General features: G+C 69.8%; 109 protein-coding genes and 1 riboswitch (1 of these 110 only partly in view). Of the genes, 58 read left to right on the forward strand and 51 right to left on the reverse strand.

Annotated elements, in window-relative coordinates; all coding sequences use genetic code 11:
• The coding region (locus EPO51_RS05125) for an alpha/beta hydrolase family protein (protein WP_293346789.1) at positions 1-253 on the reverse strand (253 nt) is incomplete at its 3' end.
• A 65-nt stretch (positions 254-318) separates the two neighbouring features.
• Entirely contained in the window at positions 319-1,698 is a 1,380-nt protein-coding gene (locus tag EPO51_RS05130; RefSeq protein ID WP_293346792.1) for an MFS transporter, read from the reverse strand.
• Between the two features lie 484 nt (positions 1,699-2,182).
• Here EPO51_RS05130 and EPO51_RS05135 point away from each other — a divergent pair, with 484 nt between their 5' ends.
• From EPO51_RS05135 to EPO51_RS05150, 4 genes are all read left to right on the forward strand, one after another.
• The gene (locus EPO51_RS05135) at positions 2,183-2,353 is read left to right on the forward strand and encodes a cupin domain-containing protein (RefSeq protein ID WP_293346796.1); all 171 of its coding nucleotides are present in this window, start codon (positions 2,183-2,185) and stop codon (positions 2,351-2,353) included.
• 204 nt (positions 2,354-2,557) lie between these two features.
• Entirely contained in the window at positions 2,558-5,428 is a 2,871-nt protein-coding gene (locus EPO51_RS05140; protein ID WP_293346799.1) for a TonB-dependent receptor domain-containing protein, read from the forward strand.
• A 249-nt stretch (positions 5,429-5,677) separates the two neighbouring features.
• A complete protein-coding gene (locus EPO51_RS05145) occupies positions 5,678-5,989 on the forward strand; it encodes a hypothetical protein (RefSeq protein WP_293346801.1) in 312 nt (103 codons plus the stop codon).
• 356 nt (positions 5,990-6,345) lie between these two features.
• Positions 6,346-8,784 carry a TonB-dependent receptor gene (locus tag EPO51_RS05150; protein ID WP_293346804.1) on the forward strand — a complete coding sequence of 813 codons (2,439 nt, stop codon included), beginning with the start codon at positions 6,346-6,348 and terminating at the stop codon, positions 8,782-8,784.
• Positions 8,785-8,978: 194 nt separating this feature from the next.
• On the opposite strand, the gene EPO51_RS05155 is transcribed toward EPO51_RS05150, so the two are convergent.
• Positions 8,979-9,923, reverse strand: coding sequence for an MBL fold metallo-hydrolase (locus tag EPO51_RS05155; RefSeq protein ID WP_293346807.1), 945 nt, complete (start codon positions 9,921-9,923; stop codon positions 8,979-8,981).
• Positions 9,924-10,007: 84 nt separating this feature from the next.
• Between EPO51_RS05155 and EPO51_RS05160 the strand changes: the two genes are divergently transcribed.
• Entirely contained in the window at positions 10,008-10,781 is a 774-nt protein-coding gene (locus EPO51_RS05160) for a sulfite exporter TauE/SafE family protein (RefSeq protein ID WP_293346810.1), read from the forward strand.
• On the opposite strand, the gene EPO51_RS05165 is transcribed toward EPO51_RS05160, so the two are convergent.
• The gene (locus EPO51_RS05165) at positions 10,776-12,371 is read right to left on the reverse strand and encodes an ATP-binding cassette domain-containing protein (protein ID WP_293346813.1); all 1,596 of its coding nucleotides are present in this window, start codon (positions 12,369-12,371) and stop codon (positions 10,776-10,778) included. The two genes, EPO51_RS05160 and EPO51_RS05165, sit on opposite strands and share 6 nt — an antisense overlap.
• Positions 12,368-13,909 carry an ATP-binding cassette domain-containing protein gene (locus tag EPO51_RS05170; protein WP_293346816.1) on the reverse strand — a complete coding sequence of 514 codons (1,542 nt, stop codon included), beginning with the start codon at positions 13,907-13,909 and terminating at the stop codon, positions 12,368-12,370. The genes EPO51_RS05165 and EPO51_RS05170 overlap by 4 nt, the downstream gene beginning before the upstream one ends.
• A gap of 183 nt (positions 13,910-14,092) precedes the next feature.
• Between EPO51_RS05170 and EPO51_RS05175 the strand changes: the two genes are divergently transcribed.
• The 3 genes from EPO51_RS05175 to cydX are packed head-to-tail and all read left to right on the forward strand — an operon-like array spanning position 14,093 to position 16,954.
• Positions 14,093-15,661: a cytochrome ubiquinol oxidase subunit I gene (locus EPO51_RS05175; protein WP_293346819.1), complete on the forward strand. Its 1,569-nt coding sequence runs from the start codon at positions 14,093-14,095 to the stop codon at positions 15,659-15,661.
• Between the two features lie 12 nt (positions 15,662-15,673).
• Positions 15,674-16,822 carry a cytochrome d ubiquinol oxidase subunit II gene (gene cydB / locus EPO51_RS05180; protein ID WP_293346822.1) on the forward strand — a complete coding sequence of 383 codons (1,149 nt, stop codon included), beginning with the start codon at positions 15,674-15,676 and terminating at the stop codon, positions 16,820-16,822.
• Between the two features lie 12 nt (positions 16,823-16,834).
• The gene (gene cydX, locus EPO51_RS05185) at positions 16,835-16,954 is read left to right on the forward strand and encodes a cytochrome bd-I oxidase subunit CydX (protein WP_293346825.1); all 120 of its coding nucleotides are present in this window, start codon (positions 16,835-16,837) and stop codon (positions 16,952-16,954) included.
• Between the two features lie 54 nt (positions 16,955-17,008).
• Here the strand turns inward: cydX and EPO51_RS05190 are convergent, their stop codons facing one another.
• Genes EPO51_RS05190 through EPO51_RS05210 form a run of 5 tightly spaced genes read right to left on the reverse strand, consistent with a single transcriptional unit; the run spans position 17,009 to position 22,393 of the window.
• Complete coding sequence (locus EPO51_RS05190; RefSeq protein WP_293346828.1) at positions 17,009-17,401, reverse strand: ArsR/SmtB family transcription factor; 393 nt, start codon at positions 17,399-17,401, stop codon at positions 17,009-17,011.
• A gap of 50 nt (positions 17,402-17,451) precedes the next feature.
• Positions 17,452-20,688 carry an efflux RND transporter permease subunit gene (locus EPO51_RS05195; RefSeq protein WP_293346831.1) on the reverse strand — a complete coding sequence of 1,079 codons (3,237 nt, stop codon included), beginning with the start codon at positions 20,686-20,688 and terminating at the stop codon, positions 17,452-17,454.
• Complete coding sequence (locus EPO51_RS05200; RefSeq protein ID WP_293346834.1) at positions 20,685-21,716, reverse strand: efflux RND transporter periplasmic adaptor subunit; 1,032 nt, start codon at positions 21,714-21,716, stop codon at positions 20,685-20,687. The genes EPO51_RS05195 and EPO51_RS05200 overlap by 4 nt, the downstream gene beginning before the upstream one ends.
• A 35-nt stretch (positions 21,717-21,751) precedes the next feature.
• Positions 21,752-22,081 carry a rhodanese-like domain-containing protein gene (locus EPO51_RS05205; RefSeq protein ID WP_293346837.1) on the reverse strand — a complete coding sequence of 110 codons (330 nt, stop codon included), beginning with the start codon at positions 22,079-22,081 and terminating at the stop codon, positions 21,752-21,754.
• Positions 22,082-22,093: 12 nt separating this feature from the next.
• A complete protein-coding gene (locus tag EPO51_RS05210; RefSeq protein ID WP_293346839.1) occupies positions 22,094-22,393 on the reverse strand; it encodes an ArsR/SmtB family transcription factor in 300 nt (99 codons plus the stop codon).
• 178 nt (positions 22,394-22,571) lie between these two features.
• Here EPO51_RS05210 and EPO51_RS05215 point away from each other — a divergent pair, with 178 nt between their 5' ends.
• From EPO51_RS05215 to EPO51_RS05230, 4 genes are read left to right on the forward strand one after another with little or no spacing between them, the layout of a single operon-like run.
• A complete protein-coding gene (locus EPO51_RS05215) occupies positions 22,572-23,852 on the forward strand; it encodes an NAD(P)/FAD-dependent oxidoreductase (RefSeq protein WP_293346842.1) in 1,281 nt (426 codons plus the stop codon).
• Positions 23,853-23,855: 3 nt separating this feature from the next.
• On the forward strand, positions 23,856-24,050 hold the full coding sequence (locus EPO51_RS05220) for a hypothetical protein (protein WP_293346845.1): 195 nt from the start codon (positions 23,856-23,858) through the stop codon (positions 24,048-24,050).
• Positions 24,047-24,250, forward strand: a complete 204-nt coding sequence (locus tag EPO51_RS05225; RefSeq protein WP_293346847.1) for a YgaP family membrane protein — start codon at positions 24,047-24,049, stop codon at positions 24,248-24,250. Before EPO51_RS05220 ends, EPO51_RS05225 begins: the two co-directional genes overlap by 4 nt.
• A gap of 5 nt (positions 24,251-24,255) precedes the next feature.
• Positions 24,256-25,512 carry a TolC family outer membrane protein gene (locus EPO51_RS05230; RefSeq protein ID WP_293346850.1) on the forward strand — a complete coding sequence of 419 codons (1,257 nt, stop codon included), beginning with the start codon at positions 24,256-24,258 and terminating at the stop codon, positions 25,510-25,512.
• An 87-nt stretch (positions 25,513-25,599) separates the two neighbouring features.
• Here the strand turns inward: EPO51_RS05230 and EPO51_RS05235 are convergent, their stop codons facing one another.
• The 7 genes from EPO51_RS05235 to EPO51_RS05265 all read right to left on the reverse strand — a co-directional run bounded on the left by EPO51_RS05235 (position 25,600) and on the right by EPO51_RS05265 (position 31,914).
• Positions 25,600-25,941, reverse strand: a complete 342-nt coding sequence (locus EPO51_RS05235) for an OsmC family protein (protein ID WP_293346853.1) — start codon at positions 25,939-25,941, stop codon at positions 25,600-25,602.
• A gap of 216 nt (positions 25,942-26,157) precedes the next feature.
• Positions 26,158-26,991, reverse strand: a complete 834-nt coding sequence (locus EPO51_RS05240) for a DUF4118 domain-containing protein (RefSeq protein WP_293346856.1) — start codon at positions 26,989-26,991, stop codon at positions 26,158-26,160.
• Positions 26,992-27,281: 290 nt separating this feature from the next.
• Complete coding sequence (locus EPO51_RS05245) at positions 27,282-27,797, reverse strand: CarD family transcriptional regulator (protein ID WP_293346859.1); 516 nt, start codon at positions 27,795-27,797, stop codon at positions 27,282-27,284.
• Between the two features lie 290 nt (positions 27,798-28,087).
• The gene (fdxA, locus tag EPO51_RS05250; protein WP_293346862.1) at positions 28,088-28,429 is read right to left on the reverse strand and encodes a ferredoxin FdxA; all 342 of its coding nucleotides are present in this window, start codon (positions 28,427-28,429) and stop codon (positions 28,088-28,090) included.
• 117 nt (positions 28,430-28,546) lie between these two features.
• Positions 28,547-28,969, reverse strand: a complete 423-nt coding sequence (locus tag EPO51_RS05255; protein WP_293346865.1) for a DUF805 domain-containing protein — start codon at positions 28,967-28,969, stop codon at positions 28,547-28,549.
• A gap of 105 nt (positions 28,970-29,074) precedes the next feature.
• Complete coding sequence (locus EPO51_RS05260; RefSeq protein ID WP_293346868.1) at positions 29,075-29,377, reverse strand: RNA-binding S4 domain-containing protein; 303 nt, start codon at positions 29,375-29,377, stop codon at positions 29,075-29,077.
• Positions 29,374-31,914: a helicase-related protein gene (locus EPO51_RS05265; RefSeq protein ID WP_293346871.1), complete on the reverse strand. Its 2,541-nt coding sequence runs from the start codon at positions 31,912-31,914 to the stop codon at positions 29,374-29,376. The genes EPO51_RS05260 and EPO51_RS05265 overlap by 4 nt, the downstream gene beginning before the upstream one ends.
• A gap of 147 nt (positions 31,915-32,061) precedes the next feature.
• On the opposite strand from EPO51_RS05265, the gene EPO51_RS05270 reads away from it, so the two are divergent.
• Positions 32,062-33,888 carry a DUF885 domain-containing protein gene (locus tag EPO51_RS05270; protein ID WP_293346874.1) on the forward strand — a complete coding sequence of 609 codons (1,827 nt, stop codon included), beginning with the start codon at positions 32,062-32,064 and terminating at the stop codon, positions 33,886-33,888.
• On the opposite strand, the gene EPO51_RS05275 is transcribed toward EPO51_RS05270, so the two are convergent.
• Positions 33,885-34,646, reverse strand: a complete 762-nt coding sequence (locus tag EPO51_RS05275) for a sulfite exporter TauE/SafE family protein (RefSeq protein ID WP_293346877.1) — start codon at positions 34,644-34,646, stop codon at positions 33,885-33,887. The two genes, EPO51_RS05270 and EPO51_RS05275, sit on opposite strands and share 4 nt — an antisense overlap.
• Positions 34,647-34,696: 50 nt before the next feature.
• On the reverse strand, positions 34,697-35,104 hold the full coding sequence (gene cdd / locus EPO51_RS05280) for a cytidine deaminase (RefSeq protein ID WP_293346880.1): 408 nt from the start codon (positions 35,102-35,104) through the stop codon (positions 34,697-34,699).
• A 211-nt stretch (positions 35,105-35,315) separates the two neighbouring features.
• On the opposite strand from cdd, the gene EPO51_RS05285 reads away from it, so the two are divergent.
• Complete coding sequence (locus tag EPO51_RS05285) at positions 35,316-36,203, forward strand: DUF481 domain-containing protein (protein WP_293346892.1); 888 nt, start codon at positions 35,316-35,318, stop codon at positions 36,201-36,203.
• Between the two features lie 54 nt (positions 36,204-36,257).
• Positions 36,258-36,875, forward strand: a complete 618-nt coding sequence (locus tag EPO51_RS05290; protein ID WP_293346894.1) for a hypothetical protein — start codon at positions 36,258-36,260, stop codon at positions 36,873-36,875.
• Here EPO51_RS05290 and EPO51_RS05295 read toward each other — a convergent pair whose 3' ends face one another.
• From EPO51_RS05295 to EPO51_RS05310, 4 genes are read right to left on the reverse strand one after another with little or no spacing between them, the layout of a single operon-like run.
• Positions 36,876-38,006, reverse strand: a complete 1,131-nt coding sequence (locus EPO51_RS05295; protein WP_293346896.1) for an ABC transporter permease — start codon at positions 38,004-38,006, stop codon at positions 36,876-36,878.
• Positions 38,003-38,920: an ABC transporter ATP-binding protein gene (locus EPO51_RS05300; protein ID WP_293346898.1), complete on the reverse strand. Its 918-nt coding sequence runs from the start codon at positions 38,918-38,920 to the stop codon at positions 38,003-38,005. Before EPO51_RS05300 ends, EPO51_RS05295 begins: the two co-directional genes overlap by 4 nt.
• Complete coding sequence (locus EPO51_RS05305; RefSeq protein WP_293346900.1) at positions 38,917-39,888, reverse strand: HlyD family secretion protein; 972 nt, start codon at positions 39,886-39,888, stop codon at positions 38,917-38,919. Before EPO51_RS05305 ends, EPO51_RS05300 begins: the two co-directional genes overlap by 4 nt.
• On the reverse strand, positions 39,885-40,523 hold the full coding sequence (locus EPO51_RS05310) for a TetR/AcrR family transcriptional regulator (RefSeq protein ID WP_293346902.1): 639 nt from the start codon (positions 40,521-40,523) through the stop codon (positions 39,885-39,887). The genes EPO51_RS05305 and EPO51_RS05310 overlap by 4 nt, the downstream gene beginning before the upstream one ends.
• A 247-nt stretch (positions 40,524-40,770) precedes the next feature.
• Here EPO51_RS05310 and EPO51_RS05315 point away from each other — a divergent pair, with 247 nt between their 5' ends.
• From EPO51_RS05315 to EPO51_RS05325, 3 genes are all read left to right on the forward strand, one after another.
• A complete protein-coding gene (locus EPO51_RS05315; RefSeq protein ID WP_293346904.1) occupies positions 40,771-41,472 on the forward strand; it encodes a M23 family metallopeptidase in 702 nt (233 codons plus the stop codon).
• Between the two features lie 27 nt (positions 41,473-41,499).
• Positions 41,500-41,702, forward strand: a riboswitch (cobalamin riboswitch).
• A 120-nt stretch (positions 41,703-41,822) separates the two neighbouring features.
• Positions 41,823-42,362, forward strand: a complete 540-nt coding sequence (locus tag EPO51_RS05320) for a hypothetical protein (protein ID WP_293346906.1) — start codon at positions 41,823-41,825, stop codon at positions 42,360-42,362.
• The gene (locus tag EPO51_RS05325; protein ID WP_293346908.1) at positions 42,359-43,279 is read left to right on the forward strand and encodes a cobalamin-binding protein; all 921 of its coding nucleotides are present in this window, start codon (positions 42,359-42,361) and stop codon (positions 43,277-43,279) included. The genes EPO51_RS05320 and EPO51_RS05325 overlap by 4 nt, the downstream gene beginning before the upstream one ends.
• Here the strand turns inward: EPO51_RS05325 and EPO51_RS05330 are convergent.
• Positions 43,276-44,091, reverse strand: coding sequence for an isocitrate lyase/PEP mutase family protein (locus EPO51_RS05330; protein ID WP_293346910.1), 816 nt, complete (start codon positions 44,089-44,091; stop codon positions 43,276-43,278). The genes EPO51_RS05325 and EPO51_RS05330 overlap by 4 nt on opposite strands.
• 284 nt (positions 44,092-44,375) lie before the next feature.
• Here EPO51_RS05330 and rpmB point away from each other — a divergent pair, with 284 nt between their 5' ends.
• Positions 44,376-44,672, forward strand: coding sequence for a 50S ribosomal protein L28 (rpmB, locus tag EPO51_RS05335; RefSeq protein WP_293346911.1), 297 nt, complete (start codon positions 44,376-44,378; stop codon positions 44,670-44,672).
• A gap of 51 nt (positions 44,673-44,723) precedes the next feature.
• On the opposite strand, the gene EPO51_RS05340 is transcribed toward rpmB, so the two are convergent.
• On the reverse strand, positions 44,724-45,716 hold the full coding sequence (locus EPO51_RS05340) for an esterase-like activity of phytase family protein (protein ID WP_293346912.1): 993 nt from the start codon (positions 45,714-45,716) through the stop codon (positions 44,724-44,726).
• On the reverse strand, positions 45,713-47,665 hold the full coding sequence (gene cobT / locus EPO51_RS05345) for a cobaltochelatase subunit CobT (RefSeq protein ID WP_293346913.1): 1,953 nt from the start codon (positions 47,663-47,665) through the stop codon (positions 45,713-45,715). The genes EPO51_RS05340 and cobT overlap by 4 nt, the downstream gene beginning before the upstream one ends.
• Before the next feature lie 116 nt (positions 47,666-47,781).
• On the opposite strand from cobT, the gene EPO51_RS05350 reads away from it, so the two are divergent.
• The gene (locus EPO51_RS05350; RefSeq protein ID WP_293346915.1) at positions 47,782-47,961 is read left to right on the forward strand and encodes a DUF1328 family protein; all 180 of its coding nucleotides are present in this window, start codon (positions 47,782-47,784) and stop codon (positions 47,959-47,961) included.
• Between the two features lie 40 nt (positions 47,962-48,001).
• On the opposite strand, the gene EPO51_RS05355 is transcribed toward EPO51_RS05350, so the two are convergent.
• A complete protein-coding gene (locus tag EPO51_RS05355; RefSeq protein ID WP_293346917.1) occupies positions 48,002-49,180 on the reverse strand; it encodes a DUF3089 domain-containing protein in 1,179 nt (392 codons plus the stop codon).
• Between the two features lie 137 nt (positions 49,181-49,317).
• On the opposite strand from EPO51_RS05355, the gene EPO51_RS05360 reads away from it, so the two are divergent.
• The 5 genes from EPO51_RS05360 to EPO51_RS05380 all read left to right on the forward strand — a co-directional run bounded on the left by EPO51_RS05360 (position 49,318) and on the right by EPO51_RS05380 (position 55,729).
• Positions 49,318-51,792, forward strand: coding sequence for a membrane-bound PQQ-dependent dehydrogenase, glucose/quinate/shikimate family (locus EPO51_RS05360; RefSeq protein ID WP_293346918.1), 2,475 nt, complete (start codon positions 49,318-49,320; stop codon positions 51,790-51,792).
• Positions 51,793-51,907: 115 nt separating this feature from the next.
• Positions 51,908-52,408, forward strand: coding sequence for a hypothetical protein (locus tag EPO51_RS05365; RefSeq protein WP_293346920.1), 501 nt, complete (start codon positions 51,908-51,910; stop codon positions 52,406-52,408).
• A 150-nt stretch (positions 52,409-52,558) separates the two neighbouring features.
• The gene (locus tag EPO51_RS05370) at positions 52,559-53,596 is read left to right on the forward strand and encodes a sensor histidine kinase (protein ID WP_293346922.1); all 1,038 of its coding nucleotides are present in this window, start codon (positions 52,559-52,561) and stop codon (positions 53,594-53,596) included.
• A 160-nt stretch (positions 53,597-53,756) separates the two neighbouring features.
• Complete coding sequence (locus EPO51_RS05375; RefSeq protein WP_293346924.1) at positions 53,757-54,863, forward strand: hypothetical protein; 1,107 nt, start codon at positions 53,757-53,759, stop codon at positions 54,861-54,863.
• 290 nt (positions 54,864-55,153) lie between these two features.
• Positions 55,154-55,729: a PEPxxWA-CTERM sorting domain-containing protein gene (locus EPO51_RS05380; protein WP_293346926.1), complete on the forward strand. Its 576-nt coding sequence runs from the start codon at positions 55,154-55,156 to the stop codon at positions 55,727-55,729.
• A 16-nt stretch (positions 55,730-55,745) separates the two neighbouring features.
• Here the strand turns inward: EPO51_RS05380 and EPO51_RS05385 are convergent, their stop codons facing one another.
• Positions 55,746-56,084 carry a winged helix-turn-helix transcriptional regulator gene (locus EPO51_RS05385; RefSeq protein WP_293346929.1) on the reverse strand — a complete coding sequence of 113 codons (339 nt, stop codon included), beginning with the start codon at positions 56,082-56,084 and terminating at the stop codon, positions 55,746-55,748.
• Positions 56,085-56,160: 76 nt separating this feature from the next.
• Between EPO51_RS05385 and EPO51_RS05390 the strand changes: the two genes are divergently transcribed.
• A complete protein-coding gene (locus EPO51_RS05390) occupies positions 56,161-56,745 on the forward strand; it encodes a hypothetical protein (protein ID WP_293346931.1) in 585 nt (194 codons plus the stop codon).
• Positions 56,703-57,026 (forward strand): putative quinol monooxygenase, encoded by a 324-nt coding sequence (locus tag EPO51_RS05395; RefSeq protein WP_293346933.1) that lies wholly within the window; start codon positions 56,703-56,705, stop codon positions 57,024-57,026. Before EPO51_RS05390 ends, EPO51_RS05395 begins: the two co-directional genes overlap by 43 nt.
• Here the strand turns inward: EPO51_RS05395 and EPO51_RS05400 are convergent.
• A complete protein-coding gene (locus EPO51_RS05400; RefSeq protein ID WP_293346935.1) occupies positions 57,023-58,063 on the reverse strand; it encodes a hypothetical protein in 1,041 nt (346 codons plus the stop codon). The two genes, EPO51_RS05395 and EPO51_RS05400, sit on opposite strands and share 4 nt — an antisense overlap.
• Positions 58,064-58,118: 55 nt before the next feature.
• Entirely contained in the window at positions 58,119-59,120 is a 1,002-nt protein-coding gene (gene cobS / locus EPO51_RS05405) for a cobaltochelatase subunit CobS (RefSeq protein WP_293346937.1), read from the reverse strand.
• Between the two features lie 74 nt (positions 59,121-59,194).
• Here cobS and EPO51_RS05410 point away from each other — a divergent pair, with 74 nt between their 5' ends.
• Entirely contained in the window at positions 59,195-60,067 is an 873-nt protein-coding gene (locus EPO51_RS05410) for a TauD/TfdA dioxygenase family protein (protein WP_293346939.1), read from the forward strand.
• Here the strand turns inward: EPO51_RS05410 and EPO51_RS05415 are convergent.
• Positions 60,064-61,344, reverse strand: a complete 1,281-nt coding sequence (locus EPO51_RS05415) for an MFS transporter (protein ID WP_293346942.1) — start codon at positions 61,342-61,344, stop codon at positions 60,064-60,066. The genes EPO51_RS05410 and EPO51_RS05415 overlap by 4 nt on opposite strands.
• 77 nt (positions 61,345-61,421) lie before the next feature.
• On the opposite strand from EPO51_RS05415, the gene EPO51_RS05420 reads away from it, so the two are divergent.
• The gene (locus tag EPO51_RS05420; protein ID WP_293347090.1) at positions 61,422-62,564 is read left to right on the forward strand and encodes an aminotransferase class I/II-fold pyridoxal phosphate-dependent enzyme; all 1,143 of its coding nucleotides are present in this window, start codon (positions 61,422-61,424) and stop codon (positions 62,562-62,564) included.
• Here EPO51_RS05420 and EPO51_RS05425 read toward each other — a convergent pair.
• The gene (locus EPO51_RS05425; protein ID WP_293346945.1) at positions 62,561-63,829 is read right to left on the reverse strand and encodes a metal-dependent hydrolase family protein; all 1,269 of its coding nucleotides are present in this window, start codon (positions 63,827-63,829) and stop codon (positions 62,561-62,563) included. The two genes, EPO51_RS05420 and EPO51_RS05425, sit on opposite strands and share 4 nt — an antisense overlap.
• Before the next feature lie 35 nt (positions 63,830-63,864).
• Here EPO51_RS05425 and EPO51_RS05430 point away from each other — a divergent pair, with 35 nt between their 5' ends.
• Positions 63,865-64,221 carry a DUF4180 domain-containing protein gene (locus EPO51_RS05430; protein ID WP_293346947.1) on the forward strand — a complete coding sequence of 119 codons (357 nt, stop codon included), beginning with the start codon at positions 63,865-63,867 and terminating at the stop codon, positions 64,219-64,221.
• A 52-nt stretch (positions 64,222-64,273) separates the two neighbouring features.
• Positions 64,274-65,269 carry an aldo/keto reductase gene (locus tag EPO51_RS05435; RefSeq protein WP_293346949.1) on the forward strand — a complete coding sequence of 332 codons (996 nt, stop codon included), beginning with the start codon at positions 64,274-64,276 and terminating at the stop codon, positions 65,267-65,269.
• Here EPO51_RS05435 and EPO51_RS05440 read toward each other — a convergent pair.
• From EPO51_RS05440 to EPO51_RS05450, 3 genes are all read right to left on the reverse strand, one after another.
• Positions 65,266-66,153: a hypothetical protein gene (locus EPO51_RS05440; protein WP_293346951.1), complete on the reverse strand. Its 888-nt coding sequence runs from the start codon at positions 66,151-66,153 to the stop codon at positions 65,266-65,268. The genes EPO51_RS05435 and EPO51_RS05440 overlap by 4 nt on opposite strands.
• A gap of 141 nt (positions 66,154-66,294) precedes the next feature.
• Positions 66,295-67,830, reverse strand: coding sequence for an acyl-CoA synthetase (locus tag EPO51_RS05445; protein ID WP_293346953.1), 1,536 nt, complete (start codon positions 67,828-67,830; stop codon positions 66,295-66,297).
• A gap of 9 nt (positions 67,831-67,839) precedes the next feature.
• A complete protein-coding gene (locus tag EPO51_RS05450; RefSeq protein WP_293346955.1) occupies positions 67,840-68,643 on the reverse strand; it encodes an N-acyl homoserine lactonase family protein in 804 nt (267 codons plus the stop codon).
• Positions 68,644-68,773: 130 nt separating this feature from the next.
• Here EPO51_RS05450 and EPO51_RS05455 point away from each other — a divergent pair, with 130 nt between their 5' ends.
• Entirely contained in the window at positions 68,774-69,163 is a 390-nt protein-coding gene (locus tag EPO51_RS05455) for a GntR family transcriptional regulator (RefSeq protein WP_293346957.1), read from the forward strand.
• On the forward strand, positions 69,160-70,080 hold the full coding sequence (locus EPO51_RS05460; RefSeq protein WP_293346959.1) for a slipin family protein: 921 nt from the start codon (positions 69,160-69,162) through the stop codon (positions 70,078-70,080). Before EPO51_RS05455 ends, EPO51_RS05460 begins: the two co-directional genes overlap by 4 nt.
• A gap of 53 nt (positions 70,081-70,133) precedes the next feature.
• On the opposite strand, the gene EPO51_RS05465 is transcribed toward EPO51_RS05460, so the two are convergent.
• From EPO51_RS05465 to EPO51_RS05475, 3 genes are read right to left on the reverse strand one after another with little or no spacing between them, the layout of a single operon-like run.
• On the reverse strand, positions 70,134-70,718 hold the full coding sequence (locus EPO51_RS05465) for an RNA polymerase sigma factor (RefSeq protein WP_293346961.1): 585 nt from the start codon (positions 70,716-70,718) through the stop codon (positions 70,134-70,136).
• A complete protein-coding gene (locus tag EPO51_RS05470) occupies positions 70,715-71,155 on the reverse strand; it encodes a periplasmic heavy metal sensor (RefSeq protein WP_293346963.1) in 441 nt (146 codons plus the stop codon). The genes EPO51_RS05465 and EPO51_RS05470 overlap by 4 nt, the downstream gene beginning before the upstream one ends.
• Positions 71,152-71,445 carry a hypothetical protein gene (locus tag EPO51_RS05475; RefSeq protein ID WP_293346965.1) on the reverse strand — a complete coding sequence of 98 codons (294 nt, stop codon included), beginning with the start codon at positions 71,443-71,445 and terminating at the stop codon, positions 71,152-71,154. The genes EPO51_RS05470 and EPO51_RS05475 overlap by 4 nt, the downstream gene beginning before the upstream one ends.
• Positions 71,446-71,647: 202 nt before the next feature.
• On the opposite strand from EPO51_RS05475, the gene cueR reads away from it, so the two are divergent.
• Positions 71,648-72,127, forward strand: a complete 480-nt coding sequence (gene cueR, locus EPO51_RS05480; protein WP_293346967.1) for a Cu(I)-responsive transcriptional regulator — start codon at positions 71,648-71,650, stop codon at positions 72,125-72,127.
• Here cueR and EPO51_RS05485 read toward each other — a convergent pair.
• The 3 genes from EPO51_RS05485 to EPO51_RS05495 are packed head-to-tail and all read right to left on the reverse strand — an operon-like array spanning position 72,099 to position 76,550.
• Complete coding sequence (locus EPO51_RS05485) at positions 72,099-73,145, reverse strand: formylglycine-generating enzyme family protein (protein ID WP_293346969.1); 1,047 nt, start codon at positions 73,143-73,145, stop codon at positions 72,099-72,101. The genes cueR and EPO51_RS05485 overlap by 29 nt on opposite strands.
• Positions 73,138-74,037 (reverse strand): transglutaminase family protein, encoded by a 900-nt coding sequence (locus EPO51_RS05490; RefSeq protein ID WP_293346971.1) that lies wholly within the window; start codon positions 74,035-74,037, stop codon positions 73,138-73,140. The genes EPO51_RS05485 and EPO51_RS05490 overlap by 8 nt, the downstream gene beginning before the upstream one ends.
• Complete coding sequence (locus EPO51_RS05495; RefSeq protein ID WP_293346973.1) at positions 74,034-76,550, reverse strand: circularly permuted type 2 ATP-grasp protein; 2,517 nt, start codon at positions 76,548-76,550, stop codon at positions 74,034-74,036. Before EPO51_RS05495 ends, EPO51_RS05490 begins: the two co-directional genes overlap by 4 nt.
• 142 nt (positions 76,551-76,692) lie before the next feature.
• Here EPO51_RS05495 and EPO51_RS05500 point away from each other — a divergent pair, with 142 nt between their 5' ends.
• Complete coding sequence (locus EPO51_RS05500; RefSeq protein ID WP_293346975.1) at positions 76,693-77,481, forward strand: nucleotidyl cyclase domain-containing protein; 789 nt, start codon at positions 76,693-76,695, stop codon at positions 77,479-77,481.
• 128 nt (positions 77,482-77,609) lie between these two features.
• Here the strand turns inward: EPO51_RS05500 and EPO51_RS05505 are convergent, their stop codons facing one another.
• Positions 77,610-79,247, reverse strand: coding sequence for a PP2C family protein-serine/threonine phosphatase (locus tag EPO51_RS05505; protein WP_293346977.1), 1,638 nt, complete (start codon positions 79,245-79,247; stop codon positions 77,610-77,612).
• 112 nt (positions 79,248-79,359) lie between these two features.
• Between EPO51_RS05505 and EPO51_RS05510 the strand changes: the two genes are divergently transcribed.
• From EPO51_RS05510 to EPO51_RS05525, 4 genes are read left to right on the forward strand one after another with little or no spacing between them, the layout of a single operon-like run.
• A complete protein-coding gene (locus EPO51_RS05510; protein WP_293346979.1) occupies positions 79,360-81,996 on the forward strand; it encodes a hypothetical protein in 2,637 nt (878 codons plus the stop codon).
• Positions 81,986-83,086, forward strand: coding sequence for a methyl-accepting chemotaxis protein (locus EPO51_RS05515; RefSeq protein ID WP_293346981.1), 1,101 nt, complete (start codon positions 81,986-81,988; stop codon positions 83,084-83,086). Before EPO51_RS05510 ends, EPO51_RS05515 begins: the two co-directional genes overlap by 11 nt.
• On the forward strand, positions 83,083-83,472 hold the full coding sequence (locus EPO51_RS05520; RefSeq protein ID WP_293346983.1) for a cyclic nucleotide-binding domain-containing protein: 390 nt from the start codon (positions 83,083-83,085) through the stop codon (positions 83,470-83,472). Before EPO51_RS05515 ends, EPO51_RS05520 begins: the two co-directional genes overlap by 4 nt.
• Positions 83,469-84,710 (forward strand): hypothetical protein, encoded by a 1,242-nt coding sequence (locus EPO51_RS05525; protein WP_293346985.1) that lies wholly within the window; start codon positions 83,469-83,471, stop codon positions 84,708-84,710. The genes EPO51_RS05520 and EPO51_RS05525 overlap by 4 nt, the downstream gene beginning before the upstream one ends.
• Here the strand turns inward: EPO51_RS05525 and EPO51_RS05530 are convergent.
• Positions 84,687-85,019, reverse strand: a complete 333-nt coding sequence (locus tag EPO51_RS05530; protein WP_293346987.1) for an STAS domain-containing protein — start codon at positions 85,017-85,019, stop codon at positions 84,687-84,689. The genes EPO51_RS05525 and EPO51_RS05530 overlap by 24 nt on opposite strands.
• A 106-nt stretch (positions 85,020-85,125) precedes the next feature.
• Here EPO51_RS05530 and EPO51_RS05535 point away from each other — a divergent pair, with 106 nt between their 5' ends.
• From EPO51_RS05535 to EPO51_RS05600, 14 genes are all read left to right on the forward strand, one after another.
• Positions 85,126-85,572: an ATP-binding protein gene (locus EPO51_RS05535; protein ID WP_293346989.1), complete on the forward strand. Its 447-nt coding sequence runs from the start codon at positions 85,126-85,128 to the stop codon at positions 85,570-85,572.
• A gap of 7 nt (positions 85,573-85,579) precedes the next feature.
• A complete protein-coding gene (locus tag EPO51_RS05540; RefSeq protein ID WP_293346991.1) occupies positions 85,580-86,044 on the forward strand; it encodes an SET domain-containing protein-lysine N-methyltransferase in 465 nt (154 codons plus the stop codon).
• Complete coding sequence (locus EPO51_RS05545; protein WP_293346993.1) at positions 86,041-87,276, forward strand: diaminopimelate decarboxylase; 1,236 nt, start codon at positions 86,041-86,043, stop codon at positions 87,274-87,276. Before EPO51_RS05540 ends, EPO51_RS05545 begins: the two co-directional genes overlap by 4 nt.
• Positions 87,277-87,339: 63 nt before the next feature.
• On the forward strand, positions 87,340-88,020 hold the full coding sequence (locus EPO51_RS05550; protein WP_293346995.1) for a TorF family putative porin: 681 nt from the start codon (positions 87,340-87,342) through the stop codon (positions 88,018-88,020).
• 21 nt (positions 88,021-88,041) lie between these two features.
• The gene (locus tag EPO51_RS05555; protein ID WP_293346997.1) at positions 88,042-88,974 is read left to right on the forward strand and encodes a glutaminase; all 933 of its coding nucleotides are present in this window, start codon (positions 88,042-88,044) and stop codon (positions 88,972-88,974) included.
• Between the two features lie 77 nt (positions 88,975-89,051).
• Positions 89,052-89,795: a VOC family protein gene (locus EPO51_RS05560; protein ID WP_293347000.1), complete on the forward strand. Its 744-nt coding sequence runs from the start codon at positions 89,052-89,054 to the stop codon at positions 89,793-89,795.
• A 74-nt stretch (positions 89,796-89,869) separates the two neighbouring features.
• Positions 89,870-90,802, forward strand: a complete 933-nt coding sequence (locus EPO51_RS05565) for a VOC family protein (protein ID WP_293347003.1) — start codon at positions 89,870-89,872, stop codon at positions 90,800-90,802.
• Between the two features lie 24 nt (positions 90,803-90,826).
• The gene (locus tag EPO51_RS05570; protein ID WP_293347006.1) at positions 90,827-91,699 is read left to right on the forward strand and encodes a fumarylacetoacetate hydrolase family protein; all 873 of its coding nucleotides are present in this window, start codon (positions 90,827-90,829) and stop codon (positions 91,697-91,699) included.
• Positions 91,699-93,156, forward strand: a complete 1,458-nt coding sequence (mhpA, locus tag EPO51_RS05575) for a bifunctional 3-(3-hydroxy-phenyl)propionate/3-hydroxycinnamic acid hydroxylase MhpA (protein WP_293347009.1) — start codon at positions 91,699-91,701, stop codon at positions 93,154-93,156. Before EPO51_RS05570 ends, mhpA begins: the two co-directional genes overlap by 1 nt.
• 9 nt (positions 93,157-93,165) lie before the next feature.
• Entirely contained in the window at positions 93,166-93,300 is a 135-nt protein-coding gene (locus EPO51_RS05580) for a hypothetical protein (protein WP_293347012.1), read from the forward strand.
• A gap of 24 nt (positions 93,301-93,324) precedes the next feature.
• Positions 93,325-93,990, forward strand: coding sequence for a TetR/AcrR family transcriptional regulator (locus EPO51_RS05585; RefSeq protein WP_293347015.1), 666 nt, complete (start codon positions 93,325-93,327; stop codon positions 93,988-93,990).
• A gap of 55 nt (positions 93,991-94,045) precedes the next feature.
• Positions 94,046-94,534, forward strand: coding sequence for a DUF3237 domain-containing protein (locus tag EPO51_RS05590; protein ID WP_293347018.1), 489 nt, complete (start codon positions 94,046-94,048; stop codon positions 94,532-94,534).
• The gene (locus tag EPO51_RS05595) at positions 94,527-95,852 is read left to right on the forward strand and encodes a spinster family MFS transporter (protein ID WP_293347021.1); all 1,326 of its coding nucleotides are present in this window, start codon (positions 94,527-94,529) and stop codon (positions 95,850-95,852) included. The genes EPO51_RS05590 and EPO51_RS05595 overlap by 8 nt, the downstream gene beginning before the upstream one ends.
• Positions 95,853-95,929: 77 nt before the next feature.
• The gene (locus EPO51_RS05600) at positions 95,930-98,104 is read left to right on the forward strand and encodes a TonB-dependent receptor (RefSeq protein WP_293347024.1); all 2,175 of its coding nucleotides are present in this window, start codon (positions 95,930-95,932) and stop codon (positions 98,102-98,104) included.
• 42 nt (positions 98,105-98,146) lie between these two features.
• On the opposite strand, the gene EPO51_RS05605 is transcribed toward EPO51_RS05600, so the two are convergent.
• From EPO51_RS05605 to EPO51_RS05625, 5 genes are read right to left on the reverse strand one after another with little or no spacing between them, the layout of a single operon-like run.
• Positions 98,147-98,791 (reverse strand): carboxymuconolactone decarboxylase family protein, encoded by a 645-nt coding sequence (locus tag EPO51_RS05605; protein ID WP_293347027.1) that lies wholly within the window; start codon positions 98,789-98,791, stop codon positions 98,147-98,149.
• A gap of 17 nt (positions 98,792-98,808) precedes the next feature.
• Complete coding sequence (locus tag EPO51_RS05610; RefSeq protein WP_293347030.1) at positions 98,809-99,198, reverse strand: nuclear transport factor 2 family protein; 390 nt, start codon at positions 99,196-99,198, stop codon at positions 98,809-98,811.
• Positions 99,199-99,213: 15 nt separating this feature from the next.
• Positions 99,214-99,948, reverse strand: coding sequence for a glutathione binding-like protein (locus EPO51_RS05615; protein WP_293347033.1), 735 nt, complete (start codon positions 99,946-99,948; stop codon positions 99,214-99,216).
• On the reverse strand, positions 99,945-100,838 hold the full coding sequence (locus EPO51_RS05620; RefSeq protein WP_293347036.1) for an SDR family NAD(P)-dependent oxidoreductase: 894 nt from the start codon (positions 100,836-100,838) through the stop codon (positions 99,945-99,947). The genes EPO51_RS05615 and EPO51_RS05620 overlap by 4 nt, the downstream gene beginning before the upstream one ends.
• Positions 100,835-102,151: a spinster family MFS transporter gene (locus EPO51_RS05625; protein WP_293347039.1), complete on the reverse strand. Its 1,317-nt coding sequence runs from the start codon at positions 102,149-102,151 to the stop codon at positions 100,835-100,837. The genes EPO51_RS05620 and EPO51_RS05625 overlap by 4 nt, the downstream gene beginning before the upstream one ends.
• A 130-nt stretch (positions 102,152-102,281) precedes the next feature.
• On the opposite strand from EPO51_RS05625, the gene EPO51_RS05630 reads away from it, so the two are divergent.
• Positions 102,282-103,067 carry an SDR family NAD(P)-dependent oxidoreductase gene (locus EPO51_RS05630; protein WP_293347042.1) on the forward strand — a complete coding sequence of 262 codons (786 nt, stop codon included), beginning with the start codon at positions 102,282-102,284 and terminating at the stop codon, positions 103,065-103,067.
• Here EPO51_RS05630 and EPO51_RS05635 read toward each other — a convergent pair.
• The 3 genes from EPO51_RS05635 to EPO51_RS05645 form a co-directional block, all read right to left on the reverse strand.
• The gene (locus EPO51_RS05635; RefSeq protein ID WP_293347045.1) at positions 103,064-103,777 is read right to left on the reverse strand and encodes a glutathione S-transferase N-terminal domain-containing protein; all 714 of its coding nucleotides are present in this window, start codon (positions 103,775-103,777) and stop codon (positions 103,064-103,066) included. The two genes, EPO51_RS05630 and EPO51_RS05635, sit on opposite strands and share 4 nt — an antisense overlap.
• 61 nt (positions 103,778-103,838) lie before the next feature.
• Positions 103,839-106,061: a TonB-dependent receptor gene (locus tag EPO51_RS05640; RefSeq protein WP_293347048.1), complete on the reverse strand. Its 2,223-nt coding sequence runs from the start codon at positions 106,059-106,061 to the stop codon at positions 103,839-103,841.
• Positions 106,062-106,405: 344 nt separating this feature from the next.
• Entirely contained in the window at positions 106,406-107,035 is a 630-nt protein-coding gene (locus EPO51_RS05645) for a VOC family protein (RefSeq protein ID WP_293347051.1), read from the reverse strand.
• 135 nt (positions 107,036-107,170) lie between these two features.
• Here EPO51_RS05645 and EPO51_RS05650 point away from each other — a divergent pair, with 135 nt between their 5' ends.
• The 4 genes in view from EPO51_RS05650 to EPO51_RS05665 are tightly spaced (each overlapping or abutting the next) and all read left to right on the forward strand, a layout consistent with a single transcriptional unit that may run on beyond the window.
• Positions 107,171-108,175 (forward strand): phosphotransferase family protein, encoded by a 1,005-nt coding sequence (locus EPO51_RS05650; RefSeq protein WP_293347054.1) that lies wholly within the window; start codon positions 107,171-107,173, stop codon positions 108,173-108,175.
• Entirely contained in the window at positions 108,172-109,473 is a 1,302-nt protein-coding gene (gene eno, locus EPO51_RS05655) for a phosphopyruvate hydratase (RefSeq protein WP_293347057.1), read from the forward strand. Before EPO51_RS05650 ends, eno begins: the two co-directional genes overlap by 4 nt.
• Positions 109,470-110,417 carry a 2-hydroxyacid dehydrogenase gene (locus tag EPO51_RS05660; RefSeq protein ID WP_293347060.1) on the forward strand — a complete coding sequence of 316 codons (948 nt, stop codon included), beginning with the start codon at positions 109,470-109,472 and terminating at the stop codon, positions 110,415-110,417. The genes eno and EPO51_RS05660 overlap by 4 nt, the downstream gene beginning before the upstream one ends.
• A protein-coding gene (locus tag EPO51_RS05665) for an alpha/beta fold hydrolase (RefSeq protein WP_293347063.1) crosses the window boundary here: on the forward strand, positions 110,417-110,847 show its 5' portion. Its footprint extends 295 nt past the window's final position; 431 of the gene's 726 nt are visible here — the first part of the coding sequence; its start codon is at positions 110,417-110,419; its stop codon lies off the right edge, out of view. The genes EPO51_RS05660 and EPO51_RS05665 overlap by 1 nt, the downstream gene beginning before the upstream one ends.

Consider the following 110,847-nt stretch of genomic DNA (forward strand, 5'->3'; position numbering starts at 1 on the left):
CCACAGACGGAAGGAAAAGGATTTCGGCCTTGCCGCCGCGCGCGTTCAGGAGGTCGACGAACTTTCGACACTCCTGAGCATGCCGCGACCAGGTCGGCGACTTGTCGGTGTTGTCGCCGAAGACGAACTGAATGGGGATCCGCGTAAGCTTCCGGAACGCCTCGGGCGACACCATCACGGGGCCAAAGCGGTCAGGGGGCTTTGCCCCGGCGAAATCCGTCGAGAAGACGTAGCCTGGATTCTCGTACGCCACGATCGCCTTGACGTTGTCGCCCTTGAGCGCCGTCAGCGGCGCGCGAAGGGCTACATCGCCGCCCTCTAACCCTCAGCGGGCGCGAACGGCGCGGCGTCGCCCTGTTGGGGGCGTGGCGTCGGGTCGCCCGCGATCCGCTTTCCAGGGCGCAGGGCGGGCGTGGAGAGAATGGCGACCGCCCCGACCAGGGAGATGGCTCCCATGCCGTAGAAGCCGCTGCTGAAACTGCCCGTCGCGTCGCTCAGCACGCCGAACAGGAAGGGCGTGGAATAGCCCGCGAAGTTGCCGAGGGTGGTGATCAGGGCGAAGCCGGCCGCGGCCGCGGCGCCCATCACGAAGGTGCCCGGCAGCGAGAAGATGGTCGCGGAGGCGACCACGAACCCGCAGTGGGCAAGCACCAGCCCCGACAGGGCCAGATAGGCGTTGCCGCTGAACGTGCCGGCGATGCAGAGCCCCACGGCGGAGGCCAGGAAGCCGCAGGTGGCGTGCCAGCGCCGTTCGCGGGTCTTGTCCGAATGACGCGCATTCACGATCAGCACGACGCACGGGATCACCGCCAGGCCGGCCGCGATCAGGCCGGTGTTGAACACCGTCGTGCCCCCCACCTTCTGGATGATCGTCGGCAGCCAGAACTGGATGCCGTAGAGCGTCGAAAGGTTGCAGAAGTTGGCGAGGACGATGCACCAGATGTTAGGGTTGCGGAAAGCATCGGCGAAGCGATGACCGATGCCGGCGTCGGTTTGCGTCTGCTTTTCCGCGGCCAGGTCGGCGATGACGAGGGCCTTCTGCTCAGGGCTGAGCCAGCCCGCCTCCGCGGGACCGTTGCGCAACACGATGAACACGATGACGCCCAGTATCGACGCCGGCAGGCCTTCGATCACGAAGACCCATTGCCAGCCCGCCAGCCCGAGCCACCCGTCCATGAAGCTCATGATCGTGCCGGACAAGGGGCTGCCGATGATCGAGGCGAAGCTGCTGCCCAGCACCATCACGGAGATCGCCTGGGCGCGCAGGTGCTGGGGGAACCAGTAGGTCATGAAGAGCAGGGCGCCGGGATAGAAGCCCGCTTCCGCGACGCCGAGGATAAAGCGGACGCCATAAAAATGGATCGGCGTCTGCACGAGGGCGGTCGCCGCCGACAGGATCCCCCAGACGATCATGATCCGCGCCAGCCACAGCCGGGCGCCGACGCGATGCAGGATCATGTTGCTGGGGATCTCGACCAGACAATAGCCGATGAAGAAGATGCCGGCGCCAAAGCCGTACATCGCCGCGGTCAGACCGATCGCCTCGCCCATCTGCAGCTTGGCGAAGGCCACGTTGACGCGATCGAGGCTGGCCATCGTGTAGCCGACCAGCAGCAGTGGCAGGATCTTCCAGGCAATCAGATTGTAAGCCCGCCAACGCGCCTCGTCGGTCACGCTCGCCCTGCCGATCAAGTTCATGACTCTCCCCCGAGACTGCCGCCGCCGATTGTCTTCGTGGCTTGCGCTGCGTCGGCGCCAGGATGCTGTTCCCCCCCGCGCATTCAAGCATCCGCAGAGCATTATTCCGACTGGCGAAATCTCGCCGCCTACTCGAAGCGTAGGCTGATCGCGCCGGCGACGCCGAAGTGGCTGCGCAACGAGGGAAGTTCAGCTTTCCGCGTCCCGAAACTTTCGCTCCCCGAAAAGCTGCAACTCGGCGCTTTCGCCGTGACGGCAGCGTCGATCAGGATGACGCCAGCCGCAAAAGCACGGCGGGGGGAGCGAAATGGCCGCAACAGGGCCGGCGACTGCAGACGGGGGATACGCGGGATGAGCGCCCCAGCACGCCAAGCATCCGGCGGATGGCGCTACAAGGAGCCTCCGCTGACCGATCTCGACGCCGGGGCCGAGACCTGGATCGCGCGCGGCGCGAACTTCGTGGCGGGAGGACGAGCATCTCGAGATGGCGAGCCCATCGGTGCTGGTGGTTCCGCCGACCGTCATCGACACCAGCCGCAATGTCGGCGAACAGCCTGGGCGACTGATCGACGTCTTCGCGCCGCCGCGGGTCGATTTCTCCCAGCGAGATGGCCTGGTCGCCAACGCGGCCGACTATCCGATGCCAGGACCATGAGACTCTAGATCGATCTCTCCGTCCGACGACGTAGGAGAAGAGTCGATATCTGCACTGAACAATAGACGGCGACGGCGTCACTCGCCCTGGCGCGGTGTCAATAAAAGGGGAGGGCTAGACATGGCAGCCAACAGGCCAATACTTGTACTTTGTAGATCCAGCGCGCCACTCGCACTGGTCTGGATGATGCAGAGCGCGCCGGCGATGGCGCAGGACTCATCGCCGAGACCGGTGACGACAGGCTCCGCGGACGCTGGCGTCGCGTCCATCGAAGAGGTGATTGTCACGGGGTCCCGGCTTGGCCGTTCCGGGTACGACGCTCCGACGCCCGTGAACGTGGTTGGCCAGGATCGCATGGAGCGCCTCGCCGTCACCAATGTTGGCGATGCGCTCAACCAGATCCCTTCATTCCGCCCCATCACCTCGCCGGCCACAAACAACTTCCGGGTCTCCGCCAATATCGGGGCCCGATCGCTGGATCTTCGCGGCCTTGGCGCCACCCGCACCCTGACCCTCATCGATGGGCGCCGCTTCGTGGCCGCCGGCGATAATGGAACCGTCGACCTCAACAGCATCCCCTCGATCATGGTGCAGCGGTCCGAAGTCGTCACCGGCGGCGCGTCGGCCGCCTATGGCGCGAACGCAGTCGCCGGCGTGGTCAACCTGATCCTCAACAACAGGTTCGACGGCATCAAGGTCGAAGCCTCCACCGGGGTCACCCGGCAGGGCGACGGCAGGAACTACTATGCGGCCGGGACCGCCGGGACCGACTTCGCGGGCGGTCGCGGCCATGTCGTCTTCGGCGGCGAGTATTCCAAGGAAGACGGTCTCGGCCAGTGCGAGACCCGAGACTGGTGCGCCAAGTACACAAACTACCTGGTCAACCCGGGCTACAGCGCGGCGACGCGGACCAGCACCAATGGCCTGCCGGCCACCCTCGTCCTCGACAACATCATGTTCGTCTACAACGAGAACGGGATCCTCACCGGCGCGACCAAGCCCAACGGTTCCGGCGGAACGATCACCCTGGGCCAGCAACTCCTCAACACCGGCGCCACCTCCCTGCCGGCCGTCCTGCGCGGCAAGCAGTTCGACGCGAACGGCGACCTCGTCCCCTACACCTTCGGAAATCTGCTGAGCGGCCTGTTCGCGCAGGGTCGCGACCCGACCCAGCCCTACCTGATCGGCCAGGCGCCGGCGCCTCTGGTGGTGCCGACCAAGCATTTCTCGACCATGGCGCACGCCGACTACGACGTGAGCGACTCGATCACCGCCTCGGCGGAATTCATCTATTCCCGCGCCCAGGGATCGGTGCAGTCGACGGTCCCGCTGGACGGGCCGGCGACGATCGACATCAACAATCCCTACCTCTCGGCCGCGACCCGCGCCACGGTGCTGGCGGCGGACCCCGCGATCACCAAGCTGCTGGTCAACCACGGCGCCTGGGCGCTCGGCGCCTCCACGATCGCGAACAGCACGCTCGACACCTACCGCGCCGCACTGGGCCTCAAGGGAGAGCTAGGCGCCGGTTGGAGCTGGGACGCGTCGTACACCTATGGCCGAGTCCACAGCGACGTGGTCGACAAGCGGGTCCGCCTGAAGGAATGGAACAACGCCATCGACGCCGTGCGGGCGCCGGCGGGCCTGCCCGGCATCGCCGCCGGCACGATCATCTGCCGCACGACGCTGACCAATCCGACCAATGGCTGTATCCCGATCAACCTGTTCGGGTTCGGACAGATCAGCCCGGCGGCGGACGCCCGCTACAATGTGACCGAGACCCAGACGCGCACCTACAAGCAGCAGGCGCTGGCGGCCAACCTGCGCGGTTCGCCGTTCAGCACCTGGGCGGGCGAAGTCAAGGTGGCCATTGGCGCGGAATGGCGACGGGACACGGCCGTGGGCGGCGTCGACGCCAACACGCTGGCCGGCGCCTATATCGCGCCCGCGACCACGCCGCTCCCGTTCACCAAGACCACGGTGACCGAGGGATACCTGGAGGTCGGCGTCCCCCTCCTGAAGGACTCGCCGCTCGGCGAGGCGCTGGACGTCGATGGCGCGGTCCGGCGGACGCACTACAATCCGTTCGGCAACGCCACGACCTGGAAGGTGGGCGGCGTCTACACCCCGGTCTCCGACATCGCCTTCCGGGTCACGCGCTCGCGCGACATCCGGGCGCCCACGGCCCAGGAATCGAGCCCGAACGCAACAACCACGAACCTGCCGCAGCCCGACCCGTTCATCGGGTCCACGACCCTTCAGCTGACGCTGACCGGCGGCAACCCGGACCTGGAGCTCGAGCGCGGCGACACCTTTACAGCCGGCGTCGTGCTGCGGCCGAGCTTCATTCCCCGGTTCAACCTCTCGGTCGACTACTACGACATCAAGGTAAAGGGCGCGATCGACACCTTGAGCAGCACCGCGATCGCCAACGCCTGCAAACAGCAGCAACTGCTCTGCAACCTGATCCTGTTCAACCCAAACGGGTCGATCAACACGGTCTTCTCCACCTTCCAGAACCTGAGCCGGCTGCACGCCGAGGGTTATGAGCTCGTTGCGGACTATCGCTTGCCGGCCTTCGGCGGCGATTTCGACATCCAGGTGAATGGCAACTATGTCGTCGATCTGTCGACGATCGGCGGGACGGGGCTCGTCTCGCAGTTGGACGGCGTCACCGGCAACACCGGCACGATCCAGAACATCCAAGGTGTCCCGCGCTGGCGAGGCGACGTCGTGGTGACCTATTCGCAGCCGCGGTGGTCCGTCACCGCCCACGGTCGCTACATCCCCAGATCGATCCTCGATCCGACCAAGATCGGCCCCAGCCAGGCCGGCTACAATATCAACGACCCCAACAGCGTGAACATCAACCACGTCGATGCGCGGCTCTATATCGACCTATCGGCCCGGATCAGGTTCCCCGACGCCACTGGCGCAGACCGGTATGAGATCTTCGGCAGCATCAACAATCTGTTCGACAAGGGAGAACCCAAGCAGCTCAGGCTGTTCGGCAACGGTCTCTACTACGATCCCTTCGGCCAAAGCTTCAAGGTGGGCGCGAGGGCGCGGTTCTAGGAGCTGTAGACCCTTAGGATTGCGGCGGTTCCGAAGCGTGATTCGAGACTGCCTTTTTGGCGCAGCCGTGGGCGTGGCGGATCGCCTGGCGCGATCGACGACCGGGCGGGCGCCGGGACCGCCAAGGGCCGCGCTCGGAACAGGCTCCGCGCGATCGTGTCGGCGGCGCCGCACCGCCCGGCGAAGCGCCAAGCTGAGCCGGAACGGAGCGTGGCGCGGGGGCCCGTGGGCGATTAGGTTCCGCGTCGCATGGATTTCCTCGACGTTCCCGGCGCCTCGGGCGCCCAGTATCGCTTCCGGCGGGCCACCATGGCGGAGCTGCCCATGACGGCCGGCAACGTGATCGCCGTGGTCGGCGTCCCGGCGAAGCGGCGCTTCCTGCTCTGCGGCGCTGCGCGAAGCCTGAACCGCGCCGCGCCGCAGATCGAAGCGGCGCTGCGCGAGGCCCGCAAGGCCCAGGTCTACATCCGGCTGAACATAGCCCGCGCCGTCCGCGAGGCCGAACACGCCGACATCGTGGCGGCGGTCTGTCCCGAGGCCGAGCTGCCCGACCTCGGCTGATCCAATCGCGAGATGACGGCGACCGTCAACGCGAGTTGGCGGCGGGCGCCCGCCCGACGACAGCCGCACCTGGAGACCGGGCTCAGTTCTTCGGCGGGCCGGGCGGCGTCGGAGCCGGGGTGACCATCGCCCGGTCCGCGGGAACCGCCGAAGGCGACCCTCCGATCCTGGCGCGGAGAGCTTCGAAGGCGGGCTTTGAGCTTGCATTCCGACTCGTGAAGGCGTGGCCGTGGCGCCGCACCGACGACATATCGGCGTTGTCTCAGGCGCCTTTGCCTTGGAACGCGGGTTGTCCTCTCGTTGAGTTGTCGTGTGCGGACGCTCCCAAAGAAGCGTCGTTGGGAAGGAACAATCGAATGAAGCGGACTCTATTGGCCGGCGCGAGCGCGTTCGCGGCGGGCGCAGGCCTTTTTGGGGCGCCAGGCGCGGCGCTGGCGCAGGCGACCCAAGGCGCCATGGTCGACGAGATCGTCGTGACCGCCCAGATGCGGGAGCAGAGCCTGCAGGATGTCCCCGTGGTGGTCACCTCGGTAAACGCCCAGCAGCTCCAGGACGCCGGCGTACGAGACATCAAGGACCTCACCATCGTCGCGCCGGGGCTCACCGTGACCTCCACCAGCAGCTCGGCGATCACCACCGCCCGCATCCGCGGCATCGGCACTGTTGGCGACAATCCCGGCCTGGAGTCGTCGGTGGGTGTCGTCATCGACGGGGTCTACCGTCCGCGCAACGGCGTCGCCTTCAGCGACCTGGGCGAGACCGAGCGCATCGAGGTGCTGAAGGGCCCGCAGGGCACGCTGTTCGGCAAGAACACCACCGCGGGCGTGATCAACATCATGACCAAGCGGCCCTCGTTCAACGTCTCGGCGACGTCGGAGGTGCAGGTCACCAACTACGACGGCTTCGGCGCCTCGGGCTCGCTCAACGGCCCACTGATCGACGACCTGCTGGCCGCTCGAGTCTATGTCGCCGCCCGCGAGCGTGACGGCTATTACAAGACCGCCGGCCCGGACAACAACGACCAGGACTTCTACACCGGCCGGGCGCAGTTCCTGCTGACGCCCACGCCCGACCTCGATCTGAACGTGTCGGTGGACTATACCAAGCGCGACGAGCGCTGCTGCGGCGCGGTGCAGATCCGGAACGGAGCCACCCAGGCGATCATCCAGGCCCTGGCGCCCGGAGGCCTGGCGAACCCGCCGGATCCGGACGAGTTCCGCGACTACAGCAACCGCAGTTTCCTGAAGACCGTGGTCGACACCGGGTGGGCGGCGGAAGCCAACTGGACGACCCCATGGCTGGGCGGCGCCAAGCTGACCGCCATCACCGCCCTGCGCCACTGGAAGCAGACCGGTGGCGCCGACGTCGACTGGACCTCCGCCGACATCCTCTATTCCCCGACGCTGCGCGATAGCTCCAACCCCGGCTCCAGCAAATTCCAGACCTTCAGCCAGGAGGTCCGGCTGGCCGGCGCCACCGACAAGCTGAACTGGCTGGTGGGGGCGTTCTACACGCGCGAGGACCTGGACCTCCACGTGAGGACGGTGACGTACGGCCGGCAGTACGAGCAGTACGTGAACGCCTTGTTCTCCAACACGCTCTCGACGGTGTTCACCGGCCGCCCGCTGGGGACCACATTTGTCGCCGGCCAGGGCCAGGACGACCTCTACAGCCAGCGTGAGGAAGGCTTCTCGATCTTCACCAACAACAGCTACCAGGTCACCGATGCGCTCGAGTTGACCGTGGGTCTCCGCTACACCTGGGAAGACAAGGACCTCGACACTTTCTGGAGCAACACCGACGGCGGCTCCGGCTGCGCCTTGGCGCTGGCCCGGGCCTCCGTTCGGGGCGGCCAGGTGCCGACCTCGCTGATCCGCGCCGACGGCACTCTGGCCGCCGGCCCCTATCAAGTGCTCTGCGCCTCTTCCAACAGCCCCGCCTTCGGGCGCATCGGTACGAACGAGCAGCACCTCAGCGAGAAGAAGCTGACCGGCACGGCGAAGATCGCCTACCGGTTCTCGCCCGAGCTGATGACCTATGCGTCCTACGCGCGGGGCTACAAGGCCGGCGGCTTCAACCTCGACCGGATCGCCACGACCAATCAGACCGTCGCGGGCCAGCCGACCGCGCCCGTGCTGGACACCAGCTTCGCGCCGGAAAAGGTCGACTCCTATGAGGTGGGCGCGAAGAGCACGCTGCTGGACCGCAAGCTGCTGCTGAACGCCACGGTGTTCTACCAGAAGTACGGGGACTTCCAGCTCAACGCCTTCAATGGCCTAGTCTTCTCGGTGGCCTCGGTGCCGAAGGTGATCTCCAAGGGCGTCGACCTGGACTTCATCTGGTTGAGCCCCGTGGAAGGCCTGACCTTCAACGGCGGCGTCACCTACGCGGAGACCTACTATCCGAAGAGCAATCCGCTGTTCCTGGGCGGCAACCTGCCGGGCTCCCGGCTCTCTCTGGCTCCGCTCTGGTCCGGTTCGCTGGGGATCACCTACGAGCACAAGATCGGCGACGACCTGATCGGCCGCTTCGCGGTCAATTCGAAGAGCGTGTCGGGCTACAACACCGGCTCCGACCTGGATCCCGTGAAGAACCAGCCGGCCTTCACCCTGGTCAACGCCCGGGTGGGCCTCGCGTCGGCCGACAAGCGCTGGGCTGTGGAGGCGTTCGCCCAGAATCTGTTCGACGATGTCTACTATCAGGTGGGCTTCAACGCGGTCCTGCAGTCGGGGTCGTACGACGCCTTCCTGGGCCAGCCGCGCACCTACGGCGTCGCCCTTCGCTACACCTACTGACCGGCCCGACCAGCGACCCGTTCCCGGCTTCACTTGCCGGGAGCGGGCGCTGCACTCGGACATCGGCCCTGCTGCCTCGGCTCGCCATCAGCGCGGAGCGACGCAAGGGAGGGGTAGAGCGTTGGCGCGGCCTGGACCGTGAAGCAGGATAGGCGGGGCCCGACGGCGATAGCGAGGATTGTTCGTGGCGCCCGTCAGACGGCGTTGATGGGAATCTTCAGGTAGCGGACGCCGTTGTCCTCCGGCTCCGGGAGGCGCCCGGCGCGCATGTTGACCTGCACGGAGGGTAGGATGAGCCGCGGCATATCGAGCGTACGGTCCCGGGCCTCGCGCAGGGCCACGAACTCGACCTCCCCGACTCCCGCATGCACATGGATGTTGGTCCGCCGTTCGTCGCCGATGGTCGTTTCCCACGCGAAGGTGTCGCGACCAGGCGCCTTGTAGTCGTGACACAGGAAGACGCGCGTCGCGTCCGGCAGGGTCAGGAGGCGCTGGATCGAGCGAAAGAGGGTGGCCGCGTCGCCGCCAGGGAAATCGCATCGTGCGGTCCCATAGTCGGGCATGAACAGGGTGTCGCCGACGAAGGCGGCGTCGCCGATGACATAGGCCATGCAGGCCGGCGTGTGGCCGGGGACGCGCAGGGCTATGGCCTGCAGCCCGCCGACCGCGAAACGCTCGCCGTCCTTGAACAGGTGGTCGAACTGGCGCCCGTCGCGCGGGAAGTCGGCCCCGGCGTTGAACAGCGCCCCGAAGGTGTCCTGGACCCGTACGATCCTGTCGCCGATCGCGAGCCGACCGCCAAGGGCGGCCTGCAGGTAGGGCGCGGCCGAGAGGTGATCGGCATGGGCGTGGGTTTCCAGCTGCCAGGCCACTTCCAGCCCTTCCGCCCGGACGTAGGCGATCAGGGCGTCGGCCGAGCCGTGTGACGTGCGGCCCGCGGCCGGATCGTAGTCGAGCACGCTGTCGATGATGGCGCAGGCCTTGGAGGCCGGGTCGCGCACCACATAGCTGACGGTGAAGGTCGCTTCATCGAAGAAGGCCCGTACATCTGGCTGCTGGGATGGCGCGCTGCGCGCGCCCTCGACGAGGGTGCGCGCCACCTCTGCGGCCACATCGGCGGAGGCGGTCGGATCACGCATCGTGGAAACTCATCGGTTGCATCGCCTTGTGGAAATATATATGCGAATATATGCAGATACAAGCTCGATCGGTGATCGCCCACCATGTCCGTGTTCATGATCGTCTCGGCCCTGGCGAGCGGCGCCCTGGTCGGCGCCCTCCTTGGGCTGTTCGGCGGTGGCGGATCGGTGCTCGCGACGCCCCTGCTGCTCTACGTCGTGGGGATCCGGGATCCGCACGTGGCGATCGGCACCTCGGCCGCCGCGGTGGCGGTCAATGCGGCGATCAGCCTGATGGGTCACGCGCGGGGCGGGCGGGTGAAGTGGCCCTGCGCGACCGTCTTCGCCGGTGCGGGCCTGATCGGCTCCTTCGCGGGCTCCGGCTTGGCGAAAGCCGTCGAGGGCCAGCGACTGCTGTTGTTCTTCGCGGTCGCCATGGCGGCCATCGCGCTCTCCATGCTTCGTCGCCCGAAGTCGGCTGGCGATCCCGATGTCCACATCACCCTGCCGCTGATGATGAAGCTCGCGCCGCTGGGCGTCCTGACCGGGCTGGCGGCGGGCTTCTTCGGGATCGGAGGCGGGTTCCTGATCGTCCCGGGCCTGATGGCGGCCACCGGCATGACCCTGGCCAACGCGGCGGCCTCCTCCCTGCTGTCGGTGTCGGTGTTTGGCGCCGCGACCTCGCTGAACTACGCCCTGACCGGCCAAGTGAACTGGCCGGTGGCGGCCCTCTTCATCCTGGGCGGCCTCGGCGGGGGAGCGCTCGGCGTGCGCGCGGCCGGCCTGCTGGCCGGGCGCGTCGTGCTGGCGCGACGCCTGTTCGCCGGGCTGGTCCTGCTGGTCGCCGCTTATGTCGCCTGGCGGGCCGTGGGCTCATAGCCGGCCGGAGACGTCCAGGATGGTCGTACACAGCGCCAGCGGCGCGGGGCGGTGGCTGACGATCACCACGCCCTGGCCGGTGCGGAGCAGACGCCGGTCCAGGGCCGCCACCAGCGCGGCCTCGGTGCGGGGGTCAAGGCCCTCGGTCGGCTCGTCCAGGAGGAGCCAGGGCGCATCCCGCAGATAGGTGCGGGCGAGCGACAGTCGCCGCCGCTCGCCGCCGGACAGCACCTCGCCCCCGTCGCCGATCCACGTCGCCAGGCCATGGGAAAGGCGCCGCACGCGGGCGTCCAGCTGCGCGTCGGCCAAGGCGTCCCAGAGGGCGGCGTCATCCGCCGCCGGCGCGGCCAGGCGAAGGTTTTCCGCCACCGTGCCGGTGACCAGGCGCGCGTCCTGCGGTGCATAGGCGAACAGGGACCGCGCCCAGCCGAGCGGTGCGCTCTCGAGGGGGGTCGCTGCGATCGAGATCCGAACGGCGGGCGCAGCGCGAAGGCCGACCAGCGCTTCGAGCGTGCGGGTCTTCCCGCAGCCGGAAGGACCGGCGAGGCCAAGCCTGGCGCCGGGCTCGAGCCGCCGGCCGTCGATCTCCAGGGCGGCGTCCGACGGCGGGTCCGTCTCGTCCGGGCCCGGGTCGACCAGCACCGCATCCAGCCGGGTCACCGCCTCGCGATAGGCCCCGCGCTGTTGCGCCGCCCGCAGCAGGCCGGCGACGCCCTCCGTCCCGGCGAGCGCGGCGAGCACCGCCAATGCGGCCAGCGGCAGGGGCGCCGCCGAGACCAGGAGCGCCACCGCGACGAGCGTCGCCGCGCCCAGGCCCGCCTGGAGGAGGTTGAGTACGGCTTCAGCGTCGCTGCGCTTCAGGGTCGCCCTGCCGAGCGCGGTGTCGTGGGCCATGAGCGCTTCGATGGCCCGTGGGGTCAGGTCGAAGCTCCGCAGCTCCGGGGCGGCGGCGAGATAGGCGCCCAAGCCATCCTTCAGGCGGCCCGCGGCGCGAAGCTGGTCGCGGCCGGCGTCGGCGGTGAGGCGTGCGGCGAGCCGGCGGCCGGCCAGGATCTGCGCCGCCAGGCCCAGCAGGAACGCGAGCACGCCCCAGGGCGAGGCCAGGGCGATGACGGCGCCCGCCGCGCCCGCCCCGGCGGCTGCGGCCCAGGGCGCCGAGCGCCGCACGAACTCCGTCTCCAGGACATTGACGTCCTGCACCAGACGGGCGGCCGCCTCGCCGGACGAAAGCGCCAGTGAGATCGTCGGAGGAGCCGCCGCAAGCCCCGCGAACAGGGCCGGGCGCAGGGCCGCCAGGGCCTGGAAGGCGGCCCGGTGGCTGAACAGCCGCTCGCCGTAGCGTCCGGCGGTGCGCACGATCGCCAGGCCGCGCAGTCCGGCGCTCGGCAGCAGGTAGTTGAATGCCCAGACGGCGGCTGGGCCGGCCGCGCCCGCCAGCGCGGCGCCGGCGAGGAACCAACCCGAGAGCCCCAGCAGCAGGGTCGTGGCCGCGGCGGTCGCCGCGCCGCAGGCGGCGGCGATCCAGAGGTCGCCGCGGCGCCGCCGGACCTGACCTGCCAGGAAATCGCCGATCGGGGAGGGGGCGCTCATGGCAGTCTCACCACATGGTCGGCGGCGGCGGCGAGGGCCTCGGAATGGGTGGCGACGATCACCGTGCGGCCGTGGGCGGCCTGGCGGATGATGGCGATGATTTCACCCTCGGCCACAGGGTCGAGATCCGCGGTCGGCTCGTCGAGCAGGAGCAGCGGCGCGGGCTTGAGGAGGGCCCGCGCGAGGGCGAGGCGGCGGCGCTCGCCGCCCGAAAGCCCCGACCCGCGCTCGTCCAGGCGAAGGTCCGCGCCGGCCTCGCGCCGGGCCAGCGCCGGCCCGAGCCCCACCAGGTCGGCCATCGCCAGCGCCGCCTCGGGTGACACTCCGGGCGCGGCGGCCATGAGGTTGTCGATCAGCGAGCCCGGCAGGAAGGCTGGCGCCTGGCCCGCCCAGGCGGACAGGCTGGCGAACCCGCCGGTGTCGGCGAGGCGCAGGCCGCCGACCTCCACGGATCCGGTTTCCAGGGGGGTCAGGCCGAGGATTGCGGCCAGCACTGACGACTTTCCCGATCCGGTCGGCCCGACGATGGCGGTGACCCGTCCGGCGGGCGCTGTGGCGTCCAGCGGGCCGACGACGAGATCGCCGAAGCGCAGGCTGAGGTTGCGAAGCCGGACGTCCGGCGCGGCGTCCGCGGGCAGCGCCAAGGCCAGCGCGGCTGGGGGTGGTGGGATGGCGAGCATGGGTCGCAGGCGCTCGGCGGCGGCTTCGCCGAGCTGCTTCTCGTGATAGGCGCCGGCCAGCCTCCGCATCGGCGCGTAGAACTCCGGCGCCAGGGCCAGGGCGAAGAAGGCGTGCCGGAAGTCCAGGGTCTCCGGGACCTTGAACGGCAGCAGCCCCAGCAGCGAGAAGCCGCAGTAGACGGCGACCAGCGCGACCGCCAGAGCGGCGAAGAACTCCAGCCCGGCCGTCGAGATGAAGGCGATCCGCAGCACGCCCAGCGTCCGCCGGCTGACCTCTTCCGCCGCTTGGGCGACGCGGGCTGTCTCCTGCCCCTGCGCCTGGAACGCCAGAACGACAGGCAGCGCCCGGACCCGGTCGACGAAATGGCCGGAGAGCTGCGCCAGGGCCTCGAACTGGCGGGTGGCCGCCGCCGCGGCCGCGCCGCCGGCTAGCGCCATGATCGCCGCGAACGGGACCAGGGTGGCCAGCAGGATGGCGGCGCTCACCGGACTGGCCAGGGCCACGGCGCCGGCGATCAGCAGCGGGCCGAGCCGGGCCTCCAGCGCGGCGGGCTGGAACTGGGTGAAGTAGCCGTCAACCGCGTCGATCTCGTCGACGACGGTCGCGGTCGCCTCGCCCAGGGACGCCCCATCGCCGCGGCGGCGGCCAAGGACCGCACCCAGGGCCTCGCGCCTCAGCCCCGCCTTGACCCTCAACGCATGGCGCGCGGCCAGGCGGGCGATCGCCCAGGACGCCGTCGCGCGCACGGCCAGGGCCGCGCCGAGGCCCACGAGTCCGGGCAGGGCGGCGCGCCCGGTCAGCACCCAGGTCAGGCAGAAGGCGAAGGCCGCTGCGCCGGCGGCGTTGATCGAGGTCAAGGCGAGAAGGGGACCAGTGGGCGCATGAGCCGCCCGTCCACGGAGCGCAAGGAACCTCCTGTTGGCGGCGGTGTCGGCGGCGCTCATCGGATCATAAATGCATAATTGCGCATCTTAGAAGATACAGATATTGCGGCGCCGTCGTCGCGGGTGTTCACTGCGGTGAAACTAGGAACCTCGGTCATGACCATGGATGTCGTCGAACTCTCCAGGCTGCAGTTCGCCCTGACGGCCATGTACCACTTTCTCTTCGTGCCGCTGACGTTGGGCCTGTCGTTCCTGCTGGTCATCATGGAGAGCATCTATGTGATGACCGGCCGCCCGATCTGGCGGACCATCACCCGCTTCTGGGCGACCATCTTCGGCATCAACTTCGTCCTGGGGGTCGCGACCGGCCTTACCATGGAGTTCGAATTCGGGACCAACTGGTCCTACTACTCGCACTACGTGGGCGACATCTTCGGCGCGCCTCTGGCCATCGAGGGCCTGATGGCCTTCTTCCTGGAAGCCACCTTCGTTGGCCTGATGTTCTTCGGCTGGGAAAAGCTCTCCCGACAGGCGCACCTCTTCGTCACTTTCATGGTCGCGCTCGGGTCGAACCTGTCGGCTCTGTGGATACTGATCGCGAACGGCTGGATGCAGAATCCGGTCGGCGCGGCGTTCAATCCCGACACCATGCGCATGGAGGTGACCAGCTTCCGCGACGTGCTGTTCAACCCGGTGGCCCAGGCGAAGTTCGTTCATACGGTGAGCGCGGGGTACGTCACGGCCTCCGTCTTCGTGCTGGGGATCTCGGCGATCATGCTGCTTGGCGGCAAGTGGCCACGGGTGGCCAAGCGGTCCTTCGCCGTGGCCGCGTCCTTCGGCCTGGCCGCATCCCTCTCGGTCGTCGTGCTGGGCGACGAGAGCGGCTACGCCCTCACCGACAACCAGAAAATGAAGCTCGCGGCGCTGGAAGCCATGTGGGAGACCGAGCCCGCCCCCGCCGGACTGGCGGCCTTCGGCATCCCTAGCCTGGCCGACCGCAAGACCTACGCCGAGGTGAAGATCCCCTATGTGCTCGGGCTGATCGCCACCCGCAGCATCGACAAGCCGGTCTCCGGCATCTTCGAACTGGTGGCCGTCGCCGAGACCCGGGTCGAGAACGGGATCAAGGCCTATGACGCGCTGGAGCGCCTCAAGGCCTCGCCCCAGGACCTGGTGGCGCGCGCCGACTTCGAGCTCAGCCGCAAGGACCTGGGCTACGGCCTGCTGTTGAAGCGCTATGTCGCCGACCCGCGCACCGCCGACCGGGCGACCATCCAGAAGGCGGCCTGGGACACCGTGCCGAACGTGCCGGTGATGTTCTGGGTGTTCCGGATCATGGCCGGAATCGGTTTCCTGCAGATCGCAGTCTTCGCAGCGGCCTTCGTCCTGGTGACGCTCCGCCGGTGCGAGACCAAGTGGATCCTCTGGACCGCGGTCGCCATCATGCCGTTGCCGTGGATCGCGGCGGAAGCTGGCTGGGTCCTGGCCGAACTGGGGCGTCAGCCCTGGGCGGTGGAGGGCGTCCTGCCGACCTTCCTCGGAGTCTCCAGCCTGACCGTCGGCCAGCTCTGGACCACGATCATCGGCTTCACCTTGCTCTATGGGGCGCTGGCCGTCGTCGAGGTCGGCCTCATCGTTCGGACCGTCAAGCGCGGACCCTACGCTCATCACGACCAGCCCGACGGCGGCGCGGCGGCATCGATCCGTCTCGCCCCGGCCGAATAGGGACTCAGGACGATGCACATTCCCCTCGACTACGAGACACTGCGGGTCATCTGGTGGGGCCTGATGGGCGTGCTGCTGATCGGCTTCGCGCTCACCGACGGCTTCGACCTGGGGGTCGCCGCCCTGCTGCCCTTCGTCGCCCGCAACGACGGCGAGCGGCGGATGGTGATCAACACCATCGGCGCCACCTGGGAAGGCAACCAGGTGTGGTTCATCCTGGGCGGCGGGGCGATCTTTGCGGCCTGGCCGTTCGTCTACGCCGTCAGCTTCTCGGGCTTCTACCTGGCGATGTTCGCGGTGCTCGCGGCCCTCATCCTGCGGCCGGTCGGCTTCAAGTACCGCTCAAAGCGGCCCTCGAAGACGTGGCGGACGGCGTGGGACTGGGCCCTGTTCGTCGGCGGCTTCGTCCCGGCCCTGGTGTTCGGGGTGGCGGTGGGCAACGTCCTGCAGGGGATTCCCTTCCGGCTCGACGGCGATCTGCGCGCCACCTACACCGGAACCTTCCTCGGCCTGTTCACCCCCTTCACGCTGGTCTGCGGGCTGCTGTCGGTGGCCATGCTGGTGACCCATGGCGCGGCCTGGCTGACCATCAAGGCTGAACACGGGGCAGTGCGCGACCGGGCGCGGGCCATTGGCTCCGTCGCCGCGCTCGCGGCCATCGTCCTCTTCGCAGCCGGGTATGCGTTCGTGGCGTTCGGCGGTCTCGGCTTCCGCCTGGACGGCGCCGTCGATCCAGCCGGCCCGTCCAACCCGCTGCGCGCGGCCGCCGTGGCCGCCCCCGGGGGATGGCTCACCAACTTCGCCACCTATCCGTGGATGTGGATCGCGCCCGTCCTCGGCTTCGCGGGCGCGGCCCTGGCCCTGGTGGGCATCCGCGCGGGCCGCGAAGTCCCGGCCTTCGCCGGCTCTTCCCTGTCGGCGCTAGGGATCATCTCCACCGTGGGGCTCGCGATGTTCCCCTTCATCCTGCCCAGCAGCATCGACCCGAGGTCGAGCCTGACGGTCTGGAACGCGTCGTCCAGCCACATGACCCTGTTCGTCATGCTGGTGGTCACCGTGGTCTTCCTGCCGATCGTGCTGGCCTACACCGCCTGGGCTTACAAGGTGATGTTCGGCCGCTCCTCGGTCGGCGACCTGAACACCAACCCCGATCTCTACTGAGGAGTCCCGAGCATGTGGTATTTCACCTGGGTGCTTGGCCTGGGCCTGGCGGTCGCCTTCGGCATCCTCAACGGCATGTGGCACGAATTCCACCTCGTCGATTCCGGCGACGACGGTGAGGACGACGCGTAAGCCGAGCGCGCGGCTCTCCCTGCGTCTCGCGGCCTGAATGGCGACCGGCGAGGTTCAAGCCTGGCGGCGGCCGGCGCGGCCTTCGGTCCGGACCTCGCTGGCGCCATAGATGTCGCACAGGGTGTCGAGCACCCGCATCGCCGCCGGGTCGTCCAGCCGATAGTAGATGGTCTGCGCCTCCCGCCGGGTGCCGACCAGGCCCTCGGCCCGCATCTTGGCCAGATGCTGCGACGTGGTCGATTGGGCCATCTTGGCGTGGTCCGCGAGGGCCTTCACCGATGCCTCTCCCTCGACAAGCCGGCACAGCAGGAGCAGGCGCGGCTCGCTGGCCAACAGCTTCAACAGGCGCGCGGCGGCCTGAGCGCTGTCCCCCAGCTCGGAGAGTTCGCTGGGCGAGGGGCGGGCGACGAGTGCGGACGTCATCTGCTTAATGTAGAAGATGCGCATCAACGATCAAGGCGATGGTGGCCCGCTCGCTCGCCGACGATGCGATGGCGCTACGCCGGCTTGCCTCCGCGCTCAACGGCGGTTGTCGGCCCAGGTGGGCGGCTATCGTCCCTCAGGACGACATAGATCGCCGGGATCACCAGCACGGTCAGCAGGGTGGACGAGGCCAGACCGAACAGCAGCGAGATCGCCAGCCCCTGGAAGATCGGGTCGGTAAGGATCACCGCCGCGCCGATCATGGCGGCCGCGGCCGTCAGCACGATGGGCTTGAAGCGGATTGCGCCGGCCTCCAGCAGGACCTCGCGCAAGGGCCGCTCGCCGGTCTGGCTGTGGCGGATGAAGTCCACCAGCAGGATCGAGTTGCGCACGATGATCCCGGCCAGGGCGATGAAGCCGATCATCGAGGTGGCGGTGAAGGGCGCCCGGAACAGGATGTGGCCGACGACGATGCCCACAAGGGTCAGCGGGATCGGGGTCAGGATGACCAGCGGCAGGCGGAAGCTTTTGAACTGGGCGACCACCAGGACGTAGATGCCGAGGATCGCCACGCCGAACGCCGCGCCCATGTCGCGGAAGGTCACCCAGGTGATCTCCCACTCGCCGTCCCAGAGCACGGTGGGCCGGCTCTCGTCCGTGGGCTGGCCGTGCAGGCGGATGTCGGGCTTGGGGACGCCTGTCCAATCGCCCTCCTTCAGCGCCTTGTCGACCGCGAGCATGCCGTAGATCGGCGCCTCGTAGGCGCCGGCGAGCTCGCCCATCACCATGTCCAGGTCGCGTCCGTCGCGGCGGAAGATGTGGGTCGAGCCGGCTTCGGTCGACGCCGTGGCGACTTCGCCAAGTGACACCAGCCGTCCCCCGGCGGGGCCCTGCGACACCGCCACCGGCATGGCGGCGAGGCCTTCGCCCCAGCTGCGCGCCGATTGCGGCAGGCGCACGGAGATCTCAAGGGGATCGCGACCCTCGCCGCGGTGGGCGTAGCCGACGACCTGGCCGCCGAGGGCCGCGGCGATGGAGTCGTAGACGTCCCGGTCGCCGACCTTCAGCGCCTCAAGCCGGTCGCGGTCGGGGACCAGCCGCAGGCCTGGCCGGGGCTGGCCGTAGCTGTCGTCGATGTCGACGATGTAGGGCACGGAATGGAATGCGGCCTTCACGCGCGTGGCCACCGCGCGCCGCGTCGCCGCGTCGGGACCGTAGACCTCCGCCAGCAGGGTCGCCATCACCGGTGGTCCGGGCGGCGCCTCGACCACCTTGATCGCCGCGCCCGCGGGCAGGGCGACCTTGGCGAGCCTTCGGCGCAGGTCGAGGGCGATGGCGTGGCTGTTGCGGCGGCGCTCGCCCTTCTCGGCCAGGGTGACGGAGAGGTCGCCCATCTCCGGCTTGTTGCGAAGATAGTAGTGGCGCACGAGGCCGTTGAAATTGAACGGGGAGGCCGTCCCGGCATAGGCGTCCACGGCGACGACTTCCGGCAGGGCGCGGGCGATCGCCGCCGCGTCGCCGAGCGCGCGCTGGGTGGCCTCCAGGGACGTCCCTTCAGGCATGTCGACCACCACCTGCAACTCGGACTTGTTGTCGAAGGGCAGCAGTTTCACCGTCACCGTCTTGGTGGCGAACATGGCGCAGGCCAGAAGCGTCGCGACGCCGACGGCGATGAGGAAGGTCCAGGCCGACCGGCGGGTGGCGATCACGCGGCCCGCGACCTTTCGGTAGATCGCCTCGAGCCGGCCTTCGACATGGGATCCGTGTCCGGCCGCCAGCGTCTTGCGCGCGAAGCGCACCATCAGCCAGGGCGCGATCACCACGGCGACAAAGAACGAGAAGACCATGGCCGCCGAGGCGTTGACCGGAATCGGCGCCATGTAGGGGCCCATCAGGCCCGAGACGAACAGCATCGGCAGCAGGGCGGTGACGACAGTGAGCGTGGCCACCACGGTGGGGTTGCCGACCTCGGCCACGGCCTCGACGGCCGCGTCCACGCGGGTTCGCCCGTCCGCCATCGCCCAGTGGCGGGCGATGTTCTCGATCATGACGATGGCGTCGTCGACCAGGATGCCGATGGAGAAGATCAGGGCGAACAGGCTGACCCGATTGATGGTGTAGCCCAGCAGGTTCGAGGCGAAGAGGGTGAGCAGGATGGTGGTCGGGATCACCACGGCGGTGACCGCCGCCTCGCGCCAGCCGATGGCGAAGCCGATCAGGACGACGATCGACAGGGTGGCGAGCCCGAGGTGGAAGAGCAGCTCGTTGGCCTTCTCGTTCGCTGTGGCGCCATAGTCGCGCGTCACAGAGACGCTCAGGCTGTCCGGCAGAAGCGAGCCCTTCAGCGCCTCGACCCGGGCCAGGACGGCCTGGGAGACGACGACGGCGTTGGCGCCCTTGCGCTTGGCGATCGCCAGGCTGACGGCAGGGGCTTCACTCCAGCCCTGGGCGGTTCGGGCATAGCGCCAGGCGCGGGCCTGATCCTCGCGCGGGCCTTCGACCACCTGGGCGACGTCGCGGACATAGACGCTCTCGCCCTTGGCGGAGGGCAGGGCGAGCAGGCCGATCTCCGTCGCGTTGGCGAGGGTCCGCCCGGCCGTGACGTCGACGGCCTGGCCGCCGTTGCGCACCTGACCGGCCGGGAAGGCGCGGTTGGCCTGGCGGATGGTGTCCATGAGGGCTCCCAGCGACACCCCATGCTGGGCGAGCCTCGCCGGATCGGGCTCGACGCGGATCTCCTGCGGCCGGCCGCCGACGATGAAGGTCAGGCCCACGTCGTCGACCTTGGTCACTTCGTTGCGCAGCTTGCCGGCCAGTTCGTGGAGCGCCTGGTCGGTCCATTGCCCGGCGGCGCCGGGCTTTGGCGAGAGGGTCAGCACCAGGCTGGGCACGTCGTTGATGCCACGGGTCTGGATCAGCGGCTCGGGGATGCCCGCCGGAATCCGGTCGTAGTTCGCGCGGACCTTCTCGTGGATGCGCACCGCCGCGGCGTCCGGATCGGTCCCGACGTCGAAACGCGCGGTGACCATAACCTGGTTGTCGTCGGCGAAGGTGTAGACGTGCTCGACGCCCGAGACGCTCTTCACGATCGTCTCCAGGGGTTTGCCGACCAGCTCCACGGCGTCCGGCGCCCGCAAGCCGGGTGCGGAGACCATGATGTCGACCATGGGCACGCTGATCTGAGGTTCCTCCTCGCGGGGGATCGACATCAGGGCCAGCAGGCCCACGGCGATCGCCGCCAGCAGGAAGAGCGGCGTCAGCGGCGAGCGGATGGTCGCGCGCGTCAGGCGTCCGGAGAGGCCGAGGTTCATTTGCTCGGCCCGGCCGGGGTGAGGACATCGCCGGCCCGAAGCCCGGACAGTACCTCGATCGTGTCCGGCGTCGGGCCGGCCGTGGTCTGGATCGGGGTCTCGGACACAGTCCCGCCTTCGCGGACCAGGCGGGCGTAGTCGACGCCGAACCGCGTCACGGCATAGCGGCGTGGGATCACCAGCGCCCGCCGCTCGCCGACCTTGATCCTCGCACGCACCCGCTGGCCGATCAGGTCCTGCGGCAGATTGGGGGCGGTGACGTCGGCGGTGACCTGGCCGCCGGTCACCGACGGATAGACCTGGCTGATCGTTCCCTGGGTCGCGGCGCCCCGAAGGTCGTCGGCGGCGAGGGGGACGACATCGCCGACCCTGAGCGCGCGCGCCTGGCCTTCCGGCAGCTCGATACGCACCACCATCGGGCCGGCCGTGATCGTGGCGACGGTCTGGCCGGGCATGACCACGGAGCCCACCGGCACGTCGGCCACCAGCACGCGGCCGGCGGCCGGCGCCAGGATCGCCCCTTGGGCGCCGAGTTCGGCGCTGGCGCCGCGCTGGGCCCGCGCCGCATTGAGATTGGCGTTGGCCGCCTTGGCCTGGGCCTCGACCTGGTCCAGGCGCGCCTGGGCGTAGACGCCGTGGGAGAACAGGTCGCGCGTACGGGCGAGATCCGCCTGGGCCCGCGCGGCTTCCGCCGCGGCGGCGGCCACCTGGGCGTCGAAGGCGCCGGTCTGCAGGGTGAGGCGGTCGTCCTTCACCCGGGCGATCACCTGTCCCTGGCGCACCAGATCGCCTTCCTTGACGGAGAGAGCGACCAGCACGCCGGAGATGCGGGCGCGGGCCTCGGCCATGTCGCGGGTGGTCAGCGTCCCGGGCACAGGTTTCTCGTCGGCGACGGTTCGCGCTTGCACCGTCAGGCGCCCGGCCATCGGCGCCGTCTGGGCGACCGGGACGCTCGGTTTGGTGTCTCCGCAGGCGGCGACCAGCAAGGCTACGCCCAGCGCCGCGATGGTATGGAGCCTCAACGCCATGGCCTGCCCTCCCGTGCTTGTGATCCCGACCGAGGCTAGCCGGTGACCGTCGGCAGGCCGGCGGCCTTCCAGGCGGCGAGGCCGCCGGCGAGATGCGTCTCGATGGCCTGGTCGGCCCGGCGGCACTGGTCCACCGCCATGGCCGAGCGCTTGCCGCCGGCGCACTGCAGCACGATCGTCTTGCCGCCCGCCGCGGGGAGCGCGGCGGGGTCGAAGCTCGACAGCGGCACGTTCAGGGCGCCGGCGATCCGGTCGGCGGCGAACTCGGCGGGCTCGCGCACGTCGATCAGCAGGATTTCCTGGGCGTCGAGCGCGGCCTTCACCTGCTGCGGGGTGAGGTCCTTGGTCTTGGGGGCGCCGGTCATGTGGAGGCTCCTTTAGGGCTGCGCGCGGTCGGGGACCGCGCAGAAGAGGCGGGACAGGGTCTCGACCAGAGCGCGGGCCTGGCCGCTCTGCAGGCCGTAGTAGATGGTCTGGCCGTCACGACGGGCGGCGACCACGCCGTCCCGGCGCAGCAGGCCGAGGTGTTGCGACGCCAGGGTCTCACGCACGCCCAGCATCTGGGCGAGCGCACCTACCGACTGCTCGCCCTCGATCAGGCTGCAGACGATCATCAGCCGATGCGGGTTCGCCAGCGCCTTGAGCAGGGCGCACGCGTCGTCGGCCGAGGCTTTCATGGCGCGGACGTCTAATTTCATAGTTGCGTATATGCGTCTATATGAATATTTAGTCAATCATCGTGAGGTTCACCGTAGCCGCGCCGATGGCCCGGGGACCTGATCTGCATCAAGGCCAGCGGGCGAACACGGGCGGATGCTCGCGGTGAGCCGTCCTGGGCCATCGAGGAGACCGACTATGGCCAAGCCGCGCATTGTGATTCTGGGCGCAGGATTGGGCGGCGCGATCGCCGCCTTCGAGGTCAAGGACGCCGTCGGCGAGAAGGCCGAGGTGAGGGTCGTGTCGCAGGGCGACACCTTCCACTTCGTCCCGTCAAACCCCTGGGTCGCGGTCCATTGGCGCAAGCGCGGCGCCATCGAAGTCAAGCTGCCGCCGGTGTTCAAGAAGCGCGGCATCGGCTTCACCGGGGTCGGCGCCAAACACGTCTCGCCGGCTCAGAACCAGCTGGAGCTGAACGACGGGACAGTCGTCGACTACGACTACCTGATCATCGCCACCGGCCCGGACCTGGCCTTCGACGAGATCGCAGGGCTGGGGCCGCACGGGGGGTTCACCCAGTCGGTCTGCCACGTAGACCATGCCGAGGCCGCCGCCGCCGCCTTCGACCGATTTGTCGAGAACCCGGGCCCGATCGTCGTCGGCGCGGTCCAGGGCGCCTCGTGTTTCGGCCCGGCCTACGAGTTCGCGATGATCCTCGACACCGAACTGAAGCGCCGCAAGATCCGCGACAAGGTCCCGATGACCTTCGTCACCTCGGAACCCTACGTGGGCCACCTGGGCCTCGACGGGGTCGGCGACACCAAGGGACTGCTCGAAAGCGAGATGCGCGAGCGCCACATCAAGTGGATCACCAACGCCAAGGTGACCGCCGTCGAGGCGGGCCTGATGCATGTCGACGAGATCTCCGACGACGGCTCGGTCAAGCAGACCCACGACCTGCCCTTCGCCTATTCGATGATGCTGCCGGCTTTCCGCGGCGTCGCCGCGGTGCGCGGCGTCGAAGGGCTGACCAACCCGCGCGGCTTCGTCGTCATCGACAAGCACCAGCGCAATCCGACCTTCCCCAATGTCTTCGGCCTCGGCGTCTGCGTGGCCATCGCGCCGACCGGCAAGACCCCGGTGCCGGTGGGCGTGCCGAAGACCGGCTTCATGATCGAGAGCATGGTCACCGCCATCGCCCACAATATCGCCCAGCTCGTCGACGGCCAGCCCACAACCCACGAAGCCACCTGGAACGCCTTCTGCCTGGCCGACTTCGGCGACGGCGGCGTGGCCTTCGTCGCCCAGCCGCAGATCCCGCCGCGCAACGTCAACTGGTCGGCCAGCGGCAAGTGGGTCCACCTCGCGAAGGTGGCCTTCGAGAAATACTTCCTGGCCAAGATCCGGCGGGGCGAGAGCGAGCCCTTCTACGAGAAGCTGGCCCTGGAGGTGATGGGGCTGCGGAAGATCAAGGGCTGAGCCATGCGCCAGTTCGCCTGCCCCGCCTGTGGCGCGGCCAATCGCACGCCGGCCGGCAAGGACCCGCTGTCGGCGAAATGGAACGGCCGGCTCGTGGCTCGAACGGCGGGCCTGACGAACACCGCTCAGATCGTCGCCTGGACGCGCCAGGCCCTCGCCCAGGCGTCGTCCGGGGCGGCTTCAGGAGATCAATCATGACCCTCGACCGTATGGTCTTCGTCTTCGCCGGCTTCGTGGTCCTGCTCAGCGTCGCCCTCGCGCAGCTCGTGAATCCCTGGTGGATCGCGTTGGCGGTCTTCGCCGGCCTCAATATGATCCAGGCGGCGTTCACCGGTTTCTGTCCGGCTGCGATGATCTTCAAGAAGCTGGGATTCAAACCCGGGGCCGCCTTCCGGTGATTCGGGTGCGGGCCATCGTCGCCCTCAGCCTGGCGGCCTGCCTCGTCGCACCGCAGGTCGCGGCGGCGCTGTCGCTGCCGGAAGCGATCGTACTCGCTCAGCGCGGCAACCCCGGCCTCGCACAGGTCAGGGCGCTGGCGGACGCCGCCGAGGCGCGACTGGTCCAGGCGAGGTCCGGACGCCTCCCCAGTGTCACCCTCTCCGCCGACGCCGGACAGGGAACCACCGACCTGGGCGGCTTCTTCGGCTTCGGTAGAGTTGATGTTTCGCCGCGAGGCGCCGCCCTGGAGCTGCGCCAACCGATCTTCACCGGCGGCGCCGTCAGCGCCGCGGTTGTCCGCGCCAGGGAGGCGCGGGACGCGGCCATGGCCCAGGCGGGCGGCGTCCGCTCGCTGCTGACGGCCCAGGCCGCCGAGGTCTACGCAGCGGTCCTCGGCGCCGATGAGATCCTGCGGCTCCACGAGGCGCAGGTGCGCCAGACCAGCGAGATCGAGCGCCAGGCCGGCCTTCGCTTCAAGGGTGGCGAGGTCGCCAGGACCGATGTGGCCCAGGCCCAGGCGCGCCTGGCGCAGGCCCAGGCGGACCTGGCGCGGGCGCGCGGCGACGCGGCCAGGGCGAGGGCGCGGTTCCAGTCCGTCGTGGGCGCAGCGGCGGAGGGGCTTGAGCCCCTGCCGCTCCCGCCGCCCACGCCCACCTCGCTCAACGAGGCTCTGGCCAGCGCGGAGCGAGCCAGCCCGACCTTGCTGGCCGCGCAGGCTGCGGCGCGCGCGGCCGAGGCCGGCGTCCGTTACGCCCGGGCGGAGCGGCTGCCGAACCTGGCGCTCGCCGCGACGGCCAGCACCACGCGAGACAAGTTCTTCCCGGGCTACAGGGCCGATGACGTCACGGTGGGCGTGAAGGGGCGCTGGACCCTGTTCGCCGGCGGCGCGATCGAGGCCCGGGTCGGTGAGGCGCGCGCCGGCGCGCGCGAAGCGCAGGCCGCCCTGGCGGCCGCCCGCGCCCAGGTCCGCGAGACCGTCATCGGCGCCTGGGAAGATGTCCAGACGTCGCGCGCCCTGGTCGCGGCCGCCGACGACCAGGCGACGGCGGCGGCCAGCGCGCTCGACAGCGTGCGCAACGAAGTCCGCGTCGGCCAGAAGCCCACGCTCGACCTCCTCGACGCCGAGCGCGAGGCGCTGGCGGCGCAGAGCGCCGTGGTTTCGACCCGGGGCGGCGCCGTCGCGGCCGCCTATCGCCTGAACGCGCTCCTCCACGTCGAATAGCCCGGCCGACCCGCTGCGGACCCTCGCGAACCCGCATCGGCTGCGGATCACGGGCGCGCTCAGCTTCTAAGGGGGCTTCGAATTCCCTCAGGCCACCGCGTCGGCGACACGCCGGCGGATTGTTCCTTCCAGGACAACCGCGGCGGCGACGGTGTTCGAGATCGTCCCGTACTTGCGGACGTTGCGGTGCAGGAGTTCCAAGCGCCCATCGCTCTCGTCGGTGTCGACGATCAACTCGTAGTCCACGCGCAGGATGAGCGGTGGCGAATCCTGGCGCGCCGCCCTGAGCCGGACCTCCACACCGCGAAGCTCGAACTTCAGGAGCGGCGTGACCCGCTCGATGCCCTTGATCATGCAGGCGGCGATCGCGGCGAGGAACAGTTCGACCGGGTTGAACGCATCCCGACGGCCAGTGACGTCCGTGTCCATGACAAGAGCCGCATCCTTCGATCGCGCGAGGCTTCCATGCGCATCGACGCGTTCCGCTGTGACCCGATATTCCATGATCGGCCTCCGGGACGGGAACCGTCCGCCCGCCAGGATGATCGCCCGGAGCAGCGGGGGCCTTGATCATGGACAAACGGCCCGGGTCCGACCCATCCGAACCAAAGCTGGTCCTCACCTAGCCGGGCGTCGGCTGTCGATCTATCGCCGACGAGCCGGAGGTGTGAGGCTGGCGACCAGGTAGGCGCCCACCAGCTCGACGTAGCGCCCCGGATTGTCGGGCCTGGCGTCGCGGCGATCGAGACCGCCAACGCCGATCACCACCTCCGGCGCACCGTCGCGGCAGATCGGCCAGAAATCGAACGTGGACGTGTCGAACGGATAGGCGTCGCCGTGGAGCGGCTTGCGGTTCTCCGCCGCCCATTGCGCGGCCTCCAGGTCGACAGGCGACGGGGCGGCCCGGCCTCCGAGGCCCGCGACCTCCAGGCGGCCTTCCTGGCGGACCAACACCGCCGCCGGCGCCTGAAAGATGCGTGAGAGCGCCGTCGCGGCCGCGAGGCTCACGTCGGCGGCCGGCGCGGATTGAACCACCAGATGCGCCAGGCCGTGGAGCGCGTCCGCGCGCTCCGCCGCCGTCTTCGCGTCGATTGCGCGGCGGCGAGACTGCGCCGCCACGGTGCTGACGATTCCGGCGATCACAAGGAGGAGGGTGGCCGCCCAAACATCGGACGAACCTGCGATCCGCAGCGAATAGTAGGGGACGGTGAAGAAGAAGTCGAAGGCCAGGACGCCCAACACCGCCGCCGCCAGGGCAGGTCCCCACCCGAACGCCGCCGCCGCGACTACCACGGGAAGCACGAAGATCAGCGTGACATTGGGGGCCGATATCAGGTTGTCGGCCAGAAAGGCCAGCAGCGTCGCCGCTCCAACCAGGGCAAGCGCGATGGCATAGCCGGCCCAATGCCTAGGTCGCGCGGCCGCGGGCGCTCCCGGACCGGAGACGATCGGATCGACCTCGGCAAGGCGTCCAGACATGACTTGCTCCCAAGCTTGCGGGCGGCGGCGGCCAACACGCCGCGTCAGGATACCGCCTGAGAGCATAAGGGATCGATGTGGAAGTCGAGAGCCTCGCCGGGCTGAAACGCTTGGTGTGATCGTTGCGCAGGCCCGGGGCCGCCGTCGCGAGATGGGCTGCCGGGCGCGCTGCAGATCGCAGGGCAGGTCCGGGTCGACCTGCGACGCCATGTCGCCGACGCGCTGGCCCAACGCAAAACGCCCGGCGGTGAGGCCGGGCGTTTCGCGATTCGGCGTCCGGTGGACGCGACCTAGGCCGCGGCGGCCTGGACCTTCACCAGCGACTTGTTCAGCATGGCGATGGCCGCGTCGCGGTCGATGCGCTCGATGGCGGCGACTTCGCGGGCCATGCGGTCCAGGGCGCTCTCGTAGAGCTGGCGCTCGGAGTACGACTGTTCCGGCTGGTTCTCGGCGCGGTGCAGGTCGCGCACGACCTCGGCGATCGAGATCAGGTCGCCGGAGTTGATCTTGGCTTCGTATTCCTGCGCGCGTCGCGACCACATGGTGCGCTTCACGCGGGCGCGGCCCTTCAGGGTCGTGAGCGCCTTCGACACCACGCCGGTCTCGGCCAGCGAGCGCAGGCCGGCGGTCTTCGCCTTGGCCGTGGGAACGCGCAGCGTCATCTTCTCGTGGTCGAAGGTGATGACATAGACCTCAAGCTTCAGACCGGCGACTTCCTGGGTTTCGATCCCTTGCACCTGGCCGACCCCGTGGGCCGGGTAGACGACGTGATCGCCAACCGAGAATTCGTGACCGCTCTTGCTCATCGAGATACCTCTCTATCCGCCCGCGTCGCCGCGGCGCTCTCGTCACGCCTCTGAAAAAGCGAAATAGCCACCTCTTCCGCGGGAAGGATCGCGGCGGCTCATCACCCTGGAATCGGAAGCGGACCTCTTAAGACAACCCTTCGCCCGTACCGACGAATATGCCGGCCGGCTGTTCTTGCTAAAGACCGACGCGGGCGAAGCCATCGTGTCGTGTCGCAAGGACATTAACACAAAAACCAGCCGAATGAAAGGGTTGCGCCGGCCCCGCGCGAGGGGCGCCTAGGCCGTGTTCAGGACCCGCGGCCGGGCTTCTCGGAGAAGTATTTCTCCAACTTGCCCGTTTCGCGCTCGAAAGCTTCCGCATCGGCCGGCGGTTCGCCCTTGACCGTGATGTTTGGCCACACCCGCGAGTATTCGGAGTTGATCCGCAGCCACTTGCCGTCCGGATCGTCTTCGGTGTCGGGCTTGATGGCGTCCACCGGGCACTCCGGCTCGCAGACGCCGCAGTCGATGCACTCGTCCGGATTGATCGCCAGGAAGTTCTCGCCCTCGTAGAAGCAGTCCACCGGGCACACCTCCACGCAGTCCATAAACTTACATTTGATGCAGGGATCCATCACGATGTAGGTCATGGCGGGCGCTTGAGACTCCGGCGGCGTTCCCGAGTTCGGGGCGCGCGGTTTTTCACGGCCGGACGGCCTCTTGTCAATGCAAGCGCCGCTCAGGATTTCTGCAAGGCCGGATAGGGGCTAGCCGAAGACCTCCTTGAGGTCGCGTGCGCCGGGCGCCGGACCGAAGCGGTTCTCGTGCGGATCGCCGGGGATCGAGCCCAGCCAGATCGTCCAAACCAGGCTGATCAGGACGATGAACGGCGCCGTCTGTTCCGGCGAGGCGACCGGCGTCAGGGCGAGCATCAGCGCCAGCGGGCCGAGGACGATCGCCAGAGACCACCAGCCGCTACGGTCGAAGTCGTGCAGGCGACGCACCATCAGGAAGATCATCGGCCCCACCGTCGCCGAGCCGAGCTTGTAGCCCAGGAGCGAGACGACCAACCCCACCAGGAACAGGCCGCCCAGGACACTCCAATAGGTCTTGCGGTCATAGCGTCCGCGGAGCGCCGCCCCCAAATCCATCCGCCGGGGCCGAGGAGCCTCAAGCGATTGATCCGTCATGGGAAACTCCGACGCTCCGACAGGCCCCCATGACGCCCGTCAGTCCTTAACATCGGGTGGCTGGACTTGGTGAATGCAACCACCGGATGATTTTTGGTCTGCCGCTCAGGTCCCCGCCAGGGGGGAGTAGAGGCTTCGCGCCTCGTCGGCCGGCCCGCGCCGGTCACCCATGGCCTCGACAGTCACCGCGACCAGCCGCCCGCCCAGGGCGAAGACCAGCCGATCGCCGACCTTGATGGGCCGGGCGGGCTTGTCCAGGCGGTGCTCCTCCTGGCCGGCGCGGGTGAGGCGAACTCGACCTTCCTCCACGAATTTCGCGGCCATCGACCGGGTCTTGAAGAAGCGCGCCCGCCAGAGCCAGACGTCGGCGCGGCAGGCCGCCACCTCGTTAGGACGACCCTCGATCACGCGCCCGAGGCCTTCTTCCTCCGGCGGCGGGGGCGGCGGGCCGGGGCGGGCTTGTCCTTCAGGGCGGCCAGGGCGGCGAAGGGCGAGTGCGGGCGCGGCGGGGCGGCGCGCTCCGGCTTGCGCTCGGCGCGGCGGCGCCAGGCGATGGGCTCGCCGGCCTTCGGGCGGTTCACGGGGGCGAAGCCCACAGCGCGCAGGATCGTCTGGCTGTCGTGGGCGCTCCAGCCCAGCGCCTCGCGCGCCGCGTCGGACAGGACCACCCCGCCGTTCTGGATCGGCGCCGCGCGCAGCAACTCGTCCAACCGCTCCAACTGCTCGACGGGCACGCCCAGGCCGTGGACCGCCCGCAGGCCATTGGCCGCGAGCGCGCGCGGCGAGGGCGGCGGGTCGGGCAGGGCAGCGACGCCGGCCACGGGCCTCCAACCGCTCGCCTCGCGCTGCACCATGGCCTGGGCGAGCGCCCGGGCCTCAGGCCGCAGGAGCGCGGGCATGTAGAGCGAGAAAGCCCCGATGCGGACGCCCAGGCCGCGCAGCATCCGCCGCTCCACCTGGCTGAGCGCGCGGGCGTCGGCCTGGACCTCGGCGCGGTCCAGCACCCCGCCGGCTTCGATGAGCCGGTAGGCCAGGCCACGCGCCAGGCCGCGGATCTTGCCGTCCGCCACCGCGGCCTCGAGCCTGCGCAGGGCGGCCAGCCGGCGACCGGCCTCGGCCGCCACGAAAGCCTCCAGCCGCTGCGCCGCCCGCTGGCGCGCCGCGTCGTGGCCCAGCTCGCCCAGCAGCCGCACCCGCGGCTGGAACGGCTGGCCGCCGGTGATCACGCCGACCAGGACGCCGTCCCAGAGCAGGGCGCCGTCCTCGCCAAGTGCGAAGGCCTCGTCGGGGGCGGCGGCGAGCTGCCCCAGACGCCGGCCGATCTCCGGGCCCACCGCATGCTGGGCGGCGGCCCGCAACGCCTTCTCCTCCAGCACCGTCCCGCCCTGCGCGGGCTCGAACGCCACGCCGGACAGCCGGCCGACGTAGTGGCCCTCGACAGTGACGCTGCCGTCCGCCGCCACGCCCGCCAGCATCTCCTCGCGGACCCTGAGGCCGCGCATCAGGGCGCTGGTCCGCCGGTCCACGAACCGGGCCATCAGCTTCTCGTGCAGGGTGTCGGAGAGGCGATCCTCCAGCGCGCGGGTCTGCTGGCGCCACGCCCCGGGATCGGCCAGCCAGTCGGGCCGGTTGGCCACGTAGGCCAGGGTGCGGACGCTGGCCAGCCGCGCCGCCAGGGTGTCGATCTCGCCGTCGGTGAGGTTGAGCTGTTCGTACTGCCGCGCGATCCAGTCGTCGCCGATCCGCCGCCGCCGCTCGGTCAGCGCCAGGAAGAAGGCCTTCACCAGGCCCACGTGCTCCTCGCGGGGGGCCTTGCGGAAGTCGGGGGTCTGGCAGACGTCCCACAGGCGCTGCAGGTTGGTCTTGTCCCGGGTTCGGGTCTGCACGACCTCGTCCTCGGCCAGCGACTTCAGCGTGGTCTCGTCCAGCGCCTCGGTGGCCAGCTTCAGTCCTTCGCGCTCGGGAAGCTTCGCCAAGCTCTTCAGCAACGCGGGCAGCGAGCCGAAGTCCAGCTTGGCGTTCCGCCACTCCGCCCCGGCCACCGGCTCGAAGCTGTGGTGCTCCACGGCCTCGACCAGGTCGGGGTCCATGTCCTCGGCCTCGCCGGTGACGCCGAAGGTCCCGTTCGTCTGGTAGCGGCCGGCCCGCCCGGCGATCTGGCCGATCTCCTGCGGGTGCAGGAACCGCGTCCGCTTGCCGTCGAACTTGCGCAAGCCGGCGAAGGCCACGTGGTCGACGTCCATGTTCAGGCCCATGCCTATGGCGTCGGTGGCCACCAGGAAGTCCACCTCGCCCGACTGGTAGAGCGCCACCTGGGCGTTGCGGGTGCGGGGGCTGAGGCTGCCCATCACCACGGCCGCGCCGCCGCGCTGGCGGCGGATCAGCTCGGCGATGGCGTAGACCTGCTCGGCGCTGAAGGCCACGACCGCCGAGCGACGGGGCAGGCGGGTCAGCTTCTTCGGGCCGGCGTAGGTCAGGTCCGAAAACCGCTCCCGCGTCACGATCTCGGCGTGCGGCAGCAGGCGGCGCACCAGCGGCGCCATGGTCCCGGCGCCCAGCAGCATGGTCTCGGCCTTGCCCCGCGCATGCAGCAGGCGGTGGGTGAAGACGTGGCCCCGCTCGGGGTCGGCGCAGAGCTGGATCTCGTCGACGGCCAGGAACTCCACCTCCACGGACAGCGGCATCGCCTCGACGGTGCAGACGTAATACTGCGGCCGGGGCGGGACGATCTTCTCCTCGCCGGTGATCAGCGCCACGCAGCGTGGGCCTCGCGCCTTGACGATCCGGTCATAGATCTCGCGGGCCAGCAGCCGCAGCGGCAGGCCGATCATGCCGGAGGCGTGCCCCAGCATGCGCTCCACCGCCAGGTGGGTCTTGCCGGTGTTCGTGGGACCCAGCACCGCCACCAACCGGGACGGGGCCGCGCCCGAAGGGCGGTCGCTCATGAAACCAAGGTGGGATGGCGAAGGGAGTCGGGCAAGCGTCGCGGTCCAGGGGTTTCGGGACAAACGCCGTTCGACGCTTAAAGTTTGCGCAGTTGCGGACCGTCGCTAGGGTCGCGCCCAATTGCAGTCCTTCGGGGATTCCCAAACATGACCACCCGCCGCCATCTGCTCCTCACCGGGGCCGCCCTCGGCCTGGCCGCCTCGCCGCTCGCCGCGCTCGCGGCCGAGGGTGAGGGCGTCACCGACACCCGCCTGGCCAAGCTGCTGGACGCGTTCGTCGAGGAGATCCTGGCCGACAGCCCGCAGACGGCCAGCAGCATCGGCAAGGACAAGGGCCCGCGCGCCGCGTTGAAGCGCCGCCTCGACGACGTTTCCGCGGCCGGCCGCACGAAGCAGATCGTCGGCTATGCCGACCGGGCCAAGCGCCTGCGCGCCATCCCGCGCGCCAGCCTGTCGGGCCGCGACCTCACCACCTACGACACCGTGCTCTACGCCATGGACGTGGGCGCCGAGGGCGGCAAGTTCGCCTACGGCAAGGACTATGCGAACCCCTACGTCGTCAGCCAGCAGGACGGCACGGTGGTCAACACCGGCGAGTTCCTGAACGCCCAGCACCTGATCGAGACCAAGGACGACGCCGAGGCCTACCTGGCCCGCCTCGAACAGTATGGCCCGGCCCTCGACCAGGAGAGCGACCGGGTGAAGGAGGCGGCCGGCAAGGGCGTGATCCTGCCCGACTTCCTGCTGGCCACCGCCCTGCAGCAGGGCCAGGAGGCGCGCGCCATGGACGCCGGCGCCACGCGGCTGGTGGGTTCGCTGGTCGAGCGGACCAAGGCCAAGGGGATCGACGGCGACTGGCAGGCCCGCGCCACGGCCATCGTCGCCCAGAAGGTGTTCCCGGCCCTGGAGCGGCAGATCGCGCTCCTGAAATCCCAGCAGACCCGCGCCACCCACGACGCCGGCGTCTGGAAGTTCTCCGACGGCGCCGACTATTACCGCTGGGGCCTGAAGTACAACACCACCACCGACCGCACCCCGGCCGAGATCCACAAGACCGGCCTGGACCAGGGCGCCGAGATCGACGCCCAGATGGACGCCATCCTGAAGGGCCAGGGCTACACGCAAGGGACGGTCGGCGAGCGGATGGGCGCGCTGACCAAGGATCCCAAGTTCCTGTTCCCCAACACCGAGGCCGGCAAGCGTGAGGTGCTGGCCTATATCGAGGGCCGCATTGCCGCGATCCGGCCGTTCATCCCGAAGTTCTCCAAGCTGGGCCTGAAGGCGCCGGTGGAGGTCCGCGCCGTGCCCAAGGAGATCGAATCCGGCGCCGGGCTCGGCTACATGAACTTCGCCGCCCTCGATGGGTCGCGGCCGGCGATCTACTACGTGAACCTCAAGGACACGGGGAACTGGCCGAAATACACCCTGGCCAGTCTCTCGATGCACGAGGCGCTGCCCGGCCATGCCTGGCAGGGCGCCTACCTCGCCGAACGCCCGGCCGAGATCCACACCATCGCCTCGCTGATGAACTTCGGCGCGTTCACCGAGGGCTGGGCGCTCTACGCCGAGCAGCTCGCGGACGAGGTTGGCCTCTACGCCGACGATCCGATGGGCCGGCTGGGCTACTTCCAGGCCCTGCGGTTCCGCGCCGCCCGCCTGGTGGTCGACACCGGGCTGCATGACAAGCGCTGGACCCGCGAGCACGCCATCGAATGGATGGTGGGCGCCACCGGCCGCTCGGTGGGCGCGATCACCAGCGAGGTCGACCGCTACTGCGCCAGCCCCGGCCAGGCCTGCGCCTACAAGACCGGGCACAACGAGATCGTCCGGCTGCGCGCCAAGGCCAAGGCGGCGCTCGGCGACCGCTTCGACCTGCGCGACTACGACGACGCCGTCGTCACCACCGGCGGCTGCCCGCTCGCCGTGCTGGAGGGGGTGATCGACCGCTACATCGCGGGAACCAGGAAGGCCTAGCCGTAGGCTCGCCAGAAGAAGATCGCCGTGGCGCCCACGGCGATCACGACGACCAGGGTGCGCAGGACGACCGCGGGCAGCCGCCGGCCGACCTGCGCGCCCAGGTAGCCGCCCGCCACCGCGCCGGCCATGACCGCCAGGGCCGCGGGCCAGCTGACGTTGCCGCTCACGATGAACACCAGCACGGCCACCGCATTGGCCGCGGCCAGCATCAGGGTGCGCAGGGGCGTCAGCGCCGCGATGTCGGCCTCGGTGAGCAGGCTCCAGGCGGCCAGCATCATCAGCCCGACGGCCCCGCCGAAGTAGCCGCCGTAGATCCCTAAGAAGAACTGCGCGCCCAGCACGACCGGCGGACCGGCCTTGAGGCCCACCCGCGCCAGCGCCCGGGCCAGCCTGGGCCCCGCCGCCAGGGTCACCGTGGCGATCAGCAGCAGCCAGGGGATGATCAGGTCGAACGCCGCCTCGGTGGTCGCGAGCAGCAGGACTGCGCCCACCGCGCCGCCGGCCAGGCTCAGCAGGCCCATGGCGCGGATCGACACTCCCTCGACCGGCTGCATGTCGCGCCGGTAGGCCCAGGCGCTGGCCATGGCCCCGGGCAGCAGCGCCACGGAACTCGAGGCATTGGCCACCGTCCCCGGCAGCCCGATCGCCGTCAGCGCCGGCAACGACACGAACGTTCCGCCGCCGACCACGGCGTTCATCGCGCCGGCCAGTAGCCCCGCGCCCAGGAGGAGGATCAGGTCGTGTGCGGCGATCACGGCCCATCCTTACCGGCCCGCCCGCCGACCACGCTACGGCCGCGGCCGAACTATCGCCGTGTGGGCTCCAGCCGGAAGCCCAGCGGCAGCAGGGCCTCGATGGTGTGGCGCTCGGTCCTGCCGTCCGCGCCGACGCTGACCACCTCGCAGCCGGCCTCGGCGAATTCCCAGATCTTCTGCCGACAGCCGCCGCAGGGCCAGATGAGGCCCGGCAGGGACGAGGCCACCCAGACCCGCCTTAGGGCCTTTTGGCCGTGCGTCACCGCCGCGGAGATGGCGCTGGCCTCGGCGCAGACCCCCTGCGGATAGGCGGCGTTCTCGACGTTGACGCCATAGTGGATCGCCCCGTCCGCGGATTCCACGGCCGCCGCGACATGCACGCCGGAGTAGGGGGCGTGGCTGTTGGCGAGCAGGCGCGCGAGTTCTGCGGCTATGGCCGGAGGGGCGGGGGCGTTCATGTGCGGCGGAAGTGTCCCGAGGCGCTGAAGGGACGGAAAAGTCTAGGGCCGCGGACCGGCGGCGTCCATCGCGCCAGGTGGTCGCGATCGGGCGCGGCCTGCGCAACGACCAGACACTGCTGGCCGGCATGATCTGCGCCGGCGCCCAAAGGCCGCCGTGTTCGCCGGGGATTGGGTAGCTTTCCACCCTCGTCCCGAATCGGAGGCCGGCATGCGCGCCCTGCTGATATCCGCCTTGTTGGCCGCCACGCCCTGCCTCGCCGTCGCCGCGCCGCTGCCGGCCGAGGTCGCCCGGATGATCGAGGCGGCGGCAGAGACGCCGGGCGCCCTTGGCACGGTGGCGGAGGTGGCGCGTCGCACCCATCCGGAGTCGCTGGCCGAGATCGACGCCCAGGTGGACGCCCTGACCTCGCGCGCCGAGGAGGAGCGGATCGCCCGGATCACGTCCCTGCGCTTCCGCGACGGCTGGAAGGGCGAGGGCCAGGCGGGCGGCTTCATCAGCACCGGCAACAGCGACGACGTCGGCGGCTCGGCCAGCCTGACCTTCGCCAAGGAGACGCTGCGCTGGCGTCACGAGATCAGGATGGCGGGCGACTACCAGCGCTCGAACGGCGCGGTCTCCAAGGAGCGGTACTTCGCGGGCTACGCCGGCCAGTGGAAACTGAGCGCGCGGACCTACGTCGCCACGTCCCTGACCGGCGAGCGCGACCGGTTCGCCGGCTTCCGCAGCCGGTTCACCGAGAGCGTCGGGGTCGGCTATCGCCTCATCGATCGTCCGGACCTGCGGTTCGACGTCCAGGCCGGCCCGGCGCTGCGCCAGACGAACTACTACGACCTCGACGACGAGATCGCCTTCTCAGCCCGCCTGGGCGGCGACCTCTCGTGGACCATTCGGCCGGACCTGGTCTTCACCCAGAACACCACCCTGTTCCTGGACTCGGTGAGCTCGTCCCTGACCTCCAGCACGGCGCTGACCACCAAGCTGCGCGGCGACCTCTCGGCCCGGGCCTCGTTCGACATCCGGGTCGAGGCCGAGCCGCCCGTGGACCGGGAGCATACCGACACCACCACGCGGGCGACCCTGGTCTACAGCTTCTAGCCAGCGTCCGATTGGCACAGCCTTTGCGCAGCTTCCCGCAACAGGGAGTTGCGTATGTCCATGGCCATCAGCGGGATCGGCAGTTCTTTCCCGGTCGATCGGGTAAAGCTTCACCATGAGGCAGATTCTACCCTGACCGACATTTCCGGCACGCTCACGTCCGCGCCGCCGGAGGCAGCTCAGCTGCAGATGGTCCCCCAGGGCGCCCTGGTGCGTATCGACGCGCAGCTCCTCGGCTCCCCGGAGATGTGGGGCGGCGAGGCCGCCGATCGGGCCAGCGCCACCCGCGCCTATGGCCTCGCCAGCATGTCGGAGGTCGGCATGTTGACGCCGACGCCTCCGCCCGAGCCGATGCAGGAGGTCTCCGGGCTGGGCTTCATTTCCGGCGACGCGTTCACGAGCGGCGACGCCGATGCGCTGAAGGACTATGTCCGCGACCAGGTCGCCGACGCGCGCGACGCCGCACGCCGTGAGCGCGATCTGAGCGAGGAGCTGGGCGCCGAGGTGCGGCTGGCGTTCGACCCGAACCTTGGCCGGGAGGTGGCGCTGACCGCCGCCGATGAAGGTTTCGACGCCGTGCGGGGCGCCCGGGCGATGTTCGCCGGCATGCGTTCAGACCTGCAGAAGATGGGCCTGAACCCCGCCGACTTCCGCGACCTGCTGGCCGTCTAGTTAGTCCAGCGTCCGCCGGTAGCGCGCCATGGCGAGCGCCGTCACCACCAGCACGAAGGCGGTGAGCGCCAGCAGTTCGCGCCACTGGTCGCCGAGGCCCTGGGATTTCAGCAGCGACCCGCGGACCACCCGCAGGAAGTGGGTCACGGGGATCACTTCCCCGATCCACTGCGCCCACGCCGGCATGCCGCGGAACGGGAACATGAACCCCGACAGCAGGATCGACGGCAGGATGTAGAAGAAGCTCATCTGCATCGCCGCGAGCTGCGAGCGGGCGACCGTCGAGATCAGGAAACCCAGCGCCAGCGACCCGGTGATGAAGAGCGCGATGCCCAGCGACAGCCCTAGCCAGCCGCCGCCCATGGGCACGTGGAAGAGGACACGGGCCATCACCAGGATGATCGCCGTCTGCACCAGCCCCACCATGACGTAGGGCGCCAGCTTGCCGATCATCACCTCCAGCGGCTCGAGCGGCGTCGACAGCAAGGTCTCCATGGTCCCCCGCTCGGTTTCGCGGGTGACGCTGAGGGCGGTCATCATCACGAGCGTCAGGGACAGGATGATGCCCAGGAGGCCCGGCACGATGTTGTAGGCGGTGATGGCCTCGGGGTTGTAGCGGCGGTGGACCACGACCTCGAACGGCGCCGTCCCCATCCGCGGGGCCAGCGCCCCGGCCAGGTCGTGGGCCAGCGCCTGGTCGGGCAGGGCGGCGAGGGCCGCGACCGCGCCCCCGGTGGCGGAGGGGTCGGTGGCGTCCGCCTCCACCAGGATCTGCGCCTTGTCGCCCCGCGCCACGCGGCGGCTGAAGTCGCCGGGCACGGTCACCGCGAACTGCGCCTCGCCGTTCCTTATGAGCCGGTCCAGGTCGGCCGGGCTGCGCGCCTGGGCCACGAAGTCGAAATAGAGCGAGTTCTTCAGCGCCGCGGTGATCGAGCGCGCATAGCGGCTGTCCTCCTGCATCAGGACGGCGGTGGGCAGGTGGCGCGGCTCGGTGTTGATCGCGTAGCCGAACAGGGTGAGCTGCACGATCGGGATCGCGAGCATCATGGCGTAGGTGATCCGGTCCCGCGTGAGCTGCTTGAACTCCTTCACCATCACGGCGAGCACGCGGAGGCCCGAGAGGCCGGTCATTGCACGTTGTCCTGGCTCTGGCCCATCAGCTGGATGAACACGTCCTCCAGGGTGGGCGCGACCTCGCTCCAACGGTACGGCGCGCGGCGATAGGGCTTCACCGCCGCCTCCAGCGCCCTCCGGTCCGTGCCGCTGACGTGGATCGCCGCGCCGAACGCCGCGGCCGTCTCCACGCCGGGCGCCGTCGACAGCTCGCGCGCCAGCTTGTCGGCGTCTGGTCCCTCGCCGTGGAAGGTGATCAGGCCCGACTGGTCGATCACCTCGGCCGCCGTGCCGCGGGCGATCAGGCGCCCGTAGCTGATGTACGCGATCTCATGGCACCGCTCGGCTTCGTCCATGTAGTGGGTGGAGACCAGCACGGTCAGGCCCTCGGCGGCGAGGGCGTGGATCTCGTCCCAGAAGGTGCGTCGCGCCTTGGGGTCGACGCCGGCGGTGGGCTCGTCCAGCAACAGCAGCTTCGGCTCGTGCAGGGTCGCCGCCGCCAGCGCTAGCCGCTGCTTCCAGCCGCCCGACAGCGTGCCGGCCAGCTGGCCCCGCCGCGTCGCCAGGCCCAGCCGCTCCAGCGCGTTGTCCACGCGCGCCTTGCGCCGGTCCAGGCCATAGACCCGGGCGGTGAACTGCAGGTTCTCGGCGATGGTCAGGTCCTCGTAGAGAGAGAACTTCTGGGTCATGTAGCCGGTGCGCCGCTTCACCTCGTCCGCTTGCGCGATGATGTCGAACCCAAGCGCCTCGCCCGATCCGGAATCCGGCGTCAGCAGGCCGCAGAGCATCCTAAGCGTGGTGGTCTTGCCCGACCCGTTCGGCCCTAGGAAGCCGCAGATGCGGCCCTGCTCCACCTGGATCGTCACGTCGTTGACCACGTGTTTGTCGCCGAAGCTCTTGTTCAGCCCGCGGACGTCGATGGCGAGCGTCATGACCCACCCAGCGGCTCGACGTCCACCGGCTGGCCGGGGTTCAGGCGCGTGCTAGGCCGGGCTTCCACCAGGTAGACCAGCCGGTCGCGGGCCTCGCGGCTGTAGATCACCGGCGGGGTGAATTCCGGCCGCGGGGCCACGAACTCGATCCGTGCCGTGAGGCCCTTGGCGCAGCCGTCGCAGGCGAAGCGCACGACGCGGCCGACGCGATAGGCCGACAGGTCCTTCTCCGGCACGAAGAAGCGCACCTTGATCCGCTCGTCCGGCAACAGGCTGAGGATCGGCTGGTTGGCCGGCGCCCATTCGCCGGCGTGGAAGAACACGTCCTCCACCCGCGCCTTGGCGGGGCTGCGCGGCGACACCTCGGCCAGGCGGGCGTTGGCGCCGATGACGGCGGCCTGGGTCTGGGTCACCCGGGCGTCGGCGGCGCGGATCTGGTCCTCGCGCGAGCCCAGCATGGCGGCGTCCCGCTGCTTCCTGGCCGCCCGGACCTGGGCGTCGGCCGCGTCGGCGGCGGACTTGGCGTCGTCCAGCCGGGCCGGGGCGTACCAGCCCTGGCGCACCAGCGGCTCGACCCGGCGCAGGGTGGCCCGGGCGTCGCGGGCCGTGGCCTCGGCGGCGGCGATATTGGCCTCGAAGACCGCCAGTTCCGTGGGCCGCTGGCCCTTCCGGGCGTCGAGCGCCTGGGCCTCCGCGGCGGCGGCCTCGGCCGAGGCCTGGTCGGCCTGGGCCCGGACCTGGGTCGGATCCACCACGAACAGCGCCTGGCCTGCCGCCACCTCCTGGCCCCTGACCACGCTGACGCTGCGCACGGTCCCGGCGACGGGGGCCGCCAGGTACAGCGGCTCGCCCTCGATGTAGCCCGACAGGGCATGGGACGCGCCCATGCGCGGCATCCAGATGACCAGGCCGGCGATCACGGCCGCCGCGGCGATCAGGCCCACGACCAGGAGACGCTGGCGGTTCATTCGCGGGCTCCTTCGGTGAGTAAGCCGCAGAGCAGGGTGTCGATGTGCTGGGCCATGACCGCGGGCAGGTCGAAGGGCCGGGCGCCCACCGGCACGAAGGTCTCGCGCCAGAGCACCGCCACCAGGAGGGGCGAGATCAGCTGCAGCGCATAGGTGCGCGGGTCGCCGGCCTTCACCTCGCCGCGCGCCTGGGCCGCCTCGATGGCCTCCGCCATGGCGCCCAGGGCCTGGGAGACCAGCTCGTCGTGCCAGACCCGCGCGATCTCCGGGAAGTTCCGCGCCTCGCCCACCACCATTTTCAGCACCCCGCCCAGGGGCGTATGGCTGACCACATCGGCGATATGGGCGGTCACGCCGCGCAACAGGCCGGCGAGGGGGCCGGGATGGGCGGCCGCCATGGCCTTCACGGCGCCGATGTTGGGCGCGATGGCTTGGCCGACCACGGCGCGGAAGATGTCTTCCTTGGTCTCGAAGTAGAGATAGATCGCGCCTTTGGAGACGCCCGCCCGCCTGGCGATATCCTCCAGCTTGGCCGCCGCGAACCCCTTCTCCGCGAACACGGACAGCGCCGCCTGCACGATCTCGGCGGGCCGGTCGGCCTTGCGTCTGCGGAACTTGGGCGCGCCGGTGTCCATGGTCATCTTTTTTAATAACTGACCAGTCATTTAGTAACAGATGTAGCGGACCCAGGCAAGCCGACCCGCGTTCTCCGAGGCGGCGACGGGTCGCATGGTTAAATTTGGCGACGTCGCCTATTTTTCGCCCCGGTCCCAAGTCAGGACCCATCGCGTCGTCGCGGCTGACGCGTCGTCCCAGTCAAATCGCCATCAAGCTTGGCACGAGTTCGAGCTAGGCATGCATTTGTTGAGTGAAGGGTCCTGGATGAAGTTGGGCGTTCCTGCGCGTTTGCTTGAGCTGGTCGAGAAGAAGCCTGCACTGTTGGTTTCTATAGTCGCGCTTGTCGGGACGACGGCTGCCGCAGCGGCGCCGTTGAGCCAGGCCGAGCACCGCGCCAGCCTCGTGACCGCCGTGGAACGCGCCGTGGACCAGGTGGCTCCGACGGCAGAGGCTGCGCCGCTGAAACTCGTCTGGGACGGCGCGGATGTCGACGGCGACGGCCGCGCCGACTTCGCCAACCCCACGGGCCGCGAGCCGCGCCTGCATGACGCCTATGGCGACGGTGAGTTCGGGGCCCGCCGCGACGGCGGCAGCCGCCGGCACGAAGGCGTCGACTACACGGCCAGGGCCGGCCAGGACGTGGCCGCGCCGATCTCAGGCTATGTCACCAAGATCGGCTACGCCTATGCGGGCGACCAGACCCTGAAGTTCGTCGAGATCACCAACCCGGCCCTGAACTATGCCGCACGGGTCTTCTACGTGAACCCCAGGGTCGAGGTGGGCGAGACCGTGGCCATCGGCCAGCCGATCGCCACGGCCCGTTCGCTGCAGCGCAAGTATCCCGGCGGCATGACCGACCACGTGCATCTGGAGATCCTCGACCGCAGGGGCGACCGCATCGACGCCACACGCATGATCACCGCCGAATACCGCCCGGGCAACCTCACCGTCGCCGCCGCCGATTAGTCGTGGCTTGACCGCGCCACCGAGCTCGGGGCAATCATCGGCGGTGGCGCCCGCAAGGGCTCAAAAGGGAATGCGGTGCGTGCGCTTGCGCACAATGCCGCGGCTGCCCCCGCAACTGTAAGCGGCGAGCCGACGACCATCCAACGCCACTGGGGCCGCGAGGCCCTGGGAAGGCCGGTCCGAGGTTGTGACCCGCGAGCCAGGAAACCTGCCACCAGCCGTGGTCACGCGCGAGCGCATTGGGCGGGGTGCACCGATGTGAATGGACCGCCCACGCGCGCCTCCAGGCGCCGGCGGCGGCGCCATTTCCTTCGCGGTGACGTGTCACGTCCGCCGCGAGGTTTCGACCCATGTCTGCTATCTCTTCCACCCACCGCACCGGCCTCTGGTCCGCCGGTCTCGTCGCCCTGGTCCTGGGCGGCTGCCTGCTGATCGGCTGCCTCGAGCCCCTGGTCGCCGTCGCGGTCATCGCCGCAGGCGCCCTGCCGTTCGGCCGCGCGTTGTTGCTGACCGGCGCGGTCTGGCTCGCGGGCCAGGCCATCGGCTTCGGCCTGCACGACTACCCGCGCGACGCCCAGACGATTTCCTGGGGCGTCGGCCTGGGCGTCGCGGCCCTCGTTTCCGTGGCCACCGCCGCGGCGGCGCTGCGGGTCTTCACAGACAAGCCTGTCTGGCTCCGTGCGGGGGCCGCGTTCGTCGCCGCCTTCGTGGCGAACCAGATCGTGATACTCGGCGTCGAACAGGTGGTCACCGGCGCCTGCACGATCCGTCCCGGCGTCATCAGCCTGGTGGGCGCGGTGAACGCGGCCTGGCTCGCGGGCCTGCTGGCCCTCGACGCCGTCCTCCGCCGCACGTCGCTGTCGGTTCCGCCCTTCGGACAGCGCGCATGAGCGGCCTGCGCATCGTCTCCCTGCTGCCCAGCGCCACCGAGATCGTCGCCGCCGTGGGCATGGCCGACCGGCTCGTGGGCCGCTCTCACCAGTGCGACTTCCCGGTCCAGGTGCGCCATCTGCCGGCCCTCAGCGAGACCAAGGTCAACCTCGAGGGCACGTCGGGTGACATCGACCGGCGGGTGAACGAGATCATCGCCCAGGGCGTCTCGGTCTACCGCGTCGACGCAGACCTCCTGCGGGCGCTGAAGCCCGACGTGATCCTCACCCAGACCCAGTGCGCCATCTGCGCCGTCACCCCTGGCGACCTGGAGGACGCGCTCTGCGAATGGACCGGCACGGCCCCGACCCTGGTCTCGCTGGAACCCAACGACCTCTCCGACGTCTGGGGCGACATGCGCAAGGTCGGCCGGGCGCTGGGGACGGAGGGCGCGGCGGAGCGCGCCATCGCCGGCCTTCAAGGCCGCCTCGCCGCGATCCGCGGGACTGCCGGCCGCGCCGCCTATCGTCCCACCGTGGCCGCCATCGAATGGATCGACCCGCTGATGGCCGGCGGCAACTGGATGCCCGAGCTGATAGAGGCGGCGGGCGGCGAGAGCCTGTTCGCCACCGCCGGCCAGCATTCGCCCTGGCTGGACTGGAGCGCGTTGGCGGCGGCCGATCCCGACGTGATCCTGCTGCTGCCCTGCGGCTTCACCATCGACCAGAGCCTGGCCGACCTGCCGCTGCTCCGCGGGCGGCGGGAGTGGGCGCGCCTTTCGGCCGCTCGCCGCGGTCAGGTCTATGTCATCGACGGCCACCACTACTTCAACCGCCCTGGCCCACGCCTGGTGGAGTCCGCCGAGATGATCGCCGAGATCCTGCATCCGGACCTGTTCGACTTCGGGCACGAGGGGGCGGGATGGGTCCGCCTCTAGGGCGCAAGCAGCGCCTTCAACTCGGCTCCCGTCGCCGCCTCGCCCAGGCGGTCGAACCGGCCCTCGGTGGCGATCTCGCGCGCCGCGCCCAGGAACCCGGCCCAGGCCGCGCGGGCCAGCGCCCCGCCGACGCTGATCCGGCGCACCCCCAGGTCGGCGAGCTCGGCCACGGTCAGGCCCTTGGTCCACATCAGGACGTTGAGGGGCAGGGGCGCCACGGCCTTCACGGCCGCCCCGATCTCTTCCCGCGTCTTCAGTCCCGGCGCGTAGAGGCAGTCCGCCCCCGCTTCGGCCAGGGCGGTCAGCCGGTTCAGGGTCTGGCCCAGGTCCATCTGCCCGATCAGCAGCCCTTCCGCGCGGGCCACCAGCACCGCCCCGGTCCCGTCGGCGTCGATCGCCGCCCGGGCCGCGCGCACGCGCTCCACCGCCAGCGCGGTCTCGTACAGCGGCTTGCCGGGGTCGTGGCTCATGTCCTCGATGGAAAGGCCGGCCACGCCCGTCGCCAGCGCCCGGCGCACGTTGGCCGCCACGTCCTCGGGCGCGTCGGCATAGCCGTTCTCGAAATCGGCGTTCAGCGGCAGGTCCGTGGCCGCCGACAGGACCGCGAGGTGATCCAGCATGTCGTTCAGCGGGACCTCGTTGTCCAACCGCCCGGTGGACCAGGCGAATCCCGAGCTGGTGCTGGCCAGGGCCTGGAATCCCAAGGCCTGCAGTATCCTGCCGCTGCCCGCGTCCCACGGATTGGGGATCACGAAGCAGCCGCTCTCATGCAGTTCGCGGAATCGGGCGCGCTTCTCGGCCGGAGTCGTCATGGGACAACCTCGCAAGGTGGAGCTTAACGGCAAAAGCTTGGGTGCAGGAACAGGGGCGAAACGAATCGCGACCGAATCACTGACACCCAGCGATTCAGCTTTCGTTCCCTACGACATATTGTATCTGAATCGCTTCGGCCCACAACGAAGCGTCATCTTTGGGCGCGACCGTTTCGCTATCTGTGCGGCTCGCCTTGACGCGCAAGGGACCCTTCCTCTATATCGCCCGCTCCTTGCGCGGACCCAGTCCGTTGCAACTCCATTCCCACGCGAAGGTATTCGCTATGTCGCGCCGCTGCGAAATCACGGGTGTCGGACCGATGGTCGGCCACAACGTGAGCCACTCGAACATCAAGACCAAGCGCCGGTTCATGCCGAATCTGGCGTCGGTCAGCCTCCAGTCGGACGCGCTGGGCCAGAGCTTCTCGCTCCGGATCACCAACGCCGCGCTCCGCACCCTGGACTCCAAGGGCGGCCTCGACCCGGTCCTGCTCAAGGCCAAGGATGAACTGCTGTCGGCCAAGGCGCTGAAGATCAAGCGCCAGCTGAAGGCCAAGATGGCCGAGACCGCCGCGGCCTGAGCCGCGCCATCCCGGACGATTACGGAAGGGCCGCCCCACCGGGCGGCCTTTTCATTTGGCCGGTGTCCAGTCGAACGCCAGCAGCAGGGTTCGCTGGTCGGTGGGCAAACCGTTGTAGGTCCCGAAATTGTCGTCCGAGATCAGGTAGAACCGCACCCGGCCACCGGGCTGTGGGACGGCGGCCAGGCCCTCGAGGTTGTCCACTGTCAGGGGCCGGGCGATCTCCAGGCTATCGACGAGGCGGCCAGTGCGGTCCAGCACCTTTAGCCTCACGACGTTGCCCCGGAGCGGCGAATAGGTCCGCAGCAGATAGGCCAGCCCGCCCCCCGGCATATTGTCCATCGCCACCAGCGCCAGGCCCTCCAGGTCGAGGTCCCGGTCGCGGACGCAGCGCGTCGACACCCGGCAGAGGAAGGTCCAGCCGCTGTCCTCCAGCCCGACCCGGTAGGCGTCCGGCCCGACATCCGGCGCGGTGGTCAGGGCCTCCATCCCCTTGTTGTCGGTGTAGGTCACCTCCGGCTGGGGCGCCGGGCGGGGCAGGCCGCCGTTCCGTGGGAAGAGCAGGATGCGGTCGTGCTGCTCGAAGCTGGCCAGCAGGTCCCCGTTCGCCAGCCGCGCCACGCCCTCCGAGTCGTATTCGCGCTGGCCGCCCGCATAGAGGTCGACGCCCGTGGTTTCCTTCAGGGCGATCATCGTCGCGTCCGCGACACCCACGAGGCGCCCCGTCGGGTCCAGCACGAGCCGGGCCTCCAGCAGGTCGGACTGGTCGCCCAGGGCCAGCATCCGGCCGTCGGGCGTTACCTTCAGGTCCGACAGCCCATGCAGGCGACTGGTCTGGCGCGAGGTGAGGGCCAAGCCCCCGGCGTAGACGAAGTTTCCGAGACGGTTTCGGCCGGGATCCGCCGGATCCAGCGGCACGGGCTGGCCGTCCACCTGCACCCGGGCGCCCACCGCCACCGGCTGCAACGGCAGCGGCGCGGTCGGCATGGCGCAGGAGCCGAGCGCTAGCGCCAGCGCCGCCGCCAAGCCGGCCCACGGCCTCAAGCGGTGGCCCTCCGGACTTCCTTGAAGGTCGAGCGGCGCGCGCCGCCGCTCGGTGGTCCCTGGGTGTTCGGCGGCGGGGCCAGCAGGTTGGCGTTCCGGCGCGTCACCCGGCGGACCTCCTCGTCGAACAGGTCGGCCAGCTGCTCGACCATGGCGCCGGCCAGTTGCTCCACGTCCACGATGGTCACCGCGTTCTTGTAGTAGCGGGTCACGTCGTGGCCGATGCCGATGGCGATCAGCTGCACCGGGCTCTTGGTTTCGATCTCGGTGATCACCTCGCGCAGGTGGCGCTCCAGGTAATGGCCGGAGTTCACCGACAGGGTCGAATCGTCCACCGGCGCCCCATCCGAGATCACCAGCAGGATGCGCCGCGCCTCCGGGCGGCCGATCAGCCGCTGGTGCGCCCACATCAGCGCCTCGCCGTCGATGTTCTCCTTCAGGAGGCCCTCGCGCATCATCAGGCCGAGGTTGCGGCGCGCCCGTCTCCAGGGGGCGTCGGCGGCCTTGTAGATGATGTGGCGCAGGTCGTTCAGGCGGCCCGGCTGGGCGGGCTTGCCGGCTTTCAGCCAGTCTTCCCGCGACGAGCCGCCCTTCCAGGCCCGGGTCGTGAAGCCCAGGATCTCGGTCTTTACGCCGCAGCGTTCCAGGGTGCGCGCCAGGATGTCGGCGCAGACCGCCGCCACCATGATCGGCCGCCCGCGCATGGAGCCGGAATTGTCGATCAGGATGCTGACCACCGTGTCGCGGAACTCGGTGTCCTCCTCCTCCTTGAAGGCGAGGGAGGCGGTCGGGTCGGTGATCACCCGGGTCAGGCGCGAGGTGTCGAGGATCCCTTCCTCCAGGTCGAAGGTCCAGGCGCGGTTCTGCTGGGCCAGCAGCTTGCGCTGCAGCTTGTTGGCCAGGCGCGAGACCACGTTCGACACCGAGGCGAGCTGCTGGTCGAGATAGGCGCGCAGGCGCGTCAGCTCCTCGGGATCGCACAGCTCCTCGGCCGCCACGATCTCGTCGTGGCCGGTGGTGAAGACCTTGTAGGTGACGGCCCGGTTGTCGCCGGACGGATCGGGGCGAGCGGGCTGCTCGCCGTCGCCCATGTCCGGCGGCTCGTCGGTGTCCTCGGCGTCGGGATCCTGTTCCGACTGCATCATCTGGCTGTCGGCGTCCTCGGACTCCCGCGCCGTGGTCTCGTCGTCGTCCATCGCCGACTGCTGCGGCGACTGGCTCTCGCCCTCGCCGTCGTCGTCGTTGTCGGAGGCCTCGGGGTCGCCGTCGTCCTTGCCCTCGGTATCGTCATCCGACTGCTCGGGCGCGTCCGACAGGTCGTCGCCCATCTCCAGGTCGCGGATGATGGCGCGCGAAATCCGGGCGAAGGCCTTCTGGTCGTGCAGCGTGCCTTCCAGCTTGGCGATGTCGTCGCCGGCCTTGGCGTCGATGCCGGCGCGGAACATGTCGACCAGGGCCCGCGCCATCGGCGGCGGGGGCTCGCCGGTCAGGCGTTCGCGCACCATCAGGCTCAGCACCTCCGCCATCGGCGGATTGGCCATGGCCTCGACCTCGTTGTAGACGCGCCGCTGCCAGGCGTGGTCCATCACCGCCTTGAGGTTGCCCTTCACCCCGCCCATGGCGTTGGCGCCGATGGCCTCGATCCGAGCCTGCTCCAGGGCGTCGTAGATCGGCTGGCCGGCGCCGGAGTGCGGTCGGGTCTTGGCGTGGGCGGCCGGGTCGTGGTGGGCGATGCGCAGCGCCATCTGGTCGGCCAGGCCGCGGATGCGCGCCGCGTCCTCGGGCGTCAGGTCGCGGGGCGGGTGCGGCAGCACCGCCCGGTTGCCGCTGAGCTGCGGGCCCTCGCCCGAGTAGACGATCTCCAGGTCGGGCGTTTCGGCAAGCGAGCGCGCCGCGTGCGCCAGGGCGCGCTTGAAGGGCTCCAGGGGGCTTTCCGGGTTCTTCGCCATGTCAGTGGGTCTTAGATCAGCCTTCACGCCGCGTGAAACAAGGAATCGTGTGCGAAGGAACGGTGAAGCTTCCAGCGCGTTTCCAAGGCCGAGTTTCGGACCGAGGAGAAACCTTCATGCTCAAGTGGGCCCTGATCTTCGCGATCGTCGCCATCGTGGCCGGCGCGCTCGGCTTCGGCGGCATCGCCGGCGCCGCGGCCGGTATCGCCAAGCTGCTGTTCTTCATCGCCGTGGTGGCGTTCCTGCTGTTCCTGGCGCTCGGCGTCTTCGCCGGCCGCAAGCTGACCGGGCGATAGGGGATCGGGGCGCTTCCCGAGGGAGGCGCCCCCTCCGCCTCTACCTTTTGCCCACGTAGGTCTTGGCCTGCTGGCCCACGACCTCGACCAGGTCGCCCATGGCGATGTTGGCGTCGATCAGGTGCAGGCCCCAGTCCTTGGCCACCACGCCGCCGGGGCCCGTGACGTCGCCGTTGATGACGTCCGTCCGCGCGTCAGCCGGGTCGGCGTTCAAGTGCGCCTCCAGATAGTTGAAGCCGTCCTTTGACACGCATTGGCCGCTGATCAGGCCGGGCAGGGACACGAACGGCGTCTTGGGGTTGGGCTTGCCCTTCACCCATTCCGGCGTCGGCGCCGCGGAGCTGGCGATGTTCGCCTGGTTCGACAGATAGGCGTGCAGCTCGGTCCGGCCGTTCAGCGCCGCCGGGTTGACGCAGGCGGCTTCCATGTCCGGGTTGGCCACCTTGCCGAACCGGGTGTTGGCCGGGGGCGGGATGGTGTCGCGGAAGGTCACGTAGCTGATCGCGCAGCCGGTTTGGCTGGCCGTCTTGCACAGCGGGATCGACTTGAACTGCCCGGTGTCCTGGCCCCTGGTCACCGGCAGGTTCGAGCCCAGGATCAGGGCCGACACCAGTTGCTTCTGGACGGGCTTGCCGTCGATCTCGGCCGCGATCATCCGCTGCAGCACGCCCGAGCCCTGGGAGTGGCCGATCAGCACCACGCCGCGGCCCCTGTTCTCGCTGCCAAGGTAGTGGTTCCAGGCGTCCAGCACGTCGTTGTAGCCGACCTGGCGCACGGCCGGATCGGTGGCGCCGGGCATGGGCTTGCCCTCGACCATTCCCCGCAGCGCCGTCAGGGTGAACTGGCGGTAGAGCGGCGCATAGATCCGGCACTTGGAGCCGAAGCGGGCGAGCTGCTGCTTCACCACGTTCAGTTCCTCGGCGTTGGCCGTCATGTCCGACACGACGCCCGGGTCGTTCGACACCGTGGGATAGACGTAGAAGCAATCGATCGGCGCCTTCGGATCGGCCTTGAACGTCTCGACCGTCGAGGAGCCGTCGGCCTTGATCACCGTGGTGGTCATGTCGATGGCGCAGGCGTCGCCGGCCTTGCCGGGCCAGCACAGCCACGCCGCGGGCTTCGCGTAGTCGTTCTTCGGATAGGTGGTCTGGGCGGCGGCCGGCGCGGCCATCAGGCCCGCGGCGGCGAGCGCCAGGATGGCGATCTGTCGTGTGGTCATGGTCTCCCCCGGGAAGCTTATTGTTTTCGAAGAATGCGTACGATCATCGCGCGCGGGCGGTCACAGGTCCAGCACCCTTCATGAGCGCCGCGATTCGGGCCTAAGGTCGCCGGCTAGACGTTCGGGGGAAGACGCGCATGGCGGCGGCGGAGAAGACGGCGGGCTGGCCGGCCAGGATCTGGGCCGCGATCGGCGGCGGGCTGGTCGCGCTGGTCGGCGTACTGCTGCTGGCCGGCGGCGGCTGGCTGATCTTCCTGCAGGGCTCGCCCTACTACATGCTGGCCGGCGCGGCGGTCCTCGCCACGGGCGTGCTGCTGGCGCGCCGTCACCCCGCCGCGGGCTTGGTCTATGGCGTGGTCCTGGCCGTGACCCTGGCCTGGGGCCTGTGGGAGGGCGGGTTCGAGTTCTGGCCGCTTCTGCCGCGCCTGTTCGCGCCGGCCGTGCTGGGCCTTTTCATCCTGCTGGTGATCCCGGCCGCGCCCAAGGGCCGGCTGCGCGACTACGCTGGCCTGGCCGTAGCCGCGCTCTCGGTCGCCTGCGTGGGCGTGCTGGGGGCCGCAGTCCCGGCGACCTTCTCCTGGGGCCAGGCCGAGGTCCCCGCCCAGATCACCGGCGCGGCGCCCCCGGCCGAGTCCGCCTCCGACTGGCGCTACTACGGCCGTGACCCCGGCGGCTCGCGCTATGCGCCCGTGGATCAGATCAACCGCGAGAACGTCGGCGATTTGAAGGTCGCCTGGACCTTCCGCACCGGCGAGAAGCCCAACCGCGGCAGTCAGGACCAGAACACCCCGCTGCAGGTCGGCGACACCGTCTACGTCTGCACGCCCACCAACGTGGTGATCGCCGTCGACGCCGACACCGGCAAGGAGAAGTGGCGCCACGACCCGAAGGTGAAGCCCGGGTTCTGGAACCGCTGCCGCGGCGTCGGCTACTGGGACGGAAGCCAGCCCAAGGTCGCCCTGTCGGGGACCCCGGCCGCCGCCACGCCCGCCGCCAAGGGGGCGCCCCCGCCCGCCAAGGCCGCGCCGGCGAAGAAGCCCGCCGCGCCCGCCGTCCAGACGACCGCCGCACCCACACCGGGTGGCCCGCTCTGCCGGCGCCGCATCATCTCCTCGACCATCAACGCCCAGCTCTTCGCTCTCGACGCCGAGACCGGCCAGCGCTGCCCCGGCTTCGGCCAGAACGGCATGGTCAATCTCTCCACGGGTATCGGCGAGATGAAGCCCGGCTTCTACTTCCAGACCTCCACCCCCACGGTGATCGGCAACAACGTCATCATCGGCGGATGGGTGGTCGACAACCAGGAACTGGCCGAGCCCTCCGGCGTGGTCCGCGCCTTCAACGTGGTGACCGGCGAGCTCTCCTGGGCCTGGGACCTGGGCAATCCGGACATCGACAAGCTGCCGCCCGAAGGCCAGACCTACACGCGGGGCACGCCCAACGTCTGGTCGACGGCGGCCTTCGACCCCGATCTCGGCCTGATCTACCTGCCGGTCGGCAACGCGACCCCCGACTACTGGGGCTCGCACCGCTCCATGGCGTCAGAGGCCTATTCCTCCTCGGTCGTCGCCGTCGATGCGGCCACCGGCAAGATGAAGTGGGCCTTCCAGACCGTGCATCACGACGTCTGGGACTACGACGTCCCGGCCCAGCCGATGCTGATCGACTTCCCGGTCAAGGGCGGCACGGCCCCGGCCCTGGTCCAGCTCACCAAGCGCGGCCAGATTTTCGTGCTGGACCGCCGCACCGGCGAACCTCTGACCCGCGTGGTCGAGGTGCGCGTTCCCGGCGGCGCCCAGCCCGGCGAGTGGGTGTTCCCCACCCAGCCCTATTCGGTCGAGATGCCGACCATCGGCGTCGAGCGGCTGACCGAGGAGAAGATGTGGGGTGCGACCCCGCTGGACCAGCTCGCCTGCCGCATCAAGTTCCTGTCCGTGCGTTACGAGGGCGACTTCACCCCGCCGGGCAGCCCCGAACGGCCGTCGCTGCAGTACCCCGGCAACGCCGGCGGCATGAACTGGGGCTCCGGCGCCTACGACGCCCGCCGCGGCCTCCTGATCGTCAGCGACGTGCGCATGCCCCAGACCGTCAGTCTGGCCAAGTCCGACAAGCCGGAGGTCGCGCTCAGCCGCGCCGACAAGGACCGCCCGCCGCCCAGCCTCAAGGCCATCGCTTACAAGGCCAGGAACGACTGGTTCCTCAGCCCGGTCTTCGCCCCCTGCGTCCAGCCCCCGCACGGCATGCTGACCGCCATCGACGTCCGCACCCGGCAGGTCGTCTGGCAGGCGCCGGCCGGCACGGCCGAGTCCCAGGCCCCGTTCGGCCTGCAGTCGCACCTGCCGATCCCCATCGGCACCATCGGCATCGGCGGCCCGATCACCACCGCCGGCGGCGTCACCTTCCGCGCCGCCACCACCGACCCCTACCTGCGCGCCTACGACAACGCGACGGGCAAGGTGCTGTGGAAGGCCCGGCTGCCGATCCAGTCCTCGGCCACCCCCATGACCTACGTCTCGCCCAAGACCGGCAAGCAGTATGTGGTGGTCGCCGCCGGCGGCGCCTCGATGAGCCCGGCCAAGGGCGACTACGTGGTCGCATACGCCCTGCCGTAGGCGCCTCGGCGCTTCCGGCGCGGCGGCGTGAGCCATCCGCGCCCCACGCGCGTTGTGTAAGGTGTCGGGGCCGACGAACGCCATGAAGGCGGGGGCGCTCGCGTGGAGTTCTGCGATGAAGGTCGAACGAATATTTCTGTCCGTGGTCGGCGCCTTGCTGATCGGCGCGCCGGCCATGGCCCAACCCACGAACCCGCCGCCACGACCCAGCGAGCGGGACCGCGCGCAGGAAATCGTGAGCCAGCCGGCCCGGGACCTCGGCATGTCGCGCTCGGACATCCCGCCCGTGCTCGTGGCGGCCACCGAGGATCCCTACAGCGTCAGGGGCGTGGGAACCTGCCGGCAACTGGCTGCCGCCATCACCGAGCTCAACGGCGCTCTCGGCCCCGATTTTGTGGTCGGCCGCGACGCCAACGAGAACCGAACGGAGAAGATCGTCGAGGCCGGGGGGCGGACGATCGTGAACTCCGTCATCCCGTTCCGCTCGCTGGTCCGCGAGATCACCGGCGCGGCGCCCGCCAAGCGCGCGCTCGACGCGGCGGTCGACGCGGGTCTCGCCCGCCGCGGCTTCCTGCGCGGCCTGCACCGCAAACAGGGTTGCCGCACGACCTTCTGAGATCTGGCCGGCGGCGGCCCGAACCTCGCGATCGCGTCTCCGAGCCGGGCTGCGACCTCGTCAGCGGCATAGCGCCGCTGCGCCTCGTCAGCTCCACGGCGATACCCTAGTTTGCGGCCCAGGCGGCGAGAGGGAGTTGAAGTGCAGGTGATGACGGCGGCGATCGAAGGCCGGATGGCGCGCCTCGTTCGCGAGTTCGATTGGGCCGCGACGGCGCTTGGTCCCGCCGCCGATTGGCCCGCCGAACTGAAGACAGCCGTCAGCATGATCCTTGAATCCCGGTTCCCGGCGGCGATCGTCTGGGGGCCGGGCCTGGTCACGATCTACAACGACGCCTTCCTGCCGATCCTGGGCGACAAGCCCGAAGCCCTGGGGCGCTCCTTCGCGGACGTGTGGGCCGAAGTCTGGGACGAGATCGGTCCGATCGCCGCGCGCGCCTACGCCGGCGAGGCCACCTTCATCGAAGACTTCCCGCTCCGTATCGACCGCTCGGGCCACCGCGAGCCGGCCTGGTTCACGTTCTGCTACAGTCCGCTGCGGCTGTCCGACGGATCGGTGGCCGGGTTGATCGACACCGTCATGGAGACCACCGCCACCGTCCGGGCCCGCGAGGATCTCGTGGTGCTCAATGACGAGCTTCGCCACCGCCTGAAGAACACCCTGGCCACCTTCCAGGCCCTGGCCCGCGGCAGTCTCAGGACGGTGGCCGACCGCGCCGCGGTGAATGGGCTGATGGATCGCATCGTGGCGATGGGCGCCGCCCACGACGTGCTGTTCCGCGAAGGCTGGACCTCGGCCGCCGTGGAACAGGTCGCCCGCGCGACGCTCGCCGCCAATCTGGACCGGGTCCGGATGCAAGGTCCTCAGGTGCCAATCGGAGCCCGCGCCGCGGTGGCTTTGTCGCTCGTCCTGCACGAGCTCGCGACGAACGCCGCCAAGTACGGGGCGCTCTCGGCCACGGAAGGCCGCGTCGACCTTTGGTGGGCGCCGGACGAGACGGCCGGGGTCTTTCGCTTGCATTGGCGCGAAACGGGTGGCCCCGCGGTCCGTCGCCCCGAACGCACCGGGCTGGGGTCGCGGCTCATCGACATGGGGCTGAGCCGGCGCGGAACCGTGAGCCGCCGCTATCCGCCCGCCGGCTTTGAAGCCGATCTCGAGGCACCGTTGGCCGAGCTCACGGCGGTCTGAGGCCCCGGCGCTTCCTGTTTGCGCAGGGTTGGTACGGTGATGTCGAAGCTGTGCGGCGCCCCGGCGTCGTGCCGGGGCGGGGGGTTCGCGACTGTTCTTGCCGGAACGTCAACTCCGGCGCGTACTAGGATCCTCCGACTTGCATTTGGGAGGCTGCCTCATGCGTCGCACGCTCGTTCTGGCCCTTGGAGCCGTCCTCGCCACGGGGGGCGTCGGCCTGCCCGTCCAGGCCGCGCCGCCGGGCGCGCCGGCCGCCTCGCTGGACTCCTCGGCGCCCCCGGGCTGGAAGCGGCCGAGGAATCCCATGGGCCAGCCCGACCTCTCCGGCTACTGGTCCAACGCCACCCTCACGCCCCTGACCCGCAACCGGCGCATCTCCGACAAGGCGGCCCTGACGGCTGCGGAGGCCAAGGCGCTCGAGAAGCTCTGGGCCGACGCCCTGGCCGAATCCGACACCCCGACCGACCCCAACGAGTCCGAGGCCGCTGGCCAGGCCAAGTTGAGCGGCTCGAAGCTCGTCGAGATCCGCCCCGACTTCATCGCCGCCGGCGGCGACACGGGCGGCTACAACACCTTCTGGATCGATCCGGGCACGCATCTGGTGGAGATCGACGGCAAGTACCGCACCTCGATCCTCACCACCGACAACGGCCTGCCGCCGGCCCGCAAGGCCGGGGCGCCGGCGCCGCGGGGCGGCGGGTTCCGCGACAGCTACGAGAGCTACGAGACCCGCCCGGAGGGCGAGCGCTGCATCTCGGGCTTCGGCCGTAACACCGGCCCGCCGATGCTGCCCAACGGCTACTACAACAACAACTATCAGATCGTGCAGACGCCCGACGCGGTAGTGATCGAGGTGGAAATGATCCACGACGCGCGGATCGTTCGACTCAACGGGACGCACCGCACGGACGGTCTGCGGCCGACGATGGGCGATTCCATCGGCCGCTACGAAGGCGACACCCTGGTGGTCGAGACGACCAACATCCCCGCGTCGCAGCAGTTCATGGGCGCTTGGAAGACCCTGAAGGTGACCGAGTGGTTCACCCGCCTCTCACCCACCAAGATCCTCTACCGGTTCCAGCTCGAGGACCCGGAGATGTGGGAGAAGCCGTGGGGCGGCGAGTACACCTTCAACACCCTGAACGGCCGCACCTACGAGTACGCCTGCCACGAAGGCAACTACGCCCTGCCGGGCATCCTGGCCGGAGCGCGCCAGAAGGAAAAGGAAGAGGCTGAGGCGGCGAAGGGCAAACCGGGCGCCGAGTGAACCAAGCCTGCGGAATGAACGGCCGCGGCCCCTCTCATGGGCCTGCGGAAGCTTGCGCCGTACCCGCCCTTTGAGAGGCTCCGCGAATTCACCGCGTATTCTCAGGAATACATCTTGAATTGCAGACCTTGAACAAGTTCCCGCGCGACGCGAACGCTATAGAATAACATGTTCGCCTAACATAGGTTTGGACTGGGACCTGACGGGTTCGAGAGCGGCGGGAGTTGAGTTCCTGCCAAAATGGGGGGGACATGATGTCGAACTTTTCGAAATTGATCGCTGGCGCGAGCTTGTCGCTCGCGCTGTTGGCCGGTGGCGCGGCGCAGGCCGCTATCGTCAACATCAGTGCGACAAGCCCGGGAGCCACGTTCGACTTCGCGGCGGGCAGCTATCTGATCGAATGGATCGGGACTGCCGATGGCGGCGCCTATGACGGCTGGAATGGGGCGTGCCCGGCGGGCGACTGCACCAGCGGCTGGCGCGAGAACTTCACCGCGGTCAGCGATCCGGGGCCGAACCCGGACCTCGAGTCGTTCGGCCTGGGCTCCTCGTTCAGCTCGGCGCTCTCCGCATTGGCCGCCTACAAGGCGGCGCCTTCGATCACCAACAACAGCTTCGTCTGGAACGGCTCGATGTATGTGCCGGACGGCTTCGAGGTGATCGCGCAGCCCTTCATCGTCAATATCGGCGCGCCGCTGACCGTGAAGTTCTTCGCCGGCGACGGCACGCCCAACGACAATTTCGGCGGGGTGTCGCTGCGGATCTCCGCGGCGCCCGAGCCCGGAACCTGGGCCCTGATGCTCCTGGGCTTCGGCGGGGCCGGCATGGCGCTCCGCACGCGCCGCAGGACCCCTGCGGCGGCCTGAGCCGGGAGGATGCGGCCTATTCGCCGAAGCGCTCGATGTGGCCACGGCCCCAGGAGCGGACCGTTTCGACGACGGGCGTCAGCGAGCGGCCATAGGCGGTGAGGGAATAGACCACCGGGGAGGGGACCTCTCCGGTGGCTTCCCGGTGGACGATGTCGTCGGCGATCAGCTCGCGGAGCTGTTCGGTCAGCACCTTCTGCGAGATCGCGGGCATCAGCTGGCGCAGGCCGGCGAAGTGGCGCGGCTGTTCCGCCAGCCAGTAGACGATGATCAGCTTCCACTTGCCGCCCAGGGCCGCGAGCGCGGCGGTGAGCGGGCAGTCGCTGACGGGATTGCGGCGGCGGACGGAATCCATGGTTACCTTGAGGTGCCTTCTCGTGACGCGGCCGGGCCGCCGCTAGCGTCGCTGCGTCGTCTGACCCGAGGAGCCCATGATAGCCCACGTCCCTTGCCGCAAGATCAAGCCCGTCCTGCTGGCGATCGCGCTCGTCGCCGCGCCGCTCGACACCCGCGCCCAGCCGGCGGCTCCGCCCGCCGCCGCCGCCGTCCGTGACGGCAGCCACGACTTCGACTTCGAGTTCGGCGACTGGACGATGCGGCTGAAGCGGCTGGTCAGGCCGCTCAGCGGCTCGAAGGAATGGGTCGAGTACGAGGGCTCCTCGGTCGTCCACAGGATCTGGGGCGGCGCGGCCAATGTGGGCGAGATCGACATCTCCGGCCCGGCGGGCCGCATCCAGGGCATGAGCGTGCGCGTCTACAATCCCCAGTCGGGCCAATGGGGCGCGAGCTTCGCCAGCGCCCGCGGCGGGCAACTGGGCGAGCCTATGATCGGCGACTTCAAGGACGGGCGGGGCGAGTTCTATAACCAGGAGACGTTCAACGATCGCACCATCTTCGTGCGGTTCATCTTCTCCGACATCACGCCCACGACGTTCCGCATGGAGCAGGCGTTCTCGGACGACGGAGGCAAGACGTGGGAAGCCAACTGGCTCGCGACGTTCCGCAAGGCGGGCTGACGATCTTCGGGCGCTTCCACGCGCGCGAGGGCTGCGAGGCGCAGGTGGCGGCGGCCGTCGCCAAGGTCGTGCCGCCGACCCGCGCCGAGCCCGATTGCCTGGGCATCGAGGGCTACGGCGATACGCGCGACCCCCGGCTGTTCTTCATCCACTCGCGCTGGCCCGACGAGGCGGCGTTCGACCTCCACGCGGGTCTGCCGCACACCGTGCGGTTCCTCGAGACCGTCCAATCCCTGATCGACCACCCGCTCGACGTCCGGCGAGCGCGGCGGACGGTTTAGTTCGACCCGCCCGCCTTGGCCGGCGCCGCGGCCTGGGCCCGGTCGGCCTCGCGGCTGCCGCCCAGGATGCCCGGCATGGCGTAGTTGCCCTCGTGGCAGGCGTACTCGTAGACCTGACCCCCCAGCGCGGCAAACTCGTACTCGCCGCCCCACGGCTTGTCCCAGACGCTGGGCGCCTCGACGATGAACGCATAGCCCAGCCGGTCCTTGGCCACGCGGCGGAACCGCTCGGTCACCTTCAGGTCCTCCCAGGCGCCGAAGAACGCCTGCGTCTTCGGGAAGTTGGTGGTCTCGACCACCAGGGTGTCGCCCTCGTACCAGCCGACGGAATCTCCGAACCAAGGCCGCACCGACGCCGCCCGGTGCTCGCGCGAGCCCAGCCGCACCACGCGCGCGTCGTGGACCATCTCCACCACGATGACGACCGCGTCGGTCCCCTGAACGATGGAATAGTTGTTGTTGTAGAAGCCGTTGGACATCATCGGCGGCGGCCCGTTGCGCCCGAACGACGTCAGGCAGCGGTCGGCCAGGCTCATCTCTTCCGGATTGTCGTAGCGCCGCGCCGTCTGCTGGTCCTCGCCAAACAGGGCGGCCGCGCCGTACTGGTCGAGGTAGTAGGGCGAGCCTGAGAATGACCGCATCTCGGCGGCCGAGACCTTCGAGCTGGCGCGTGGGGCGGGGACTTGGCCGTCGGGCGTGGTGATCAGGCTGGTCCGCGGCTCGCCGCGCACCCGCATCACCCGCAGGCCGGGGTCCAGGAAGCCGCGGTTATAGCCGCCCACCGTGCCGTCGGAGACGGTCGGCGCGTTCGGATCGGTCCGCTGGTTGCCCTTGTCGATCTGGGCCTCGGCGTCGCGTTCGATCTTGGCGACCTCCTCGGCCGTCATCGCGAGGCGCGCGCCGTACTGCGCCGGCCGGGTCTGCGACGTCATGGTGGCGTTGGTCCAGTTGCCCTCAAGGTCGGGTCGCTTGCTCTGCGCGTGCGCCACCGAACCCAGCGCCAGCCCCAAGCCAAGCGCGATCAATGTCGTCTTCATGGCCTCGTCCTCCCGGCGACAGCATCGCGCCGGAAGGGGCGGGACGGCAAGCCTGCTAGGCCACCCGCACTCGGGCCGTGCTTTCCGGCAGATCGGTCCCGAAGGCGCGCTGGTAGAACTCGGCCACCGTGCCGCGCTCCAGCTCGTCGCACTTGTTCAAGAAGGTCATCCGGAATGCGAGGCCGATGTCGCCGCCGAAGATCTCGGCGTTCTGGGCCCAGGTGATCACCGTCCGCGGGCTCATGACAGTGGAGATGTCGCCGTTCATGAAGGCGTTCCGCGTCATGTCGGCCACGCGCACCATGGCGTTGATCGTCCGCTTGCCCTCGGCCGTCTGGTAGGACGGGCTCTTGGCCAGCACGATCTCGGCCTCAACGTCGTGGCTGAGGTAGTTCAACGTGGTGACGATCGACCAGCGGTCCATCTGGCCTTGGTTGATCTGCTGGGTGCCGTGGTACAGCCCCGTCGTGTCGCCCAGGCCGATGGTGTTGGTGGTCGAGAACAGCCGGAACCAGGGGTTCGGGCGGATCACGCGGTTCTGGTCCAGCAGGGTCAGCTTGCCCTGCGCCTCCAGCACCCGCTGGATCACGAACATCACGTCCGGCCGGCCGGCGTCGTATTCGTCGAACACCAGGGCGATGGGCCGCTGGATCGCCCAGGGCAGCATGCCCTCGCGGAACTCGGTGACCTGCTTGCCGTCCTTCAGGACGATGGCGTCCTTGCCGACCAGGTCGATCCGGCTGACGTGGCTGTCCAGGTTCACCCGGATCAGCGGCCAGTTCAGGTGGGCGGCCACCTGCTCGATGTGGGTCGACTTGCCCGTGCCGTGATAGCCCTGGACCATCACCCGGCGGTCGAAGGCGAAGCCCGCGAGGATCGCCCGCGTGGTCTCCGGGTCGAACTTATAGGCCGGATCGATGTCCGGCACGTGGGGGTCGCGCTCGCTGAAGGCCGGGACCTTCATGTCGATGTCGATGCCGAAGGTCTCGCGCACGTCGACCTCCCGGTCCGGCGTGAGCGTGATGAGCTTGTCTTCGTTGGTGTCGAAAGCGGCCATGGTTGGGTTCGATTACAGGCTTGCCGCCACGTACGCAAACAGGTGTTTTGTCCAAAGTTCGCGGAGGAACAGCGATGCTGATGGAAGCGCAAAGCGCCTATCGCAGGATCAAGGTCCAGTCACAGGAAACTGGCTTCGGCGCCGAGGTCACCGGCGTGGACCTCTCGAGGCCTCTGGACGCGGCCGTGCTGGTCGAGGTGAAGGACGCCTGGGCGCGCCACGCGGTCCTGGCGTTCCCGGACCAGCCGCTGACCCTGGACCAGCTCGAGGCCTTCACCCTGCAGTTCGGCCCGTTCGGCGACGACCCCTACGTCGCCCCCATGCCGGGCCACCCCAATGTGTTGGAAGTCCGCCGCGAGCCGGACGAGAAGGTCACGCCCTTCGGCGGCAATTGGCACTCCGACTGGAGCTTCCAGGCCCAGCCCCCGGCCGCCACCATCCTGCGCTCGGAGACTATCCCGCCGGTCGGCGGCGACACGCTCTACGCCGACGGGGCGCGGGCCTACGACGAGCTCTCCGACGAGATGAAGGCCCGGCTGGCGCCGCTGCGCGCCATCCATTCGGCCAGCCGCGCTTACGGGCCCAACAGCCTCTACGCCCGCGAGCTGCACCTGCGCGCCATGCCGATCATCGTCAGCCCGGACGCCGACAAGACCTTCATCCACCCCCTGGTCCGCACCCATCCCGTGACGGGCCGGAAGGCGCTCTTCATCTCGCCGGTCTACACCGTGGGCATCGAAGGCATGGCGCCTGACGACGCCGATCCGCTGCTGGGCGAGCTCTACAAGCACATGACCCAGGACCGCTTCCTCTACCGCCACCACTGGCGCGAGGGCATGGTCGTGATCTGGGACAACCGCTGCACCATGCACAATGCGCTGGGCGGCTACGACGGGCACCGCCGGGTGATGCATAGGACGACCGTGGCGGGCGAGACGCCGGTTTAGTCCTCGTAGCGCGCCTTCAGCGTGAACAGGCCGATCAGGCTCAGGACGCCCGCCGCAACCAGGTAGAGGCCCACGGGCATCAGTCCGCCCCGGTCGGCCAGCGCCTGGGCCGCCACGGGCGCCAGACCGCCGCCGATGATGCCGCCCACGTTGAAGGCCATCGACGCTCCCGTGTAGCGGACGCGGGGCGGGAACAGGCTGGGCAGGAACGCGCCCAGCGGCCCGTAGACGAAGCCCATCATCAGCAGCGCCAGGGACAGCCAGGCCCAGATCAACAGCAATGTGCCCGCGCCCATCATCGCGCCCATGACCGCGCCCACCGCCACCGTGCCCACGCAACCGGCCATCAGCACGCGGCGCGGGTTGCTGGCGTCCGAGGCGTAGCCGGCCAGCACGATGCCGAGCGCCAGGAACAGGATGGCGCCGAGCTGCACCCCCAGGAACGCCTCGCGGCTGTAGCCGAGGGTCTTGGTCCCGTGGCCCAGGGCGAAGGCGGTAGAAATGTAGAAGAGCGCGAAGCAGGCCACGACGGCGAAGGTGCCGCCCAGCAGCGCCGGGAAGTGGCGCTTGGCGACCTCGGCCATCGGCACATGGCTGGGCTCGGCCTCCGCCAGCACCTTCTGGAACGCCGGGGTCTCGCCGATGCGCAGCCGGATCCATAGGCCCAGGCCCACCAGTATGGCGCTGGCCAGGAACGGCAGTCGCCAGCCCCACGCCAGGAAATCCTCCTGGGTCAGTAGCACGCCCAGCACCAGGAACAGGCCATTGGCGGCGATGAAGCCCACCGGCGCGCCCAACTGCGGGAACATCCCGAACCGCGCGCGCCAGCCCGGCGGGGCGTTCTCCACCGCCAGCAGGGCGGCCCCACCCCACTCGCCGCCCAGGCCGAAGCCCTGGCCAAACCGCAGCAGGCACAGGAGGAACGGCGCCACCCAGCCCACCAGGGCGTAGGTGGGCAGGAAGGCGATCAGCAACGTTGAGCCGCCCATCATCATCAGCGACGCCACCAGCGTGGACTTGCGCCCGATCCGGTCGCCGAAGTGGCCGAAGAACGCCGCCCCCACCGGCCGCGCGAAGAAGGCCACCGCGAAGGTCGCGTAGCTCTGCAGGAGCTGGGCCGAGTCCGACGACTTGGGGAAGAACAGGCTGGGGAACACCAGCGAGGCGGCGGTGGCGTAGATGTAGAAGTCGTAGAACTCGACCGCTGTCCCCACCAGGCTGGCCGCCAGGACGCGGCGGTTCGAGGCGCTGCCCGCGCCGGTGCTGATACCGTTCATGCGGTCCCGCTTCGCGCCCGCAGCGCGCGCGGTCAAGCCGGATGGCGTTTCTGGGCGTTTGCCACTACCTGCAGACCATGACCGCGCAGATCGACCCCTTCTACGCCATCTCCGTCAGCGGCCTGGCCCACCGGCTGAAGGCCGAGGGTCGGTCGATTATCCACATGGAGTTCGGCCAGCCCTCGACGGGCGCGCCCAAGGCCGCCATCGCGGCGGCGCACAAGGTGCTGGACGCCGAGGCCATGGGCTACTGGGAGAGCGCGCCGCTCAAGGCCCGTATCTGCCGCCACTACGCCGAGACCTATGGCGCGACGGTGGAGCCGGCCCAGATCACGCTCACCTGCGGCGCCTCGCCGGCCCTGGTGCTGGCGCTGTCGGCCACCTTCAATCCGGGCGATGTGATCGCCATGGCGCGGCCGGGCTACGTCGCCTACCGCAACAATGTGAAGGCGCTGCACATGGTCCCGCTGGAGATCCCGTGCGGGCCGGAGACGCGCTACCAGCTCACCGCCCAGACGCTGGCCGCCATCGAGCCGGCGCCGGCCGGCGTGATCCTGGCCAGCCCCGCCAACCCCACCGGCACGGTGATCCCCGGCGACGAACTCGCCGCCATCGCCGAGGTCTGCCGGGCCCGCGGCATCCGGATCGTCTCCGACGAGATCTACCACGGCCTCAGCTATGCCGAACCGACCCACTCGATGCTGGAGTACGAGCCGACCACCATCGTCGTGAACAGCTTCTCCAAGTACTTCAGCATGGCCGGTTGGCGGCTGGGCTGGCTGATCGTGCCCAGGGCCGAGGCCTCCCGCGCCGTGGCCTACATGGGCGCCCTGTTCCTGACCGCGCCGTCGCTGGCCCAGCACGCGGCCCTGGTGGCCATGGATTGCCGCGACGAGCTGGAGGGCTACGTCGAAACCTACCGCCGCAACCGCGAACTGCTGCTTGAGGCGCTGCCTGCGCTCGGCCTGGAGAAGATCGCACCGCCCGACGGGGCCTTCTACATCTACGCCGACGTGGGCCGCCTGACCGACGATAGCCTGTCGTTCTGCAAGCAGCTCCTGCAGGACACCGGCGTCGCCACGGCCCCCGGCATCGACTTCGACCCCGTCGACGGGCGCCGCTTCATCCGCATGAGCTTCGCGGTCTCGACGCCCGAGATCGAGGAGGCGATCCGCCGCCTGATCCCCTGGTTCGAGCAGGCGCGGGCGAAGGCGGCCTAGGGCCGGCGGTAGACCGTCCCGTCCTTCATCACGAAGCGGACGTCCTTCAGGGCCGTGATGTCCTTGGTCGGGTCGCCGGCCACCGCGACCAGATCCGCGAGCTGGCCCGCCGTCACCTTGCCCAGCCGGTCGTCCAGCCTCAGCAGCCTGGCGTTCACCGCCGTCGCCGCGGTCAGGGCCTCGGTGGGCGTCATGCCGGCCTTCACCATCCAATCCAGCTCGCGCCAGCTCTGGCCATGGGTGAAGACGCCGACGTCGCTGCCAGCGCCCACCGTGACACCCAGCTTGAGGGCGAGCCGCACGGTCTCCGCCGAGCGGACCATCGCGGGGGAGGGCGGACGGCCCGGCGTGTAGCGACCGCCATATTGCGAGGTCGCCGCCACGGCCTCCAGGGTCGGGATCAGCGCCGTCCCCTTGGCCCTCATCAGCTTCAGCGTCGCCTCCGACGCCTCGTAGCCGTGCTCGATGGTGTCGACGCCGGCGGCCACGGAGCGGCGGATGCCCTCGTCGCCGGCCGCGTGGGCCGCGACCGGCCGCCCCAGGTCGTGGGCCGTCGACACCAGCACCTCCAGCTCGCGCTGGGTGAAGGCGGGCTTCACCGAATTGTCCGGCCCGATCCGGTAGTCGGCGTAGACCTTGATCCAGTCGGCCCCAAGCGCGGCCTGCTCCCGCACCGCCGCCACGATCTCGGCCTCGCCTGAGACCTCCTGCGCGCCCTGCGGCAGCTCCATGTCGGTGCGGAAGCCCTTGCGCGGGCCGTAGGCGCCCCTGGCGACGATCGCGCGGGTGGTCACCAGCAGGCGTGGGCCGGCGATGGTCCCGTCGGCGATGGCCTTCTTCAGCGAGACGTCGGCGTCGCCCGCGCCCTCGGTGCCCAGCTCGCGCTCGGTGGTGACCCCGGACATCAGGGTGCGCGTCGCGTCGCGGCCGGCCCGCAAGATCCGGTAGAACGGCGCCTCCTTCAGGACCTGATCGTCCCATGAGGCCTCGTTGTAGGGATGCAGCAACAGGTGGGAGTGCATCTCGATGAGGCCGGGGATCAGGGTGGTTCCGGGCAGGGGGACGACCTGCGCGCCGCCGGCCGCCACCTGCGCCTTGGGTCCCACGGCGACGATCTTCTGGCCGTCGACCCGCACGACCCAGCCGGCCTGCGGCGTCGCTTGTCCCGCCGTCCACACCGCGTCGGGCTGAAGCAGATAGGTCTCGGCTTGCGCCTGAGGGGCGGCGACGACGGTCGCCAGGAGCGCCAGTATGGTCTTCTGCAAAGCGATCGACTCTCAAGCAGGGGAGGAGTGGGGTCATGGTGATCGAATCTGTCGCGGGCGTCTCCGTCTGCGTTTGCGCCGCGGACGGGCCGAAGCTCGATGGCGATCGGGCCGCCAGCGACCTGATCGGCGACGCCTTCGGGACCGGCGCACGGGTCGTGGCGATCCCGGTCGAGCGTCTGGGGCCGGGCTTCCTGACGCTCAGCACCCGCATCGCCGGCGAAGTGATCCAGAAGTTCGTGAACTACGGCTTCCAGGTCGCCTTCGTGGGCGACGTTTCGCAGGCCGTGGCGGCCAGCGACGCCCTGCGCGACTTCGTCCGCGAGTCCAACCGTGGCCGCCACGTCTGGTTCGTCGCCGATCTGGGGGAGCTGGCCACGAAGCTGGCTTGACCTCCCCAAGGTCGCCGGGGTTTCTCGCGGGCTGGGTCAGACGGAGAACCTCATGCAGACGCGCAAGCTCGGTCAGTTCGAAGTCTCGGCCATCGGCCTGGGGTGCATGAGCCTCAGCCACGCCTATGGCTCGCCGCCGCCCCGGGAACAGGCCGAGGCGGTGCTGCTGGGGGCGCTGGACGCCGGCTACACCTTCTTCGACACCGCCGCGGTCTATGGCGTCGGCCACAACGAACGGCTGGTGGGAGAGGTGCTGGGTCCGCATCGGGACAAGTTCGTGCTGGCCTCCAAGTGCGGCCTGACCAATGGCGAGCTGCGTGAACTGAACGGCAGTCCCGAGCGCCTGAAGAAGACCTGCGAGGAGAGCCTGCAGCGGCTGAACGTCGACGTCATCGACCTCTACTACCTGCACCGCTGGGACAAGCGCGTGCCGATCGAGGACAGCGTCGGCGCCCTGGCCGACCTGGTGAACGAGGGCAAGATCCGCAGCATCGGCCTGTCGGAGGTCTCGGCCCCGACGCTGCGCCGGGCGCACGCCGTCCACCCGATCACCGCGCTCCAGACCGAATATTCGCCGTGGACCCGCAATCCGGAGATCGCGGTGCTGGACGCCTGCCGCGAGCTGGGCGTCGCGTTCGTGGCCTTCTCGCCGGTGGGACGCGGTTTCCTGGCCGGCGGCGCGCTGGATCCGTCGCAGTTCGAGGACCACGACATCCGCAAGGCGATGCCCCGCTTCCAGGGCGAGGCCTACCAGGCCAACCTGAGGCTGCTCGACGCCTTCAAGGCGATCGCCCGGGAAGCCGGCTGCACGCCTGCCCAGCTCTGCATGGCCTGGCTGCTGCAGAAGGACGACATCATCATCCCGATCCCGGGGACGGCGAAGCCCGACCACATGCGCGAGGACGCGGCGGCGGCGGACGTGACCCTGTCGGCCGAGGTCATGGCCAAGGTCGACGCCACCCTGAACGGCGACACCGTCACCGGCTCGCGCTATTCGCCGGCGCTGCAAGCCGCGGTCGACACCGAGAAGATGCCGTCCGAGGCCTAGCCGCGGGCGTCCTCGCGATAGGCCGGGCCGCGGGCCAGCGATCGCAGAAGCGGCATCTGAAGCAGCAGATCACCCCCCAGGGCGAGCTGGGCCGGCCCGATATCGCGCAAGAGGTGATCCCGCAGCGCCTGCGGGATCGAACCCTCGGGCGCCATCGGGTCGCGGGCGGCCAGCTCCAGAAACCGCGCATCGTCGGCCTCTCGATCACCCGACAGGTCGCCGATGCGCTCGAACATCATCACGAAGGCGGTGGGCGTGCGGCCCACGTCGAGCGCCGAGCCCATGGCCAAGCCGTCCAGAATCTCGGCCTTCGGGGTCGCCACCCCGTTGAAGATCCCGAACACCATCGCCCCGCTGGTCACGTCAGCGGCCACGCAGATGATCTGGTTGTGCAGCGGCAGCATCCAGCCCTCGCAGAACGTGCCGCCGGTGCCCATGCGCAGCTCCAGCAGGCCGTTCGCACCCATGCGGATCATCCCGTGGTCGTGCAGGAACCGCCCCGGGTTCAGCACGTAGGGCCGGGTGGAGCGAAAGAAGCCTTCGTAGGCCGCGCCGCGGAGCGTGGTCGTGCCGCGGACCTGGTCGAGGATCGCCAGTGGCAGGCCAGGCGGCGGCGGCTCGAGTCCCGGGATGGCCGCGGGATCGGCGCCCATCAGGACGGCGAAGTCGGCAAGACTCCGATCCCAGTCCAGCTGGGTGAAGTGGGGAACCCGTCCGGCGATCAGCGCCGTCAGCCGGCTCATGTTGTGCGCGGATGGCGTCACGGCGCCCGTCGCCCAGCGTCCCACGACGGACTTGTCCACGCCCAGGTCGGCCGCCAGCCGCCCGCGGCTGAGGCTCAGCACTTTCAGAGCGAGGGTGAATTTCTCCCTGAACGCCGACATGTCCGGCATCTTGCCTGCTGAGCGCCCCGACGCCACCCCCGATGAGGGGATATTCGGTCTGGATCCAGCGCGAAGGGCGGCGGCGAGCTGGCGTTGGCCGCCCCCGCCCAGTTTCTGGCCAGGGTCTGCGCGCCGCCCCGGCTAGATCCTGCGCTCAAGACCTTCCCAGAACGGCTCGCGCAGCTTGCGTTTGAAGATCTTTCCCGAGTCCTCGCGCGGCAGTTCCGCAGCCAGGTCCACGCGCCGCGGCATCTTGTAGCCGGCGACATGGGCGCGGAGATACGCCTTCACCGACGCTTCGGTGACATCCGCCCCTTCGCTGGGCTGGACGACGGCGTAGACGCCTTCCCCGAACTCGTCGTCGGGGATGCCGAACACCGCGCAGTCGGCGATACCGGGCATCTTGAGCAGCTCCGCCTCGATCTCGGCGGGATAGATGTTCACCCCGCCGGAAATGATCATGTCCTTGGCCCGGTCGCAGAGGTACAGGAACCCGTCGCGGTCGAAATAGCCGATGTCGCCGGGCGCGATCAGCCCGGCCTTCTCGCTGTCGCGCCGCTTCTGGTCGTCGCCGTGGTAGGTGAAATCGGCCATGCCGCGGATGCGGGCCACCACCTCGCCGACCTCGCCGGCGGGCAGGGATTGGCCGTCGGCGCCGATCACCCGCACATCGGCCTCCGGCCATGGCTTGCCGACCGTGCCGGGGTGGCCGAGCCAGTCCTCCGACGTGCAGAAGGTGACGGCCGAGACCTCGGTGGAGCCGTAGTACTCGTTGATCACCGGCCCCCACCACTCGATCATCGAACGCTTGATGGGCGGCGGGCAGGGCGCCGCGGCATGGACCACGAACTTCAGGGACGAGAGGTCGTACTTCGCCTTGATGTCCTCCGGCAGTTTCAAGAGCCGGTGGAACATGATCGGCACCATGTGCAGGTGCGTCACCCGGTGGCGCTCGATCATCGCCAGCAGCTCCTCGGGGTCGAACCGCGGCTGCAGGATCACCGTCCCGCCGACCCGCGCGGCCGTCAGGCCGTAGGCGTTGGGCGCCGAGTGGTACATCGGCCCCGTCACCACCGTCACCATCTCGTCCGGCGGTCCGTGGCCCATGAAGCCGAACGCCCGGCCGATGACCATGGCGGTGGTCATCGCCTGCTCGGCGCTGGGCGGCGCTCGACGGACCCCCTTGGGACGCCCGGTGGTGCCGGAGGTGTAGATGATCGTGCCGGGCGCCTCGGCGCCGCTCGGGGGCAGGGGTTCGAAGCCTTCCAGCCAGGTTCCCCACTCCAGCATGCCGGCGGGCGTGGGCGCCGGGTCGATGCCATAGGCCTCGGCGATCTCCGGCGGCGTCGGCACGACCAACACCGGCACGCCCGGCGGCAGGGCGTCGCGGATCGGCGGGATCAGGTCGGCGTGGATGACGATGGCCTTGGCGCCGGAGTTCTCGAATAGATAGGCCGCCTCGTCGGGCGTGTAGTGCCAGTTCACCGGGGTGGGATAGGCGCCCAGCAGGCCGGCCGCCGCGCTGGCCTCGAAGAACGGCAGGTCGTTGCGCAGGTAGAGCGCGATGAGGTCGCCGGGCCCTATCCCCAGGCTGGCCAGCCCCGCCGCCGCCCGCGCGGCCCGTTCGGCGAGCGCTTCCGGGGACAGGCTGCGCGCGCCGCTGATCACTCCGCCCATGGGAGCCCCTTACTTCAGCGCCGCAGGGAACTTGGGCATGGCTTCGAAGTCCTCCATCACGTGCTCGCGCACGACCCGGGCCTTGGTCTCGGCGGCGAGCGCCTCGGCGGCCTCGTAACTCTTCAGCGTATCGGGCCGATTGAAGTTGAAACGCGGCACCCGCTTGGCCGCGCGGCTCTCGGCGAGGTGCCAGAGGTCGCCGGTGAGCAGCACCGTGCCGGCGTCCTGCAGCTTCACCTCCAGGATGGTGTGCCCGGGGGTGTGGCCGGGCGCCTGGTGGATCACCACGGTCTTGTCGCCGAAGAGATCTAGGGTAGGGGTCTCGATCAGCCTGGCCTTCGACGTCTCCAGCGCGGAGTAGGCGGCGAACTGCGCCGCATTCTTGCGAGCCGCCTCGCTGAACGCAGTGGCCCTCTCATCCGGATCCACGACCCAGATCGAGCCGGCGAACAGGCCGGCGTTGCCGATGTGGTCGAAGTGGCTGTGCGAGACCGAGAGGAACTCGATGTCCGCCGGCGTCAGGTCGAGCTGCTTCAGCGCGTCGAGCAGCATCTGCTTCGATTGCGGGACACCGGTGTCCCAGACCAGATCGCCCTTGGGATGGCGGATCAGGTAGCACGGCACGATCAGCGTCCGCTGCACGCCCTTGTAGGCCCCGTCGTCCGAGAACATGTCGGCGTCGGGCACAGGGAACTTGCCGCACTCGATGGCGTACAGCTCCACGCCCTTCGGCGGCGCCTTCGCGGCCGAGGCGGCCCCGGCGCCGAACAGGAGCGCGGCCGCCACCGCGGGGGCCAGCAAGCGGAACATCATCGCAGTTTCCTCAGGCTTGTTGTCGTTGAACCGAGCGTGGCCCGAGACCGCCGCGGAGTCACGCCCGCCGATTCGGATTGACCGAACGCGCTTTTCCGTATTGTATGAGTGTATGCATACACAGGAGCAATTGCTGAGCGGCATCCGAATCGAAGACAACGGCGTCCCGATCTATGTGCAGCTCCGCGAGCAGTTCCTGCGGGCCATGGGCGCGGGGGTCCTGAAGCCCGGCGATCAGATGCCCACCATGCGCCAGGTGGCCGTGGCCTTCCGCATCGACCTGAACACCGTCCGCCACGCCTACGACGAGCTGGAGCGCGCCGGAGCCGTGGTGCTGATCCGCGGCCGGGGCAGCTTCGTCGCGGAGCCGCCGGCTGCCCTGCAGGGCGCCGATCACGACGCCGAGGCCGAACGGCTCGCCCGCCAGGTGCTCGCCACCGCCGCCGCGGCCGGGGTCGATCCCCTGGTCCTGGCCAGCAAGATCACGGCGCTCGCCGCCGCGAAGGAGGAAGTCCAATGATGAACGCCGCCAGCCCCAACCTCAGGCTCGAGGCCGGTTCGCTCTCGAAGCTGAAAGATGTGAATCCGGTCTCCCTCGTGCTCTCCGGCCTGGTCGTCGCCGGCGGGATCACCCTTGCCGCCGCCATCGACGGGCTGACCGCCAAGTGGATCGGCGCTGGCGTGGTGGTGCTGGGCTCGCTGGTGCCGTTGTGGCTCAAGATGGCCAACCAATGGGAACGGGCGGTGGTCCTGCGGTTGGGGCGCCTCGACAGGATCGCCGGGCCAGGCCTCTTCCTGGTCATTCCGGTGGTCGACCAGGTCGCCTACTGGATCGACCAGCGGATCCAGACCACCGAGTTCAACGCCCAGCAGGCGCTCTCCAAGGACACGGTGCCGGTCAACATCGACGCGGTGATCTTCTGGCAGGTTCACGACACCGAGCGCGCGGCCCTGGAGATCCAGGACTACCGCCGCGCCATCCAGCAGGTCGCCGAGACGTCGCTGCGCGAGATCGTCGGCTCCTCGATGCTGGCGACGCTGCTCGCCGAACGGACCAAGGGCGACGAGATCCTGCGCGAGGTGATCGGGCGCAAGACCGGCGACTGGGGCATCTCGGTGATCTCGGTGGAGATTCGCGACATCGGCGTGCCGGCCGGCCTGCAGGACGCCATGAGCCGCCAGGCGCAGGCGGAACGCGAGCGGCTGGCGCGGGTGGCCCTGGGCCAGGCCGAGCAGGAGGTCGCCATCAAGTTCGTGGAGGCGGCCGACATCTACGCGCGCTCGCCCGCGGCGCTGCAGCTACGCGCCATGAACATCATCTACGAGACCACCAAGGAGGGTGGGGCCACGATCCTGCTGCCCACTTCGATGGTCGACGCCATGAACCCCGGCGGGATCCTCGGTCTGGCCCAGGCCGCCGCGCAACCCAAGGCCTGAGGAGGCGTCGAGCCGTCGATGTCGGCCAGCGCGGGCGTGGTGGCGATCAAGCGTCAGCGGCCCGGCCGCAGCGAGGGGTCGAGGGTTTGTGCGAGGGTCTTGCGGGCCCGATAGAGGCGCGTCTCGATCGTCTTCACGGTGACGTCGAGGATCTCGGCCGCCTCCTGCTGGGACAGGCCTTCGATGGCGGTCAGCAGCAACGCCTCCTTCAGCGGGCCAGGCAGGCGGGCGATGCCGTGGTCCAGGTGGGCCAGCCGCTCCCGCTCCAGGAGCGTGGCCTCGGCGTCCGGCTTGGGGTCCGGGTGCTCGTGAGCGCCGGAGTCCTCGAAGTCGCGGTCCCCGAAGATCATGCGGCGGAACGCCAGCCGCCTGCCACGATCGCGCGCCTTGTTGATGGCGATGGTGCGCAGCCAAGCCCCGAAGGGCCGCGCGGGATCGTAGCGGCCCAGCGCAGCCCAGGCGGCGATGAACGCCTCGTGGGCGGCCTCTCGGGCCTCCTCGGGATCGCCGAGATACCTGCGGAGCAGGCCGTAGAGACGATCCTTGTGGCGTGCGACCAAGACGCCGTAGGCGCGCTCGCTGCCCTCGGCCGCCTGGCGCGCCAGGTCCGCGTCGCTCGGCTCGTCCGGCCGGCTCACGTGTTCTCGTCTGTGAGCGCCTTCACCACGGTGTCGTCGAAACGGGTCGCCTGCTCCGGCGTCAGCACCTGGCGCATCGCCAAAACGTGCAGGATCGTTTCCTTCTGCAGCTGTCCCATGGCGCGATGGAAGCGATCGACCGCCTGCTGCACCGCTGGGGAATAGGCATGCTCCTGCCCGATGGCCCGCGCCAGGTCGGCGTTCGCGGCGCGCATCTCCGTCTCAAGGGCCCGGCGCCGCACCGCGAAGTCCCGTTCGAGGCCTGCGATCCGCCGATCCTGTTCGGCGGTGAGACGGAGCTTCTCATGCACCATCTCGTGGAGCGGCGGCTCATCGTGCATCCGCGAGACAATGTATTGGGCGCCGCCCCAGGCCCCCGCGAACGCCGCGACGACCGAAAGGACGACGGTGATCAGGAGGCCGCGGGCGAAACTCAATCCCGGCCCTCGAGCAGCGTCGACGGTGCGAGGTGCGCGCCGGTCGAGAAGGTGTCGAAGCGGTGGGGCTCGGTGAGGGTGGTGGCGGCGGCCATCCCGCCGGCCGCGATGCCGACCACCAGGGCCAGCCCAACCGAGACCGCGCGGATCGGCGCGAGCGCACGGGCGGCGCGAAGATCCTCACGCCGCCGGGCAAGGCTGGCCAGCACGCCGCCCTCGAACCCGTCAAGGGATACGTCGGGCGGTTGCTGCGCCAATCGCGCCAGCATGTGGTCCAGATCGTTCGCCATCGGTGGTCCTCGGCTTCAGCCCCTATGGATATACGCCCGGGGAACGCCGATCCCGCAAGACGTCAAAGCCCAGCTCCGGGGACGCGCGGTCTTCGAGGGCCTTGAGGGGTCCGGGGGCGGCCGTGCGTATCCTCTTCGCCCGGTGTGACCTTCCTGGGGCGAAGGCGCGGCGCCGGGCGCGGCAGGGTGGCGGGAGCCTAGGATGAACATCGGTCAGGCGGCCCGCGCATCGGGCGTCAGCGCGAAGATGATCCGCTACTACGAGCAGATCGGCCTGGTGCAGCCGGCCGACCGGACGGACAGCAACTACCGGAACTTCGACGATCGGAACGTCAACGAGCTGCGGTTCATCAAGCGCGCGCGGGGCCTGGGATTCTCGGTGGAAGAGATCACCAATCTGCTGTCGCTGTGGCGTGACCGCGCCAGACCCAGCCGCGACGTGAAAGCGATCGCCGAAGAGCATGTCGCGGAGCTCGAAGGCCGCATCGCGGAGATGCAGGCGATGGCCGACGCGCTGCGCCATCTTTCCGGGTCGTGCGCGGGAGACGACCGGCCCGATTGTCCGATCCTCGCCGATCTCCAGGTGGGTGAAGCGCGGCCGGCGCAGGCGGCCCGGCGCTCCCCGAACCTCGACACCTATCGAGAGACCATAGCTATCCCTTCACCCGCAGCACCGTCCTGAACCCCACATGGTCCGAACCCGTGTCCGTGGGGCCGGCCTCCCGCGCCGGGGGGCGATAGCGGAAGCAGAAGTTGTCGGCGCAGAGGAAGGAGCCGCCCTTGATGACGTGGCGCTTCTCGTCCGGCGTGGCGGGCAGGTAGGCCTCGCGCTCGGTGGGGCCGACGGGATCGACGATCTGGCTGGGGTCGAGGTTGGGTGCGTACCAGTCCTTGGTCCATTCCCAGACGTTGCCGGCCATGTCGACCAGGCCGTAGCCGTTGGCGGCGAAGCAGCCGACCGGCGCGGTCTGCGCCTTGTAGCCGTCGGTCCCGGCGTCGGACTGCGGGAAGGGGCCCTGCCAGACGTTGGCCTGCGGCTTCTGCAGGTCGAGCGGCCGGTCGCCCCAGGTGTAGGCCGCGTCCTTCAAGCCTCCGCGCGCGGCGTACTCCCACTCGGCCTCGGTAGGCAGGTCGCGGCCCAGCCAGCGGGCGTAGGCCAGCGCGTCGTCGTAGGCGATCTGGACGACGGGATGGTTGTCCTTGCCGGCGATGGAGCTCGCGGGCCCCTCGGGATGGCGCCAGTCAGCGCCCTGGACCACCTGCCACCACTGGCCGGGTCCGTCGCTCGGGCTCTTCGCGCCCACGAAGACGATGGCCGAGGGCTTGAGCTGGTCGCCCACGAGCGTGGGGTAGGCCTTCGGATCGAGCGGCCTCTCGGCCAGGGTCACGTAGCCGGTGGCGGCGACGAAGCGGGCGAAGTCGGCGTTGGTGACCTCGGTCCGGTCGATCCAGAACGCCCCCACCTTGGTGGCGCGGGGCGGGCCTTCCTCGCGGCGGGCGGGCTGGGCGCCTTGCAGGAACTCGCCGCCCTTCACCAGCACCATGCCGGCTGTCGAGGGCGCGGCGGCGGGCGCCGGCTGGGCGGCCAGGCAGGTGCGCTTCGCGGCGACGGCTTCCGTCCTGGCCGAGGGGCGGCCGCAGGCGGCCAGCGACAGCGACGCCATCACGAGGACGGCGGGGATACTGGTTACTCTACGCATGCGCCGCGGTCGGCTCCTCTTCGGGAATGACATCCACCTCGACCTTCAGTGTCTGGTCGCCGGACGCCAGGATCACCCCGTCGATCGGCGCCACGTCGGCGTAGTCGCGGCCGATAGCTAGCACCAGGTGGTCGTTGCCGGCCAGGATGGCGTTGGTGGGGTCGAAGCCGACCCAGCCGGCCGCGTCGCCGCACCAGACCGCGACCCAGGCGTGGGTGGCGTCGGCGCCCTCCAGCCGGGGCTGGCCGGGCGGCGGGATCGTGCGCAGGTAGCCCGAGACGTACTTCACCGGCAGGCCCAGGCCGCGCAGGCCGCAGATCATGATCTGGGCGAAGTCCTGGCAGACGCCGTGCCGCGCCGCGAAGGCCTGGGCGACGGGCGTGGAGACCTCGGTCGCGCCGGGGTCGTACTTGAACTCTTGGTTGATGCGGTCGTTGAGCTCGGACGCCGCGGCGATGATCGGGCGGCCCGGGGGGAAGCTCTGGCGCGTGTACTCGGTGATCTCCGGCACGATCGGCGTGCGCACGGTTGGGAAAAGGTAGGAGGCGGGGCCGTCGGGGCTGAGGTCGGCGGTGTTGAGCGCGCGGGTTCTGACCACCTCCCAGGGCTGGCTCGCGTCCGGGTCGCCGGCCGGCGGCACATGGACGTCGATGCGGGAGTTGGCTTCGATGACCAGGGCCTTGTGGGGCTTGTCGACGGTCACCGTCAGGATCTCGGCCCCGAACGGGCCGATGCGGACCAGGCGCGCCGACGGCTCGGGCGTCACGGTGATGGCGCTCTCCAGCACCGTCTGGGTCGCCGACGAGCGCGGCGTCAGGCGCAACACGCATCGCGCAAAGCTGACCTCCCGCTCGTAAGCGTAGGTCGTGCGGTGACGCAGCCGGTACTTCAAGCGAGGCCCACCAGCTTCACCGTCGGTACGGCGTTGGCGCCCTGCAGGAAGAAGCGGTCGGCGACGGCGTTGGACAGCCGCATCAGGGCGGCCTCATAGGTCTTGACCTTGTCGGCGTGGAGGGTGGCGGCGTCCTCGGTCTCGAGTTCGGCGGCCAGCGGCAGCAGGATCTTCGACGGTTCCTCCAGGATCCCGTCCTCCTGCAGGGTCGGCAGCACCGCCAGGTGGTCCTTCAGCGCCGCCACCTGGAAGGCGACGGAGCGAGTGTTGAACGGGTCCAGCATGACCAGGTCACGGACGGCGTTCAGCGCCAGGCCGACGAGGTAGCGGGCGCGGTAGGTGATCTGGCTGTCGTTGAGGTCCAGCAGCAGGTCGAGGTCGTCGATGGTCGCGGCGTCGTGTGCCAAGGTGCGGGCGAGCTGGCAGGTGTTGGCGCCGCGCTCGATGCGGCGACCCATGTCCAGGAAGCGCCAGCCGGCGACGCGGTTCATGTTCTCCTGGGTCAGTCCCGACAGGCCGGCCAAGTGGCGCAGGGCCTTCTCCACCTGCTCCAGCGCCTGGGCCTCGGAGTGGATCTCGTTGGCGCCGCCGGCGAGGTCGCCCTCCAGGTCGACCAACAGGCCCCAGAAGTCCGCCGACAGCCGTTCGCGCATGCCGGAGGCCGTGCGCTTGGCCGAACGGACGAGGTAGGTCACCGAGCCCCAGGCGCTGGCGTCGTGCAGGGCGTCGCGGGCGGAATCCAGCGCGCGGGCCGGCCGTGTCTCACCGTCCAGCGCGCCCCAGTCGACCAGCACCCTGCGCAGGGACTCGAAGGTCTGGCCGCGGCCGTGCAGCGAACTCTCGGAATCCATCAGGCTGGAGCAGAGGGCGCGGACCAGCCGCAGGGTCGCCTCGGTGCGCTCGATGTAGCGGCCCAGCCAGAACAGGTTGTCGGCGGCGCGGCTGGGCAGGTGGCCCAGGATGCGGCGGACTTTCACCTCGTCGCCGCTGGCGATCAGGCTGAGGCGCTCCACCGGCTTGTCGTCGACCACCCAGACGTCGGCCGTGCGCGCGCCCTCGCCCATGGAGATGACCCGGGCGTCGGGCCGGTCCGAGGTGCGGCAGAAGCCGCCGGGCAGGATGCGGACGCCCTCTGGCGTCACCGCCGCGAAGACCCGGAGCGCGAAGGGCGCCGGCTGGAGCTGGCCGTCGCGCAAGACGGGCATGGTGGAGAGCTGGGCCACCTCCTGGCCCACGAAGTCGCCGGGGCGCTCGGCCAGGCGCTGGCGCAGGACAGCCATTTCCTGCGGCGACAGGTCGGCGGCCAGCCGGGGCTCGGCGAAGTGGCCGCTGCCGGGAAAGGCCGGGGCGACGGCGAGTTCGTCCAGTCGGGCTTCGACCAGGGCCTGCTCGGCGGCCTGGCCGCACCACCAGGTGGCGATGTTGGGCAGCTTCAGCTCCTCGCCCAGCAGCCGCCGGCAGAGGCCGGGCATGAAGCTCAGCAGGGCGCGGCTCTCCAGCACGCCGGAGCCCGGCATGTTGAGGACGGTGACCCCGCCGGCGCGGATCGCCTCCAGCATGCCGGGCGTCCCCAGCCGCGAGGCGGCGTTCAGCTCCAGCGGATCCAGGAAGTCGGCGTCCACCCGGCGCAGGATCACGTCGGCCCGCTTCAGGCCGGCGATGGTGCGGACCCAGACCTTGCCGTCGCGGGCCACCAGGTCGTCGCCCTCGACCAGCAGGAAGCCCAGGTAGCGGGCCAGGTGGGCCTGTTCGAAATAGGTCTGGCTGAACGGGCCGGGGGTCAGCAGGCAGATGCGCGGCTCGCTACGGTCGGCGGTGGCGGCCATGCCGCGGCGCAGGGCGTCGAAGAAGGGGGCCAGGCGGTGGACGTTGAGCCTGTTGTAGAGGTTGGGATAGGCCCTGGAGACCACCAGCCGGTTCTCCAGCGCGTAGCCGGCGCCCGACGGCGCCTGGGCCCGGTCGTCCAGCACCCACCAGCGGCCGTCGGGGCCGCGCCCCAGGTCGGCGGCGTAGATCTGCAGGTAGCGGCCGGCGGGCGGGGCCACTCCGCGCATGGCCCGCAGGAAGTCCGGGCTGCCGGTGATGGCCGCGGCTGGCAGCACGCCCTCGTTGACGAGGCGGCCTTCGCCGTAGATGTCGCGGAGGATGGCCTCCATCAGTTCGGCGCGCTGGGTGACCCCGGCGGCGATCTGGTCCCACTCGGCCTGGGGGATGATCAGCGGCAGCGGGTCCAGCGGCCAGCTGCGCTCGGTCTCCTCGCCATAGATGCGGTACGAGGCGCCTGAATCGCGGATGTGGCGGGCGGCCATGCCGAAGCGGCCGTCGGAATCGGCGTCCGGATAACTGGCGAACTCACGCAGGAAGCCCAGCCAATGCCCGCGCGGCTTTCCTGCCGCGTCGAAAAGCTCGTCCGGCACGCCGGGCAGGGGGCGGTAGCCCGCCAGCCATTGCGACAGACGCTCGGGGGACGCCCCCGCTGGCGGTCGCGGCGCCATGGTGGTGTCAGACGCCACCGGCTGTTCCCTGTTCCGGAGTTCTCATCGCCGCTCCCTTTTCGAACCGTAGCATAGGTCGGCGCCCGGTCACCCGGCCTCGCGGCTATGGTCCGGTTCCGATCCGTCTAGTATGGCGGGCCTGAGCTGATCTGGGGGATCCATGCTGCGCCTGTTCCTGTCGGTCGACATGGTCGGTTCGACCGAATTCAAGGCCCGGTTCACCGGCCAGGGCTCGGAGGGCTGGCTGGGCATCTTCCAGACCTTCTTCACCAGCTTCCCGCTGATGGCGGCCGGCCAGGTCGGGCTGGAATTTCTCGACGACGACCGGACCCCGGCGATCGACGTCTGGAAGGTGATGGGCGACGAGGTGGTGTTCGTGACCACCCCGTCCAGCGCCGAGGAGCTGACCTCGATCCTCATCGCGCTGCTCAGGACCATGCAGCTCTACGAAGAGCGGCATTTCCAGCAGCTGCCCCTGCGCCTGAAGGGCACGGCTTGGCTGGCGGGGTTCGACGGCCAGAATATCGAGATCGAGATCCCCGAGCTCAGCAGCGGCGCGGGCGCGCACCTGGACTTCATCGGCCCCGACATCGACCTGGGCTTCCGGATCAGCAAGTTCGCCCGGCCGGGCAGCCTCGTGATCTCTCTGGACGTGCTGGAGACCGTGCTGGGCGCACGCAACGCCGCCCGCGCCGCGCTCTACCTGATGGGCAAGGAGCCGCTGAAGGGCGTGATGTTCGGGCGGCCCTATCCGATCGTCTGGATGCTGGAGGCCGGGCAGTCGTTCGCCTTCCTGCCGTGGGAGGTCGAGCAGGACGCGCTGATGGCGATGGCCGCGACCCAGAAGCCGGCGTCGGAGGCCGAGCTGGGCCGGACGATCGAGGACATGCGCCACTACCTGCGCAAGATGCACGGCCGCGAGCGCAGGCCGGTGAAGCTGGGCGGCTAATTGGCGCGTCAGCGCCGAAAGGATTCAACCGCGGAAAATGCAGAAAGACGCAGAAGGCGCATCAGCCACGGCCTCTTCCGCGCCCTTCTGCGTTTTCCGCGGTTCAAATATACAGCGCCCGCGGCGCGCTAGGCCGCCGGTCCCTCGTAGCGGACCACCAGGATCGCGATGTCGTCGGATTGCGGCGTCGCCCCGACGAACACGCGGACGTCGCAGGCCAAGCCCTCGGCCAGCCGGCGCGCCGAGTTGTCGGCCCGGGCGGTGGCGAGCGCGGTCTCGATGCGGTCGGTGGTGAAGAGGTCGTCCTCGGCGTTGGCGGCCTCGGAGACGCCGTCGGTGAACAGGATCAGGGCGTCGCCGGGCGCCATCTGGAAGGTGGCGCTGCCGTAGGGCACGTCGCCGATCACGCCCAGCGCCATGCCCTTCAGCTTCGGCAGGCGCGCCACCGACCCGTCGGCGCGGCGCACGAAGGGCGCCTCGTGGCCGCCGTCCGAGTACTCCACCGCCCCGGTGCGCAGGTCGAGGATGCCGCTGAAGGCGGTGACGAACATCTCCTGGGCGTTGTCGCGGGCCAGCTCGGTGTTCACGCGGGCCATGATCTCGCCGGTCGACCCAGCGGTGAGCGCGGTGGCTTTAAACAGCGTCGTGGTCATGGCCATGAACAGGGCGGCCGGCACGCCCTTGCCCGAGACGTCGCCCACCACGAAGAACAGGCGGTTCTCGTCGATCAGGGCGTAGTCGTAGAGGTCGCCGCCCACGTGCTTGGCGGACTCCAGCAGGGCGAAGACGTCGACGTCGTGGCGCTGGGGGAAGGGCGGGAAGGTGCGGGGCAGCATCCCCACCTGGATGTCGCGCGCGGCGGAGAGCTCGCCCTCGACGCGCTCGCGGGCGGCGGTGGCCTGCTGCATCTCGAGCAGGTAGCGCTGGAGCCGGGCGATCATGGCGGTCATGGCCTCGGCGAGGCTACCGACCTCGTCGGGCCGGCGGCGGCTGATGGCGTTCATGGCGGCCAGCTCGCGCTCGTCGGGCTGGAAGTTGCGCTGACCGATGTTGCGGGTGAATTCCGTGAGCCGGATCAGCGGCCCGACGATCCGGTCCACGAGCAGCCAGCCCAGCAGCATGGACAGCCCGAACATCGCCGCGCCCACGCCGATCGACATCCGCAGCGCCTGGATCAGCCGCTGCTGCACCATGGCCAGGTCGACGTCGGCGCCGATCACATAGGTCCGGGCGTCGACGCCCTGAACCGGCACGTAGATCGAGCGAAAGCGCCCGAAGGCGTCGCTGTACTCGTCGAACCGCGGCTGGCCGTCGTTGAAGGATTGGTGCAGCAGCTTGGGCGCGGTGTCGTAGAGCGCGAAGAACTTCGTCTGGGCGCGCTTCTCGATCTCGCGCGGCGTGGCGCTGGTGGAGACCGTGCGGATCTCGTCGCCGAACTTCATGTAGGTGTAGACGTAGACGAGGTCGGAGCGCGCGGCGAAGCGCGAGAGGCGGTACTGCAGGCGGTCGTATTCGGCCGTCGGGATCGACTCAGGGCCGATGATGCGGGCGTGGTATTCGTCCGGGACAATCTCGTTCACGGCCAGGGCGGCGGTGCGCAGGCGGCCGTCGATGCCCGCCATGATCTCGGTGCGGTCGATATTGTACAGCACCGCCGAGTAGGCCGCGGCCGACACCAAACTGAGCGTGAACAGCAGCAGCAGGAGCTGGGTCTTGAGCCCGAATCTCCGACGCGGCGCGGCGATCTCGGATGCGGGCTCATTCATCGCGGGGCGCGGACCTGTCGGCGGGCGTTCGGGGAAGTCGAAGCTAGTCTATAGAAAATTAGGCGATGGACGTTAACGCGGTGCGAGCGGCGCCGCCGCGCGAGGGGAATGCGTGCAGGGGCTGTTGAACCGTGTGTTCCGGGTCGAGCGCGGCGAGTGGCCGAAGCTCCTGCAGTTCGGGCTGTTCGGCCTCCTGCTGCAGACCGGAATGGGCATCGGCTTCGCGGCCGGCGACGCGGCGTTCCTGACCCACGTGGGGCCTGACAAGCTGCCGGTGATCTTCCTGCTGACGCCGGCGGTGATGCTCATCTACACGGCGATCTTCTCGTTTCTGCTGGTCCGCTTCTCGATCGACCACGTCGTGGACGTGACGCTGGCGGCGCTGATCGGCGGCGGGGCGATCCTGTGGGGGCTGATCCAGGTGGGCCTGCCGGAACCGTACGAGACCGGGCTCTACTACGTCCTGAAGTTGTACCTGGCGATGTGGTACATCGCGCTCTACTCGCTGTTCTGGAACTTCACCGACGCCTATTTCGACATCCAGGACGCCAAGCGGCTGTTCCCGCTGTTCTCGGCCTTCTGCGCGCTGGGCTCCGCCATCGGGGCGCTGATCGTAAGCCTGCTGGCCAGCGTCCTGCCGATGCATGCCTTCCTGCTGGTCTGGGCGGCCGTGGCGTTCGCGACAGCCCCGGTGGCGCTGCTGTTGCGCCGCCGCTGGCAACGGATCGCCGACAGCGACACCGACCTGGACGGCGACAGCAAGAGCGTGCTGAGCCAGTTGGGCCAGGTGGGCCGGGCCTTCAGGACCTCGCCCTATGCGGTGACCCTGGTGCTGACGCTGTTCGTCACCCTCCTGATGACCAACCTGGCGGAGTACCAGTACTCGACCGTGCTGCAGGCGGGCCGCAACGAGGCCCAACTGGCCACCCTGTTCGGCCGGCTCTACGCGGGCGCCAGCATCTTCAACCTGATCGTCTGCCTGTTCGTGTTCAACCGGTTGGTGACGCGGATCGGGGTGCGCAACGTCGCCCTGGTGCTACCGCTGACCTATTTCGCGGTGTTCGGCTATTTCTTCCTGGCGGGCGGGACGATGGCGGCGCTGGCGGCCTTCTTCGCCTATCACGGCGTGCTCACGTCGATCGAGTACAACAACCAGAACCTGCTGTTCAACGCGACGCCGTCGCAGGTGAAGCGGCCGTTCCGCACCGTGGTCGAAGGGCTGTGCGAGCCGCTGGCCAGCCTGCTTGCGGGCGGCTTCCTCCTGCTGGCGGCCAAGAATTCCGACATGCGCGAGCTGTCAGGGATCGGCGTGCTGCTTGGAGCCACGCTGATCGCCGTGGTGGCGGCGCTGCGCCACTACTATCCGGCAGCCATGGAGGCCAACATGCGGCGCGGCTGGCTGAACTTCGGCGACTCGGACCTGCATGCGCCGCAGTTCGACGAGGCCGCCGCGGACCTGCTGCGCGAGAAGGCGGCCGAGGCCGACTCCGGCGCCGCGCAGGCGGCCCGCTCGCTGCTGCACCGTCGCGGCGCCCGGCCGGCCCGCGACGCCCTGGCCGCCCAGGCCTCTGACGCCACCGAGGCCTTCGCCGCCAAGCTGTCCGATCCCTCGCCGTCGGTGCGCAAATATGCGTTGCAGGCGCTGGCCAGCGTGGTCGGCCCCGGCGACATCGCCCTGGTGGCGCCGCTGGTCCAGAACCTGCCCCTCACGGACCGAGCCAGCCGCGCGACGATCCTGGAGCTGCTGGGCGCCATCGGCGACGTGGAGGCGATCCCCCAGATCCTGGGCGCCGCCGCGCGCCTCAGCCCGCGCGAGCTGCGCGCCACCGAGACAATGCTGGCCGGGCTAGGCGACGCGGCGATCCCGCGCCTGATGCAGGTGCTGTCCAACTACCAGGCGTCCTACCGCGCCCGGGCCGTGGCCGCGCGCGCGCTCAGCACGCTCTCCCATGCCCAGTTCGTCTCGCAACTGGAACGGCTGGTCACCGAGGAGCTGGACGAGACGGGCCGCCGGCTGGGCGTGGCCGAGCGGTTCGCGGCCGAGGGTCGGCGTTCGCCGGCGCTCAGGCTGCTGGCTGACGCCTATCGGCAGCGGATCGGCGAGTCGGTGGACTTCACTCTGGAACTGCTGGCCCTGGGCGGGCGGCTGCCCGACTTCGACCTGCTCATCGTCTCGCTGCACTCGGCCAATCCGAAGGTGCGCGGCAATGCGGTGGAGGCCATCGCCAGCGGTGTGGGCCACGCCACGTGGGAGCGGCTGGACCCCCTGGTCAACCGCAGGGCCGCCGGTGAGGCGGCGGCCGGCGACTTGGTCGATCTGCTGAAGGCCGCCGTCGAGAGCGGTCACGGGTTCGAGGCCGCCGCCGCGGCGCAGGCGCTGCGCGACCTGCTTCCGCCCGCCGAACTGGCCGCCGCCCTGCGCCGCGGCCTGACGTCCGACATGGCGCCCATCTTCCGCGATAGCTTCACCAACCTGTTGGGACTGGACGCGGAGCCCCGGCCGACCGCCGTCGATCTTGTCGAGGCCATCCGCGGCGTGTCCGACCTGGCGAACGCCTCCATCGACGCCCAGGTGGCGCTGGCCGAGCGGGCGACGCCCACGCCCGCCGCCCGCGGGCCCGTCGAGCTGAAGCTTGAGGGCCGGTCCTTCTGGATCACGCGCGCCGACGTCGACGAGGTGGCCGCCCGCTACGCCGACCTCGCGCTGACCATGCTCAAGGCCAGGGACGACCGGTCCTATGCCGCCTGACGGGACGCCGATCAAAACCCTGCTGTGGCGGACCTTCACGCCGGCGATCCTGGTCCTGGCGGTGGTGCTGGGCGCGCTGGTCTACAACCGGCTCTACGACACCATCCTGGACGGCTTCTCGCGCAAGCTGGTCACCACCAGCGCGATCGCCGGCGCCCTGATCGATCCGGCCGACCACGACTTCCTGATCCGCGCCGCCCAGGTCCGCGCCCCGGCCGAGGCGGTGGAGGCGATGCCGCAATACCGGCGCAACGTCGAGCCGATGCGGCGCGTGCGGCGCGAGCTGGGCCTGACCTATCTCTATTCCCAGGTGCTGGGCGGGCCAAAGGACGTGATCTATGTCCTGGACGCCACCGAGGGCGAGGAACACTCGACCATCGGGTCGGAAGACGAGCTGACGCCCGAGACCCGCATCGGCCTGCGCCGCACGATCGCCGACGGGACGATCTATGTCTCGCCGATCGAATTCCAGGAGCAGTGGGGCCTGCTGAAGACCGCCGCCGCGCCGATCCGGGCGCAGGACGGGCGCATCGTCGCCACGGCGGGCGCCGACGTGAACATCTCGGTGATCGAGGTTGCGACGCAGAACGCCCTGTTCGCCAGCGCCCTGATCGGCGTGGCCTCGCTGATCGCCTCGGCGCTGGTGACCTTGCTGATCGTGCGGTGGGTGGCGCGGCCGATCGAGGGGCTCAAGGCCGACGCGCTCAGGATCGCGGCGGGCGACCGAGCCCCGCCGGCCGTGGTGGCGGCGCCGCGGGAGGTCGCGCGGCTGCGCGAAGCGCTGGCGGAGCTGGCGACGCACCTGATGGCCGCCATGCGCGAGGCATGGAGCGACACGCTCGCCCTGGACCGCGCACGCAACGCCGCCAGGCTGGAGGCCGCTCTGCCTGCCGCGAAGCCCGTGACGTTGGTGGCCGACGGCAAGCACCGCGTCGTCTGGACGCCCGCGGGCGATACGCTGGAGGCCCGGCTTGAGCACCGGGCCATGACCCTGCTGGCCGAACGCTTCGCCGCGCAGCCCAGGCTGGCGGCGGCGTGGCGGGACCTGGCGAACCCGGCGTACGGCGCCGTGCAAGAGGTCCGGGCATGATCGGCGCCGAGGCCGTCCAGCGCCTGTTCATCCTGCGCGCCGTCGGACCGTTTCAGCGGCTGGAGGATGCGGAACTCCTGCTCATCGCGCGCCACGCCCGCGTGAGGACCTTCCCGCCCGGCAAGGTGGTGATCGCGGCGGGCGTGGTGGCCGAGGCCATGTTCGTGGCGCCGCTGGGCGGCGTCGAGGTCGGGGGCGCGGCGGCTCCGGTGGTGTTCGACGCGCCTGGCCTGCTGTTCGGCCTGGCCGCGCGCGCCGACTACGTGGCGGGGCCCGAGGGTGTTGAGGCGCTGGTCATCGCCAAGCCGCATGTGTTCACCATCGCGCGCGAGTGCCCGGAGTTCGTGGTGGGCCTGCGCGACCTGGCGGAACGGACGGCGCCGTGAGCATCCGGCGCACCTTCCTGCTGCTGATCGCGCCGCTGTTTCTGCTGCTGGCGGGCGTGAACGGAGCGTTGCTGTACCTCTGGGAGCGGGCCGAGGCCGAGCGCGGCCTGGCTGGCCAGGCGATCGCCGCGGCGGTCACCACGGCGGCCTTCGCCGACGCGTCGGACGACCTGGCGCACGCACTGGCGGATCGGGCCCGCACGGAGGCGCTGCGCGACGCCGCGCGACGCGTGACGGGGCTGCAAGGCCTCTACATCGTGCGGCCGGATGGCCAGACCGTGCAAATCGTCGGACGCCCGTCCGCGTTCTGGCCGGGGCGCTTCGAAGCGCCGCGCGCGCCGGTGGCGGCGCCGATCCGGTCCGACCCGACCGGAAGGCGGATGGCCACGGGCCTGGCCCCTGTCGCGCGCGGCGGCTACGTCATCGCCCAGATCGACGCTGACCCCCTGTTCGCCCAGGTGGAGGGCTTGCAGCGGCTGATCGCCGGTGTCGTGGCGGCGGCGGGTCTGCTCGGCCTGGCGCTGGCGCTGGCGATAGCCCGGCTGATCGTGCGCGAACTGGCCCGCAACAGCGCCATGATCGCGGCGATCCGGGCCGACCAGCCGCCCGGGGACGCGGATCGGTTCGCGATCCGCGAGACCCGCGACCTGGCGCTGGCCGTGCGGCTGATGCGGGCCAGCGTCTCCGGCCGCATGGCCCGAGGCCGCCATGAGCTGGCGCGCCGCGACCGGGAACGCGACGAGGCGGGCGCCGTGGCGGCCCACCGCGAGACCGCCTTCGCGGCGCTCGCCACCACCGCGGCGGGCGCCGCCCTGGCGGTCCGGATGCTGGGCGCCGCGCCGGCGGGAAGCTTCTACGCCCTGTGCGATGGCGATGGCCGCGCGACGCTGGTGCTCGGAGACTGCGCCGGAGACACGCCCTCTGACGCCCTGGCCCGTGCTGTGGCGGCGCGACGGTTCTTCGAGGCGAACCTGGCGACAACCGCGCGCGTCGCCCAGGGCGAGGCGGCCTTCGCCCTGACGCGGGTGGCCTGGATCGCGTGGTCCGTCGAGGCGCCGCCCGCGGCCCAGGCGCTGGCCCTGCTGGACGGCGACGACGCGGACCGGGTCGCGGCCTATGTGGTCCGCGCGGAGGGCCTGGATCCCAGCGCGATCATCGACGACCTGGCGACGCTGCTGCGCTTGGACGGCGTGGTGGCGGTGGTGCGGCCGGGCTCAGCCCAGGCTGGCGAGGGCTGACTCCACGTCGGCCTCGATGGCGAAGATGCTGGTGAAGCCGCTGATGTCGAACACCTCGCGCACGGTCTGGGCGAGGCCGGTGAGCACCAGCTTGTGGCCCTTGGCGCGAGCCGCCTTGGCGCCGATCAGCATCACGCGCAGGCCGGCGGAACTGACGTAGGGCACTTCGGCCAGGTCCAGGATGACCTTGTCATGGGTCTGCACGCGGGCGGGCAGGACGGCTTCAAGTTCGCCGGCGGAACCGGAGTCCAGCCGGCCCGTCGCCGCCACCACGAGCACGTCGCCGCGGGTCTCTTCGTTGATCTGCATCGGGGCCCCTCGCGATCCCGCCGTCGCCGCGGCCTTTGAGATCATTCGCCGCGCGACTAGACTGGCAACCGTGAGTCACCGCAAGGCCCCAGAGCGGGCGAGCGATATGGAACCGGACTTCTCCCATACGCTCCTCGACGGGGCCGTGGGCCTTTCGGCGCTGCTCGACACCCTGGAGGAGGAATTGGTCGCACGCGGCGTGCCCCTGGCCGCCGTCAGCTCGCTGCTGATCGCTGCCGACGAGGTTATCAGCAACGCGCTGAACCATGGCGGCGGAGCGCCCGTCGTGGAGGTCGCGGCCCGGGTGGCCGGCGGCCAGGTGACGATGCGGATCACCGACGATGGCGTGGCCTTCGACCCTCTGGCCGCCGCGCCCCCGGACACCAGCCTGTCGATCGAGGACCGGGAGATCGGCGGCCTCGGCATCCACCTGGTGCGCAAGCTGATGGACCAGGTCGACTACGAGCGCAGCGGTAAACATAACCGTTTGCAGTTTTCCAAGAGCTTCGCGTCACCGTCGCCTTCTCGACGGACGGCCGACGAGGCATCCTAGGGCCGACATGCCAGCCAACACCGAATCGCCCTCGACCGCCGGGGTCCAGCCGGACGCGTCCCTCGAAGTCTGCGACACCGACTCCGAGTACGGCCTCGGCGTCCGCACGCTGGCTCCACGCCGCAAGGGCCAGGTGATCCACCATTTCACGGGCGTGCTGACGCCCGAGCTGTTGCAGCACAGCCTGCAGGTCAGCCCGGGCATGCACATCACCCAGACGGAGATCATCGGCTTCCTGTCGCACAGCTGCGAGCCGGACTGCCGGCTGGACATGGCGCGCTCGGAGCTGGTGGCGCTGCGGGATATCCGGCCCGGCGATCTGTTGACGATCGACTACGCCGAGACCGAGGACGTGCTCTACCGCCAGTTCGCCTGCCACTGCGGCGCCGCGCGTTGCCGCCATTGGATCACCGGGCGCACGGAACAGCCCAACGCCGAGGGGCGCGCCTATCTCGCGACGCTGGCGCCATGAGCCTGGCCCCGGCTACCCGGCCGGACGCGGGGTTCTGGTGGGCGCGCGACGACCTGGATTTCCGGGACGGGCGGCTGCATCTGGCGGGCCACGACGTGGGCGCCCTGGCCGAGACGGTCGAGGGGCCGCTGCACCTCTACAGCGCGGCCCGCATCTCGGCGAACCTGAGGCGGGTCCGGGACGCCCTGGCGGGCACGGGGCTCCGGTCGCGCCTCTACTACGCCATGAAGGCCAATCGCTACGAGCCGCTGCTGCGGCATCTGGCGAAGGGCGGCCAGTGCGGGATCGACGTCTGTTCGCCGGCCGAACTGGACCGCGCGCTGGCCTGCGGGTTCGCGGCGGCGGACATCAGCTTCACCGGCACGGGGGTCTCGAACCGCGACCTGGAACGGCTGCTGGCGCACCCGGACCTGACCATCAACTGCGACGGGGTCGGCATGATTCGCCGGATCGGCGAGCGCGCGCCGGGCCGCGCCATCGGCGTGCGGGTCAACCCCGAGCGCGGGGCCAGCTACGGCGGGGCCGAGAAGCTGAGCTATGCCGGCGACGTAGCAACGAAGTTCGGAATCTACCGCGAGCAATGGCCCCAGGCGCTGGCCATGGCGCGCGCGCATGGCCTGACGATCACCAGCCTGCATTTCCATGTCGGTTGCGGCTACCTCACCCGCGAGCTCGACGACTGGGACGCGGCGGTAGGGGCGGGCCTGGCGTTCCTCGACGATCTGCCGGACGTCACGACGGTGAACGTCGGCGGTGGCCTGGGCCTGCCGCACCGCGAGGGCGACGCCCCGCTGGACCTTGGTCGCTGGGCGGCGCTGCTGGCGCAGCGGTTCGCGGGGCGGGGCGTGACCGTCGCAGTCGAGCCGGGCGACTACATCGTCAAGGACGCCGGCGTGCTGGTCCTGGGCGTCACCGACGTGGAGCAGAAGCGCGATGTGACCTTCGTCAGCGTCGACGGTGGGTTCAACCTGGCGCCCGAGCCCGCCTACTACGAGCTACCCTGCGAACCCGTCGCCTGCGCGCCGCGCAGCTTCGAGACCGCGGCCTGGAAGCCGGTGACCATCGCCGGTAACATCAACGAGGCGCTGGATATCTGGGCCCACGCCCAACCGATGCCGGAGCTGCGCGAGGGCGACCGGATCGCCTTGCTGAACGCCGGCGGCTACGGGTCTTCGATGAGCTCCAATCACTGCATGCGCGGCGAATTCACCGAGATGCTGCTTCCGGCCTGACGCGCCAAGCTCCCGTTAAGTGAATCGCGTGCTGATGGGCGCTCGGCTTTCCAAGGACCCGGCATGACCCCTCGCCTCGCGCTGTTCGCCGCCGCCGCCCTCGCCGTCGCGAGTTCAGCCGCGGCGCAGGACGGGCCCGGCTTCGACTTCAATCTCGGGGTCGCCAGCGACTACGTCTTCCGGGGCGTCAGCCAGACCGACGAGAACCCGCAGGTGTTCGGCGGCGCCGACCTGTCGGTCGGCAGGTTCTACGCTGGCGCATGGGGGTCCAACGTCGACTTCAACGACACGACCGACGCCGAGTTCGACCTCTATGCCGGCTTCACGCCGACCGTGGGCGTGGTCTCGCTGGACCTGGGCTTGCTCTACTACGGTTACGTCGATCAGCCGTCGGGCGCGGACCTGGACTATCTCGAGCTGAAGGCCGCCGGCAGCGTCCCGCTGGGTCCGGCGACCCTCGGGGCCCAAGCCTACTACTCACCGAACTATTACGCCGGGGTCGACCACGCCTTCTATTACGAGGTGAACGGGGCGTTCTCGCCCACCGAGAAGCTGTCGTTCAGCGCCGCGCTCGGGCGCCAGCAGGTTTCCGGGGCGGGCGACTACACCACCTGGAATGTGGGCGTGGGCTATGCGCTGACCGATCACCTGGGCCTGGATCTGCGCTATCACGATACGGACAAGCACAGCTTGGGCGACACCTACGGCAGCCGCGCCGTGGTCAGCCTGAAAGCCGCGTTCTAGCCCTTCGCCAAGGTTCCGCCCATGACGACCGAAAGCCTGGCCCAGATCGTCGCCGCGGTGGGCAAGGAGGTCGCCGACGCCCACCGGGGCGAGGGCAAGGTGGCCGACTACATCCCGGCCCTGGCCCGCGTCGACGCCAACCGCTTCGGCATGGCGGTCGTCACCTGCGAGGGCGAGCTGGCGGAGTACGGCGACGCCTGGCTGCCGTTCTCGATCCAGAGCATCTCCAAGGTCTTCACCCTGACCATGGCGCTGGAACGCCTGGGCGAGAACCTGTGGGGGCGGGTCGGGCGCGAACCGTCTGGGTCGCGCTTCAACTCCATCGTCCAGCTCGAGGCGGAGAAGGGCGTGCCGCGGAACCCCTTCATCAACGCCGGCGCCATCGTGGTCACAGACGCGGTCCTGGCCGGCCGGACGCCGCAGGAAGCGATTGCCGACATCCGCGACACGATCCGCCGCCTCGCCGACAACGACACCATCGACGTCGACAAGGAGGTGGCGGCCTCCGAGGCGGCCACGGGTTTTCGGAACTACAGCCTGGCCAACTTCATGCGCGGCTTCGACAATCTGAACAGCCCCGTCGAGGACGTGCTGCAGGCCTACTTCCACCAGTGTTCGCTGCGCATCACATGCCGGCAGCTTGCGCGGGCGGGCCTGTTTCTGGCCAACGAGGGCGTGGATCCCCTGACCGGAGACGTGATCATCAGCCCCGAGCATGCGCGGCGGATCAACGCCATCATGATGACCTGCGGCCACTACGACGCCTCGGGGGAGTTCGCCTTCCAGGTGGGGCTGCCGGGTAAGAGCGGCGTCGGGGGCGGCATCCTCACGGTCGTGCCGGAGGTCGGCGCGGTGGCGGTCTGGTCGCCGGGCCTGAACGAGGTCGGCAACTCCCTCGTCGGCACGCTCGCGCTGCAGCGGCTGGCGTCGCGAATGGGCTGGTCGGTGTTCTGATTCCGCGCTCGCCGCTTGACCGTCATCCGGGCGGCTTCTCTAGTTCGCGCAAAGAACAAGAGACCGGGAGGAAGACGATGCGCCTTCGACAGATCGCCCTGGTGGGCCAGGACCTGGAGGCCGCCCGCGCGGAGATCGTGGACGTGCTGGGCCTGGGCGCCGCCTACGCCGACCCGGGCGTGAAGAAGTACGGCCTGCACAACGCCGTCTGGCCGGTGGGTGACACCTTCCTCGAGGTGGTCTCGCCGACGCGGGAGGGCACGACCGCCGGCCGCTTGCTGGAGAAGCGACAGGGCGATGGCGGCTACATGGTCATCCTGCAGACCGACGATCTGGAGGGCGCCCGGACACGCGTGGCCGAGCAGGGCGTGCGGATCGCCGACCAGTTCGATGGCGATGGTGTGGCCTTCACCCACCTGCACCCCAAGGACGTCGGCGGCGCCATCGTCTCCATCGACCATATGGTTCCGAAGGCGCGCTGGGAGTGGGGCGGGCCCGACTGGGAGAAGAACGTCCGCACCGACACCTCGCTGGAGATCGTGGGCGCCGAGATCCAGGCCGACGATCCGGGCGCGATGGCGAAACGCTGGGGCGAGGTCCTGGGGCTGGAGGCGCGCGGCGACGGCCTGCACCTCGACCTTGATGGCGGCGAGATTCGCTTCGTGCTGGCGTTCGACGGCCGGGGCGAAGGCCTGCGCGCCTTCGACGTGAAGGTGCGAAACCCGGCCGCGGTCCGCGCCCGGGCCGAAGCGCGCGGGAACCTCGACGCCCACGGCCAGGTCACGCTGTGCGGAACGCAGGTCAGGCTGGTGCAGGGCTAAGTCTGACCAAATGGTCACAAAATTGTGAAAGGTCGCGCATTGTTCTAGGGAGTCGCTCGCCGTAATCTGACTAAATGGTCACTAACAGCCTGATCAAGGTCGAAGACATCGCCTTCGTGCGCTTCCGGGCGCCGGACCTGCGGGAGATGGATGGCTTCCTGCGGGACTTCGGCTTTCCCGAACGGCGGGTGGAGGGCGGCCGCCTCTATGCTCGCGGAGCCGGGCATGCGGCCTTCCTGCACGTGACCGAGCCGGGCGAGGCCGGCTTTGCCGGCGTGGGCCTGCGGGCGGCGTCGGTGGACGACTTGCATATCCTGGCGCGGGCTGAGGGCGCCGAGGTCCGGCCGCTCGACGCCCCGGGCGGCGGCTTCGTGGTCACCCTGGCCGATCCCGACGGCCACGTCGTGGAGGTGACGGCCGGCCAGGCGCCGGCGCCGGAACTGGCCCTGCCGCAGCGGCCGCCGTGGAACGCCGCCGCCGACCGGCCCCGGCGGCGGCAGACGAAGCGGACGGGCGAGGGCGCGCACGTCGTGCGCCTGGGCCACTGTGTGCTCAACATCTCGAATTTCCGCGCCTCCGAGAGCTGGTGGAAGGCCCGCTTCGGCTTCATCACCTCGGACGAGATCGCGATCACGCCGGAGTTCTCGGTGGGCGCCTTCCTGCGCTGCGACCGAGGCGATGTCCCGACCGACCACCACACCCTGTTTCTGGTGCAGTCGCCGAAGGGGCCGGGCTTCAACCATGCCGCGTTCGAGGTCGCCGACTTGGACGACCTGATGGCCGGCCACGACCGCCTGAAGGCCGCGGGCCGCACCCAGGAGTGGGGCGTGGGACGGCATATCCTGGGCAGCCAGGTTTTCGACTACTGGCGCGACCCCTGGGGCCACACGCTGGAACACTGGACCGACGGCGACCTGTTCACCGCGGCAGATCCCTCGAATACCGCCACCTTGCAGGACCTGATGGCCGTGCAGTGGGGCCCGCCCCCGCCGCCGACCATGGGCTGATCGAGCAGAAGCAGAACCCCTTCCATGAAACTCGCGACCTTCACCGCCGGCGGGCCGCCGGAACTCGGCCTCGTGCAGACCGGCGACGCCGGCGCCGACCGCATCGTCTCGATCTCGCGCGCGGCGCCGCAGCTCGCGGCGGACATGATCGAACTGATCGCCGCCTGGCCGACGGCCCAGCGCGAGGTGCGCGCCATCGGCGAGCTCGGCGATCATGCGCTGGGCCTATGCGAGGTGCGCCTGCTCGCCCCGGTGACGCGGCCGGGGAAGATCTTCGCCATCGGTCTAAATTACGCCGACCACATCGCCGAGAGCGGCGTGGCGGCCCCCGAACACCAGGTCTGGTTCGCCAAGGCCGCGACCGCCGCCAACGGCCCCTTCGACCCCATCGCGATCCCGCCGGGCGGCTACGTCGACTACGAGGCCGAGATGGTGGCGGTGGTGGGCGTCGGAGGACGCAACATCGACCGCGACGCCGCGGCCGATGCGGTGTTCGGCTACTGTGTCGGCAACGACGCGACGGAGCGAGCCTGGCAGCATCGCACGCCGCAGTGGACCCTGGGCAAGTCGTTCGACACCCACGCGCCCTTCGGCCCCTGGATCACCACGGCCGATGAGGCCGGCGATCCCCACGCCCTGGCGATCCGCGGCCTGGTGAACGGCGAGATGCGTCAGGAGTCGAACACGCGCCATCTGGTTTTCGACGTCTGGGACCAGGTGACCCATCTCAGCCAGGCGATGACCCTGGAGCCCGGCGACCTGATCTTCACCGGAACCCCCGGCGGGGTCGGGGCGGCGATGAAGCCGCCGAGGTTCCTGAAGGACGGCGACCGGGTGCGCATCGAGATCGAGGGACTCGGCGCCATCGAGAACCCCTGCGCGCAGGACGCAGCGTGATGGACATCGATGTCCTGATCGTGGGCCTGGGGCCGGTGGGAGCGACCCTGGCCTGCCTGCTTGGGGACCTGGGCGTGAAGACTCTGGTGGTGGAGAAGGAGGCGCAGGTCTATCCGCTGCCCCGCGCCGCCCACTTCGACCACGAGGCCATGCGCTTGTTCCAGCAGCTGGGCATCGCCGAGGCCGTCGGCCGCCACGCGCGCCCGGCCCCGGCCTACGAGTTCCGCGCCGACGACGGCCGCCTGCTGATGCGCTTCGACGCGCCGGCGGCGATGGCCTCGTCGGGCTGGCAGGCCAGTTACATGTTCCACCAGCCGGGCCTGGAAAGCGCCCTGCGGACGAAGCTGGCCGGGGCGCGTTCGGTCGAGGTGCGGACCGGCTGGCGCTTTGCGGGCTACGAGCCGGATGGCGACGGTGTCCTGGTGAGGATCGAGGGGCCTGAGACGGCCGAGGTGGTCCGCGCCCGATGGCTGGTGGGCTGCGACGGCGCGGCCAGCGCGGTCCGCGCTGCCATGGGTGGCCAGCTTTTCGACTACGGCTTCGACGAGCCCTGGCTGGTGGTCGACGCCAAGGTGGACGAGTACGCCCGCGTGCCCGACGTCAACCTGCAGGTCTGCGATCCCGAGCGGCCGACCACCTGCGTCCTGATGGGACCGGGCCGGCGCCGCTGGGAGTTCATGCTGCGCCCGGGCGAGGACCCGAACGCGGCCCTGACCGACGCCTTCATCCAGCCGCTGATCGCGCCGTGGGACTGCGGCCCCGTCGAGATCGAGCGGCGCGCGGTCTACCGCTTCCACGGGCTGGTGGCCACGCGCTGGCGGGCCGATCGGGTGCTGCTGGCGGGGGACGCCGCGCACCAGATGCCGCCCTTCGCCGGGCAGGGCATGTGCTCGGGCCTGCGCGACGCGACCAACCTGGCCTGGAAGCTGACCGCGGCGCTGGGCGGCGCGGACCCCGCGTGGCTGGACACCTACCAGGCCGAGCGCGAGCCCCATGTGCGGGCCTATATCGAGCAGGCCATCGGCATGGGCCGGGTGGTCTGCACCCTAAATCCTGAGGCCGCCGCCCGGCGCGACGCCGCCATGTTGGCGTCCGGCCGTTCGCCGGCGATGCCCGACCGGCCCCCGCCCATCCTGGTGGCCGGGCACGTCGCCAAGGGCGCGCCGGCGGCGGGCAGCCTCTTCCTCCAGACCTGGGCGGACGGCCGCGGACTGGACGACGTACTGGGGCCAGGCGCCTGGCTGATCGCGCGCGATCCCGTCCGGCCGGTTCCGGGCCTGACCGCCGTCAGCCTGGCCGACCCGCGGCTGGCGGGACACCGCGCCGCGCTCGCCGCCTGGCTGGAGCGCCACGGGGCGTCGGCCGTCCTGGTGCGGCCCGACCGCTATGTCTTCGGCGCGGGGGATCCGGCCGAACTGGCCACAGCCTGGGCCGCGCCGTTCCTTGTCTCCGCCTGAGGGATCCCGATGCTCCGCCTGCACCACGCCCCGGGGCTGCCCGCGCTGCCCAATCTGGACGCCTTCCAGCCGCGGATGCTGGCGCGGCCGGGAATCGCGCCTACCATCGCGGAGGAATTCCGCCTGCGCGCCCAGGCGGCCTGACACCTCCGAGTTTCCCGAGTTCCGATGAGTGAACCCCAACCCGACAAGGTGATCTTGCCTGCGAAGACGGGCCGCGCGGCGCGCACGCGCGAAGCTCTGATCCGCGCCGGCCGCGAGCTGTTCGCGGCGCGTCCCGTGGATGCGGTGGCCATTGACGACATCGTCCAGGCCGCCGAGGTGGCCAAGGGCAGCTTCTACAACCACTTCCCCGACCGCGAGGCGCTGGTGAAGGCGGTGGTCTACGAGATCCGCGAGGGGCTGGAGGCGGCGGTCGCTGCGGTGAACGAAGGCGTGGAGGATCCGGCCCGGCGCGTGGCGCGCGCCGTCTGCGTCTACCAGCGGTACGCCGTCGACGAACCCCTGCGCGCCAAGGTGCTGGTGCGCATCCAGAGCGGCTTTTCGCGCACCGACGAGCCGATGAACCGGGGCGGCGTCGCGGACGTCACGGCGGGCCTGGCCAGCGGCCGGTTCTCGATCGCCACGACCGACGCCGGCGTCCTGTTCGTGATGGGCGTGTCGCAGGCGGCGCTGGCGCGGACCTGCCGGGACCCGCAGCTGGGCCCTGCCGTCAGCCTGTCGCAGCAGATGTGTGCGCTGATCCTGCGAGGCCTGGGCGTGCCGAGCGGCGAAGCCGAGACCATCGCGGCCCAGGCGGCCGACGAACTGGTGCGGCGCGGCGGCAGCGCCTGATCGCTTCCCCTTGGGACTCAAATATGTAGAGTTCTAAGGAAAATGAGGGGAAGCGATGACGGACACGCTGAAGGCCCGGCTGCTGTGCGCGGTCGACATCCGGCTGGACGACGACGCCCCCATTCCACTGGGCAAGTCGCCCTGGCGTAACCGCCGGGTCAGCTACATCTCTGGCGGGGTGGTCGAGGGCGAGCGGCTGCGCGGCGAGGTCATGGCCGGCGGAGGCGACTGGTCCGAGCTGGGGCAGGGGGCCGACGGCGCGGCGCTGACCCTGGTGGACGTGCGCTCGCTCTGGAGGACCCACGACGGGGCGATCATCGATGTCCGCTACGGCGGCCGGCTGGTGATCCCGCAGGCGGTGCTGGGCGACTTCCGCGACCCGGCCAAGGTCGAGGGCCTGAGCGAGGACGCCTACTACTTCCGCATCCAGCCCATCTTCGAGACCGCCGACGCGCGCTACGGCTGGCTGAACGCGCTGGTGGCTGTCGGCTACGGCAGGCGCACCGCCAAGGGCGTCCGCTACCGGATCTTCGGCCTTGAGTAGCCCAAGCGCGAAGAGGGGGGGGCGTTCGGGCGCCTACGCCTGGTATGTCGTGGCGGTCCTGCTGCTGGCCTACACGCTCTCGTTCATCGACCGGATGATCCTCAGCCTGCTGGTCGGGCCGATCCGGGCCGACCTCGGCATCTCCGACACCCAGATGAGCCTGCTCATGGGGTTCGCCTTCGCGATCTTCTACAGCGTGCTGGGCATTCCGCTGGGCTGGCTGGCCGATCGGGGCAGCCGGCGCGGGCTGATGGTCGCGGGCGTCGCCGCCTGGAGCCTGATGACTGCGGTCTGCGGCCTGACCCGCAGCTATGTGGGCCTGTTCCTGGCGCGGATCGGCGTCGGCGTGGGCGAGGCGACCCTGTCGCCGGCCGCCTATTCGCTGCTGGGCGACTATTTTCCGCGCGAGAAGCTGGGCCGCGCCATGGCGGTCTATTCCATCGGCGTTCCGCTGGGCTCGGGCATCGCCCTGGTGGCCGGGGCGTTGGTGGTGAAGTTCGTGACCGAGGGACCGCCGCTGATCGTGCCGATGCTGGGGGCGATGGAGCCGTGGCGGCTGACCTTCGTGGTCATCGGCCTGCCGGGCCTGCTGGTGGCCCTGCTGATCGCGCTGACGGTGCGCGAGCCGGAGCGCAAGGGCGGCAAGCAGGGCCTGGCGAAGGGCGAGTTCACCGCCTTCCTGCGGACCCACCCGGCGGCGCTGGCCGCGCACATGGGCGGGATGTCGATGATCACGCTGGTGATGTACGGCGCCATGGCCTGGATCCCACAGTTCCTGCACCGGACTTACGCCATGCCGATCCCGGAGGCGGGCCTGTGGTTCGGCGCGGCGACCGCGATCTGCGGCGCGGCCGGGCTGATGCTGGGCGGCTGGATGGCGGACCGGCTGTACCGCCGGGGCTTCAAGGACGCGCATCTGCGGGTGATCCGCCTGAACGCGGGCGTGCTGCTGGTCACCCTGACCGGCATGGCGCTGGCGCCCACGGCGGGGATCGCGCTGGTCCTGATGATCCTGACCATGCTGCTGGGCACGATCCACGGCGGGGTGGCCGGGGCGGCGCTCCAGATGGTGAGCCCGAACCGCCTGAGGGCGCGGATCGTGGCGCTCTACTTCCTGGTCGCCAACCTGATCGGCCTGGGCTGCGGCCCGACCGCCATGGCGCTGGTGACCGACCGGGTGTTCGGCGACGACGCGGCGCTGCGCTACGCCATCGCCGTCGTCACGGCGCTGGCCATGCCGGTCTCGATCCTGATCCTCAGCCTGGGCCTCAAGCCCTTCGCCCGGGCCGTTCGCGAAGCGGAAGCGACCGTCGCATAAATACTTAGCAATCTATCGAATTTGATGTAGCGTCCCGTCAAGGACTCGCCTTGAGACGAGCAGACGGGGAGGTCGCGATGTTGAATTCACTGAGGTATGGCGTCTCGTGGGCGGCGCTGGGCGCGGCTCTGATGGCGGGGGGACAGGCTGCGGCACAGGCCCGGCCCAACGACGTCGAGGAGGTCGTGGTCACGGCCCAGCGCGTCGAGGAGAACATCCAGCAGGTGCCAATCGCGGTCAGCGCCTATTCCAGCGCGATGCTGGAGCGGCAGTCGATCGAGACGGTCCAGGACATCGCCACCCGCACCCCCGGCTTCAGCGCCGGCGCCGTCGACCCGATCCAGACCAATTTCGCCATCCGCGGCATCGGCTCGGCCTTCGGGATCAGCCAGAACGCCGGCGGTGACGCCTCAGTGGTCGTCTTCGTCGACGGGGTCTACGCCGGCCGCGGCGGCACGCCCGACATCGACGCGCTGAACCTGGAGCGTGTCGAGGTGCTGCGCGGGCCGCAGGGCACGCTGTTCGGCAAGAACGCCGTGGGCGGCCTGATCCAGTTCGTCAGCCGCAAGCCGTCGGCCGACCCGTCGTTCCGCATCGAGGGCCAGTACGGCAACTACGACCGCCGCCAGCTCAACGCCCGCGGTAACCTGCCGATCAATGACAAGCTGTTCGTGTCGGTGGGTGGCTCGATCAAGCTGCGCGACGGCTACGAGTTCAACGAGACCACCGGCCACGACGTCAACGACCAGGACCTGAAGACGGCCACCGTGGCGGTGCGCTTCCTGCCCAGCGACGATCTGGATATCGTGCTGGCCGCCGACTTCACCGACCAGGACCAGCGGGGCAATCCGCGCCACAACATCTGCGACGCCACCTTCCAGGCGGGCATCCATTGCGTCGGCGTGAACCCCGACCCGCGGGTGGTGAACGCCTATACCGACGGCTACCTGCGCCGCTGGCTCAGGACCTATCGCGGCGAGGTGAACTGGACGACGCCGTTCGGGGTGCTGACCTCGATCACCGCCCTACGCGACGTGACGCTCAACTTCCGCACGCCGTTCTTCTCCAACCCGGTGAACCCGCCGGCCCAGATCGAGTCCACCGAGACCGATCACGAGAACAACAGCCAGTTCAGCCAGGAGCTGCGCCTGTCGTTCGACGCCCTGGAAGGCCGGCTGAAGGGGCAGGTGGGCGCCTACTACCTGCACGAGGACAACGAGCGGATCGAGGATCTGCGGCAGGATTTCCCGGCGCCGGCCCAGACCGGGATCGCCACCTATCCGCAGGAGGTCACCGGCAAGAGCTACGCCCTGTTCGGCCAGTTCAGCTATGCGATCACCGACCAGCTCACCGCCACGGCGGGCCTGCGCCAGACCTGGGAACGCAAGAGCGGCCACTTCATCGGCCGCAAGGTTTCCGGCCCCGGCCTGCCGCCGCCGCTGGCCGCCAACTACGACGTGACCGGCTCCAAGAAGTGGAATGCGCTGACGCCGCGCTTCGCCCTGGACTACCAGGTTACGCCCGACGCCCTAGTCTACGCCTCGGCGACCCGCGGCTTCAAGAGCGGCGGCTTCCAGGGCATCGCCGGCTCCGGTCCCAGCCAGGCCACACCGTACGATCCGGAATTCGCCTGGAGCTACGAGACGGGCTTCAAGACCCAGTGGTGGGAACGGCGCCTGCGCCTCAACGGGTCGATCTTCCAGACCAACTACAAGGACCTGCAGGTCTCTCAGCTCGTGCCGCTGTGCTGCGTGGTGGTGGGCAACGCCGCGACGGCCAAGATCAAGGGCGCCGAGGTCGAGTTCATGATCCAGCCGGTGGCGGGCCTGCAGATCGACGGCAGCTACGCGCGGCTCAACGCCGAGTTCACCAGCTTCGCCAACGGCGCCACCGCCAACTTCACCGGTAACGACCTGCCGCGCTCGCCCAAGGACAAGTTCCACCTGGGCGTCCAGTACATCGCCGACCTGGAGGGCTGGGAGGCGCTGGCCCGCGTCGACTACACCAACCAGTCGCACATGTACTTCGAGGCCTCGAACATCCCGACGCAGAAGCAGGAGGGCTACATCAACGTCGACGCGCGGGTGTCGCTGACCTCTCCAGACAAGCGCTGGCAGGTTGCGGTCTGGGGCAAGAACCTGACCGATGAGCTGGTGGCGACCTACGTCACCGCATTTGCCCCCTATCGCCAGGTGCTGGTGCCCTACGCTCCGCCGAAGACCTATGGGGTGACCCTGGTCTGGAAGATGTAGGTTTCACGGCCCTTCACCCTTGCGGGAGAAGGGCCGCAGGGACTACCGCCGCTGCGGCGCGCTCAGGAAGTCCTGGGCGTTGAAGCCTTCGGGCGCGGCGACTTCGGTGATCCGCTCCGGGACGTTGTCGAATTCCATGCGCAGCGCCCGCGTGATCACCGCATGCATCGAATAGAGCGTGGTGATGTAGGTGAACTCGAAGATCTCCTCGTCGCCCCAGAAGGTGCGGAGCTTGTCGAACACCTCCAGCGGCGTGCGGCCGTCCCCGGCGGTCAGGCAGTCGGCGTAGGCCAGCACCGCGCGCTCCTGCTCGTCGAACACGTCGGACACCGTCCAGTGGGGGATCGCGGCGATCTTCTCGTCGGAAACGCCCAGCGCGCGCAGCGACTTGCAGTGCTGGGAGAACACGAACTGGCTTTCCTTGACCCATCCGGCACGGGTCTGGCCCAGCTCGCGCAGCACCGGGTCCAGCTTGCGGTCCGGGTGGCGATAGACCGCGAAACCATCGACGGCGTGCTTGAAGATGTCCGGGGCGATGGCGAACACCGTCCACCAGTCGCCGGGCGTGCCGGTGGCGGTGCCGGGGCTGGCGACGGGATCGCGGTCGGGTCCGAAGAGGCGGTCGTAGTAGGCCTTGACGACGTCCGAGGTGACGTCGGAGCGGGGGATCTGCTTAAGGACGGGCATCGGGAGCTCCTTGGACGTCAGGCGAACTTGCGGAACTCCGCCACGCGGGCGGAGTCGAAATACTCGTCGAGGCGGGTGATCCTGCCGTCCTTCACCGCGCAGACGATGCAGGCGGGCAGAGCCAGGCGCTCGCCGTCATGCTTGCGGGTGCCGCGCAGGACGTGCTGCTGCACGAAGCCGCCGGGGAACACCTCGACGCGCCGGTTGTCGTACACGCGGTCGAGGATGCGGGTGACCATGCCGGCCAGGGTCTTCCGGTTGTCGTCCGGCCCCTGGATCTGCTCGTCGGTGTTGTGCCAGATCTCGGCGTCCGGGGCGTAGCAGGCCACCAGCCCGTCGATGTCGCCGGCCTCCACACAGTCGAAAAAGCGCTTGGCCAGGGCCCGCATCGCGGCGTCGTCGGACATGACGGTCTCCTCTTCCTAGGCTTCGGGCTCGGTGTACGGCCGGCCCTGCATGTCGTGCTGGAACAGCTTCGCCCACTGCTCCGGGGTGACCGGCATCTTGCGCGAGCCGCTCTGGAGCTGGTGGTTGTCGGGCGGCACGTGGGCTCCCTGCCGGACGGCCGGCCGCTCGCCCACGCGGGCGAACCAGTCGGCCAGGGCGGGGTAGTCGGCGATGTCGATGTCGATGGCCCGCGCCGCGCGGATCCAGGACCAGCAGGCGATGTCGGCGATGGAGTATTCGTCGCCGGCCAAGTAAGGCGCTTCGGCTAGCCGCGCGTCCATCACGGAGAGCAGCCGCTTCGCCTCGGTGAGGTAGCGGTTGACTGCATAGGCCGGCGGATCGGGCGCATAGCGGATGAAGTGGTGGGCCTGGCCATGCATGGGCCCCAGGCCGGACATCTGCCACATCAGCCACTGGTGGGCGCGGTAACGGGCGCGGGGCTCGGCCGGCAGGAGCCGGCCCGCCTTCTCGGCCAGGTAGATCAGGATCGCGCCGGTCTCGAACATCGGATAGGGCGGCCCGCCGCCGATCGGGTCGTGGTCGACGATGGCGGGCGCGCGGCCGTTGGGGCTGATGGCGCGGAACTCGGGCGTGCGCAGGTCGCCGGCCAGCAGGTTGTAGGGAACGATCCGGTGCGGCAGCCCGGTCTCGAGCAGCATGATCGACAGCTTGTGGCCGTTGGGCGTGGGCACGAAGTGAAGGTCGATCATCGGCCGGTCACCACGTTCATGCGTCTGGCGCCATTGGCCGCGATCAGGCCGTCGATGTCGTCCCCGCCATAGTCGGGGTCGGCGGACTCTCCGAACGCCGCTAGGATCTCGGCGAACTGCGCCTCGGCCATCCGCTTCCATTCCGGGTGGGTGAAGACGAAGAACTCGCCGGCCTCGATGGCGCGGGCGACCCGCTCGCCGATCGCGGCGGGCGACATGCCGGAGGCCAGGATGCCGCTCATGTTCTGTGCGGTCTGGGCGGCGGCGCCCTGCTCGCCCGCCCCGGGCCGCAGCTTGGCGGTGGTGGCCACGATGTTGGTCGCCGACATGCCGGGACAGAGGACGGAGAGTCCCACCCGGGTGTCCGCCAGCTCGTTGCGCAGCGCCATGGCGATGCCCAGGGTCGCGTACTTCGAGGAGATATAGGCCACCGAGATCGGCGGCGGCACGATGGCGACCATCGAGGCGGTGATCGCCAGATGCGCGGGCTCGCCCGCGGCCTTCATGGGTCCCAGGAACGTTCGGCACGCGTAGAGATGGGCGTGGGCGTTGACGGCGTAGGCCCAGCGCCAGACCTCGGTGTCGTAGGTCTCGAAGCCGCCCGAGCCGCCGCCGACCCCGGCGTTGGAGAACAGGATGCGGACGTCGCCGAAGCGCACGGCCGCTTCGCCGGCGCGGGCCCACTCGGCCTCCTCCGCCACGTTGAGCTGCAGGCCGATGGCGTCGGCCCCCTCGGCGCGGAGTTCCGCCGCAGCGGCCTCGGCGCGGGCGCCCTCGATGTCGGCCAGGATCGGGCGTGCGCCGCGGGCGGCCAGGGCGCGGGCGGTTTCCAGCCCGATGCCGCTGGCGCCGCCGGTGACGAAGGCGGTCTTGTCCTTGAGATCCTTCATGCGGCGTCCTCGAGAACGGCCTTGGCGTCGCCGCCCACCACGCGAGAGACCGCGAGATAGCCAACCGACGCCAGCACGGCCACGGGCGTCACCCACAACAGGGCCACGCGCAGCGGGTCGGCCACGCCGCCGGCCGCCAAGGCGTCGCTGAGCATGCCGATGGCCAGGGGACCGCCGCCCAGGCCGACGATGTTGAAAGCCAGCAGGATCAGGGCGGTGACCGTAGCCCGCGCCGCCACCGGTGACAGGTTCTGAACCAGCGCCAGGGCCGGCGCGACGTAGATGGTGCAGAGGATCATCGGCACGGTCATCAGCGCCAGCGAGGTCTGCCAGTCAGGCGCCATCACCGCGAAGGCGAGGGTCGGCGCGGTCAGCAGCATCGATATGCCCGGCACCCAGGCATAGGCCTTGATGCTGCGCTTGCCGGCCCAGTTCACCAGCGCGCCGCCGCCCCAGATGCCGATGCCGAAGCAGAGGCCCGCGGCGGGCCCGAACCACTTGGCCATCTCCGACAGCGGCATGTGCTGCACGCGCATCAGATAGGCGGGGATCCAGTTCAGCATGCCGTAGCTGACGAAGGCCGACACGCCGCTAGATATCAGCAGCAGACGCAGGGTGGGTCGCGACAGGAACAGCCGGAGCGTCGGCCCCAGCCGGGCCGCCTCGGGGTTCGGCGCGCGGACCGGCGCCGGATCCAGACCGCCCCGGACGGGCTCGCGGACGAAGATCGCCAGCAACGCCGCGGCGACGACGCCGATGCCCGCGACCATGACGAACGCGCCGCGCCAGCCGAACTGCTCCGCCGCCCAGCCGCCGAGGCTGGCGCCGATGAACACGCCCAGGGGGCCGTTGCAGGTGAAGAGACCGATGATCGCCGGGCGCCGCTCGGGCGGATAGTAGTCAGCGAGGATCGAGAGCGACGGCGCCGTCCCGCCAGCCTCGCCGACGCCCACGCCGAAGCGGGCGAGCGCGAGCTGCCAGAACGAGCCGGCGAAGGCGCAGGCGCCAGTGAAGCCGCTCCAGATCAGGCAGGCCGCCGCAACCAGCCGCACCCGGTGGACGCGGTCGGCCAGCATCGCCGCCGGCACGCCCATGATGGCGTAGAACAGCGCGAAGCTGAGGCCGGTCAGCAGGCCGAGCTGGGTGTCGCTGAGATGCAGTTCCTGGCGGATCGGCTCGGCGAGCACCGAGAGGATCTGGCGGTCGACGAAGTTCACCGTGCCAACGGCGGTGAGCAGCAGCAGGGCCAGGGTCCGGCCGGGTCGCGCCACGTCGCGCGGCGGGGTCAGAACGGCGGTGGCGGCTTGGTCCATGTCTCTCCCAACGGCGCCGTTCCGCGCCTTGCGGGCACCCTAAAACGGCGCCCCTCAGTGTCAATCAAGTTTACGGTTTGCTCGCCAGCGCGCTAGGCTGTCCGCAACGAAGAAACGGGAGCCGAACGCCATGGATATCGAAGGCAGGACCTGCGTCGTGACCGGCGCCGCGGCCGGCATCGGAAGGGCCTCCGCCCTGGCTTTCGCCGCCCGGCGCGCCAACGTCATCCACATCGCCGACGTGGACGAGCCGGGGATGGCCGAGACCGCCCGATTGATCGACGACCTGGGCCTCCAGACCCGCGCGAAGACCTGGATCGTGGACCTTGCCGACCTCAGGGCGCTGCAGGCGTGGATGGCCGCCCTCGCGGACGCGGGCGGCTATGACGTGCTCTACAACAATGCCGGAGTCGTCATGGGCGAGCCCCAGTTTCCCGAGGCGCCGGTTGAGCGCCTGGAGTGGATCATCGACGTGAACCTCACCTCGGTGGTCGCGGCGAGCCAGATCGCCGCCCAGGCGATGCGCGACCGCGGCGGCGGCGTGATCGTGAACACCGTCTCGACCGTGGCGCTGGGCAAGGGATTCTCGGACGTGATGTACGCAACGACCAAGGCGGGGGTGATGATGTTCACCCGGAGCTGCGCGGGTCTGAAGGAGAGCTGGAACGTCCGCGTCTGCGGCGTGCTGCCGGGCCTGACCCGGACGCCGATCCTGAAGAAGACCGGCGCCGACGGCGACTATGCGCCCTGGATGGCGCCGATCCTGGCCAACAACGCGATGTGCATGCCGCAGGACATCGCCGACGCCGTGATCGACATGGTCGAGGACGACGGCCTGCCGGGCGGCGACTGGGTGGCCGTGCGCCACATCGACGGCAAGATCGAACGCCAGTGGGGACATGACGAGGGCGGCTAGACCTCGCTGCTCTTGAGCATGTTCTCGCCGAACAGGTTGGACCATTCCTCCGGCGTCAGGGCGGGGCGCAGGCTGGAGAGGTTGGGGGCGTTCCTGACCTCTGTGCCGCGCATCACCGCCGGCCGCTCGCCCACCGCGGCGAACCAGCGGCTGATGTTGGCATAGGGCTGCAGGTCCATCGCGATGGCGCGGGTCGCGCGAACCCAGGGCCAGGCGGCCATGTCTGCGACGGAGTACTCCTCCGCCAGATAGTCGGCCTGACCCAGCCGGCGCTCCAGCACGGCCAGCAGGCGGCGCGCCTCGTTGGTGTAGCGGGCGACGCCGTAGTCCTGGCCCTCGGGGGCGTAGCGGATGAAATGGTGCGCCTGGCCGTGGGAGGGGCCGAGACCCGACATCTGCCACATCAGCCACTGCATCGCGAGCGAGCGGCGACGGGGCGCGCTGGGCATGAACGCGCCGCCGGTCTTCTCGGACAGGTAGAGCAGGATCGCGCCCGACTCCATGACCGCGAAGGGCTCGCCGCCTCCGATCGGGTCATGGTCGACAATGGCCGGCAACCGGCCATTGGGGTTCACCTGCCGGTATTCCGGCGTCAGGTGGTCGCCCTTCAGCATGTCGTAGGGGATCAGCCGGTAGGGGAGGCCGGTCTCCTCCAGCATGATGCTGACCTTGTGCCCGTTGGGCGTCGGCACGAAGTGGACGTCGATCATGGGCGCCCTCTATTGACCGAGCGGCGGACGCCTCTGGTGCGAGGTGCCCGCCTTTCTCGAGTTAGAACTTCAGGCCGGCCTCGACGGCGATGCTGCGGGTCTCCTCGAGGTAGAGGATCGCCCGCGGCGCGGCCGTGATCGGGGCGGGCAGGTTGAAGGCGCTGCCGGTGGTCAGTTCGTCGTTCAGGTTCTTGCCGACCACGGCGACGTGCCAGCGCTCGTCCATCGGCCCGTACTGGATCCGGGCGTCCAGCTTGGCATAGCCCTTCTGGCGGCCGTACAGCGGGCTCTGGTTGTCGCTGTCGAAGTACTTCGAGCGCCCGTGCAACGCGATCGTGGTGTCCAGCGCCATGTCGTTGGCGAACTCGAACCGATAGTGGCCCTGGGCGCTGAAGCTGAACTTCGACGTGTAGGGAAGCGGCGCGCCCTTGATGTTGTTGGCCGCGATGCTGGCCGGGACCGCCGGATTGCATTCCGTGATCGGCTGCGTCGCCAGGCAGGCCGCGCCAGGATAGTCGTCGTACTTGGCGTCCTGGTAGGCGGCCGCGAACGTGAAGTCGAAGCCGCGGAACGGATAGAAGGCCGCCGAGCCTTCGACGCCCTTCGAGCTGGCGTTGGCCGCATTGCCCGTCTGGTAGGCCGAGATGGTCGGATTGTAGACCGAGACCTGCAGATCCTTGAAGCTGGTGTCGTAGACCGAGACGTTCAGCACCACGCGGCCGTCGGCCAGGGTCGACTTGATCCCCGCCTCGATGTTTTCCGACTTCTCGGGCTTGTAGGCGAAGGTCGCGTTTGTCGTGCCGTAGGTGTTCGAGACGAAACCGCCCGACTTCGAGCCGCGTCCATAAGTGGCGTAGACCATAATCTGCGGGGCGATGTCGTATTGCAGCGTGACCGACGGGTCCCAGTTGTCCTCGCCGTTGATCTTGCCGTTGGCCACGGTGTTGACCGGGCGCAGGGCGAATGGGCCGTACAGGAGCTTGCCGTAGAAGTGGCCGCGCTTGTCGGTGGAGGTGTAGCGCAGGCTGCCCACCACCCGCAGGTCGTCGGTAACGTGGTAGGTTCCCTGGCCGAACACCGAGAACGACTGGCTGCGCTGGCGGAATTCCGTGTTGAGCAGGCCGAAGTAGTTCAGCGACGCGATGTTGAAGCCGCCGAGCTGCGTCAGCTGGTAGAGCGCGGTGTCGTAGTAAGCGCCGACGACGTACTCGAACTTCCTGCCGGTCGGCGACAGCAGCCGGACCTCCTGAGACCACTGGCGGAAGTGCTCGGGATAGCTGTTGTAGACGCTGTTGGGCGTGACCCCGCCGGTGGGGATGCTCTGGTCGAAACCGTTGATGATGTTCGACCGGAAGAACGAGTAGCCGGTCACCGACGTCAGGGTGAACTCGCCGATCGACAGGTTGCCGGTGCCGGACACCAGCCAGGAGGTGGCCTCCGTGCCTTCCGGGCCGAGGGCCGACTGGGCCAGATAACGCGTCTTGTGCGGGTCCTGGCCGCTGGTCAGCGGGCTGGAGACGGTGAGGCCTCCCTTGACCTGCCGGTCGCTGTATTCCGCCTTGAGCGTGTAGTCGAAGGTGTCGGTGGGCGCGAAGCGCAGGGTCAGGCGGGCCAGGGCCATCTTGTTGCCCGGGTCGTCATGGCCGGTCGCCAGGTTCTTGATGTAGCCGTCCTGGTCGACGAGCTTCACCGCCAGGCGCGCGCCCACCGTGTCGCTAATCGGGCCCGAGACGTAGCCCGACACTTCCGGGCCTTCGAGGTTGAAGTTGTAGAGGGCGGTCACGCCGCCCTCGAACGACGACGTCGGGCCGGCCGAGACGATGCTGACGGCGCCGGCCGGGGTGTTCTTGCCGAACAGCGCGCCCTGCGGACCACGCAGCACTTCCACCCGCTGCAGGTCGAAGAACGGCGCCTGGGCCTGGCGGTTACGACCGGCGTAGACGCCGTCCATGTAGAGGCTGACGGCCTGGTCGAACGAGAAGTTGGCCGGGGGCGAGCCGAAGCCCCGGATATAGATGGTGTCGTTGCCGGCGGTGGTCTCGACCGAGACGTTCGGCGTGAACTTCACCATCTGCTTGAAGTCGTTGGTGGCGAAGTCGGAGAGCTTCTCGCCGGAGACCACCTCCATCGAGATCGGCACGTCCTGCAGCTTCTCGGCGCGCTTCTGGGCGGTGACGACCACTTCGCCCAGCGTCGGCTGAACAACATCGGCCTCGGCGGCCATGGCGGAGCCTGCGCACAGGCTCACAAGCATCGTGGTGGAAAGTAGCATCCGGGCGATCATCGCCGTTTCCCCTCTTGATCTCGATATCGGCGTTCTGTTGGTCGAACGTTGCGGAATATCTGCGCTGGTGCGCACAAAGTGTCAATTTACTTGACGGTCATGAACCGTCGCGGAAGAACCTCTACGCCAGGTCGTGGCGGCGTCCATTTCGCCTTTCAGTAGTTGTGGATAGCGAAGAAGGCCTTGCGCGGGTGGCGCTTGCGATCGGGCGTGGGACGCAGGCCGAGCAGTACATCCGCGCCTTCCTGGTTGGGCGTCGGGCGCATAATTAGATTACTAAGTGTTTCTGTCAATCGCCTCCCGCGCGGTGGGCGCCGTAGCGGGAGGGACGCCAGGGGCCGGCGCTACTTCGCCGTTTCGAGGGTCCGCTCGTCGTTCTCGGCGAGCAGTGTCTCGGCCTTCAGGACAACGGGCCGTGACTTCTTGCCCTCGGCGTCCACGGCTTCGTGAGCGACGTCCCGCTCGGTGAACCCGGTGTGCGTCCAGGATGCGAACTCCAGCATCACCCCGTCCGGATCCCAGAAGTAGACCGAGCGGACGAAGACGTCGTCATGCAGTTCGGAGGCGACCTGTGTCTCGGAGTTGTCGTGGTTGAGCACCTTGCCGAGCTTGACGCCCTTGGCCTTCAGCTTCTCGACATACTCATCGAACTTCTCGGCGGGGATATTGAAGGCGATGTGGTTCATCGAACCATGGGCCGAACGGATGTCGCCGCCGCCGGGCAGGTCGGCCGGAGCCGATACGCCAGGCACGGCCTCCGGCGCCCCAGGAAACCAGAAGAAGGCCAGCGAATCGCCGTTGCCGATGTCGAAGAAGAAATGCTGGCCGCGGCCGCTGGGCAGGTCGAGCGTCTTGACCAGCGGCATGCCCAGCACGTCGCGGTAGAACTCCACCGTCTTGGCCATGTCCTTGCAGACCAGGGCCAGGTGGTTGACGCCGCGGATGTCGAATTCGCGGTTGATTGGGGTGGCCATGACGTCCTCCTGCCGAGCGCTTAGCCCGATCATCGTTCGCTACAATTAAACGCCCCTCGGAGCATGACGTCAATTTGATTGACGCTTCAGGCTCGCGCTGGACCGCCGTCGCTTAGAGTTCTAACTATCCACACCGTGCCATCGGAAAACGACATCGTCGAGGCCTTGAAGGCGGGAGGATTTCTTCCCGCCGACGCAGAGCCGCGTCTGGAATCGCTGACGGGGGGCGTCTCCAGCGACGTCTTCCGCCTGGACACCGCGGACGGTCCGGTCTGCGTGAAGCAGGCGCTGGCCAAGCTGCGGGTGGCGGCGGACTGGCGCGCGCCAGTGGAGCGGTCGCACTACGAGGTGGAGTGGCTGAAGACCGCGCGTCCGTTCGCCGGGAACGCGGTTCCCGAGGTGCTGTTCGAGGACGAGGCCGCCAACCTCTTCGTGATGAGTTTCTACGACCCGGCGACCCACAGCGTCTGGAAGTCGGACCTGGCGGATGGGAGGGTCGACGCGACCTTCGCGGGTCGGGTGGGCCGGATGCTGGCGGCGATCCACGCGGGCGCGGCGGGGTCGGCGGAGGTCGAGGCCAGGTTCCAGACCACCGCGCTGTTCGAGGACCTCCGGCTGGCGCCCTTCCTGCGCCACTCGGCGGCCGTCCATCCCGATCTCGCCGAGCGGCTGGTGGGCCTAGCCGACCGCACGGCGGCGGCGCGGATCACCCTGGTCCACGGCGACGTCAGCCCGAAGAACATCCTGCACGGCCCGAACGGCCCTGTGCTGCTGGACGCCGAGTGCGCCTGGTACGGGGACCCGGCCTTCGACCTGGCGTTCTGCTCGGCGCATCTGCTGCTGAAGGCGGTGTGGAAGCCGGCCCACGCCGGCGCGTACCTGGACGCATTCTACGCCCTGCAGCGCGGCTACCTGCCGGGTGTGGACTGGGAGAGCGCGGCTGCCCTGGATTCGCGCGCGGCGCCGCTGGCCGCCGCGATCCTGCTGGCGCGCGTGGACGGCAAGTCGCCCGCCGACTACGTCCGTACCCCGGAGGACAAGGGATTCGTACGCGACGTCGCGCGTCGGCTGATCCGCGAAGGATCACCCGCCATGGCGGCGTTGGCCGCGGTCTGGAAGGAAGCTCTGGGGACACGATGAAGACGACGATCACGGCCGTTCGGGGCCGCCAGATCTGGGACTCGCGCGGCCGCCCGACGGTCGAGGCGGAGGTCATGCTGGCAAGCGGCGCCGTGGGCCGGGCGATGGCTCCGGCCGGCGCCTCGCGCGGCGCGCACGAGGCCATCGACCTGCGCGACGGCGGCGACCGCTTCGGCGGGATGGGCGTGGAGCGGGCCGTCGCGGCGGTGAACGGCGAGATCGCAGCCCTGCTCGCGGGCCGCGACGCCGCGGACCAGGCCGGACTGGACGAGGCGATGACCCAGGCCGACGGAACGGCCAACCTGGCGCGGTTGGGCGGCAACGCCACCGTGGCGGTGTCCCTGGCCGGGCTGCACGCGACCGCCGCCGCCGAGGGACTGCCGCTGTGGGCGCACTTGGCCGCGGGCCGCAAGGTGCGCACGCCGCTGCCGGAGATCCAGATCTTCGGGGGCGGGGCGCACGCGGGACGGCGCACCGACGTGCAGGACTTCATGATCATGACGCCGCGCGCGGCCACGATCCGCGAGGCGTTCGAGATCACCGCCGACGTGTTCCGTGCCGCGGGCCGGCTGATGGAGCAAACCGGGCGTCTCGCCGGCGCCGCCGACGAGGGCGGCTGGTGGCCGATGTTCTCGTCGAACGAGGACGCCCTGAGCGCCCTGGTCCAGGCCATCGAGATGTCCGGCCACCGGCCTGGCGAGGACGTGTTCATCTCGCTGGACGTGGCGGCCAACGAGCTGGACAGCGGCGACGGCCGCTACCGCCTGGGCCTGGACGGCTCGGAATTCGGGCGCGAGGCGATGGTCGAGCGGGTGGCCGACTGGGTGCGGCGCTATCCGATCCTGTCCATCGAGGACCCGGTCAGCCAGGACGACCTGGAGGGCTTCGCCATGGCGACGCAGGCCTATGGCGACAAGGTCCAGCTGATCGGCGACGACATCCTGGTCACCAACGCCGAGCGGGTCCGCAAGGCGGCTGCGGCGAATGCCGGCAACGCCGTGCTGGTGAAGGTCAACCAGGCCGGCACGGTGACGCGGGCCAAGGCCGCGCTGGACGCCTCCAAGGCGCTGGGCTGGGCGGCCATCGTCTCGGCGCGCTCGGGCGAGACCGAGGACGTCTCCATCGCCCATCTGGCGACGGGCTGGGACGCTGGCCAGATCAAGGTCGGGAGCTTCTCGCGCTCCGAGCGGATGGCCAAGTGGAACGAGCTGCTGCGGATCGAGGAGGCCATGGGTGCGGACGCGGTCTTCGCCGGCCCCTCGGCCTTCGCGGCGTCGGTGGCGGCGGGGCTGAAATGAAGGCGGTGCTGCACTACCGGGCCAGCGAGGGGTTCCGCGCGGCGCTCGCCGCCTATGCCCGCACGGCGGGCGTCACGGCCGTGGTGGTCGACGAGTTCGACGACGCCGCCTTCGCCCGCGAGATCGCCGACGCCGAGGTCCTGCTCCATGTGCTGAAGCCGGTGACCGCCCAGATGCTGGGTGGCGCGCTGAACCTGCGCCTGGTCCAGAAGCTGGGCGTCGGCGTCAACACCATCGACCTGGAGGCCGCCAAGGCTGCCGGCGTCGCGGTCTCCAACATGCCGGGGACCAACAGCCAGGCGGTGGCCGAGATGGCGCTGGCCCTGATGATGTCGGTGCTGCGCCGGCTCTCCTATCTCGACCCGCTGACCCGCCAGGGGCAGGGGTGGGCCCCCGACCCCGACCTGATCGACGGGGTGGGCGAGCTCTGCGGCCGCACGGTGGGCTTCGTCGGCTACGGCGGCTCGGCCTCGCGGCTGGGGCCGGCGCTGGAGGCCCTGGGCGCCAAGGTCATCTACACGGCCCGCAGCGAGAAGCCGGACCTGCCGGGCCGTTTCACGACCCTGGAGGGCGTGCTGACCGGGGCCGACATCGTCTCGCTGCATCTGCCGCTGACCCCGCAGACCCAGCGGATGATCGACGCCAAGGCGCTGGCCTCGATGAAGCGGGGCGCGATCCTGATCAACACGGCGCGGGGCGGACTTGTGGACGAGCCGGCGCTGGTGAGCGCGCTCTGCTCCGGCCACCTGCGCGGCGCGGGGCTGGACGTGTTCGGCCAGGAGCCGGTCGATCCGGACAATCCGCTGCTGGGCCTGCCCAATGTGGTGCTGGCGCCGCACCAGGCCTGGCTGACGCCGGAGACGCTTGACCGCAGCCTGGCCGCGGCCTTCGAAAACATCCGCCGGCTGCAGGCCGGCGAACCGCTGCTGAACCAGGTCGCCTGATGCCCCGCCCCGCCGTCGTCTTCGCCTCCGGCCAGCTCCTGACCGCGGAATGCTGGGCGCCCCAGGTGGCGGCTCTGTCGGCGGACTACGACCTGCGCTTCTCCGACCACACCCGCGACGAGACCATCGCCGGCATGGCCGCCCGCCTGCTCGGCGAGGCGCCGCCGCGGTTCCACCTGGTCGCCCACGCCATGGGCGGCTTCACCGCCTTCGAGGTGCTGCGCCAGGCGCCGGAGCGGGTGATCAGCCTGGTGTTGATCGCCACCCTGGCCGCCAACGACGGCCCCGCCCAGACCGAGCGGCGCCAGGGCTATATCCGTCTGGTGGAGGACGGGAAGTTCGCCGAGGTGGTGGAGGAGCGCATCCCGATCCTGGTCCATCCCGCCCGCCGGGAAGACGAGCCGCTGCTGGCGGTGGTGCGCCGCATGGC

Source organism: Phenylobacterium sp. (assembly GCF_004297125.1).
Lineage (GTDB): Bacteria > Pseudomonadota > Alphaproteobacteria > Caulobacterales > Caulobacteraceae > Phenylobacterium.

Coding starts and splice junctions, on each gene's coding strand:
- EPO51_RS05315 (WP_293346904.1), top strand. CDS start 40,771: ATGAAGTTGGGCGTTCCTGCGCGTTTGCTTGAGCTGGTCGAGAAGAAG.
- EPO51_RS05600 (WP_293347024.1), top strand. CDS start 95,930: ATGTTGAATTCACTGAGGTATGGCGTCTCGTGGGCGGCGCTGGGCGCG.
- EPO51_RS05605 (WP_293347027.1), bottom strand. CDS start 98,791: ATGCCCGTCCTTAAGCAGATCCCCCGCTCCGACGTCACCTCGGACGTC.
- EPO51_RS05560 (WP_293347000.1), top strand. CDS start 89,052: ATGCGCCTTCGACAGATCGCCCTGGTGGGCCAGGACCTGGAGGCCGCC.
- EPO51_RS05220 (WP_293346845.1), top strand. CDS start 23,856: ATGCGCCAGTTCGCCTGCCCCGCCTGTGGCGCGGCCAATCGCACGCCG.
- EPO51_RS05130 (WP_293346792.1), bottom strand. CDS start 1,698: ATGAACTTGATCGGCAGGGCGAGCGTGACCGACGAGGCGCGTTGGCGG.
- EPO51_RS05620 (WP_293347036.1), bottom strand. CDS start 100,838: ATGAAGGATCTCAAGGACAAGACCGCCTTCGTCACCGGCGGCGCCAGC.
- EPO51_RS05375 (WP_293346924.1), top strand. CDS start 53,757: ATGCGTCGCACGCTCGTTCTGGCCCTTGGAGCCGTCCTCGCCACGGGG.
- EPO51_RS05300 (WP_293346898.1), bottom strand. CDS start 38,920: ATGACGCTCGCCATCGACGTCCGCGGGCTGAACAAGAGCTTCGGCGAC.
- EPO51_RS05580 (WP_293347012.1), top strand. CDS start 93,166: ATGCTCCGCCTGCACCACGCCCCGGGGCTGCCCGCGCTGCCCAATCTG.
- EPO51_RS05195 (WP_293346831.1), bottom strand. CDS start 20,688: ATGAACCTCGGCCTCTCCGGACGCCTGACGCGCGCGACCATCCGCTCG.
- EPO51_RS05255 (WP_293346865.1), bottom strand. CDS start 28,969: ATGACGGATCAATCGCTTGAGGCTCCTCGGCCCCGGCGGATGGATTTG.
- mhpA (WP_293347009.1), top strand. CDS start 91,699: ATGGACATCGATGTCCTGATCGTGGGCCTGGGGCCGGTGGGAGCGACC.
- EPO51_RS05635 (WP_293347045.1), bottom strand. CDS start 103,777: ATGATCGACGTCCACTTCGTGCCGACGCCCAACGGGCACAAGGTCAGC.
- cueR (WP_293346967.1), top strand. CDS start 71,648: ATGAACATCGGTCAGGCGGCCCGCGCATCGGGCGTCAGCGCGAAGATG.
- EPO51_RS05460 (WP_293346959.1), top strand. CDS start 69,160: ATGATGAACGCCGCCAGCCCCAACCTCAGGCTCGAGGCCGGTTCGCTC.
- EPO51_RS05290 (WP_293346894.1), top strand. CDS start 36,258: ATGTCCATGGCCATCAGCGGGATCGGCAGTTCTTTCCCGGTCGATCGG.
- EPO51_RS05610 (WP_293347030.1), bottom strand. CDS start 99,198: ATGTCCGACGACGCCGCGATGCGGGCCCTGGCCAAGCGCTTTTTCGAC.
- EPO51_RS05285 (WP_293346892.1), top strand. CDS start 35,316: ATGCGCGCCCTGCTGATATCCGCCTTGTTGGCCGCCACGCCCTGCCTC.
- EPO51_RS05485 (WP_293346969.1), bottom strand. CDS start 73,145: ATGCGTAGAGTAACCAGTATCCCCGCCGTCCTCGTGATGGCGTCGCTG.
- EPO51_RS05625 (WP_293347039.1), bottom strand. CDS start 102,151: ATGGACCAAGCCGCCACCGCCGTTCTGACCCCGCCGCGCGACGTGGCG.
- EPO51_RS05540 (WP_293346991.1), top strand. CDS start 85,580: ATGCCAGCCAACACCGAATCGCCCTCGACCGCCGGGGTCCAGCCGGAC.
- EPO51_RS05430 (WP_293346947.1), top strand. CDS start 63,865: ATGGTGATCGAATCTGTCGCGGGCGTCTCCGTCTGCGTTTGCGCCGCG.
- EPO51_RS05320 (WP_293346906.1), top strand. CDS start 41,823: ATGTCTGCTATCTCTTCCACCCACCGCACCGGCCTCTGGTCCGCCGGT.
- EPO51_RS05270 (WP_293346874.1), top strand. CDS start 32,062: ATGACCACCCGCCGCCATCTGCTCCTCACCGGGGCCGCCCTCGGCCTG.
- EPO51_RS05420 (WP_293347090.1), top strand. CDS start 61,422: ATGACCGCGCAGATCGACCCCTTCTACGCCATCTCCGTCAGCGGCCTG.
- rpmB (WP_293346911.1), top strand. CDS start 44,376: ATGTCGCGCCGCTGCGAAATCACGGGTGTCGGACCGATGGTCGGCCAC.
- EPO51_RS05390 (WP_293346931.1), top strand. CDS start 56,161: ATGATAGCCCACGTCCCTTGCCGCAAGATCAAGCCCGTCCTGCTGGCG.
- cdd (WP_293346880.1), bottom strand. CDS start 35,104: ATGAACGCCCCCGCCCCTCCGGCCATAGCCGCAGAACTCGCGCGCCTG.
- EPO51_RS05500 (WP_293346975.1), top strand. CDS start 76,693: ATGCTGCGCCTGTTCCTGTCGGTCGACATGGTCGGTTCGACCGAATTC.
- EPO51_RS05535 (WP_293346989.1), top strand. CDS start 85,126: ATGGAACCGGACTTCTCCCATACGCTCCTCGACGGGGCCGTGGGCCTT.
- EPO51_RS05445 (WP_293346953.1), bottom strand. CDS start 67,830: ATGGGCGGAGTGATCAGCGGCGCGCGCAGCCTGTCCCCGGAAGCGCTC.
- EPO51_RS05660 (WP_293347060.1), top strand. CDS start 109,470: ATGAAGGCGGTGCTGCACTACCGGGCCAGCGAGGGGTTCCGCGCGGCG.
- EPO51_RS05645 (WP_293347051.1), bottom strand. CDS start 107,035: ATGGCCACCCCAATCAACCGCGAATTCGACATCCGCGGCGTCAACCAC.
- EPO51_RS05440 (WP_293346951.1), bottom strand. CDS start 66,153: ATGTCGGCGTTCAGGGAGAAATTCACCCTCGCTCTGAAAGTGCTGAGC.
- EPO51_RS05190 (WP_293346828.1), bottom strand. CDS start 17,401: ATGCGCATCTTCTACATTAAGCAGATGACGTCCGCACTCGTCGCCCGC.
- EPO51_RS05365 (WP_293346920.1), top strand. CDS start 51,908: ATGAAGGTCGAACGAATATTTCTGTCCGTGGTCGGCGCCTTGCTGATC.
- EPO51_RS05520 (WP_293346983.1), top strand. CDS start 83,083: ATGATCGGCGCCGAGGCCGTCCAGCGCCTGTTCATCCTGCGCGCCGTC.
- fdxA (WP_293346862.1), bottom strand. CDS start 28,429: ATGACCTACATCGTGATGGATCCCTGCATCAAATGTAAGTTTATGGAC.
- EPO51_RS05555 (WP_293346997.1), top strand. CDS start 88,042: ATGACGACCGAAAGCCTGGCCCAGATCGTCGCCGCGGTGGGCAAGGAG.
- cobT (WP_293346913.1), bottom strand. CDS start 47,665: ATGGCGAAGAACCCGGAAAGCCCCCTGGAGCCCTTCAAGCGCGCCCTG.
- EPO51_RS05570 (WP_293347006.1), top strand. CDS start 90,827: ATGAAACTCGCGACCTTCACCGCCGGCGGGCCGCCGGAACTCGGCCTC.
- EPO51_RS05370 (WP_293346922.1), top strand. CDS start 52,559: ATGACGGCGGCGATCGAAGGCCGGATGGCGCGCCTCGTTCGCGAGTTC.
- EPO51_RS05200 (WP_293346834.1), bottom strand. CDS start 21,716: ATGGCGTTGAGGCTCCATACCATCGCGGCGCTGGGCGTAGCCTTGCTG.
- EPO51_RS05245 (WP_293346859.1), bottom strand. CDS start 27,797: ATGAGCAAGAGCGGTCACGAATTCTCGGTTGGCGATCACGTCGTCTAC.
- EPO51_RS05630 (WP_293347042.1), top strand. CDS start 102,282: ATGGATATCGAAGGCAGGACCTGCGTCGTGACCGGCGCCGCGGCCGGC.
- EPO51_RS05615 (WP_293347033.1), bottom strand. CDS start 99,948: ATGATCGACCTTCACTTCGTGCCCACGCCCAACGGCCACAAGCTGTCG.
- EPO51_RS05550 (WP_293346995.1), top strand. CDS start 87,340: ATGACCCCTCGCCTCGCGCTGTTCGCCGCCGCCGCCCTCGCCGTCGCG.
- EPO51_RS05350 (WP_293346915.1), top strand. CDS start 47,782: ATGCTCAAGTGGGCCCTGATCTTCGCGATCGTCGCCATCGTGGCCGGC.
- EPO51_RS05640 (WP_293347048.1), bottom strand. CDS start 106,061: ATGATCGCCCGGATGCTACTTTCCACCACGATGCTTGTGAGCCTGTGC.
- EPO51_RS05165 (WP_293346813.1), bottom strand. CDS start 12,371: ATGAGCGCCCCCTCCCCGATCGGCGATTTCCTGGCAGGTCAGGTCCGG.
- EPO51_RS05505 (WP_293346977.1), bottom strand. CDS start 79,247: ATGAATGAGCCCGCATCCGAGATCGCCGCGCCGCGTCGGAGATTCGGG.
- EPO51_RS05435 (WP_293346949.1), top strand. CDS start 64,274: ATGCAGACGCGCAAGCTCGGTCAGTTCGAAGTCTCGGCCATCGGCCTG.
- EPO51_RS05415 (WP_293346942.1), bottom strand. CDS start 61,344: ATGAACGGTATCAGCACCGGCGCGGGCAGCGCCTCGAACCGCCGCGTC.
- EPO51_RS05160 (WP_293346810.1), top strand. CDS start 10,008: ATGTCCGTGTTCATGATCGTCTCGGCCCTGGCGAGCGGCGCCCTGGTC.
- EPO51_RS05145 (WP_293346801.1), top strand. CDS start 5,678: ATGGATTTCCTCGACGTTCCCGGCGCCTCGGGCGCCCAGTATCGCTTC.
- EPO51_RS05305 (WP_293346900.1), bottom strand. CDS start 39,888: ATGAACCGCCAGCGTCTCCTGGTCGTGGGCCTGATCGCCGCGGCGGCC.
- EPO51_RS05585 (WP_293347015.1), top strand. CDS start 93,325: ATGAGTGAACCCCAACCCGACAAGGTGATCTTGCCTGCGAAGACGGGC.
- EPO51_RS05385 (WP_293346929.1), bottom strand. CDS start 56,084: ATGGATTCCGTCCGCCGCCGCAATCCCGTCAGCGACTGCCCGCTCACC.
- EPO51_RS05355 (WP_293346917.1), bottom strand. CDS start 49,180: ATGACCACACGACAGATCGCCATCCTGGCGCTCGCCGCCGCGGGCCTG.
- EPO51_RS05515 (WP_293346981.1), top strand. CDS start 81,986: ATGCCGCCTGACGGGACGCCGATCAAAACCCTGCTGTGGCGGACCTTC.
- EPO51_RS05235 (WP_293346853.1), bottom strand. CDS start 25,941: ATGGACACGGACGTCACTGGCCGTCGGGATGCGTTCAACCCGGTCGAA.
- cobS (WP_293346937.1), bottom strand. CDS start 59,120: ATGGCCGCTTTCGACACCAACGAAGACAAGCTCATCACGCTCACGCCG.
- EPO51_RS05475 (WP_293346965.1), bottom strand. CDS start 71,445: ATGGCGAACGATCTGGACCACATGCTGGCGCGATTGGCGCAGCAACCG.
- EPO51_RS05155 (WP_293346807.1), bottom strand. CDS start 9,923: ATGCGTGATCCGACCGCCTCCGCCGATGTGGCCGCAGAGGTGGCGCGC.
- EPO51_RS05410 (WP_293346939.1), top strand. CDS start 59,195: ATGCTGATGGAAGCGCAAAGCGCCTATCGCAGGATCAAGGTCCAGTCA.
- EPO51_RS05135 (WP_293346796.1), top strand. CDS start 2,183: ATGGCGAGCCCATCGGTGCTGGTGGTTCCGCCGACCGTCATCGACACC.
- EPO51_RS05265 (WP_293346871.1), bottom strand. CDS start 31,914: ATGAGCGACCGCCCTTCGGGCGCGGCCCCGTCCCGGTTGGTGGCGGTG.
- EPO51_RS05530 (WP_293346987.1), bottom strand. CDS start 85,019: ATGCAGATCAACGAAGAGACCCGCGGCGACGTGCTCGTGGTGGCGGCG.
- eno (WP_293347057.1), top strand. CDS start 108,172: ATGAAGACGACGATCACGGCCGTTCGGGGCCGCCAGATCTGGGACTCG.
- EPO51_RS05225 (WP_293346847.1), top strand. CDS start 24,047: ATGACCCTCGACCGTATGGTCTTCGTCTTCGCCGGCTTCGTGGTCCTG.
- EPO51_RS05175 (WP_293346819.1), top strand. CDS start 14,093: ATGACCATGGATGTCGTCGAACTCTCCAGGCTGCAGTTCGCCCTGACG.
- EPO51_RS05450 (WP_293346955.1), bottom strand. CDS start 68,643: ATGATGTTCCGCTTGCTGGCCCCCGCGGTGGCGGCCGCGCTCCTGTTC.
- EPO51_RS05210 (WP_293346839.1), bottom strand. CDS start 22,393: ATGAAAGCCTCGGCCGACGACGCGTGCGCCCTGCTCAAGGCGCTGGCG.
- EPO51_RS05325 (WP_293346908.1), top strand. CDS start 42,359: ATGAGCGGCCTGCGCATCGTCTCCCTGCTGCCCAGCGCCACCGAGATC.
- cydB (WP_293346822.1), top strand. CDS start 15,674: ATGCACATTCCCCTCGACTACGAGACACTGCGGGTCATCTGGTGGGGC.
- EPO51_RS05140 (WP_293346799.1), top strand. CDS start 2,558: ATGGCGCAGGACTCATCGCCGAGACCGGTGACGACAGGCTCCGCGGAC.
- cydX (WP_293346825.1), top strand. CDS start 16,835: ATGTGGTATTTCACCTGGGTGCTTGGCCTGGGCCTGGCGGTCGCCTTC.
- EPO51_RS05215 (WP_293346842.1), top strand. CDS start 22,572: ATGGCCAAGCCGCGCATTGTGATTCTGGGCGCAGGATTGGGCGGCGCG.
- EPO51_RS05565 (WP_293347003.1), top strand. CDS start 89,870: ATGGTCACTAACAGCCTGATCAAGGTCGAAGACATCGCCTTCGTGCGC.
- EPO51_RS05400 (WP_293346935.1), bottom strand. CDS start 58,063: ATGAAGACGACATTGATCGCGCTTGGCTTGGGGCTGGCGCTGGGTTCG.
- EPO51_RS05295 (WP_293346896.1), bottom strand. CDS start 38,006: ATGACCGGCCTCTCGGGCCTCCGCGTGCTCGCCGTGATGGTGAAGGAG.
- EPO51_RS05360 (WP_293346918.1), top strand. CDS start 49,318: ATGGCGGCGGCGGAGAAGACGGCGGGCTGGCCGGCCAGGATCTGGGCC.
- EPO51_RS05310 (WP_293346902.1), bottom strand. CDS start 40,523: ATGGACACCGGCGCGCCCAAGTTCCGCAGACGCAAGGCCGACCGGCCC.
- EPO51_RS05240 (WP_293346856.1), bottom strand. CDS start 26,991: ATGTCTGGACGCCTTGCCGAGGTCGATCCGATCGTCTCCGGTCCGGGA.
- EPO51_RS05590 (WP_293347018.1), top strand. CDS start 94,046: ATGACGGACACGCTGAAGGCCCGGCTGCTGTGCGCGGTCGACATCCGG.
- EPO51_RS05330 (WP_293346910.1), bottom strand. CDS start 44,091: ATGACGACTCCGGCCGAGAAGCGCGCCCGATTCCGCGAACTGCATGAG.
- EPO51_RS05545 (WP_293346993.1), top strand. CDS start 86,041: ATGAGCCTGGCCCCGGCTACCCGGCCGGACGCGGGGTTCTGGTGGGCG.
- EPO51_RS05150 (WP_293346804.1), top strand. CDS start 6,346: ATGAAGCGGACTCTATTGGCCGGCGCGAGCGCGTTCGCGGCGGGCGCA.
- EPO51_RS05205 (WP_293346837.1), bottom strand. CDS start 22,081: ATGACCGGCGCCCCCAAGACCAAGGACCTCACCCCGCAGCAGGTGAAG.